Consider the following 91,215-nt stretch of genomic DNA (forward strand, 5'->3'; position numbering starts at 1 on the left):
CACACAGATAGCGGTTTTTAAGCATTCTTGACTTAAACTTATCCTGTTCGTACTCACCAAAATCTAGAGCGGATTTTTATGGCCATGTCAAAATCATATCCAATTTTTTTACTGCTTATTTTTTTAGGTCTTTTTGCTTGGGTGTATCAAAGTGAAAACAGTCAATTGCAAGTCCAACAGCAGCAAGAACTCGATAGTTTTAAATCCAGCTTAATCCGCTACCAAGAATGGCAAGGTAATGGCACTGAACTCTTCAAAAAACTATCTCAAGACTACCAATTTCAGTTCTTCCAATATATTGATGATACCGACGGGCAACTGAGCCATACCGAAGGCAGCTTAGACAGCCAACACTCCCATCCTTTAGCCAGTTTATTTTCCATCGACCTCAGCCACACACAAAAATTGGCCGCGGGTCGTTTACAAGTCAAACTCAGCGCCAATCAAGCCATTGATACGGCAATTAGCAACACTGAAAAACTTGGCCTCATGTTGCTAGTGGCTTATCTGACATTACTGTTAGTGTTTGTTCTATTAATGTCAAAACATAGGGCAGCAATACGTTATGCTGCTGATTATATTTCCAAAATACCTGAGTTAGGGTTTTCTGCAGTCGCATCATCAAAGCTGACTGGCGAGCTCAACCCTATTGGTATTTCCCTTGAAGAATGTCGCCTGCAACTTAAAACTCAAATCGATAAGCTCAATCAAGAAAACGAAAAGCTACATAAAGCCGCCTATCAAGACACAGTGACAGGTTTTAGCACTCGCCCAGGATTTACAAAAAAACTAGAAACCATTAGTAATCCAAATATTCCTCAATTGGGCTTGATGGCTATGGTTAAAGCGACCGAGTTGGCGCAAATAAACCAGAAACAAGGGCGAACAGCGGGAGATGATTATCTCGCAAGAGTCGCCAATTGCATCCGTAAAGCCTGTAGCAGCTATCCTGATGCCGAATATTTTCGAGTAGCGAGTGCTGATTTTGCAGTGTTTATTCCCGAAGTTATGCTCAAAGATGCACCGAAATTTTTAGACCAGCTAAAGATTTACCTCGATGAATATCAGCAGATGACAAAAGCGGAATCCGTTGCCCATATAGGCTTAGTACCCTACAACCAAGGAGTGGAAGCGGCTAATTTACTGACCATTGCCGATACTGCGGTCAGCATAGCGCAAACCCTTGGGCCCAATAGTTATCATATCCAAGAAAAACTCAATGGGGATGAACAATTTGGAGACGATCGCTGGAAGATGGCGATCAATGATTTAGTCACTCGCCAAGCATTAAAATTTTACCAGCAACCTATTCAGCCTTGTCGTACTGATGTCGAAGTTTACCGCGAGTTATTAGCCCGTTTTTATAATAGCGAAGGCAAGTTTTTACCCACCACCACAGTGATTGCCATGGCTGAACGTCACGGTATGAGTACTGAGTTAGATAAACTGGTGGTGATCAGTGCATTAAGAATACTTAAGGAAAACCCGACCATTACCGGTAACTTTGGTATCAATATCAGCGCATTTTCGGCCCATCAAGACATGTTTGTCGCTTGGTTGAAGGACATATTAGGTAAGCAAAAACACATCGCCTCGCGCTTAGTATTTGAGATCAACGAGTCCGGCATGCAGTCTAACTTAGGGGCGAGTTATAAGTTTGTCCGCGAAGTGCACAGTGTCGGTTCGCGGGTGTCGATTGAGCGTTTTGGTATGAGCTTTACCTCCTTCAAATTCTTCAGCGAAGTGCGGCCCGACTTCATCAAGCTCGATGGTAGTTACACTTCTAATATCGATGAAGACAGCAACAATAAGTTCTTCGTGCGTATGATGGTGGATGTCGCAAGGCGGATTGGCATCCGGGTCATCGCTACCAGCGTCGAACGCCAAGAAGAAAAATTAACCCTCGAAAAACTCCTCATCGATGGATTACAGGGCTATTACATCGCACAGCCACAAGCTATGGCCATTACAGATCAGATTTAATACTTTAACGGGTTAATTCGTCACCAAAATTTACAGTAAAGATGGTTAACCCTGCATTCTATATGTTGTTTATGCATACGGAAAAGTCGATAATACGGCCAAGATCCGTTTAGAAAAGTATTAGGATGACTGAATATCTCCTCCTGTTGATCAGTACAGTGCTGGTCAACAATTTCGTTTTAGTGAAATTCTTAGGCCTGTGCCCTTTTATGGGGGTCTCCAGCAAATTGGAGTCCGCTATTGGCATGTCTATGGCGACCACTTTTGTGCTGACGTTAGCCTCAATTCTCAGTTATCTCGTCAACCAGTATCTATTATTACCCTTTGATCTGAGTTACCTGCGAACCATGAGCTTTATTTTAGTGATTGCCGTTGTGGTGCAATTTACTGAAATGGTGGTGCAAAAAACCAGTGCCGCTCTGCACCGTGCCTTAGGGATTTACTTGCCGTTAATCACGACTAACTGCGCGGTATTGGGCGTTGCCTTATTAAACGTGAACGAGAAGCACGATTTTATTCAATCGGCTATCTATGGCTTTGGTGCTGCGTTAGGCTTCTCATTAGTGTTAATTCTCTTCTCGGCGATGCGCGAGCGTTTAGCGGCCGCCGATGTCCCCTTACCTTTCAAAGGCGGCGCGATTGCGATGATCACCGCAGGTCTTATGTCCCTCGCCTTTATGGGATTCACAGGATTGGTTAAGTAAGATGTCCGGAATTTTAATTGCAGTCATATTGTTGACCCTATTGGCATTAGTCTTTGGGGTGTTACTCGGTTTTGCCGCCCTTAAATTCAAGGTTGAAGGCAACCCGATTGTCGATGAGCTCGAAGCTATTCTGCCACAAACCCAATGCGGTCAATGTGGTTACCCAGGTTGTCGCCCTTATGCAGAAGCCATTGCCAATGGCGATAAAGTCAATAAATGCCCCCCTGGTGGCACAGCCACCATGGAAAAGCTGGCGACCCTAATGGGCGTTGAGCCAGAGCCGCTGAATGCCGAGGCACAATCTCAGGTCAAGAAAGTCGCCTATATTCGCGAAGATGAATGTATTGGCTGCACTAAATGTATTCAAGCCTGCCCTGTCGATGCGATTATCGGTGCAGGCAAGCTGATGCATACCGTGCTCACAACCGACTGCACGGGCTGCGATCTCTGCGTTGAGCCTTGTCCCGTCGATTGTATCGATATGATCCCTGTTACCCAGAATCTTAAAAATTGGAACTGGCGCTTAAATGCCATCCCAGTGACGCTCATCCAAGAGACTCTCAGCAAAGAGATTCAGAGCCAAGATCCACAGTTAGAAGAGGAAAAGCGGTGTTAACTTTATTAGATCAATTAGATAAAGGAACCCTTTGGCGCTCACCCGGTGGTATACATCCACCCGAAGTCAAATTCCTCTCGAACGCGACGCCGATTAGCCAACTGCCCTTAGCCGCTACGTATTTAGTGCCCATCCCTCAAGTCGGTGAAAACTGCACACTTGCGGTAAACATCGGCGATAGCGTATTAAAAGGCACACCGTTAACTCAAGGTACCTCCATTTGGCATTTACCTGTGCATGCGCCGACATCAGGCACTATCGTTGCCATTGAGCCAAGGGCCAGTAACCATGCTTCAGCATTGCCAGTTAATACCTGCGTTATCCAGGCCGATGGCAAAGACACTTGGTGTGAGCTGGTGCAAAATGATCTTGATGATTTAACCCATCAACAGATGATCGATAAGATCCGTGCTGCTGGCATTGCAGGCATGGGCGGCGCGGCGTTTCCAACTCATATTAAGCTTAATCCGGTCAGTGAAATTGATTTAGTCATCATCAACGGCGTCGAGTGCGAACCTTATATCAGCGCCGATGACAGATTAATGCGCGAATACAGCCAAGATATCCTCGCGGGTATTGGCATTATTCATCGGCTATTAACGCCAAAACGCATTGTTATCGCCATTGAAGATAATAAGCCAGAAGCGGCCAAAGCCATGCAAGCTGCAGTCGTCCAATGTGGGCTCCCAGCCGACAGCATTCGGGTAACCGTCATTCCGACAAAATATCCTTCTGGTGGTGAAAAGCAGTTAATTCAAATCATTACTGGCCGCGAAGTGCCCTCGGGCGCTATTCCCGCCAAACTCGGTATCGTCGTGCATAACGTCGGCACTGCCTTTGCGATTCATCAAGCGGTTACCCAAGGTAAACCGCTTATTGAGCGCGTTGTGACTGTGACAGGCAAAAATGTCGGTAAACCGGGGAACTACTGGTTACCGATAGGCACACCTGTTGAGCATGTGCTTGCTGCGACTGAGTTCACGCCAGAGCCTGAACAAAAGGTGATTATTGGCGGGCCTATGATGGGCCATGCATTGGCGAATATCCAAGTGCCTATTTTAAAAGGTACTAACTGTATTCTGGTGCCAAGCAGCCAAGAAATAGGAACTACGCCAGAAGAAAAAGCCTGTATCCGCTGCGGCGAATGCGCCAATGCCTGCCCTGCACTCTTATTGCCACAGCAACTCTTTTGGCACGCCAAGGCCGAAGAATATGACAAAGCTGCCAGCTACAATCTAAAGGATTGTATTGAATGCGGTTGCTGTAGTTACGTCTGCCCGAGTGATATTCCCTTAGTCGAGTATTACCGCATTGCCAAATCTGCACTTAAACAAGCCGCCGATGAAAAGCAGCAAGCGGAGCGCGCTAAACAGCGTTTCGATGCCCGTTTAGCGCGTCTTGAAGAAGAAAAGCTTGCCCGTGAAGTTAAGGCTAAAGAAGCCGCAGAGCGCCGACAAGCGACTATGACTGGCACGGATAAAAATGCCGTCGCCGAAGCCATGGCACGGATCGCCGCGAAAAAAGCCGCAGCGGCACAATCAGTCACTGGCGAATCAATTACCGAAGAGTCAAGCGCCACAACAACTGACACTACAGCAGCACCAAAGGGTAAGGCCGCCGTTGCCGCCGCCATCGCCCGTGCGAAGGCAAAAAAAGCCGCCCAAGCAAATACCGAGAGTACTAAATCACCTGGGGCGGAAACAGATAGCGCTCAAATAGACAGTTCGGCGAATGTTGATGCGACTGAATCAGCCACTGATGCGATAGCGCAGGAAGCGCCTTTATCCCAGAAAGACAAAGTCGCTGCGGCGATTGCGCGCGCCAAGGCCAAAAAAGCCACACAGCAAACCGATACCGCACCGCTTGAATCTACTGAAACCGCTGATAGCACATCAGCACTCAGCGCTGCCGATGATAAAAAGGCGAAAGTAGCAGCAGCCGTTGCTCGTGCCAAGGCCAAGAAAGCGGCGCAGCAAGTAGAAACCGCCGCTAGTGATATTGAAGTTAGCAATACTGAAGTTAGCAATACTGACGTTAGCGTTAACGACGCTGAAGCGATTAAAAAGGCCAAAGTGGCTGCCGCAGTTGCTCGTGCTAAAGCGAAGAAAATAGCTTCGGCATCTGCAGCAGAGTCTAAAACTGAGTCTGAAATAGAGTCTGTTGACGAGATTCGAGCTGAAGCTAACGTGGCATCGCCCTCGATAGCAGCAACGCTTGATACTGCAACAACTGAAGCTGATGCCGTTTTGCCATCGGTAGGATCCACTGCAGAGCCCATTGAAACGGCGCCGTTATCCAGTGATGAGCTGAAAAAAGCGCGGATTGCTGCGACCATCGCCAAGGCAAAAGCCAAAAAAGCGGCACTCGCCCAAGAAGCCAACGCTTCGAGCGACTCAAGTGTGACTAATGATTAAGAACAGAATGATTAAAAGGGAACACAATGGCGTTTAAAATAGCCTCATCACCCCATGTAACGCGAAACTTGCATACCTCAACGGTCATGCAAAGGGTGATTTTATGTTTACTGCCGGGCCTTGTCGTGCAATGTGCCTTTTTTGGCTGGGGCACACTTGTGCAAGTCCTGCTGGCGATCCTCGTCGCTTTAAGCTGCGAAGCCGCTGTGATGAAACTTCGCAATCGCAATATCAAAGCGAGCCTTAGCGATAACAGCGCCATGCTCACCGCCATCTTAATTGGTGTCGCCATTCCGCCCCTCGCTCCTTGGTGGATGATCGTCATGGGCACCGCCTTTGCGATCGTCATAGTTAAGCACCTCTACGGCGGCTTAGGCCATAACCTATTCAACCCAGCAATGGCGGCATATGTATTGCTGTTAGTCTCGTTCCCTGTGCAAATGACCACCTGGATAGCACCGAGCACCGTTGCACTGCATTCGCCCAGCCTTGTTGAAAGCTTGCAACTTATCTTTAATGTTGGCGCGCACGTGAATATGGAGCAGTTCCGCTTAGGCATTGATGGCATGACAATGGCAACGCCACTCGATACCCTCAAAACCGATTTATCCATGGGATTAACCACCACAGAAAGTCTCACCAAAGCCATTTTTGATGGCAGTACAGGCGTAGGTTGGTTCTGGGTGAACTTGGCCTATCTTGCTGGCGGGTTAGTGTTACTTAAACTAAAAGCCATTCGCTGGCACATCAGCACTGGCGTGTTATTAGGTCTCTTTGTGGCATCGAGTATCGGTTTCTTACTGTCACCCGATACCCAAGCCAGTCCACTGATGCATCTGTTTTCTGGCGCGACCATGTTAGCGGCGTTTTTTATCGCCACCGATCCCGTTACAGCCGCAACCAGTCCCCGTGGCCGTATTATCTTCGGCGCGTTAATTGGTGTGTTGGTGTATATCATCCGCACCAAAGGCGGTTACCCTGACGCCTTCGCCTTTGCCGTGTTACTGGCCAACCTCTGTGCGCCCTTTATTGACTATTACGTGCGTCCACGCACCTATGGCCATTCAACGAGCTAAGGTCATGCTCAGCGATAACATCATTCTGCGGGCAACGAGAGCTTAAGGAAAAAGAGTTGAAAAATCCGATGATTAAAAATGGTTTTTTATTGGCATTGTTTGCCTTGATTTGCACTGGGCTCGTCGCCGCTGTCAATCAACAAACTGTCGATAAAATTAAGCAGCAAGAACAGCAAGAATTAATGCGAGTGTTACATCAATTAATTCCTGATGAGATGCACGATAACGAGCTAACGGCTCAATGTACTTTGCTGCTGGATAAAGACGCATTAGGAACCGACAGCCCAATGCCCGCCTATATAGCCACCCGTGCAGGCAAACCTGTGGCCATCGCTATTGAAGCTATTGCGCCCGATGGCTATAACGGCAACATCAAATTGATTGTGGGTATTAGCACTAAAGGTGAAGTCCTAGGCGTTCGAACCTTAGCTCACCAAGAGACACCTGGGCTCGGTGATAAAATCGATCTACGTAAATCCAATTGGGTCTCTCAGTTTGTCGGTAAAGTGTTAGGCTCGGCAGATGACAAACAATGGTTGGTTAAAAAAGACGGTGGCGATTTTGATCAATTTACCGGCGCGACTATCACCCCGCGCGCTTATGTCAAAGCAGTCAAAAACGCAGTATGGTATTTCAACAATAACCAAGCGCAAATTTTCAGTCTGCCGCTAAATTGTGAGGCCAATCATGACTAATTATCGCGAAATTGCTTGGCAAGGTCTGTGGAAGAATAACCCTGGCCTAGTACAACTGTTAGGCTTGTGCCCCCTGCTTGCGGTCACAGCGACAATCACGAACGCCCTTGGCCTTGGTCTAGCGACGATGTTGGTGCTGATTGGCTCTAACATTTTGGTGTCGCTGGTGCGCGACTATGTGCCCAAAGAAATTCGTATTCCGGTATTTGTGATGATCATCGCCGCGCTGGTGACCACAGTGCAACTGCTTATCAATGCCTATGCCTACGGTCTGTATTTATCCCTTGGGATCTTCCTGCCGTTGATTGTGACCAACTGCATCATCATCGGTCGCGCCGAAGCCTTTGCCTCGCGCAATAACGCCTTTAGCGCTGCCTTCGATGGTTTGATGATGGGGCTCGGTTTTACCTTAGTGCTAACCGTATTAGGCGCAACGCGGGAAATTTTAGGTCAAGGCACACTGTTTGATGGCGCCGAACAACTGCTCGGCCCATGGGCAAAATCCTTAACCATCCACTTATGGCAAGTCGACACTCCTTTTCTACTCGCTATGCTGCCACCTGGCGCATTTATCGTGATGGGACTATTGATTGCATTGAAAAATGTGATTGATAAAAAAGTCAAAGAACGCCAGCCTCAAGTCGCCGCAGAACCCAGTGTTACCCGCGCGCGCATTACTAAGGTCGGTTAGGCTTTCAACCTAACACCTCCTATTCAAGCATCAAAAAGAGTATTATGTTCACCGCTTAATGTGCGCTCAGCGCACATTAAGCGACTGGAATTGAGCCATATAATTTCAAACATACGCACTCAACATAAGCACTCAAAGCATAGGAAATCAGCGGGTCTAGGTTTTAGCTCGTTCAATCATGATTAATGGCCAATTGACAATAAATGATTAACAGTTGAATCCAACAACCGCGCAGGAATCGTACATGAATCAAGAAAAACGCATCCAGATCCTCACCCGTCTTCGCGATAACAATCCGAAACCTGAAACCGAGCTCAATTTTTCCAGTCCCTTCGAACTTTTAGTCGCCGTGACCTTATCCGCCCAAGCGACGGATGTGAGTGTCAACAAGGCAACGGACAAACTCTTTCCTGTAGCCAATACCGCCCACAGCATTTATGCCTTAGGCGTGGATGGATTAAAGGAATATATCAAGACGATTGGCCTGTATAACAACAAAGCCATCAATGTGATCAAAGCCTGTGAGATCTTGATTGAGAAATACAATGGTGAAGTGCCTGAAAACCGCGAAGCACTTGAGTCCCTGCCCGGTGTAGGGCGCAAAACGGCTAACGTAGTGCTCAATACCGCCTTTGGCTGGCCAACCATCGCCGTCGACACCCATATTTTTCGCCTCGCCAATCGCACTAAATTTGCGCCCGGCAAGAACGTGGTTGAAGTGGAAGAAAAAATGCTAAAAGTGGTTCCCGCAGAATTTAAAGTCGATGTACATCACTGGTTTATCCTGCATGGCCGCTACACTTGCCTTGCGCGCAAACCCCGCTGTGGTAGCTGTATCATTGAAGACTTGTGCGAATTTAAAGAAAAAATTTATCCTGAAGAGTAAGCTTCGAATCAACTTAGTGGAGCAAATTGACGTTTCAGCATTGTTTTCACATTGATTAGACTAGATTTCAGACAAACAAAAAGCCGCAATAGCGGCTTTTTTGTTTAACTTGGAGCTGGGTTAACTCAAACTAATATTAGTCGTTAAAACATTGAAACAAAGAACGCGCTGAAAAATAAAGCAATTACAACTGTAGTGCCTAAGGCCATTTTAACTTCGGTGTTCATCATTCACTCTCCTAGTTGGTATGGCTGTATTATCGTCAACCTCGCGGTAAAATCCCATGTTTGTCTCTGTGTTTTGTGAGCAACAGCCAATTTATCGGCAATTTTCTTATCACAATCCGCAAATTAGCCCGTCGACAGCCAGCGTTTTCCTATCCTAACCAATCGAATTGATCAAGTGTGATAAAAACACCATGGATGAGATTTGTGGTCATGCGCAGAGACATTTTTGATATACTCCCCACCGGAATCTATTTAGAGAGAGGACCTATGTCGCAACTATTACACACTATGATCCGCGTCGGTAACTTAGAACGCAGTATTGCTTTTTATACTGAAGTGCTCGGCATGAAACTACTTCGCACCTCTGAAAATCCAGAATACAAATATTCTTTAGCTTTCGTAGGTTACGGTGAAGAGTCCACAGGCCAAGCCGTGGTTGAACTGACCTATAACTGGGGCACTGACAAATACGATTTAGGCACTGGCTTTGGCCACTTAGCGATTGGTGATGAAGATATCTACGCCCGTTGCGCTGCTATTGCCGCAGCCGGAGGCAAAGTAACACGTGCACCAGGTCCAGTCGCAGGTGGCACCACAGAGATTGCCTTTGTTGAAGATCCAGACGGTTATAAAATTGAGTTCATTCAAATGAAGTCAGCGACTCAAGGTTTAGGTTAAGTCTTGTCACCTGAGCAAGAAGATTAACTGAGCTAGATTAAGTGAGCAGAACTGTTCTGCTAAATGATAAATGCCGAATCTTAATTCGGCATTTTTGTTTTTATACTTTTATTTTGCGTTAAACATAAAACAAGCCAGCAATTCACCACTCGCGCCATGCGTTTAAGCTGATTTTATCGACTTATCGACGCTTTATCTTGTCCACTAGTCGTCTTTTTCACGGGTTTACTCATCCCTTTACGGCTGAGAATGCGCTTAAGCCAAGGCGTACGCCACAGCAGCAACACACTAAAACCAACGATATACAGACTTGGCTCGATGATTTCCGATTTTACCGACCAGTAAAAATGGATTGGCGCTAATATCGCGACTAAATACACCCCATTATGCAAGGTTTGCCAACGACGCCCCATCTTACGCATCAAGGCTTTAAACGAAGTTATCGCCAAAGCGGTGACGATAAGATAAGCCACTGCGCCGACTAAAATATACGGCCGTTTTACCACCTCGCTAAACAGTAATTCCCAAGCAAATAACAGATCTAAACTAAAAAACGCCAAGATATGCAAGGTGGCATAGGCAAACACATATAAGCCCACTAAACGACGAGTCTGCATCAACAGCCCTTGCTTAGTCAGCTTCGCAATGGGTGAAATCAGCAAGGTCGCCGCTAAAGCATTTAACGCACCTATGCCTGTGTAGTGAATAATATGCTGCACAGGATCGCCGCCCGCACGGCCTAACACGACAGTGAGCACTAGGTAGACGATTGGCACTAAACCCAGCAAATGAAATAACGCTTTTAGCCAAAACAAGTGCTTAGCGGTTAATCTCAACATAGGTCATCCCCGCTAAAGGGCATATTTTCAAACAAACCAAACATCAATAGTTTTTCCTAAGATCTATGCCGTCATACAGTGAAGCCACAAACTCGCCGTAACCGTTGAACGGCTGGGTATCGATGCGGGTTGCTGAGAATAATCCCCCTTCGCCGATACGACGTTCACTGGCCTGTGACCAGCGTGGATGATCCACCGCCGGATTCACGTTGGCATAGAATCCATATTCATGCGGAGCAAGTTGATTCCAACTTGTTGGCGGCTGTTTATCCATCACGCGAATTCGCACTATCGATTTAATGCTCTTAAAGCCGTATTTCCATGGCACCACTAAGCGAATGGGTGCGCCGTTCTGCGGCGGCAGGGTTTTGCCATACAAGCCAACCGACATTAAGGTTAAATCGTTCATGGCTTCGGCTATCGTCAAGCCTTCAACATAGGGATAATGAATACCACCGCCCATTAATCGGCTCTTCTGCCCTGGCATTTGCTCAGGATCAAAAGCGGTTTCGAAGGCGACATACTTGCCCTTGCTGGTCACACCGACTTTTTTCAATAATGCCGCCAACGGAAATCCCACCCAAGGGATCACCATGGACCAAGCTTCAACGCAGCGCAAACGATAATTACGCTCCTCAAGCGGGAACATTTTGGTGAGATCATTAAAATCTAAAGTCATGGGTCGTTCGACTTCACCTTCAATACGCAGTTGCCAAGGATCGACTTTAAAGCCTTGGGCATTATTGAAGGGATCTTGCTTATCCGTGCCAAACTCGTAAAAGTTATTGTGTTGCGTCACTTTATCAAGCGGGGTTAACACATCGGCATCACCGTATTGCTTATTGGTTTGAAACGTCAGTGGTGTCGTGATAAATGAAGACTTAGGCTGATCGCCAAATAGATCGAACAATCCGGCCTGCACGTAACCGGGCACACTGGCACCAATAGCACCAAGCCCCATGGCTTTCACAATCTGCCGGCGCGAGCGAAACACCGCTTCGGGTGTCACTTGGTTGTCTTGCATGTGCCACTGCGCTTTTTTAAGAATACCTGGGGTAAAACGGGAATGTTTAGCCAATTGACACCTCTACCATCCAATGATTAACGCCACCGAGTCGCGATAAAATCTTATCTGGCGCTCGTCTGTATCGCTCACTTCTATGCTCACCTTAATATAGACAGGTAAAAGCCAGAAAAACTTTCCACCCGCGAATAAATTCACCTTAAACGTATAAGACTTGCTCATTCAAGCATTAAGCGCAGATATAGTTGATTAAAGGGCTTGAAGCCTGTTAGGGGGCATGCGAACCTAAGCGCCAAAGCTAAAGGAGTGCTATTGATCATGCCATTTTCTCAATCTTTTTCCGTCGCCGAAATCATCGGCCTTCTCGCCATCGCCTTCTTAGGCCTGTTGATCGGTGCCCTGCTTAACCAAAGACTCACCCGCCAACGCTGGCAACAACATAAAGACCAACTTGAGCAAGAGATGCGTCAAGTGAATGAAGATGCTGAATTATCCTTAGCGCAGCAGCAAATTTTGGTCGATGACAAAGAAGCGCAACTACGTCAATACCAGCAGCGCCTTGAGCTCAAAATTGAACAATTAGGTAAAGCCGAGGCCCTAGCCGAACGCGTTCCCACCTTAGAGCAGCAATTAAATGACAGCCAGCGCCGCCAGTTAGAAATTCAATTGGCCCTGTCGAAATCCAATGCCATGCAACAAACCATTCAAGCCAAGGCCGATGCCCAGCAAGAATCACTGCAGGATAAAATTGCCAGCTTAGAATCGGCCGAAGTGCGATTAAAGACCCAATTTGAAAACCTCGCCAATCGCATTTTTGAAGAACGGAGCGAAAACTTTAAGCATCAAAATGCCAGTCAACTCGAAGGCGTACTTGGGCCATTGAAACAGCAGCTTGAAGGATTCAGACAGCAAATTCGTGAATCCTACACCCACGAACAGTCCGAGCGCAGCGCCCTTAAACATCAACTTGAGCACCTGCGAGATCTCAATCTGAAGATGAGCCAAGATGCAATCAACCTGACTAAAGCGCTTAAAGGTGATAACAAGCAGCAAGGTAACTGGGGTGAAGTGATCCTCGATCGCGTCCTGCAGGAAAGCGGCCTACGCGAAGGCCATGAGTACCATACCCAGCAAGATCTCAAAGACGACAATGGTAAGCGCTTTAAGCCGGATGTGATTGTGCATCTGCCAGAAAATAAAGACGTGGTCATCGACGCTAAAATGTCCTTGGTCAGTTATGAGCGCTACTTCAACAGTGAAGATCCCGCCCTGCGCCAACAGGCGATTAATGAGCATGTGATCTCGATTCGCAGTCACATTAAGGGCTTGAGTCAAAAGGATTATCAGCATCTGCATGGCCTTAAGAGTCTCGATTATGTGTTGATGTTTATTCCTATTGAACCAGCTTTTTTACTGGCGTTAGAGCATGATCCTAGCCTAGTGAATTTCGCTCTTGAGCAGAATATCATGTTGGTAAGCCCGACGAATTTACTGGTAGCCCTGCGCACCATTAACAATATTTGGCGCTACGAATATCAAAACCAACATGCGCAAACCATTGCTAAGCAAGCGGGTCGAATTTACGACAAGTTATGTGGTTATATTGAAGACATGGAAAAACTCGGCCGCGCCTTAGATAACGCCGAAAAAACCTATCACAGCGCCATGAACAAGCTCTCATCGGGCAAAGGCAATCTAGTGCGTCAAGCCCATTTAATGCAGCAACTCGGGGTCGATACCAGTAAACAGCTGGATAAAATGCTGTTAGAAAAAGCGCTTAATGAAGCCCAAGACGACAACGATACACAGGATGACGCGGAGCAGACGCTGCCGCCAACGCGCGATCCTAAGGACACAGAACTCGAACCCGCATAAATCCAGAATGAGATAGAGAGTTGAGAGACTGAGTTGATTACAAAGTTGAAAAACCTAATTGATTAATAGAGTTAAACACTCACCAATAACCTTGAATCGATACGGACATGTCGATTGATACCTTGATGCCCGGAGGCAAACGCTCCATGTGCAAAGCCGTGATGAATGTGGTTATATCCAGCGCAATATTGCTCGCAGGCGCCTTGAATGCCCCTTCTGCATTCGCGTTAACGCCAACGCAAAAAACCTTCCTTGAGGCCGAAAAAGCCTTAAAGAAACAAGACTATGAAGTCTATAAACCCCTACGGGCAAAATTAGGTAATTATCCGCTGGCGATTTATTTAGACCATGATATCGACATAGGCGATCTCAATGGTTTGCATGGCGCTGCGGCAAAAAATCTGATTGATAAGTATCAAACCACGCCTATGTACAACAGGTTAAGGTCTAAATACTTAAACAATGCAGGAACCCAAAAACGTTGGAATGATTATCTTGCGATAAGTCCCGATGCTCCTACCGACATCCGCCTGCAATGTTATTACTACGAGGCAAAACTCGCCAAGGGCGATGTAAAGACGGCTTACGCAGCGGCGCAATCACTGTGGGTCTTTGGTAGTTCGCGGCCAAAGGAATGTGATCCCCTGTTTAATGCTTGGACCAAAGCAGGTAAACGCACTCAAGATGTGATCTGGGCGCGGATGATGCTGAGTTTTGAAACTGGCGAAACCAGTCTGCTAAGCTTTTTATCCCAGAAAATCACCACCCATAACAACGAAGCGAAGCGTTTAGTCGCTGTCTATAAAGATCCAAACAGCCTACGCCATACCGAAAAGTTTAAGGATAAAAATCCGATTGTCGGCGACATAGTCGCGGCGGGATTAAAACGCCTTGCCCGCAAGGATCTCGACCAAGCGATTAATTTGTATGAACGGTATCAAAAGGCCAATCGTTTTACACCAGCACAAGCCCAACAGCTGGATAAATACTTGGTTCGCCGTATCTTAATCGAACAAGATGATAGCCATAAAAGCTATGTTGATAATGTGCTTGCCGAGCTAAAAAGTGACGACTTATTTGAACGCCGCTTAAGATGGGCCATTCGCGATCACGACATGCGCAGCATTGCCCGTTACTTGAACTTGCTGCAACCAGAAACCTTAGCTAAGGAACGCTGGCAATATTGGCTCTATCGCACCAATGCCAAAGATGCGCCTGAAAGTGCCACTAAGGCTCTTGCGACAATCAGCAATGAACGTAATTTTTACGGTTTTGCCGCCGCACAATTTTTAAATAAACCCGTCTCGCTGAATCAAAGCCCAGAGCCTATCGTCGACGCCAGCAGCCAAAAATTAACCGATGATCTGGGTTTTGTCCGGGTGCAAGAGCTGATGGCGCTGGACCGTTATTTCGATGCGCGCTATGAATGGATTTCGCTACTAAAACGCAGTGACAATACGATGCGAGCCCGTTACGGCCGTTATGCCCATGAGCAAGGCTGGTATGATTTCGGCGTCGAAGCCAGCATACAAGGTAAGTTGTGGGATGACATTCCCCTGCGCTTCCCGATGGCGCACCAAGAAGGTTTTGAGCATGCCAGTAAAAAGCACAAAGTCAACATAGATGAGATTCGCGCGATCAGCCGCCGCGAGAGCGCGTTTTATCTGTACGCGACCTCAGGCGTAGGTGCCCGCGGCTTAATGCAAATTATGCCTGCGACCGCTAAAGCAACCGCCAAAAAACATGGGGCCAGATATAGCGATCCTAAGGATCTTTATAGTGCCGAGCTTAACCTCAACCTTGGCAGTGCTTACTATGCTCAGTTGTTGAAGGAGTTTAACCAGAACCGTATCCTCGCGACTGCCGCCTACAATGCCGGCCCGTCACGGGTACGTCGCTGGTTAGCAAATTCAGATGGCAAACTCGATGCCATGGGCTTTATCGAAGCCATTCCCTTCACTGAGACCCGTGAATATGTGCAAGCCGTCCTCAGCTATCGATTGATTTATGAAGCGCAGGAGCAAAAAGCGCAGCCATTATTCAGCGAAGCTGAACTTAAGTTTGCTTACTAAGTCGCAACCTAAAATGGAACTCGATACTCAGCAGTATCGAGTTCCTACTTTTCAGCATACCCTAAGATAATGCTCATGCTTTAACCGCCTAAAATTCTTAATGATATTCTCTAAATTCAAATCATTAGCAAAGCGAATAATTATTCAGCAGTCACGCCGTTTTATCGTAAACTTGTTTGCACTGCGAGTGATTAAATGCGAATAATTAGTATTAATGCATTAAGACTCCCATTAGGCCCATGATTAACCTTAGCTCGTTAACACTCAGCTGCGAATACCAACCCTTTGTTGATCCCCATACGTTAGCCATCGACGGCTATGAAGCCTTAGCGCGTTTTTATCTACCTAATGGCGATGCGGTTGCACCCAATATCGTGTTCGAGCAATTGCATGAATCCACAGAGTTGCTCGCCGCCGTTGAATATCAAGCCAAGGCATTTCAACTCGCTCACGCGCCCAGCCAGCAGCGTATTTTTATCAATGTCGATCCCCACGCAGTCGATGGGCCACATACTGCCAAGCTTATAAAGCTGTTATCGCAATACCAGCAAATTACGGTCGAGATCATTGAAAACACTTGCATTAGCGATGCCCAACTGGCCAATCAGTTATTCGGCCAATTTAAACAAGCGAATATCCAAGTGGCGCTCGATGATATTGGCGCGCCCCACTCCATGCTTTGTGTTGATTTGATGATGAATGTGGATTATCTCAAGTTCGATCGCCATTGGTTAACGCACATCACGCATCCTGAAGGCGTCCAGTTACTCATAGCGCTGATTAACTTTGCCAAACAAACCAATAAACAGTGCATTCTAGAAGGCATAGAAACCGAAACCCAGCTAGCGTTTGCGCGAGATATAGGCGTCGACTTAGTCCAAGGATTTTTATTTAAATCTTGGTTTATTCGCCCCAGCCGCAGTCAAACGCTGTGTCTTGCCTAAATCCAAGCGCTAACCTTTGACTTGGTGCCACCAGCACACGCAAGCCTAAACGTCATTCAGTCGAGTAATTGATTTCGCACTAGAAATGCCACTGGATAAGCAGGCGATGATCCGCCATAGTGGTTAAGCTTATCTGCTTTCGCATGCACTTTCAGTTACGCTTTTAAATGTATTAGGAGTCGCCCGTGACACAATCTGGGATCAGCGAATTACTACAACAACTCGAACAAGTGTTACTGGGCAAACCTAGGCAAATTCGGCTTGCTTTGGCCTGCATTCTCGCCCGCGGCCACCTGTTGATTGAAGATTTACCCGGCATGGGTAAAACCAGTATTTCCCATGGCATAGCCCAAAGCCTGGGTTTGAGTTACCAAAGAATTCAATTTACCAGCGACATGCTGCCCGCTGATATTCTCGGTGTGTCGATTTTTGATAAACATCAGGCGCAATTTATCTTCCATCCAGGGCCGATTTTTAAGCAGATGATCTTGGCCGATGAAATTAACCGCGCCAGCCCTAAGACCCAAAGCGCCTTGCTTGAAGCGATGGCAGAACAACAAATCTCCGTCGATGGCATCACCCACAGATTGCCTAATCCTTTCTTTGTGATCGCAACTCAAAATCCCACCGATCAATCCGGCACATTTCCGCTACCAGAATCGCAGCTCGACCGGTTTATGATGCGTCTATCTATTGGTTATCCGAGCCACGACGCCGAACTTGCGATGCTGAAGAGCAATCATAACCACTTAACCTTAGATCAACTGCCCCAATGCCTGACGCCACTGGCCTTGATGCAACTGCAAGAACAATGCGACAAGGTCAGCGCTTCCGATGCTTTACTCAATTACATTCTGGCCTTAGTGAATTTTTCTCGCAGCCAAAGTGATGGCGTGGGTTTATCGCCCCGCGCTACCAAAGCCCTATTGCAAGCCGCAAAAGCATGGGCTTTTTTAGCAGGCCGACATTATTTAGTTCCCGAAGATGTGCAAGCGGTATTTTGCTGCGTGGCGGAGCATAGACTCAGAACCAGTAGCCAATTACAGGGCGAAGCCCTATCCGAGCGAATTCTGGCGAGCGTTAATCCCATCATGTAGCGAGCCGCTGTCATGAACAATATTGTGAATGCATTCATTAACTTAGCAATAAAATCGAGCTGTTAAAGCAAGCCATTCAATCAAGGAAGTGATGCAAAAGTGAAACGACTGATACGCCCAACTTTCGTGCCGACTTTAGAACCGATTTGGCAGCGTTGGTTAGCGAGGCGTTTGCCACCGAGTCCTGAAATCACCTTAAGCCATCGCAGTATTTTTATTCTGCCGAGTGGTTTCGGTTTAGTTTGGCTCGGGTTGGTTTTACTCTTATATCTATTTGGTACTAACTATCAAAATAACTTAGTCATTGGCCTTAGTATCTTACTCCTAAGCCTGTTTAATACCTGTATTCTCTACAGTTACAAAAATCTGGCGGGTCTACATTTACGCGCCATGACGCCGCCCGAAGTCTATGCCGGCGAAACCTTAACTTTTCCTGTCCTCATCAGCACTCACCACAGTGGTCATAATATTCAGCTAAACTATCCGCATAATCGCACTTATACGGTGCAGAACGTCAGTACAGATGAACAGCAAGCGCTCGTGCCCTTCGAATATCATCAGCGGGGCCAAGTGTCACCGGGGCGGCTCAAAATTGAATCCTTTTATCCCTTAGGGCTGTGCCGCGCGTGGTCCCATGTGGATTTGGGCATCAGCCACTTAGTCTTTGCCCAGCCAATTGAAGCGCCGCTGCAGCTTGAGGCTGATCATACTCAGTCTGAGCAAGATCCCCTGCTACTGGCGGGTAAACATGTGTCAGGCATCGATGAGTTTAAAGGACTTAAACCCCATGTGCTCGGCGAGTCCCTCAAGCAAGTGGCGTGGAAACAATGGGCGCAGGGTCGCGGTATGTTGAGTAAAGAATTCCAGCAGCCCCAAGGCGATCCCGTCTGGTTAAGACTCAGACCTGATGCTAAACGGCTCGAAACCCAGTTGAGTCAATTAAGCTGGCAAATCAATAAACTCACGCAACTCGAGCAATATTTTGGCCTACATCTGCAAACACCAATGGGCGAGGATATATTGATCGCGCCCTCTATCGGTCATAACCATAGAATCGCCTGCCATAAGGCCCTTGCCTTGTATCCACAGCTAGCGCCGTCAGCCGTTAATTCGTCATCAGCGGCAAAGCACTCAAATAAAACGGCTAAAACCACCAGCAAGCAGCGTCATGTCTCTGCCTCGAGGGAACAGGCATGACATTAACGGCCAGCAGCACGACACCGCAAATTGGCGATAACATCAGCCGTCAGACTTTATTTTGGTTATTGATCACCAATATCGCCGTACTGAGCCCGCTATTTGATAAAACCACGCCTTGGACCTTAGGCATTTGCGCAATTTGTTTGCTGTGGCGTGTGGGGATTTATGTTGGCAAAGTGGCAAAGCCGCCGCGTTTTCTGGTCACCAGTCTTGCGATCGGCGCCGCAACCACATTAGCACTCGTGTCCAAGGAAATTGGCTTACTCAACGCACTCGTGAATCTGCTGCTGTTAGGTTACGCCTTAAAATACATTGAAATGCGTAACCAAAGGGATGTGCGGGTTGTCGTCCTCGCGGGCTATTTTATTATCGCGCTGACCTTTATTGATCACCAATCCTTACTCAATACCGTGCACTTGCTTATGGTGACGTTGATCAACACCTGCGTGCTCGTGACCCTGTATCAAGATAAACACTCCCTAAAACACACGGCGTGGCTCGGTGGTAAATTTTTACTCCAGAGTGTGCCCCTCGCGCTGCTGTTGTTTTTGGTGTTACCGCGTTTTGCGCCGCTCTGGTTAGTGCCCAACATGAAAGAAGCCCAAACGGGCTTGTCCGATAGTCTGGCCATTGGTGATATCGGTAAGCTCACCCGTTCGACCGAGCTGGCCTTTAGGGCGAGTTTTACCAATGCGGCGCCCATTAATGCTGAGTTATATTGGCGCGCTCTGGTGATGGAAAACTATGACGGTATGACTTGGCGTCAGGAGGAAGGCATTAAAAAGCTGCAAAAAGATGCGCTGCTGTTTCCGCCCTCTCGGCCCAGCCCCGCTTTGATGCTTAATAGTCCAGCTTCAACAATCACCAGTCCTGACGCTGTGACCAATAACCCTGATTTAATGACCAATGATCCTGATTTAACAAAAAGCCCCGCTTCGATAAGTCGCGAAGGTCAAGATACTGCAAAACAAGGCAAGCAAAACAATAAGCTGAGTCTTCGTTACCAAGTGATTGCTGAGCCTAGCCACCAGCCGTGGTTATTTGGTCTTGATGTCGCCTACAGCCAAGATGATAGTGTGGTCAATATGCCCGACTATCGACTGTTAGCGCTGCGCAATGTCGATCAGCGAATGAGTTATCAAGTGGAGTCTTGGCCCAAAGCTAAGATGGATCTCAGGCTCTCGGCGCGGCAAAGACAGATTAACCTCGAACTGCCGAGTAACAGTAATCCACGAACTTGGGCGCTGGCCGAGCAATTTAAGACTCAATATCCCGAGCCTAAGCCACGACTCTGGGCCATGATGCGCCACTTTAATACCGAGCCTTTTTTCTACACACTCACGCCGCCTCCCCTTGGGCCGCAGCAAGTGGATGATTTTCTATTTGAAAACAAAGCCGGATTTTGTGTGCACTATGCCGCCGCCTTCATTATTATGGCGCGGGCCACAGGTTTACCCGCACGTATGGTTACAGGTTATCAGGGCGGCGAATTTAATCCGCAAGCGGGTTACTACAGCGTGTATCAATATATGGCCCACGCATGGGCAGAGGTTTGGCTCGAAGGTGAAGGTTGGGTGCGTTTCGACCCCACCGCTATGGTGGCGCCCAATCGTATCGAACAGGGATTCGACGCCCAGTTTGATCCCGCACTGAGTTACCTGCAGGAAAGCCCTTTTAGTAGCTTACGCTTTAAATCCATGCCTTGGCTCAATGAGTTAAGGCAACGTTTTGCCAGCATAGATTATTACTGGAGCGTGTGGGTATTGGGTTTCAATCAAGATAGGCAGAATCAAGTGCTCAGCGGCATCTTAGGTGATGTGACTAACACTAAAATCGCGGTATTTATGGGGCTGTGTATCAGCCTTATCGTGCTCTATATCGCCTACAGTGCGGGGCTGTTACATTTTAGCACTCAGGGCGATCCTATCAGCGCCCGCTATCAACAGATCTGCAATCGCCTCGCCCGCCATGATATTAAGCGTAATGACAGTGATGGGCCAAACCAATTTGCGCAGCAGATTATCGAGCAATACCAACACAATGCACCACAGCTTTGTGCGCTGATGCATACCTTGACCCAAAGTTATGTAGCGCTGAAGTATCAAGATTTACCGGCTGATGACTATCAAGCGCATTTAACAAAATTTAAAGCGGCGGCGAAGCAACTGAATTGGTTATTGCTCAGGGCTAAGGTGAAAAAGAAGTTCACGCTAGCCTAGGATTTGTAAACTGAGCATTAGCCGGCCAAGTTGCATCGGTTCAAGGCTCAGTAAACGCCTAAAGTTGCGGGTTAATCCCACAGAAGTAGCAATAGTGTTGAATCTTATAAATCAAACACATAGAATTGTTTTACTGTCACCATGCCGAGTCGCACATGCTAAAGTTAATCCAGTCCAATCAGATGGAAGTGCTCTGCGCCCATTTAGCCGCTTACCTGACCCAACCCCTTGCTTTTGCACGTCTACTGAGTAACGAGCATATTTTGGTGCAGAGCCCTGGCATGTCGACTTGGCTGCGCCTCGAAATCGCCAAACAAAATGGGATTGCCGCCGCATTGGAATTTCCGCTGCCATCGAGCTTTACTTGGCAGTTGTGCCATGACTTATTGCCCGATGTGCCCAAGGACAACGCCTTCACTAAGGCGGCGATGACGTGGAAGCTGATGCAACTCTTGCCGCGCATGTTACAAGATGACGCCTTTGGGCCATTGAGACACTATCTAGGTAATACCCTAGAAAATACGCCCACCATAAATAGCGCCGATACGAGTGAACATCTCAACACCAGTGATATGACGGCTGACGACATTAAGCTGTACCAACTCTGTGGCCGTATCGCCGATATCTTCGACCAATACTTAGTGTATCGCCCCGATTGGATTTTAGCGTGGGAGCAAAACGAGCATCCCGAATCACTCACCAAGCCGCTGAATGATGACCAACGCTGGCAACCTATTTTATGGCGCGCGCTCATTGCCTTTAACCGTGATGAGCTTAATCAAAGCCATTACCACAGGGCCAACCTGCATAGCGACTTAATTGCCGCGCTGAATAACCCCGACACGTCACTCGCCCAATTGCCACAACGCTTATTTGTGTTTGGCATTTCCTCAATGGCGCCGCAAACCCTTGAGGTGCTGTACCATCTGGCAGGCCGTATCGATGTGATCGTGCTGGGTTTAAGCCCATGTCAGCACTATTGGGGTGACATTGTTGATCCTCGTAATCGGGCCCGCATGGCGGTGCAATATGCGGGTAAACGCCAATTAGCCGAACTGTGGGAAGATAAACTCGAAGTAGGCAATCCGCTGCTTGCCAATAACGGCAAGATGGGCCGTGAATTACTCGATATGCTGCTTGAACTTCCCGCCGAACACTGCGACTTTGGCGACGATGTGTATTGTGAACCCTGTGACGATCCCAACTCGCCACACAGTCATGCCAGCATGCTCCACGGGGTGCAATACGATATTTTAGAGATGCAAACCTTAGACAGAGTGCTAGGGCCAGATGCCGAGCTGTATCAGAATGTTGAGAACAGACGCCTGCTTAAGCGCGACGATGAATCCATTCGAGTCAAGAGTTGTCACAGCCCGCTGCGGGAAGTCGAAACCCTGCACGATCACTTGCTTGAGTTACTCAGCAATGATGTCGATCTGACACCCAAAGACATAGTGGTGATGATGCCCGATGTCGCCGCCTACGCCCCCTATATCGATGCCGTCTTCTCGGCGAAGCAAGGCCTGCATTACATTCCCTACGCCATTGCCGACCGAGGCGCAGCGCAGGAATCACCGCTCATCAATAGCTTTTTGAATTTACTCGGGATTAATCAGAGCCGTTTTGGTCTGACCGACATTTTGAGCATACTCGAAGTGCCCGCCATTTTGCGCCGTTTCCAGCTCGATGACGATGAATTGCAACTCATCCGCCGCTGGTTAGATGAAGCGGGCGTGCGCTGGGGCCGCGATGAACAAAGCCGCCTTAAGCAAGGCGTACCTGCGTTTGAGCAAAACTCCTGGGCCTTTGGTATTAAAAGGCTGATTTTAGGTTACGCCTTGAGTGACGATGCGCCGCTGTACCAAGACCATTTGATCGTGACTGGTATCGAAGGCCAATCGGCGCAAGCGCTAGGTAAGCTACTCAATTTTATTGAAGTACTCGATGAAACGGCGCAAATACTCGCCTTGCCGCAAGTGGGCGCCCTGCGTTTAGCTGAATTAACTGAGCTGCTGGATGCCTTCTACGACACAGATGAAGACGAGCGCGAGCAGTTACAGGAAATCCGCGATGCTATTGCCGCCCTAGAGCAAGAGTTACTATCAGCGGGCAAGCCATTAGATACAAACTCGTTAGATACAAGTATGTTCGTGACACTAGCCCAACAGAGCATAAGCGGACTGAGCCTCAGTATTGAAGTGCTGCAGCAGTGGTTTAATCAACGCTTAACCGAATCTCGGGTCGGCCAGCGTTATCTTGCGGGAAGCGTGAACTTTTGTACCTTGATGCCGATGCGCTCGATCCCCTTTAAGGTCGTGTGTTTACTCGGCATGAACGATGGGGTTTATCCTAGGGTTCAGCATCCTGTCGGCTTTGATTTAATGGCACACTTTGGTGCCCGTAAAGGCGATCGCTCCCGCCGTCTCGATGACAGATATTTGTTTTTAGAAGCCTTATTGTCGGCGCGTGAGCAACTGTATATCAGCTATATCGGTCGCAGCGAACGGGATAACTCTGAGCGTATCGCCTCTATGCTCGTCTCTGAACTGATTGAATATTGTCAGCTGTGCTATCTGCCTGAAACGCTATTGGCTCAATCGCAAAACGCTTCAAGCCCCATAGACCCAGAGGATGCCGAAAAAGCCCTCTATAACGCAATTGTCAGCCACCAGCCGCTGCAACCCTTTGATCCCAAGTTGTATCAAGCCGCAGTAAAAAGTGATGACGAAAATAGCTCAAACATAGATGGCTCAAACATAAGCCAACATAACCCAGGCATAGGCCAAAGTTACAGCCAGCAATGGTGTCCGCCCAATGCGGACGCTGCGGGCACACATGCAGGCCGCTTTATCGGCGCGCAAACTCGCATCATGCTCGAAGCGGATGAGCAAGACTCAATGCCAGATACAGAGGCACAGCCCGCTTCTGTGCGCGAACAACAGCAAAGCAAGCAAGTGGATGTGTCTGCCCTGATCCGTTTCTTTCGAAATCCGGCGCAGTACTTCTTCAACCGAACGCTTAAAGTCGATCTTAGCCTTAATATTCAGGCCGATGATAATGACGAGCCCTTTAGCCTAAATGCCCTAGAGCGCTATATGTTACAGGCCCAGTTACTCGACGATGCCATAGGCCAAGGTCTGACTGAGCCCGATATCGAGCTGATTAAACGCCTCAAAGCCAGCGGCAGTTTGCCAATGCAGCCCTTCGATGATTTGCTGCTACGCCAATATCAGCACGATATTAAGCCTTTGATTGGCAGAACCTTGTTCCTCAAGGGAGAACAAGCCAGCAGTCATGCGGATATTAAACTCGTGTTTGACTTGCCCATCACGGCGGGCAAATCCCAGCAAGTGTTACTGCAAGGCCGTATTGATGACATCAGCCCTAAGGGATTAGTGAATTACCGTCCCGGTAGCGCCCACGGCCGCGATGTACTGAGGTTATACCTTCGCCACCTGTGTTTAATGGCAATGGGCCACACACATGCAAGTTATCTACTCGACATGGGGCATTTCCACGCCTTAGCGCCAATTACTGCTGAGCGCGCCCATGCGTTACTGGCCGATTTGCTGGTGCTGTTTTATCAAGGTCAGCAATATCCACTGTGTTTTATGCCGCGCACCTCACTGGCCTACGTCAGCTGCGAGGGTGAGCACGATGAGCGTTTGCAGCAAGCGTTACCTGAATGGCTGGATGAGCAGAGTCAATTAGGCGAAGGGAACGAACCCCATTACCAACGCTTATTCAGTTTTCCGCGGGATTTCTCTGAGGAAAGCTTTGGCGGATTAGCCGAGCGCATCTATCGCCCTATGGTGAGTTTATATCTCAAAGATACCTTGGCTCAGCTTGAAGAATTTGCGCTAAATGATGGCATGAGCCAAGGCCAGACTCCCAATGTACAAGCGACTGAAACACACGCTACTGAAACACATTTAAACCGCGATAGCGCACAGGGAGAGCAAGCATGAGTGAACAGATGCAGTTAAACGCAGCGGCGTTACATTCAGCACCACAGGCGCTTGATCCACTCACATTACCCTTTGGCGGTAGTCGTCTGATTGAAGCCAGCGCTGGCACAGGTAAAACCTACACCATTTCAGGTCTTTATTTACGCTTATTGCTTGGTGATGGCATTCCTGCGCCGCTGACCTGTGAGCAAATTCTCGTGGTAACCTTCACCAATGCGGCCACTGAAGAATTACGGGATCGTATTCGTCGGCGTATTCAAGTCGCCTTTAAGTGCTTCTTAGGGCTAACGATTGCCGATCCCTTTGTGCAGGCGTTGTATGACAACACCCCAGAGAGTGAACGCGCCATTGCACTTAGGCGATTCGATCTCGCCCTTAAATCCCTCGACGAAGCGGCAATTTTTACCATCCACGGTTTCTGTCAGCGAATTTTATCGGATCTCGCCTTTGAGTCCTCCCTGCTGTTCGAATCGGACTTTACCTTGGACGACAGCGAGTTTTTACACCATGCTGTGCGGGATTTTTGGCGTGAGGCCTGTTATCCGCAGCCCGATTACTTAGCACAAATCATTGCCAAGGAATTTGGCGAGCCCGATGGTTTAGTCAAGCAGTTGCGACCGCTCCTTGGCGCCAGTCAAGCAAAGCCTCTGAAACCCGCGCTTAAGTTTGATGTCTTGGCCCTGTCACTGCGCCAGAGTTTAGAGCGCTTTAAATTAGCTTGGCCGCGAGGACGCGATGGCTTATTGGCATTGCTACACAGTTTGCCACTCAACGGCACCCGCTTTGGCAAAGCAACGGATAAATACCCCAAGCTCGCCGCCATGTTCGATGCGCTGGATAACTGGCTCGCCTTCGGTCATGGGTTGCCGCCACTGAAAGAGTTAGAAGCCTTGTCCTTGTCTGAGTTAAAGCTCAACAAGGGCGGCGTGATCCCAAGTGTGAGCGAAGCACCGCTGATGGGTCATATGGAGCACCTTGCCACATTGATTGCCGCCATTAAACCGGCGTTTTTGTATAGTGCGAAACTTGGTATAAGCGAGCGATTTGCCCAGCAAAAGCAGCAAAAAAACGTGCTGACCCCAGATGATTTGCTCACGACATTAGCGAGCGCGCTACATGCCAATAATGAAACCTTGCCCAAAGCTGTAGCAACACGTTTCCCCGTCGCGCTTATTGATGAATTCCAAGATACCGATCCGCTGCAATTTGCAATCTTCTCTGGCATCTACCAAGGCCGCTACTCGTTTGAACAAGGCAAAAACGATACAGAAAATAAGCTCAGTCTGTTGATGATTGGCGATCCTAAACAAGCCATTTATGCCTTTCGCGGCGCCGATATCCATACCTATATTGAGGCCCGTCATCATACGCAGGCCCACTATCATCTGGATACCAACTACCGCTCAAGCGCAAACATGGTCGCTGGGGTTAACCATCTGTTTAGCCAGCATCACGATCCTTTTATCAGTCAATCGATCCCCTTTGATAGCGTGAAAACGCCCAGCAGTGCCAAGGGGAAAACCCTCACTGAAAAAACCGCCAATCCAGCAGCCTTAAGATTAAGACTCTTAAGCGAAAGCGCAGAAAACGGCCTCAACAAAACCACCGCCAGACACTTGCTCGCCGAAGATGCCGCGGCGGAAATCACCCGTTTACTGACAGATGCAGCCAATGGCGAATGCCACAGCCCGAAAGGGCCTTTAATCGCTAAAGACATCGCTATCTTAGTGCGGGATCGCAACGAGGCGGCAGTGATGAAAACCGCACTGAGTAAACGTCACATAGGCGCAGTGTTTTTAAGTCGCGACAGTGTGTTCGATACCCTTGAAGCGCGGGAAATGGCGTTAATTTTACGATCTCTGGCGAATCCTAAGGATGAACGGGCATTGCGCAGCGCCCTTGCCACGGCATTATTAGGCTATAGCGCCGAGCAAATTCATGCATTTAACCAAGATGAAGAGCACAGACAACTGTTATTAGAGCAGTTTTTTAACTTGCACCAAGTGTGGCAAAAACGCGGCATCATGCCCGCGCTACTCAGCCTTGCCAATAGCACTAAGCTGATTGACCGTTTACTGCACACCGCCAGTGCCCAAACCGATGCACAGGAGCAAGATGCCACGAATGGCGAGCGCCGTTTGACAGATTTTCGTCACCTTGCCGAGCTATTACAGCAAAAGGCCACCGAGCTTGATGGTATTAGCGCCCTGCTCAATTGGTATGAACAACAACTGATTGATAACACGGGAACCGATGAACAGCAGCTGCGCCTTGAAAGCGAGCAGAATCTGGTGCAGATCGTTACTATCCATAAGAGTAAGGGCCTTGAGTACCCCGTGTGTTTTGTGCCCTTTGTCAGCCTAGCCCGCGACAATCGCCGCCGCCCGACGCCTATGCTGTACCACAGAACCAACGACGCAGGTGAGCAAGAGCTAGTATGGGATATCGAAGGCACGGATGAGGGTTGGGAGCGCGCCAAACAAGAAACCTTGGCCGAAGACTTGCGCCTGTTATATGTGGCGCTCACTCGGCCTGTGTATTTGTGTTATTTGTATATCGCCAACCATAGTCGTCAGCTTAAAAATGGCCTTAAAAGTCAGCTGCATGAAACCGCCATCGGCTATCTGCTCGGCATAGGCGACTCAGAATGTGACTTTGCCCGTATCTGCAATGCAGCGCAGCAGCTCGCACAAGATGTGGAAGCCATAAGTATTGATAAGGTGCCCGATGACATAGACGAGCGGCCATTGCCCTCAAGCCAAGACATAGCACAAATACTGAGCGCGAAAACCTTAACCCGCCAATACAGCACGCCGTGGCGAGTCGGCAGTTATTCAGGCCTAGTTAAAAATACCAGCCATGGCAAAGCCGCTCCAGGCGCCGATGATGAAACATTAGGCACACTTGAATATACGGCTGCGCATACACTCTCTATTCCTGATGAGCCAAGTCATGAGCAGCAGGATGGCATGCTCAATCGATTTAACTTTGAGCGCGGCGCCAACGCAGGTAGTTTTATGCACTTAGTGCTAGAAGAGATTGATTTTACGCAGGCAGACAGAGACTTACCGCTGCAACTGCCTAAAGCTATGCTGAAATACGGTATCGCGCCCGAGTGGCAAACGGTATTGCACACTTGGTATCTGGATGTGCTACATGCGCCGCTTGGGCTCATGCCAACGACAATGCCTTCAACATCGGCCTTAGAGAATAATTCCAAAACGCCCAAACCTGAACATCCAGATCTGTGCTTAGCCAAGTTATCGCCGCAGGATACCTTAGTCGAAATGGAGTTTTATTTACCTTTAAGCGAGCTTAAGGATGCTGAGCTCAATGCGCTACTGCAGCAGTTTGGCTATGAGTCGACACTTAAGTTTGATGATCTCAAAGGCATGCTCAAAGGCTTTATCGATTTAACCTTTGAATACCAAGGAAAATATTACATCGCAGACTATAAGTCGAATCATTTAGGCGACAACATCAATGCCTATCATCAGAGCGCGCTGCAAAGTGCCATAACCGATCATAGGTACGATTTGCAGTACATCCTCTACTCATTGGCGCTGCACAGATATTTGAGTTTACGCCTGTCAAGTTATGACTACGACAGCCATATCGGCGGTTGTTATTACTTGTTCTTACGGGGAATGTCGGCTCAGTATCCCGGCTACGGTGTTTATTACGACAAGCCGCCGAAGGCACTTATTCTCGCGCTGGATTCTCTATTTAATGACAATTTATTTCACAGCAGATTAGCTGGTGCAATCGATACAGGAGTCACGGCATGATGCGCTCAACCCAAGGGCTAAAGGCACATTCACTCACAGCCGCGAAATGGATAGATCATGGCGCAATTCAGCTTAGCGCGCCGTTGCCAGAGCTGTTAAAACAGTGGGAGCAAGAACGACTGCTCACACCGCTCGATCGGCATTTCGCACTCGAGATGAGCCACTTGCATCCAAGTGACAGCCAACAGCCCTTGTTTATTTTGCTGTGTGCGCTATTAAGCCAGCAATTATCTTCACAGCACAGCTGCCTAGTACTCGCTCATATCGTGCCGCTTAATCCTATGGCCGAACAAAATAGCCATTGTAAAATCAGTTTAAGTCTCGAAGCGCTAACAGAGACCTTACAAACCTTTGATGCCGTCGGCCAAGCGGGCTGTAACAAACCGCTTATTTTTGATAATGGCAGACTCTATTTACAACGTTATCATCAATTTGAAACCTCAGTGGCCGCTTCGTTAATCCGCCTATCGGGAAGCGTATCTAAACACTCTGAAGAGGTAAGCCACCAAGAGCAAACTCAAACCGCTAAGTTGCGGTCACTGCTAGCTCAATTGTTCCCTGCCACTGTGAGCGCTCCCCATTCACTCACTCGCAATGTACTCACTACCAATGTACTCACTAACAGTGAAGACACAGCACCCATTGATTGGCAAAAGGTCGCCACGGCCACGGCACTGGGTAAAAAACTGTCGGTGATCACTGGCGGCCCAGGTACGGGCAAAACCACCACTGTGACTAAGCTTTTGTTATTGCTACAAATGGAATCACAGCAGGAAATTCGTTTAGTCGCGCCAACGGGAAAAGCGGCGGCTCGGTTAAGCGAATCGATCAAAGCCTCAAAAGCGCGTCTGGCGAAGGAACTCAGCGCCCATACTGATGTTGTTGATGAAGCTCGCAATAGAAATAATCAAGACTTTTTAACGGCACTAGGGCGCATTCCAGAAGAAGCATCAACCCTACACAGACTGCTTGGGGTGATCCCCAATTCGCCGCACTTTCGCCACAACCAAGGTAATCCGCTTAGGCTCGACTTATTAATCGTCGACGAAGCCTCTATGGTCGATTTGCCCATGATGTATAAGCTGCTGAGCGCACTGCCTGAGCACGCCAGTTTGATTTTACTCGGGGATCAGGATCAACTCGCATCGGTTGAAGCTGGCGCTGTGCTCGCCGATATTTGTGCGGGCCTGAAAATGCCAGTAGAACCCAATAACCTTGCGCAAAATAACACAGCATCTAACAACTCTGCTCTGTGGCAAATGCGCTATTCCAAGGAGCAAGCTGAGCGTCTGAGTGCGTTAACGGGTTTTGAGTTAACGCCCTTTATCAGCGACGCGCCTAAACTTGGCGATAGCTTGTGTATGCTGATGCACAGCCACAGATTTAAAGGCGATGCAGGAATTGGACAACTTGCGAGCGCCGTTAATCGCGCAGATCTTCAAGGCATTTTGCAGGTTTGGCAACAAGGCCCTGCTGAATTGAGCTGGTTAGAACACAACATGGCTGTAAGCCAAACCCAAGCCAAAGTGAGCGAGCCTGCTAATAATATGGGACTCAATTTACTGCTGGAGCAAGCCTGCCAGCAATATGGTATTTATCTCAGCGCCTTGAATAGCGATGAAAGTCAGAGTGATTTAAGTAAGCGTCCAAGCACAGCTGAGATCATAGAAAGCTTTAACCAGTACCGCATTTTATGCGCCATGCGCTCGGGCGATTATGGGGTCGAAGGTATCAATCAATTTGTGACTCAAGCACTGGCCAATGCCAAGCTGATTAAACCGCTGCAGGAGTTTTATCTGGGTCGGCCCATTATCATCCAAAGCAATGACTATAACTTAGGCCTGTTTAACGGTGATATCGGATTGATTTTGCAGGATGAAGATAAACCCGAACGTTTAATGGCACACTTCATCAAGGCCGATGGCAGCCTGTTAAAAGTCTTGCCAGCCCGTTTGCCCAGCCATGAAACCTGTTACGCCATGACAGTCCACAAAAGCCAAGGCAGCGAGTTTAGCCGTGTAGCCTTAGTGCTGCCACCTAACCCCAGCCTAGCGCAGTGGCAACTGCTGACCAAAGAGTTGATCTACACCGCCATCACCCGCGCTAAAGTCCACTTTACCTGCTTAGGCACCCAACACGTATTCGAGCGGGCCAGCAGCCAAGCGACTCAGCGTGCATCGGGTCTTGCAGACAGGCTTTGGGGTTAAGTTAGGTTAGGTTCGTTTAGCTCAAGACTAAGCTATAACGGAAGGAGGTTTTGGTAAACCCTATGCTTTCATAGTATTGCTGCGTGGCAATGCGCTGGGTCGATGTAGTGAGTTCGAGTAACTGACAGGCTTCTTGTCTTCCCCGCGCTTTAGCAAAATCAATCAGCTGAGTGCCGATGCCCTGACCTCGCATATCGGCATCCACTACTATTGCCGTAATGCGACAGATACGACTCAAAGCGGGGAAATAATCAAAGAACATCAAGGCCATCACAGCAACAACTTGCGGCTCACCCTGCGCATTGGGTTGCTCGTATACCAGTAACTCATCAGTGCGGGACTGGGGATTATCTTGGCACTCGGTTAACGTCTTGGCTAACGCGGCCACAGGTAAAACATAACCTAGCTGCTCAAGTAGCAATTGAATACTCTGTGCATCGTGTAACTGAGCTAACCGAATGTTTTTATTCATCATACAGATTTTACCCTCGTCATTTACCAAAACTCTTTACGATGACTTTCAACCAAGTATTCCCTACAACAATGCCATGTTGAAGCGCATCCCGAATGCTAATTTTTTTCGCGGCTATTCATCGCGGCTAGAAGTGATTCCACAGTTGCAAAACATTGGCAGTTAACCCCACAAAAATCAAAATAAACTCGCCAAATGCACAAGCCCTTATTTGCAATGCGATCAAATGCGTTAAAATTCACCACTTAATAGCCGCCAGTCAGCAAAACCTTGCACTCATAGGGACAAGAAAACTAAGATGACAGCGGTTGTACTATAGGATGATGTTCGTATTGCCACAGGCCGATATCATCCGATTTTGCTCACTTGAGGAATCACAATGTCTAAGATCAATCTGCTTTTGCTGTGCGGCGGCGGAAGTGCCGAACACGATATTTCATTAATGTCGGCCAACTATTTTGAAACCTCACTGGCAAAATCTGAGCAGTTTTCTGTGTTGCGCGTCGAGCTGGATAAATTCGGCCAGTACCGCACCGCCGCAGGTGACGACTGCGAACTGACCAATAGCCGCGAAATTCGCTTCCGTGATGAAAGCAAAACGCCATGGCCGGTCGATTATGTTATTCCTTGCATTCATGGCTATCCCGGTGAGACCGGCGACATTCAATCCTATTTTAATTTGATCCAACTGCCCTATTTTGGCTGTGAATCCGAAGCGAGCAGCAACTGCTTCAATAAGATCACCGCTAAAATGTGGTTCTCGGCCTTAGGTATTCCGAATACGCCGTATATTTTCCTGAATCAGTTCGATGATGCGGCGATTGAGCAAACCCAAGCGGCTTTAGCACAATGGGGATCGATCTTCGTCAAAGCAGCATCACAGGGTTCCTCTGTCGGTTGTTACAAAGTGGACGACAGCAATAAAGTTGCAGGCGTGCTCAAGGATGCGTTTGGCTATGCGCCCTATGTGATCGTTGAAAAAACCATAAAAGCCCGCGAGTTAGAAGTCGCAGTCTACGAGTACAATGGTGAAGTGGTGGCGACAGTGCCAGGTGAAATCATCTGTGATAGCAACACCTTTTACACCTTCGATGAGAAATACGCCAAAAACAGTAAAGCGCGCACCGATGTGGTCGCGCAGCATGTGTCAGCTGAGATCAGCGAACAGATCCGTGCCTATGCAATCAAGGCATTTAAAGGTATGAAATTGCGCCACCTGTCGCGCATCGACTTTTTCTTAACCGCGGACAATGAAATTCTATTGAATGAAATCAATACCTTCCCTGGTTCTACGCCGATTTCTATGTTCCCTAAAATGCTGCAAAATCACGGCCATGACTTTACTGAATACTTGAGCCTAGTGATTAACGGTCAGCTAACCGCTAAATCTTAACATTCATCAAGCTGACTCAGTACTGCATCCGTTTTCAATCATAAAAAGAGCGCCGAGGCGCTCTTTTTATTTGTTATCTTTCAATACTATATCCCTAAATATTGGATTATTAACTTACATCTAAACCCAATATATCAATCAGGCTGTCGCAGGTTAAGCCGCCCTCATATTTAGGTCAAACATTAAAGATCCAACACCAAGAACCTAATGCAGCTCAGCTTGCTTTGCCAACAGCGCAAAGAAAGCGGCTTTAGGCATAGGATTATAGAAAAGGTAACCTTGAATTTCTTGAATATGATTCGACATCACAAACTTAAGCTGTGACTCAGTTTCCACCCCTTCAGCCGTCACGGTTAAATCTAACGCATGGCTTAACCGCACTATGGCCTCCACCAACGCTTCGTGACGCTTGCCTTCGTCTAATCGGTCGATAAAGCTCTTGTCGATTTTAATTTGATCGATAGGGAAATTCGCCAAATAGGACAAGGACGAATAGCCAGTACCAAAGTCATCCAAGGAAATTTTAATCCCCATAATCCGTAAACCATTAAGCACATCAATTAGATGCGTATGTTGCTTCATCAGCAAAGACTCAGTGATCTCAAGGGTTAATCTATCATAGGGGAAATCTGTCACCTCAAGTTGCTCAGTAATCGCGGCAAAGGACTCCACAAAGGCATCTTGCAGTTCATGGGACCAAAACTCAAAGGTCGACACATTCACCGACAAGTTAATCGGCCAATTGTGAGCCTGCATTTCTAAGATAGTTTGCATAGCGCCAAGACGCACATCTCGACCAATATCAACAATTAAGCCGCTGTTCTCCGCGATGGGAATAAACTCATCGGGGGGAATGAATTGCCCTTCATGCTGCCAGCGCAGCAGCACTTCGGCGCGAACAATCAAACCTGTGGTCGCATTCACTATGGGCTGATAATAAAGCTCAAAAGTCTGTTGATCGAGTGCCTGCTTGAGTTGATTATGAAGGCTGGCAATGCGCTCGGCATTAAGCTGCATTTGCTCAGTAAAAAAATGATAACGATTACGACCGTTAGCCTTTGAAATATACATGGCCTGATCGGCGCAATTTAACAGCTGCTCGAGATCGAGGGCATCTTCAGGAAAACGCGCAATCCCTATACTGACCGAACTATAAACGCCTTTACCATCGGCAAGCACATAACGTTTAGCAACATGCTTATTAATTGTTTCAGCGAGTTGCGCCAACTCTTTCTGGTTGACTATCCCAGGTAACAGTAAGGCAAACTCATCACCGCCGAGGCGCGCAAACACCATAGTGTCATTGAGGCACTCGCAAATCTGCCGCACCACTTGCACTAATAACGCATCGCCTTTGTCGTGACCATGGGTGTCGTTAACTTGTTTAAAGTTGTCTAAATCCATCAGCATAAAACTAAATCCGGGCGTCAGACTGTCGGAGGTAATGAAGGATTGGATCTGTTTAAACAAGGCATTACGGTTAGCAAGCCCAGTCAGCGAGTCATTATTAGCCTGATACTTAATCAACTGCGCCGCTTTTTTACGTTCGCTAATATCTGAAAATAACCACGCAAAACACGGCTGTAATCCGTTAGGCTCTCGAAATGTGGTGACGATAAGATCTAGATAAAACTCCTCACCATTGCCCCTTAAGCCAACCAATTCCCCCTGCCACATTTTATCCTGCGCTAAATGCTCAAATAGGCCGACTAACTCATTGGGTTGAGACGCAGACAAAAACATCTTAGGATTAAAGTTTGCTATATCAATATCTTGCGGAAGAACGATATGTTTAAAAGCGGGGTTAGCATAGAGGACGGAATCATCAGAATTGGAGATAACCAACGCCAAAGGTAAGCGATCAAAAATTTTCACAGCTAAATACTGAAACTCCATTGCCCGACTGCGCTCAATGGCCAAACTGGCTAATCGCGCGGCCTCTGAAATCAGTTCTAAATCAAGTTCTGTTGGGGACTTTATCGTATCGTAGTACATGGCAAATGTACCGAGCACTTTGCCTTGATTATCTTTGATAGGTTCAGACCAACAAGATTTAAGACCGGCGCGTAATGGCAGTTCTTTATAATTTTCCCAATAAGGATGTGTAGCGATATCTTCAACGATAACCCGCTTTGCGAAATACGCCGCTGTTCCGCAGGAGCCAACATTGGGGCCAATCTCGACCCCATTAATCGCTTGGTTGTAACTGTCGGGTAAATGGGGCGCAGCGCCTAACAACAAACGTTTGCCGTCACCGCTGAGCAGTAATATAGATCCACGAGTGCCTATCTTTTGCGCTTCGATTTTTAGCACTAAGGCGTGCAAGATTTCATGTAGCGGTGCGCCATTAAGCAGCATAGAGAGAATACTGCTATAGCAAGCTATGCTGACATTGTGGGCGAGTTTAACGTCAGCATGGTCGAGCAGATCTGGAAGATTAACGCCGGACGCCATAATTCCCTTAGAAAAAAGTTGCAATATAAATACACATTCACAATGTTAAAATATTTATAACTTATAGGAAATTCTAGGCACTAATGTTAACTAAGTAAACCCTGTATCAATTCAATAAAGGGCTTACTTTAGTCTTAACTGCAAGGCTTTATTCTTGAATACGTACAAGTTTTGCAAGGTAAAAACCATCAAATCCGCTATCGGCTGGGCTGATACTTTCATCCTCAATCAGGCGGAAATTAGGATTCTCGGCTAAAAACGCATCGACTTGACCGCGGTTCTCGCAGGGGAAGATAGAACAGGTCGCATAAACCACTATGCCACCAACTTTCACCATGCGGCTGTAGCTGGTCAAAATATGCTTTTGCAGCTCCATTAACACAGGTAAACGCTCAACGGTATCGCGCCATTTTGCATCTGGATTACGCTTTAATACACCCAAACCTGAGCATGGCACATCGAGTAATACCCGATCGGCACTCAGTTTTAAGCGTTTAATGGTTTTACTGCTGGCGATAACGCGGGTTTCGACATTGTGCGCGCCATTGCGACGGGCACGCTCTTTGAGTTTGTCGAGTTTCCATTGCTCCACATCCATGGCCAACAAGCGCCCTTTACCCTGCATTTGCGCGGCTATGTGTAAAGTTTTGCCACCCGCGCCTGCGCAAGCATCAATAACTTTCATGCCTGGCTTGGCATCAAGCGCTGCCGCCACGCGCTGAGAGCCCGCATCTTGCTGCTCGAATAAGCCATCTTTAAAGCTTTGGGTACGGAACAAGGCAGAATCGGAGGTCACTTCAAGGGCAGAATCGACCCCATCAACGCTCAGCGTGCTCACAAACTCAGCGGCAAGCTTAGCGGCCAATTCATCACGCGTCACTTTAAGGCCATTTGCGCGTAAAAAACGCTTCGGCGCTGTGCTTAACGCGGCGCGCTCCTTTTCCCAAGACTCACCTAATTGCTCACGGCCCATCGCATCGAGCCACTCAGGGCAACCATCCCACAATACTGGCTTAGTTTTCGCCAGCTCGGTACGCTCAGCTAAACGCGCCTCATCGACTTGCAGCGAATATTGCATTTTAGGCAGTTCAAGCCCGTGGAATAAATGCCATGCATTAAGTAATTTAGAACCAAAACGCTCCATCTCATCTGGACTGATTTCAGCCAGATAACAATATAAATTTAAGCGACGTAGGATATCACCCGTCGTTAATGCGATACGCGCCTGTTCGGCGGGTACCAATTGCAACCCAGAAAAATGCTGAGAATAGGCCCGATCTAAGGGTTTCCCTTGGCTCAGCACCATAGTTAAGATACTGATCACTAATTCGTTCGAGCTGGCAGAAAGCGGAGAATTCAACATTTAAAAGGTCACCATGAATGATAAAACCGGAGGATCATAGGAGGTCAGGCCCTAATACGCAAGCACGCTGGCGCTGAGTTAAGGTTAAAGCCATAAAAAAAGCGATCCAAAGGGATCGCTTTTTAGTTTAAGCCAGTTAACCCGTTACATTTTTGAGCCTTTAGAGCCGTAGAACAGGATAAAGCCATAACAAATCACGGGCAGAATAAAGGCGAGTTGCACGCCGAGGTTATCCGCTAACATGCCTTGGAATAAAGGTAGAATCGCCCCCCCCACAATCGCCAGACACAGAATGCCACTGCCCTGTGAAGTGTGTGGACCTAAATCACGCAGCGCTAAGCTGAAGATCGTTGGGAACATAATCGAGTTAAATAACCCCACCCCAAGGATTGCCCACATAGCAATGCTGCCACTGGTTGTCATCGCCACAACCACAAGTAGCGCCGCCATAAAGGCATTAAACGCAAGCACTGAGCCAGCCGGCACTTTTTGCATTACCACAGAGCCAATAAAACGTCCCACCATAGCGCCGCCCCAGTAATAGGCGATGTAATGGGCGGCTTCGGCTTCTGGCATACCCGCTATATGGCTTTCACCTAAGAAGCTGACCAAGAAGCTACCGATAGACACTTCGGCACCGACATACACGAAAATACCCACAGCGCCGAGCACTAAGTGCTTGCTTTGTAAGGCACTGGTTTTACCTAGATGGGTTTGGACTTCACCTTGAACACTTTCATCATGCTCACGGATCACAGGTAAATCTAACTTCGCAAAAATCAGCGCTAAAATAGCCAAGGCACCAGAAAGCAACAGGTATGGCAGTTTTACCACTTCGGCTTCGGCGCTCGCGTGGGCTAAATCGCTTGATACAGAACTGGCGACAGAAAGAATTAACATGGCGCCAAAGAATGGTGCGACTGTTGTACCTAACGCATTGAAAGCTTGCGTTAAATTTAAACGGCTCGAGGCGGTTTCGCTACTGCCTAAGGCGTTAACATAGGGGTTAGCTGCCACCTGTAGGATAGTGATGCCCGATGCTAAAACGAATAACGCGCCAAGAAACAGATTATAGGTCGCTAGCGTGGCCGCAGGATAAAACAGCGCACAGCCAATACTCGCAATCACAAGACCAGTAACAATCCCCTTTTGATAACCCAGCTTTTTCACTAAGTTACCGGCAGGGATCGACACTAAGAAGTAAGCACCGAAGAAACAAAACTGGATCAACATGGCTTGAGTGTAATTCAGTGAAAACACCGCTTTAAGATGCGGGATCAGAATATCGTTCAAGCAAGTGATAAAACCCCACATAAAAAACAGTGAAGTCAATGAGATCAAGGCAAAACGATAACTGCCCGACCCATTTTCGCCAGTGCTGCTCGTGTAGCTACCGGTATTAATTGATGACGCCATAGTTATTCTCTCTGTATGTTTTTATTATCAGGAACTCAGTAAGGTTACATTCCCCAGTGTGCCCGTGGGCGGCTTTACGTCGAATAGTGGGCTTGGGTATATAACACCTCAGCCGAATAAAAATGAATCATTTTCAGTTTAAAACTGCATAAAAGCTGGCAAATGCCGAAAACTTCAGCTGATTGTTTTCTATTTGTGCGGTTTTCAGGCCGTGTCCCGTTAATATTTCACCCAATTCCAACTGTGATAAATCCAACTCAACATTGGTATCGCCTAAGTTGAATCCGACGAATATTTTGAGCTCTCCTAAGGTGCGGATAAAGGCCAAGATGGGCTCGTTGGTATCCACAAATTGGATATCGCCTTCAACCAGCACTGGGTGTAATTTACGCCAAGCAAGAAAACGTCGATAACCGTTAAGCATGGAATCTGCATCTGATTCTTGTACATCCACCGCTAACACTTGATGCGCAGGGGCGATCGGCAACCAGGGTGAAACCTCACTAAAACCGCTAAAATCGGCGCCTTGTTGCCATGGCATTGGCGTACGGCAACCATCACGGCCTTTAAACATAGGCCAGAAGGTTTTGCCAAAGGGATCTTGCAACTCATGGTATTCAATCGGCGCTTCGGTTAAACCGAGTTCTTCACCTTGATAACTACACACACTACCGCGCAGTGAACTTAGCATGGCATTGAGCATTTTGACCATGTCTGAATTCTGTTTGCCCTGCCCCCAACGGCTCGCCACGCGCTGCACATCATGATTACCGATAGCCCAACAAGGCCAGCCATCACCTATGCTCGCTTCTAATGCCTCTACGGTTTGACGAATATAAGCGGCGCTGTAATCGTCTGTCAGTAGCTCAAAACTGTAGGCCATGTGCAGGCGATCTTCACCCTTAGTGTAAGCCGCCATCACAGCTAAAGAGTCTTCGGCCGACACTTCACCTAAAGTCACCGCACCAGGATAACGATTGATAAGCTTTCGTAAATCTTCAATAAACGCGATAGTTTGCGGACGGTCATTATTGTAGTAATGATATTGATAGGCGTAAGGGTTATCTTCACTGAAACCTCGGCCCTGACGTTTATCCTTAGGTTTTGCCGGATTGTCCCTGAGCTGTTCATCGTGATAACAGAAGGTAATCGCATCTAAGCGGAATCCATCAACGCCCTTTTTAAGCCAGAACTCGACATTATCCAGCACAGCTTGACGCACGTCAGGATTATGGAAGTTGATATCGGGCTGGCTACGCAGGAAGTTATGTAAATAGTATTGTTGTCTACGCGGTTCCCATTCCCAAGCACAACCGCCAAAAATCGCGAGCCAGTTGTTAGGCGCTGTGCCGTCTTCCTTAGGATCGGCCCACACGTACCAATCCGCTTTGGGATTCGTACGGCTCTCGCGGCTTTCAACAAACCACGCATGCTGATCAGAGGTATGACTTAATACTTGATCGATAATGACCTTAATGCCTAAGCCGTGGGCTTTTTCAATCAATTCATCGAAATCATGCATAGTGCCAAAAAGAGGGTCAACTTCGCGGTAATCACTGATGTCGTAGCCAAAATCTGCCATAGGCGATTTAAAGAAAGGTGAAATCCAGATGGCATCGACATTGAGGCTCGCAATGTAGTTAAGCTTAGTGATAATGCCACGTAAATCACCAACGCCATCACCATTCGTATCTAAAAGGCTACGCGGATAAATTTGGTAAATCACCGCACCACGCCACCAAGTTAACTCACTCATTGTTGCCCCTTTATCGTTATTCTACAGCGATCATTCCCTAACACACTCACGCAAACAGTTATCGTTTTGTTACTGCAGAGTAAAGGTATCGCGGCTTATTTTGTGTCACCGAGCATACGTGAAGAGGGAAATAAGGTTCAATACACCTGCATACGTATGCAGAAGACCTCTCCATAAATCACATTGAGATGTAACTCACTTTACCATTTACTAACAAACACTTAATTGCAAAACAAAATCATTTTACTCCATGAGATTTCCCTTAGTTAACGGCTATTCTTAACTCAACGAGGCATTGAATACGTATGCACTCTGTTGTTCCGCCAAGAAGCTCGGGAGTAGTATCTTCACCGTTGCATAACAATTTGGTCATAAACGCAGCACTTATGCAGTCAATTAAGCGCCCAGATACCAAAAATAAGGCCGCAAACATAACGCGGTGATAACGATAAAACGCTCTACAAAGCGATAAAGCGACTCCAAGGGGAAGAGAGATATGATGCGATTTAAACCCAGTTTGCTAACCTTAGCGCTCATTGCCGCAGGTGCGAGTATGCACTCCTATGCGGCAGATGAAGCGGCGACAGATAAGACAGCTAAAGATGAAAATATTGAAGTGATTCAAGTCACTGGTATTCGTCGTAGCTTGCAAGAATCCCAATCACTTAAGATGTCATCTTCTTCTATCGTTGAAGCCATTTCAGCGGAAGACATAGGTAAATTACCTGATGTCAGTATTGCAGAATCTCTAGCACGATTACCTGGCGTATCGGCACAACGACTCGATGGTCGCGCCAACGTAATTTCTATCCGCGGTATGGGCCCTGACTTCACTACCGCCACATTAAATGGTCGCGAACAAGCCTCTGTAAACGATAACCGCAGTGTGGAATTCGACCAATATCCATCTGAGTTATTAAATCGCGTTGTGGTTTACAAGACACCCGATGCCTCTGTGATGGCGCAAGCCATCGGCGGTACGGTTGATATGCAAACAATCAGTCCTTTAGCCCACGGTGAACAAACGATTGCCGTTTCGCTACGCGGCGAAATGAACGATTTAGGTTCATTAAACAGCGGCTCAAGTGACACAGGCTACCGCGGCAGTATCTCTTATATTGACCAATTCGCCGATGACACTATTGGTGTCGCCATTGGTTATGCTCGCATGATGTCACCTAACCAAGAAGAACGTTGGCAAGCTTGGGGTTACCCAACCAATGACAATGGTGATAGCGTTTTAGGTGGTGCAAAACCTTTCGTTCGTTCAAGTGAATTAGAACGTGATGGCGTACTCGCCGTATTTGAATATGCGCCAAATACCACTTACCACTCGACCTTAGATATTTACTACTCAAAATTTACCGATGATCAACGCCTACGAGGCATTGAAATACCTGGTGCTTGGGGCACAAACGGTGGCGTAATTCCGACGACAACTGATAATGGTTTAGTCACAGAAGGTGTCATCAAAGGCGCTGAAGTCGTTATCCGTAACGACGTGAACAAACGTGATGCGGATTCTCTGTCTATTGGCTGGAATAACAAATTCAACATCAATGATAACTGGAATGTTGAAGCCGATATCTCCATGTCTAGAGCTAACCGTACTGACATAGGTATGGAAAGTTACTCAGGAACTGGCCGCGGTACAGGTGTGGGTGCGGTTGACGATTTAGGCTTTGCTTACAACGGTAAAGGCGGTTATGTATTTGACCATAACCTCGATTATTCTGATAAAAACCTGATCAAACTTGGCGATCCACTCGGTTGGGGTAGCCCGCTAGGCGCTAACACTCAAGACGGCTTTATCAACAAACCTGAAATTGAGGATGAGCTAAAATCCTTCCGTTTAAGCGCTGAATATGTGCTCGATGGCGGTGCCGTTCGTAGCGTTGAGTTTGGTGTGAATCGTACTAATCGCGATAAAACCAAATTAGATAAAGGTTATTACCTGACACTCAAAGGTTATGACGGTTCTGCCAATTACACTATGGCAGTACCAGATCAATACTTACTTGCACCAACGTCACTCGACTTCTTTGGCATGGGCAATGTATTAAGTTACGACTCGTTGGCTTTCTACAATGACGGTAACTATACAGAAACTGACGTCGCTGATGTGGATCTTTCTCGCGCCACTAACTCTTGGGCTGTACAGGAAAAAGTGACAACGGGCTATGTGATGGCCAACCTTGAATCCGAAGTATTTGGTATTCCTTTGACTGGTAACGCAGGCTTACAAGCGGTTCATACCGATCAGTCCTCTGACGGTACAGTGGCAACGGTTGAAAATGGCTTAGTGGTGTTAACACCGCGCACTGCGGGTGATTCCTATGTTGAATGGCTGCCAAGCGTTAACTTAAGTTTCGAAGTCGCCGATAGCCAAGTGGTTCGTTTAGCCGCAGCGCGCACGTTAACCCGTTCACGTATGGACAAAATGAATGCCAACCTAAACTACACTTATTCAGCTAACCCAAGCGGTGGCATGGTTAATTGGAGTGGTAACGCAGGTAATCCTGAGTTACGCCCATGGTTGGCCCGTCAATATGACTTAAGCTATGAAAACTATTTCAGCGACCAAGGTTATTTCTCGGTAGCGGTATTCTACAAAGATCTTGAAAACTTCGTTTACGATCAACATACAGACTTTGATTTCAGCACCCTATTCCCACAAGGGCCTACTGATAACCCGATTGGCGATGTCACCCAACCTCAAAACGGTGAAGGTGGTTATGTTCAAGGTGTTGAAGCCTCTGTATCTGTCGACTTTGGTATGTTTGCCGATGTGTTAAGTGGCTTTGGTACTGTTATTAGCGGCTCGTACAACGACAGTGAAGTGAAGGAAACCCCGACCAGCAATCCAACAACCTTGCCAGGTCTGTCAGAAAAAACCTTAAACGCGACGATCTACTATGAAAACTCAGGCTTTGAAGCACGCATTAGCTCACGCTACCGCAGCGACTTCCTAGGTGAAGTCACAAAGATCAGCCTGCAACGCGAAAACGTGAACATCAAAGCGGAAACTGTGGTTGATGCACAAATCGGTTATGACTTTAGCGAAAGCGGTATCGAGTCCCTGTATGGTTTATCAGTTCAGTTCCAAGTGAACAACTTAACCAACGAGCCTTTCACCTCTTACACTAGCGATGATCAACGTTTAGTCCGTGATTACCAAAACTATGGCCGTAACTTTATGTTAGGCGCGAACTATAAGTTCTAATCCTGCACGGCTTAAAGCCTCTGTAACCTGTTACAGAGGCTTTTTTACTTTATCATTTCAAGCCACTAGGCTAGTCATTCATCTGCGTTAATTGATCACCACTAATCATAAAATGAAAGGCTTATATCATGAATAAAATCAAAGATATCGTCATTGTCGGTGGCGGTTCTTCAGGTTGGATGACGGCGGCCATGTTGGCAAGATTGTTTAAATCAACACTGAATATCACCCTGATTGAATCTGAAGATATAGGCACAGTGGGCGTAGGTGAAGCCACCATTCCACCACTGCAAATATTTAATAACGTGCTAGGGATTTCCGAAGCCGATTTTATCAATGCCACCCAAGCAACGTTTAAATTGGGTATTCAATTCGAAAATTGGGGCAAACCGGATGAAGCCTATATGCATGCTTTTGGCAATACAGGTAAAGATATAGGTTTTACTCAATTTCATCATTACTGGCTCAGCACCTCCCCAAAAGAGGTCAATTCGTTTTGGGATTACTCGGTTAATTACCAAGCGGCAAAACACAATAAGTTTCAAGTACTCCAGCAGATCCCAAACTCTCCCCTTGCCGGCTTAACTCATGCTTATCATTTCGATGCAGCGCTTTATGCCCAATTTTTACGACGTTTCAGTGAGCAACTGGGAGTAAAGCGTATCGAAGGCCAGATTACGGCGGTTGAACTCACGCCAAACGGCGATATTGAAAGTGTAACCTTAGGATCAGGACAAACCGTAAAAGCTGATTTCTTTATCGATTGCTCGGGCTTTGCCGCGCTACTGATAGAAAAAGCGCTCAAGGTTGGCTTCGATAGCTACCAACATTGGCTACCCTGTGACAGCGCCTATGCCGTACCCTGCGAAAAAACGCCAGCAATAGTGCCTTATACACGTTCTATCGCCCATGATACTGGTTGGCAATGGCGGATCCCGCTGCAGCACCGCACAGGCAATGGGTTAGTCTATTGCAGTCGCTATATCAGTGATAACGCCGCCAAACAGCTTTTACTCAGTAATTTAGATGGTAAGCCGTTGGCTGAACCTAAGAAAATAAATTTTACGACCGGACGACGAATCAAACAGTGGCATAAAAACTGTGTTGCCATCGGCCTTTCGAGTGGGTTCTTAGAGCCTTTAGAATCCACCAGCTTGCATTTAGTCCAATCAGCGATTATTCGCTTAAGTAAACTCTTTCCACATCAAGGAATTGCACAAGCGAATGTCGATGAGTTTAATCGCCAGTCCCAACTTGAATTTGAACAAATCCGCGATTTTATTATCTTGCACTATCATTTAAACCAAAGGGAAGATGCTCAGGAAAATGGGTTTTGGCATCAATGCCGAACCATGGTTCTGCCAGAGAGTTTGCAGCAAAAAATCGCCCTATTTCGTGCCACAGGCACAGTGTTTAGACATCAAGATGAACTCTTTACCGAAGCCGCATGGATTCAAGTCATGTTGGGGCAAGGCATTAGGCCTCGGGATTTCAATCCATTAGCGGCAACCATTCAACCGCAAGCACTGAGTGAATTTCTGCTCAACATGCGCACCATTATTGATAATACCGTCACTAAGCTACCAACCCATGACCAGTATTTAGCGCACTTATCGACACATAAAGCATAAATGCGGCTTAAGAGTTACGACTGACGTTAAGAGTTTACTAACTCATCGATTTATAAATTGAATTTGCAGTTTAAATTTGAATCAACAAGGAAAGAATATGATATTAAACCTGCGGACTCTCACCACTTCCTTAGTGATTATGCTTAGCCTAGGCGCCTCTGCCAACACAGCGCAGGCAAGTTCAGGCAGTCTCTCTTTACCACTTCAAGGCACATCAAGCCAGCCTCAAGACCTGAAACTTGAACCCGCTTTTTGGTGGGCGGGGATGCAAAATCCTGAGTTACAGTTGATGCTGTATAGCCGCGATTTTCCTAGCTTACCGCAGCAGCTTAAGCTTGATATCCAAGGACAAGGCATCACGCTAAAAAGCCTTGAACACATTGATAACCCTCATTATCTGTTTATCAATTTAGATCTTAGCCAAGCTGCGCCGCAAACCTTTGAGCTGGTGATTTCCAGCACTGACTCGGCTTCAAAAACCAACACGCCTCTTTATCGCCTGCCCTATACGTTGCAAGCGCGTGCTGAGGGTAGTCGTGAGCGCCAAGGGTTTAGCAATAAGGATGTGATTTACCTTATCACCCCGGATAGATTCGCCAATGGCGACACCAGTAATGACAATCAGGCCGATATGCTAGAGCAAGTTGCGGCTAACTCTCCTAGCCATCCCAGCAACCCCTATTATCCCGATGCTCGCCATGGCGGTGATATCGCAGGGATCAGCCAGCACTTAGCGTATCTGGCAAAGCTCGGGGTGACTCAGTTATGGATCAATCCACTGCTTGAGAATAATCAAGCCCAATATTCATACCACGGTTACTCAATTACCAATTTATACCGCGTCGATCCCCGCTTTGGCAGCAATGAGGATTATAAAGCCTTAGTCGCTAAGGCAAACAAGCTTGGCCTTGGGGTGATTAAAGATGTTGTCGTGAATCATATCGGCTCTAATCATTGGTGGCTCAACGATTTACCTAGCCAAGACTGGCTCAATGACGCCACAAAAACGCCGCTAAAAAATCACAAATCCAAGCCTGACTTAACTCAGTCTGCCGATACCAAATCCAGCGTTACCAGCCCCCGTTTTACCAGTCATAGGCGCACTACAGTGCAAGATCCCTACGCGGCAGCGCAAGATCATATTGATTTTGTCGACGGCTGGTTTACCGACACTATGCCGGATCTGAATCAAAGCAATCCCAAACTGGCAACCTATCTTATCCAAAACAGTATTTGGTGGGTCGAGTACGCAGGACTTTCAGGGATCCGCGAAGACACTTATTCCTACGCCGACAAAGGGTTTCTCGCTAAATGGTCTAAGGCCGTAATGACTGAGTACCCGAATTTTAATATTGTGGGCGAAGAATGGACCGCAAACCCCATCACAGTTGCCTATTGGCAAAAGGGCAAAATCAATGCCGATGGCTATACCTCAGATCTACCCAGTTTGATGGACTTCCCGCTATATGAAAAATTAATTGCCAGCCTCAATGAGCCAGAAAGCTGGGACACAGGTTTTATCAAGCTTTACGAGATGTTAGCCAACGATGTTGTGTATGCCGATCCCAGTAAACTAGTGCTATTTGAAGGCAATCACGACACCAATCGTATCTTCAGTTTAGTGAAAGAAAATATAGACTTATATAAGATGGCACTCACCTATGTGCTGACCGCCAAACGCATTCCGCAGCTGTTTTACGGTACAGAAGTGTTAATGACCAGCCCGACCGAAGGCCGTCACGATGGTGTTGTGCGCAGTGATTTCCCCGGTGGGTTTGCCAACAGTGCCACTAACGCCTTTACCGGCCAAGGGCTGAGTGAACCCCAGCGACAAGCACAGCAATTTGTCAGAACCCTACTGAATTACCGTAAACAATCCCCTGCGCTACAATCGGGCGACTTACTGCACTTTGTGCCGCAGGATGGCATCTATGTGCAATTTCGCTGCGTATTAAATGCGCCATTATCAGCTGAACAAAAAGCCGAAGCGCTCAAGTCACTAATACAAAACAATTCTCTAACCCAACACAATGCCTGCACTCAGCCCTCGGCCGACAAAGTCATGGTGATTTACAATAAGAATGACAAGGCAGTCACGCTAGATATAAACCGCTTTGCCAGTGTACTTGGCGATAGCGGCGCCGCTACTGACATCATCAGTGGCAACACAGTTTCACTCAATCAAGCGATAACATTGCCCCATGCAGGTGTCACTATCCTTGAGCTTAAGCCTAATTCTAAGTCTAAGTCGCCGCTGAATGCTGGCTTGCCGAGCCGCCAAGATTCAATGCGATCAAGGAGCAAAGCTAACGCTTTAACGCGCGCTCATACTAACAACAGTGCTATCAACCTAGCCAAAAACTCAACTCAAAAAGGAACTCAGTCTTGAGCTTTTTATCACCTATCGATTCCAGAGTGACTCAGAGCCAACAAGCGGCTAAATTTCCCATAATGGCTTTACTGACCAAAGCGGCGAAAGCCCCGCAGCGCCGACAGTCGCGGCAATCATCACTCAGTTTATGTCTACAGTCTTTGTTTAATACCTCTTTATCTAGTGCAGCTTTATTAACAGCCTCGCTTTTTTGCTTATCGGCCAATGCAAATGCATCGGCGCAAACGCTTGATAATGAGTTACAGCCAAAGTCAGAGAGTGAGGTTATGACGCTAAAACCTGTGGTATATCAGATTTTTACTCGCCTCTATGGCAATAAAAACCCAACGAATAAACCTTGGGGCACAATTGCCGACAACGGTGTCGGCAAATTTAATGATATCGACGATGTCGCACTCAATAGCATCAAGGACCTAGGCGTCACCCATGTGTGGTACACGGGCGTTCCGCACCATGCCTTGATTGGTGATTACAGTGAGATTGGCGTAAGTACTGATGATCCCGATGTGGTCAAAGGCCGCGCAGGATCACCCTACGCAGTCAAAGATTACTACAACGTCAATCCCGATCTGGCGGTCAATCCTGCCAAGCGTTTAGCCGAGTTCGAGGCGCTCATTGCCCGTACCCATCAACACGGCTTAAAGGTGATTATCGATATAGTGCCAAACCATGTGGCGCGCCATTATCAATCCGTCAGTAAACCCCAAGGCGTGCGCGATTTTGGCGAAGATGATGATACCAGTCTAGAGTACGCCAAAAACAACAACTTCTATTACGTCGTTGATAACAGTGTGAAGGGAGCGAAAGGACAAGCCCATGCCTTTGAGGTGCCAAGCTTACCCGCAGGGATTAAACCGCTGGGTGGAGAAGCTCATCCCTTAAGTGACGGCAAATTCGATGAATTTCCCGCAAAGTGGACTGGCAACGGCTCACGCTTAGCCAAACCCGATGCCAATGATTGGTACGAGACAGTTAAAATCAATTACGGCGTACGCCCAGATGGCACCTATGACTTCCCTCGCCTGCCAGCCAAATTCGCCACTTTTACTGAAGCGCAGCATTACGCTTTCTGGCAACAACACTTAGCCGAAATCCCAAGCTCTTGGATTAAATTCAATCAGATTGCCCAATATTGGCTAGCGAAAGGTGTCGATGGGTTTCGATACGATATGGCCGAAATGGTGCCAGTGGAGTTTTGGAGTTACCTCAACAGCCAGATAAAACACACTAATCCCGATGCCTTTATCTTGGCCGAGGTCTATAACCCTAAGTTGTACCGAGATTATATCCAGCTTGGAAAAATGGATTATCTGTACGATAAGGTCGATCTTTACGACACCCTAAAAGCCGTGATGGCGGGTAAAACCAGCACAGCTAATATCGCGGCGGATCAGGAAAAAGTGCAGGATATTGAATCACACATGCTGCACTTTTTAGAGAACCACGACGAGCAACGTATTGGTAATGCTGAATTTTTAGCATCGCTACAAACAAATAGACCAACGAATAGCTCCCTAGAGACCCAAGCCGTAAATCCACACTACGTCCTACCCGCTATGGTGGTGTCGGCAACGATAAGTACTTCACCGACGTTAGTGTATTTTGGCCAAGAAGTGGGAGAAGCCGCCATCGATAATCCAGGCTTTGGTCATGCATCACGCACCAGTATTTTTGACTATGTTGGCGTCCCTGCCCATCAGCGCTGGATGAACAATGGCAAGTTTGATGGAGGACAATCAACGGCGCAGGAAACATCGCTGCGGGCTTACTATCAAAAGCTATTGAATTTAAGCACAGGCCAAACGGCGCCAGCGCTGTTAGGCCAATACTATTCACTCGATGCCGCGAATCGCAGCAAGAAGAATGCGACTCAAAGTCATATCACTGAAAGTAATAGCGCTCAAAATATGAGTAATCAAAATAGTTCTGCAAACGAAACAGGCTATGACGACAGCACCTTCGCCTTTGCCCGCTTCGAGACGATATCTGGGACCTCAAAGCAGACTCAAAAGCTGATTATTGTCAGTAACTTCAGTCAGACCGAATCAAAAGCCTTACAGCTCAAGCTCCCCAAAGAGCTTATCCGTCAGTTGCAATTAAAGGACGCTGTATATCCGCTTAAGGATTTACTCGAAGATCATCAAACAAGCCAGCTGCAGCTTGAACAAGGCGAAGGCAAGATAGCGCTCAGCCTAGCCCCGCTGTCGTCGGCTATTCTTTCGCTCGCCGTTGTAGCAGATGAGCCGAAAAGTGAGTCTGCAAATAAGTAGCTGAATGAGCAAGCGGCTGAATAAGCAGACTTATGAATAATAAAGGTCGAATGCGTTCGATAAATAATGTGGCCTGCTTCAGCGAGATAACACGTTGCCAAATAAGACCCGCCATCTTAGGATGATGGGTCTTAATCTAATAAGAACATATACCAATCGTATAAAATATCTGTTCATTCAGCGGGAGTTCAACGCGCTTTAGACAAGGCGAAGGCTTGAAGGCATAGTGGTGATCTGTCGAAAGCCTTAAACGCAGTATAAAGCGCGTTGCTACGCCGTTAACATCAGCCGCCCTTCGGGAGCCTCACAGGCATCCCACTCCCGTGTTGCATTGACTTAAAAGGGAATGACCATTTCTGCGTCAATGCGCCTTGGATTGAAATGCCTGTGAGGCTCTGAACTGATTAGATATTTAATGTGATTGGTATTAACTCTGCACAAAAAATAAATACTTAGATGCACTGCTAAGACAATATCTTAAACGCGATATTAGGAAACCTATGTTACTCGGCATACACCACGCGGCGATTATTTGCAGCGACTATGAAAAATCCAAACACTTCTACGTGACGATTTTAGGGCTCAAGCCGCTGGCGGAACATTATCGAGCGCAGCGCAGCTCCTTTAAACTCGATCTACAGCTGCCGGATTTAAGTCAAATCGAGCTGTTCTCTTTTACCAAGCCGCCACAAAGACCGAGCTATCCCGAAGCTTGCGGGCTTAGGCATTTAGCCTTTCGGGTACAATCCATTGATGCAACCGTTGCACACTTGCAGTCACATAATATTGAAGTCGAAGCCATTCGTATTGATGAGTACACAGGTAAACAATTCACCTTTTTCAGCGATCCTGACGGCTTACCCCTAGAGCTTTACCAAGTGTAAAATCCCAATTGGAACTCAAACGAGCTGCAAATATAAAAGCGTGTTTAACGCCGCTATGAGGTCAAAATCCAAAGTCACTGTATCAATTGTAAATCTCAATTTGCAGTTCAAATACCAATACAAGTAGCAGTACAAGTTACAGTGTGAAGTCGCAATATGAAGAAAGCTTAATCGCCGAAAGTCTGCTTTAAGATTACACTCACTGTGCTTAAGAACTCATTATGAGCAGTGACTAAGCGCTAATGCGATGGGCTAATGTGATGAGCTAATGTGATGAGCTATTACGACAAACTTAAGTAGATGCAGAAGATAAGAAGGAGCAAGGCGTGCTAGATAATCCCGCGGTACTGATTTGGAGCATGCTATTTGGTGTCTTCGGCATTGGTTTCTTCACCTATGGCAAACGCCAAGGTGCACCCATCCCCCTTGTCGTTGGGATAACCCTGATGATCTACCCTTATTTCGTCAGCAACCTAATCTTACTCGTCTGCATCGGCATCGCCCTCATCGCGCTACCGTATTTTGTGAAGTTGTAACCGTAAGAGTCAGTGCTAAAGTCATAAAATCCGCCGAGTTTTTCCAACTTCAGCATAGGAATGCCATTGCTTATCCACTTTCCTATAAATTAAATTTCGATTCATTTCATCAAGTGAATGGCAGCCCGAAGCGGCCAATAATGCCAAGAAATCGTCCAACATATGTTGGTGATAATTGCGGACTCTTTTCCATTTTTCTGCAACCACTAAGCCTCGCACTAATGTGGGATTATTTGTGGCGACGCCTGTCGGGCATTCATTGGTGTTGCATTTCAGGGACTGAACACAACCCAAAGCCAGCATCATACCCCGAGCGGAATTACACACATCAGCACCAATACAAAGGGCTTTAAACAGATCAAAAGCGGTAAATATCTTAGTCGCCGTAATCACTTTTATGTCTTTTTTAAGCTTGTAGGTATTGAGCGTATCCACGGCGAAAATCAGTGCATCTTCCCAAGGCATACCGACATAGTTTGAGAAATCGATGGGAGCAGCGCCCGTTCCCCCTTCCGCACCATCCACAGTGATGAAATCGGGTTTGATACCTGTTTCGAGCATTTTTTCACATATTTCAATAAACTCTTGCTTACTGCCTATGGCAAGTTTGAAGCCGACAGGTTTTCCGTTGGATAACACTCTCAATTGCTCAACAAACTGCAATAACCCTTCTGCATCGCTAAAAGCGGAATGGCCGGGAGGTGAAAGCACATCGGTATGGGGTTGAACACCTCTTATTTCAGCAATTTCCTGATTATTTTTGGCTGCGGGAAGTTTTTTACAAGCCACCCATGATATAAAAATAACCAAGAATATCGAAGCTACGTTTACCAAACGGTTTGTGGCTGAGATTGAAAAGTCAGGTTTTCGGGGATTATCCCTGGTTATTTGTTGATTTTCAGATCGTTAGCAGGAATTAGGTCGATTTGGTTCGAGTCAAACTCTCCACTGCTATGGATGAGTGAAGTTTGGCGCTGAACTATCTCTGAATGTGGACTATCTCTAAATAGCTCAGCTTGCCATTAAATTCAGACAGCAGTGGCGATAGTGCCTTCGTTGAGTGAGCTTAAGCCAATGCTCAGGCGGAATATTAAGGCGACTCAGTAAGCTAGCACTGCTCGAACTGATACTCCCGCGTTTATCATCGCGAATAACTCTGCCAGTATCATCGACCAGTTGCAGATAATCTTGTACATCAAAGGACAGCCCTTTAGGCATATTGTCTCGCTCATTACCGATAAAAGGCAGTAAGGTTTCGGGTTGTTTGCCTGCCAATACCGCGCGAATACGCCGTTGAATACTGGTGAAGTTCGAAGTTTCTGGTGATGTGGCTAGTTGAGTACGAATAGGGTTGAGGTCGACATAGGTCATACATGCAAGTACTGCCGCCTCATCGAGTAGGGCTTGGGATTTAAAACGCCCCTCCCAGAAGCGTCCAGTGCAGTTATCCTCTTGATTTGCTTTACGGGCGATAGGTTCATTTAAGGCGCGCATAAACCAAGAAATATCACTTAAGCGACTGCGGTATAGAGCGATATGGTGTTTAAGGTTAACCACGTCATGGGCTTCAACAACTTGCCCTTTGACAAATTGTTGTGTTAATTCAGTGCCTTTAAATACTTGATGCCAATGCTCAAGCACTTCCCTATCACTCCATTGATTAGCTTGGTAAATGTCCACGCAGAGTACCAAGTGCAGATGATTGCTCATCACCGCATAAGCAGCGACATCAATAGCAAAAACCTGAGCCAGCTTAAGCAGTTGTTGCTCTACCCACTCGCGTCTATGGTCGTAGTTTTTACCAGAGAAATGGTCTTCACCACACAAATAGGCACGCCTAACGACTCGACTACAACAGTGATAAAAAGGCGTATCTTCCAAACTGATTTGAGTTCTCCTTGGCTGTGGCATCATCACACTCCTTGTGCTGGATTAAAGATACTAAGCCTAGTTGAGAAAAGGGTGACTCACCAAGGAGTCATCACTAAATTACAATGGGTGGCTTATGAAAAACTCCTAAGCCTAGTTGCGAAATTGGTGACTCACAAAGGAGTCATCGCTAAATTACAATGGGTGGCTTATGAAAAAATGCTTAAGAAAAAACTATCTATCACTGGCCATGACTTTACTGGCCAAGCCAATAAGCAACACCCCTGATATTCCCTCTAAGGCTCTGGAATAACGCAGGGAATTGGGGCGACTAAATACCCAGCTTCCTGCCGACGCATAAAGGACGTTACACAGGGTCGCTAACAAACTGAAAATAAGACCAAGGGTTAACAGCTGAATTGACGTTGAACCTGCTAACGGGTCAATAAACTGCGGCAAAAAAGAGAGGAAAAATAAAGCGACTTTAGGATTAAGTACACTAACGACAATGCCTTGGAAAAATACGTTGCCGTTTGGTTTGCTAGTGTCATCAACCACAATTTTATTGTTGCCACGCCACATTGATATTAACGCTTGAATGCCTAAATACACTAGATACGCGGCGCCCAACCACTTCACAATACTAAAAGCCAACGCTGAGCTGAGAATGATGGCAGATAATCCCAAGCTAGCAGCAAGCGTGTGAACAAAATAACCCACACCTAAACCCATCGCAGCTTTAAGCCCACTGATCATTTTCCCTTTCATTGTGTTAGATACAATGTAGATAACATCGGGTCCAGGGATAAGATTGATAGCAAGGCAAGCAACTGCAAACAGTAATAGTGAATTTAAATCCATTTAATTTTTCTCCTTGTTAAACGCCTAATGTATCACGCCCGCGTAAGTGGTGTCCGACGCAATACCGCAGCCTTTGCAAACCACTTTAAAAATAAAATCAAAACGTTAACTACAAGTAAGTTGATAACCAGAGCCTGTGCTCAACTTTATATACTTTTTGCCCACGTCTTGATTCAAAGCAAACCTCAATTTGCTCATCCTTAACGATCTTAATTGGCGCTTAATTTTTTATTCACGGCAAATCGTTAAACGGCGCAGCGCAAATATTCCCAGTATAGAAAGGATTAATAGGGATAAACTGCCACCGCCGCTGTAACCTTGTTTATGTTCAATAGTGGCAACCTGCTCTTCTTTAACTCGAGTTTTAAAGCGGGCGAGCTCATCGTCTAAATTGACTATCATATCGTTCACCGCAAGATCAAAACCCTCATAGGATTTCTCCCTTAAAGTTGTTGTCACGCCAACAGCGGTTGAACTTTCAGTTAACTGATTTATGCCCGGCGCCCTAAATAACATCTTTTGGCTGCGCATATCGAACACTGCGGTATCGACAAAGGTTTGAATGGCATTCTCATTACCGGGGATTAAATACATGCCGACGATAGTCCAATAAAGGATGGCGGATTTGTTCTCGTGGCTTTGCATCAGTTGATCGTAAGATACCAGCGCCATCACATCGACGTCATGCAGGCGGGCAACTTGCTGCAAGGTATTAAAACCTTTACCATTTTTAAGATAGGTGCTCGGAATGATTTCAATACGATCGATATAATCGTATTTAATAAAGGATTGTTTCACCTTGTTGAGCAAAGCGACTTGGGCGCGACTGTCTATGGCATCAGCTTGCCAATGGGATGAAGGTAAAAAAGCAATGCCGACGGTAATTGGCAAACGCAGTACAGGTAAGGATGGCTGCTGGGCTTGGCGGCTCTTCTCATCTGGATATAAGTATTCGACTAAGCTACTCGATACCGCCTTTTTATCTGTGGTATTACCGTTAAAAAACGCGCTGCAGCCACTGAGTGAAAGCATTGCGAGTGAGATTATGCCGCTGGTTATGATCTTAAGTTTCATCTGTTTCCCTACCGTATCCATACACTGCCGCTAATGATGCTACTGAATTTATTGCTAGCGGATATTGCTGGCTACCTTATCCACTCATTACAGTTAAAACAAGTTGTTATGTTCACATATCAACTCAAAGATATTCAAACTCAGGTTTTACATACTAATTTTAGATACAAAAAAGCCGCATCGTAAAATGCGGCTAGTCAGGAGGTGCAACACGCAAATCAGCGCGCTCATACACTTTTTTGTGCACGCTTTTATGCAATAGGCTTAAGCGTATTTACGCACTTTTTTAAGCGCAATTTGTTGTTTTAACATGGATAAATGTTCGATAAACACTTTGCCATGTAAATGGTCGATTTCATGCTGTAATACTATGGCTAAAAACTCATCGGTTTCGATTTCGATAGCCTTGCCCGTTCTGTCTAAGGCGGTCACTTTGACCTTCTCAAAACGTGACACTTTAGCGCGATAACCGGGGATCGACAGACACCCTTCTTCACCCACAAACTCGCCAGACTTTTCGACGATTTCAGGATTGATCAGCACTTGAGGTTGGTCGCGACCGTCAGATAAATCGATCACGATAATCGCATCCGTACTGCCGACTTGCGTTGCCGCTAAACCGATACCATCATCCGTGTGATACATGGTTTCGATTAAATCATCGATAAATCCCTGAACAGCTTCAATATCTTTTACAGGTTGCGCTTTACGTTTAAGGCGCTCATCGGGAATTGTTAGAATATCGAGTACAGCCATGCCAGTTATCTTCTCTCATCGAGTCAAAAAAATTGGCGCTATTATGGACTATTTGACCATTTACACAATATTAAAGCTAAAAACAGTTTAAATATTTTGTTAGCAATCGAGATAGTCGATAAAAAATATCGAGTAATGCATAATCCATTGAGTGCTTAATGCCCTCACTTCTTCCGCTAAACCAGACTTTGCCGTTACACTAACCCAACCTCGTCGCGTAAGATTTTTACAGTGTACCTTTTAAGCGTGATTCTCTGAGCATAAACACACATTTAGCTGAGGGCCAACTATTCGATGGCATCGTTTCCAAAAGACAAATCGCCGCTGTATCGCTATCTTGAAAAAGATAAACAAGATGAACAGGATTTAGCGAGTCACCAGCCGCAAGCGGTGGACTTGTCTCCCATGGCAAAAATCTGGCATATCGTTGCGATGATCCCGCAGGGGAAAATCAGCAGTTATGGCAAAATTGCCGATTATGCGGGATTACCGGGGCGAGCACGTTATGTGTCCAAGGCACTCAAATCTGCGCCCGAGCATTTGTCTCTGCCTTGGCACAGAGTACTCAATAGTCAGGGTAAAATCTCCTTCGAGAAAAATTCAGTCTCCTTTCAGGAACAGATGGAATTATTAAGAATCGAAGGCATAACAGTGAACTGCGGCAAAGTTAGTTTGTCTGAGTACCAGTGGCGTCCCGATCTGGTCACTTTAGTCATGGCAATGCCATTTTAGTTTAATATACTGATCCATAAACTGTTTACATCGCTATTTACAGAAGTGTCGGCCTCGGCTATAACCTGCTAACCGTCGATTCCGATTTTTGATTTACGCTGAACTGATTTACCCTGAACTGTGTAAGTAAGCATGCTACTCGACACTTTTTTATCAACCACTACTGAGCGTTTTGTAGTGATACAAGGTGAAAACCTGCGACCCAAGGAGCATTCTTTGCGTACCATTCCGACATTTTTAGTGAGCTTAACTGCCCTCACCCAAAGTATGTTTGCCATAGCCGCGCCGACGCCGCTCACACCGCAGACGGCTGAATACCAAGTCAACTATGGGGATATCGAACTCGGTAAAGCCAAATACACGCTGCCCAATCCAGAAGATGGGGTTTATAAGTATCGTTTTGACAGCGACCTTAGCCTGTTATTGTTAACCGATGTGCGCCACATCTTGAGTGAATTTACTCAAGAAAATAGTCAACTCAGCCCTTTGCGTTACTTACAGCAGCGCCAAGGTGTCGGCCCGAATTACACAGAGCAAACCGCGTTCGCCAAAGCGCAGGGCTTTATTCATACCCGTTATAAAGACGAGAAAGGTAAATTCCCCTATGAAGGCGAGATTTTCGATCCATTAATGGTGCAATTGCAATTCAGGCTCGATATGGCCGCGGGCAAAGAAGCGCTTGACTACAAGATGGTCAAAGATAACGAACTGGATGAATACAAGTTCCATGTGATTGGCAGAGAACGGATGAACATCGACAGTGGCAGTTACGACACAGTCAAAATTGAAGTGGTGCGTGACAATAAAAAACGCCAAACCTTCTTCTGGATGGCGCCAGACTTAGCCTACCTGCCCGTGCGGTTAACACATTTTGAAAAAGGCAGTAAGCAGCTGGATATTAAGTTGCTAAAGTATCACTTCGATGAAGTTGTGAGCCAAGAAAGCAAGCCGGCAGATATTGCTGAGCAACCGCAAGTACCAAAACTGCTCGGTACGACGGAAGGTTAACTGGCAAAGCATTGAGTTAAGTTAAGGACATCAACTTAGCTCAATGATACAAAGCCTTAGCTGAACTCACACCGATAAAACCAAACCGAATGAATATCTAACCGAGCTAATATTTAACTGAACTAATATTTAACCGAACCTAGGGCTAGCCTCTAAGTTCGGTTAATGCTCATAGCTAATGGTTCATTGCCAAAGTTCAGATCCAATAGTCCAGAGCTACTGGTTCATGGCTACTAGTTCATAGCTGACAGTTCATTGCAACAAGTTCGTTGCTAATGGCCTATCACTAATCCTTGATTGCTAAAAGATGCGTTAGATACTGACTCAATCTTTTTAAAAAGTGACCTGAACAAAGCAAAATAAGCCGCAAATCTGCTCGCACCCATTTTTCGCGCAGATGCTGGTGTTAGCGCTGTTGGATAACATCAAAGATCGATTAACAGCTCGCCTAATCTAAACAACTTCCAGTTGCCGGGCTGCATGACATGCCACTGTTCGTTCTCAGTCAATGGACGAGTCGCAATCACAGTCACGACATCGTGGGCCGTGGTTTCCTTATCAAAATCAATCACCACATCGGTATCAATAAGTTTCGCTTTGCCAAACGGCGCGCGGCGAGTGATATAACATAAGTTGTTACTGCAATAGCTCATCAAATGCTCGCCATCGCTCAATATCATGTTGAACACACCTAAGGCACGGATTTGCTCGGCCAACGTCGCGACATAATGGAACACAGCCAACATATCTTCGGGTTTAGTGCCGCCAAACTTCTGGGCAACTTGTTCCAAAATCCAGCAGAAAGCGAGTTCGCTGTCAGTATCGCCAACGGGTTGATAGCGCGAAACGTTGAACTTGGGCAGATAGTCCGTCAATTGGCCATTGTGGGCATAGGTCCAATAACGTCCCCATAATTCGCGGGTAAAAGGATGGGTGTTCTCTAAAGATACGCAGCCGCGATTCGCTTGGCGAATATGGCTTATCACTACTTCACTTTTAATCGGGTAGGATTTGATCAATTTTGCAATATGCGATTCGCTACTCGGGCAAGCATCTTTAAAAGTACGACTGCCTTTGCCCTCGTAAAACGTAATACCCCAGCCGTCCACGTGGGGACCCGTTACGCCTCCACGTTGTGCTAATCCCGTAAAACTAAACACAATATCGGTTGGCACATTGGCGCTCATCGCCAGTAACTCGCACATATTTCTCGCCCATCATCAATCAAAAATCCACTTGTTAGCATTGTAACTAGTTGATGACATTTGTGGAATGACCAAAGCTGACAAATAATTTAAACAATTGTTTGAAAAAAACTTGTATTAAAATTGTCTTAGGTTTAACTTTTATGCGACACAGGTCTGACCACAAACTATAATTGTGATCGCAATCAACAAAACACTCTATGACCTGTGGTTGGCACTCGGTCATATTTAAGGAGAATTACAGTGACTACCCTACTTTGGATCATCGCTATGATCTTAGTGCTAGGAGCCCTAGCTTACCTTCGGGTATCTTTGCTCACTGCCACTATTGCAGCCGCTGTTGTGATGACAGCAGGATGGACACTCGATGTTGTCGGCCCTATCTCTTGGATCATTTTCCTTGTGGTAGCCTTGCCGTTAAATATCAGTGCATTTAGACAAAATGTGATCAGTCGTCCACTGATGAAGGTATATCGCGGCATCATGCCGGAAATGTCTTCAACAGAGAAAGAAGCGATTGAAGCAGGCACCACTTGGTGGGAAGCCGATCTGTTTGCGGGTAACCCTAACTGGAAAAAACTACATAACTACCCAGTTGCGCGTTTAAGTGCAGACGAACAGGCCTTCCTCGATGGCCCTGTTGAAGAAGTGTGCCGCATGGTGAATCAACACCAAGTGTCACATCAACTTGCCGATCTGCCTGCCGACGTATGGCAATATCTGAAAGATAATGGCTTCTTCGCCATGATCATTAAGAAAAAATACGGCGGTTTAGAGTATTCAGCTTATGCCCAATCGCGCGTGTTACAAAAACTCGCAGGTTTGAGCAGTGAGCTGGCATCAACTGTTGGTGTGCCTAACTCTTTAGGCCCTGGAGAGCTGCTGCAACATTACGGCACGCCAGAGCAACAAAACCATTATTTACCACGTTTAGCCAAAGGGTTAGAAGTACCTTGTTTCGCACTGACCAGCCCAGAAGCCGGTAGCGACGCTGGCTCTATTCCTGACTTTGGTATCGTGTGTAAAGGCCAATGGGAAGGTGAAGAAGTTCTGGGTATGAAACTGACCTGGAACAAGCGTTACATCACTTTAGCCCCTGTCGCGACAGTATTAGGCTTAGCCTTTAAACTGCGCGATCCAGAACATCTACTTGGCGATAAAGAAGAACTCGGCATTACTTGTGCTTTGATCCCTACCGATATGGAAGGGGTTGAAACCGGTCGTCGTCACTTCCCGCTCAACTGCATGTTCCAAAACGGTCCGACTCGCGGCAACGAAGTATTCGTGCCATTAAGCTTCATCATTGGCGGCCCGAAAATGGCAGGTCAAGGCTGGCGCATGCTGGTGGAATGTTTATCTGTGGGTCGTGGTATCACGCTGCCATCAAACTCAGCAGGTGGTGTAAAAACCGCAGCGCTGGCAACAGGGGCTTATGCTCGCATTCGTCGTCAGTTCAAATTGCCTATCGGTAAGCTTGAAGGTATCGAAGAGCCAATGGCACGCATCGGCGGTAACGCCTATCTGATGGATGCAGTGACAACTTTGACCACCACAGGTATCGACTTAGGTGAAAAACCATCGGTTATCTCTGCAATTGTGAAATATCACCTGACGGATCGTATGCAGAAATGCGTTATCGATGCCATGGATATTCACGGTGGTAAAGGCGTGTGTCTTGGCCCCAATAACTACTTAGGCCGTGGCTACCAAGCTGCGCCTATCGCGATTACCGTTGAAGGTGCAAACATCCTGACCCGTTCTATGATCATCTACGGCCAAGGCGCAATTCGTTGCCATCCTTACGTACTGGCAGAAATGGAGTCAGCATTTGATACCGAATCGGGTCAAGGTTTAGCTAACTTCGATGCAGCCATCTTTGGTCACATTGGTTTTGCGACCAGTAACTTCATCCGTAGCTTCTGGTTAGGTCTGACATCAAGCCGTTTCTCTAACGCGCCTTATTCAGATAAAACCAAACGTTATTATCAACAGATGAACCGTTTCAGTGCCAACCTTGCCTTGCTCTCTGACTTAGCCATGGCAACCTTGGGCGGCAACCTTAAACGTAAAGAGCGTATCTCTGCCCGTTTAGGTGACTTACTGAGCCAACTGTATCTGGCATCAGCCACGCTGAAACGCTATGAAGATGAAGGCCGCCAAACCGACGACTTACCATTAGTGCAATGGGCGGTTGAAGATGCGCTGTACAAGTTACAAGCCTCTCTTGACGATTTGCTGGATAACTTCCCTATGGGTCTTGGCGGCGCATTACGCGTGGTGATGCTCCCATTCGGTCGTCCACTGAAACGCCCAAGCGATGTGTTAGATCATAAAGTTGCTAAGATCATGCAAACACCGTGTGAAAGCCGTGACCGTCTAGGTAAAGGCCAGTTCTGGACCAACTCTGAGCACAATGCTGTGGGGATCCAAGAACAAACGCTACTGGACATCATCGCGTCTGAACCGCTACATGATAAAGTCTGTAAAGCGAGCGGTAAACGTCTACCCTTCATGTGGTTAGATAAAGTAGCCGCTGAAGGTAAAGCACTAGGCGTGCTGAGCGACGATGAAGTTAGCTTGCTAGAAAGAGCGGAAATCGGTCGTATGAAGTCAATTAACGTTGATGATTTTGACCCAGCTGAACTGCGTCCAGAAGTGGTTTCTACCACTTCACAGGAACGCGCAGCGTAATCCATTCAGTAAGATTTAAACCCACAAAAAAGGAGGCTAATCAGCCTCCTTTTTTAATGCCTTGACCCAATGACAATTCAAACTACTCCATCACTGAGTGGAGTCTAATACCAATCACAGCCTAGGTTAACTCTTCGCTAAAGTCTCATCTGCAGCTTGAAGTGGATCAGCGGTATTATCCTCAATAGCCACTTTAGCTTCAGCCTGTACAAGCCTTAATTGTTCAGCCTCTTCATCCGCTTTTATCTTCGCTAAAGCGGCTTCTGCTGCGGCTTTCTCTTGGGCTTCCTGTGCTTCTCGCTCTGCAATCGCTTGCTGTACTTTGGCTTCTTCTAAGGCTTCAATCGGTAGCAGGCTAATGAGCTCAATACCATTCGGGAACACAGTATCATTACCTGACACTACGACGACCTTACCTTCCTTGGTTAAATAAACCAGTGGCATAGCCGTTTCACCGTAACGCTTACGGAAATGCTCAAAGCTGAAGTTTTCAGTTAAATTGGTCACTTTAAGCTGAGCGCCTCTCGCCATTAGGCTTGCTATCTTGGCATAGGACACGGCATCACCAAACAAACATAAACGCTGCTTATAAGTTTCAGAGAGCTGGTGGCGCGCACTGCCGACCTCGGTATTATTTAAGCCAAAGACCTTCTTAGTGCCAAAAAAATCTTGAAAATGGAAACTCACTAAAGGGTTCAATTGTCGATAAGGGGAAATGATCAACACGCGGCCAATCCCAGTTAAATCCATATAGGTTTCAGCATGTTCCGATGCGGGATTGCCAAAATACACTGGGATATTATCCATACGTGCCAGGCGAATATTATCCCAGTTATTATCAGCCAATAGCACTTTGATATCCTTGGCTTTTAATATTTTAGCTAACTCACGGGAAAATTTAGAAGCACCGAAAATCAATAGACCTTGGGCAGAATCGGCTTTGACACCGAGGAATCGCGCCCAACGTCCCGCGGTTAAACTTTGGATAACAACCGTGCCGATAATAATTAAAAACACTAAGGGCACAATCGCATCAGCGCCCTGCACATTGTTGGCTTCTAACTTAATCGCAAACAATGACGATACCGCCGCAGCGACTATGCCTCGCGGTGCAATCCAACATAAAAACCACTTATCAGCCCTCGATAAAGAGGTGCCTATACCAGAAACCCAAATACTCAGTGGCCGCGCTAGCAACATAGTGACCGCTAAAATGCCCAGTCCACCCCAACCTAAGTCGAGCATGGCATTAGAATCTAATCGCGCCGCCAATAAAATAAACAGTGCCGAAATCAACAGTACGGTTAAGGTTTCTTTAAATTCGAGGATTTCAGCAATATCCACACCGCGCATATTGGCAAGCCAAATGCCCATAACGGTCACAGTCAGTAAACCCGACTCTTCCTGTAATAGGTTAGAGCCGACAAAGATACCCAGCATTAAGGTCAAGACTGCGGTATTGCGCAAATAATGTGGTAACAGGTTGCGTCTTAATATTTGCCCTGTGAGGTAACCTGCCGCAGCGCCGAGCCCTAATCCTAGCGAAAGCATAGAGCCTAATGCATAGAGCACATGTGTTGTGGGATCGCCTGAAACAGTAATGTATTCAAAAACTAATACCGCCAGCAATGCGCCTATGGGGTCGATAACTATGCCTTCCCAGCGCAAAATACTGGCAAGTTGGGATTTAGGGCGCACACTTCTAAGCATAGGCACGATAACCGTCGGTCCCGTCACCACCACTAATGCGCCAAAGAGGAGTGCAATTTCCCAACTAAAATCAAGTAAATAAAAGGTGGCCGTGCTAATACAAGCCCAAGTGATCACTGTCCCTATGGTCACAAGATGCGTCACCATACGACCATGATCTTTGATTTCTTTAAAGTTGAGAGTCAATGCGCCTTCAAACAAAATCACGGCAACCCCGAGAGAAATGATCGGAAAGAGTAAATTGCCAAAAATCTCATCGGGATTAAGGAAGCCAAGTCCGGGGCCGAGGGTGAGTCCACAGAGCAGTAAAGGCAAAATCGCCGGTAACCGCAGTTTCCAACCAAGCCATTGACAAAAAAGCGATAACACCCCAATCAGCGCTAACATACCTGTGATTTGTTCAACCATAAAAAATCCTTTAGGTGAGGAAAACAATGAGCTCACATTATCTTTAATGAAATAGATGACATGAGCATGATAATGGCTCGGGAATTATCTATTTCGCTTAACAATAGCAGCAAATGCATAAACGTTATAAAGTTTATCGAAGACTGCATGACCTAAGTGAAACCAAGGCGCAACAGCTATGGACTGCGAGCTGCAGCAGTTAACGCGCTGCAATTATTTGATGAAAAAGATAGAAATAAAAAGGCCTTACATTGCTGTAAGGCCTTTTTATTAATTTGGCGGAGCGGACGGGACTCGAACCCGCGACCCCCGGCGTGACAGGCCGGTATTCTAACCAACTGAACTACCGCTCCAAATTCTTCCATATCCAACATCTGACGATGTTTCAAAACCCGCTAACCCCAGCGTGATAGGCCGCTGATGTCAAAGCGATAGTCTAATAAAATTAAACCACGCTTCAGATTCTTTAAACAGAACGATAATTTAACTGACTTATCAAGGCTTCTGCTTAAGATGCGAAGAATAATACGGTTGAGCCCTGCGGGCGTCAACCGTTTTTTTACTTTGATTTATCATTTGATTAAAAAAAAACCAAATCAATTTCCGACCTTGATTTATGTGCCAAATATCGCTGCGACGCCCTTGTTCAAAGTCATAACTCAAACACATCAGCGATACTTGGCTAACGGTCTTTATCCGCCTCATCTGGCATAGTGAGATCGATTTCATCTAATGACGGCGCAGCAGCTGGGTTCGCCGATGCTTCCTCCAATAAACGTAACTCAGCGGCAGCTAAGGCCTGCGCTAAACTTTGGCGTTTACGCCACACAATTAATCCCACGACGCCCAAGACTAATAAGATAGCGTTGATCGTGATGATCCAGAACATGGCATCTTTCTTCGCAAGTTCTTCTTCCTCTGCGGCTTTTTGTGCAGCAACGGCGGCCAACTCTTCAGCGCTTGGTGGCGGCTCTGGCGGCTGAATTAAGTTGAAAAACAGTTCTGGCAAATCCAGTACGATTTCTCGACCCGTAATCGTCGTCGTCGCCACGAAACCTTTAATTCGATAACTACCAAACTCAGTCACAGTCGGTAAATCTAATTCAGAGTCCGGCTCTGTAAGACCATTAACAGTCAAAGGCAGTTGTAAGCCCGCAGGGCCCACTAGCTCAAAGGAAAAATGCGTTTCAGCCAGTTGCAGCACAGCACTATCGACGTGCAACATGATCTTCCATTGCCCTGTTAACGGATCGTCTGGGGTAATGACTTCTAAATTAATTGGCCGCGGTGATAATCTAAACGGAAATGAAATCTGCCGCTCAAACACGTTGTTGCGTGCCTGCACCACAAACTCATAGTCACCCCAAGGCTGCTTTACATTGATATTACTGGTAAATACGCCATCATCAGGTTTTTCATCATAATCTTCACCATTGTCTTTATAGGAGCCGACAATAATGTCACCCGCGGCAAAATTCTCATCGCCGGCCCTGTGCTTACTCACAAAATGAGCCGTCCACTCCACCAGAAAGTCGAGTCCCGGCATGCGCACACGCTGGGCATCCCCCATCAACTGGGCAACAATTTTAACTTGCTCACCTTGGAATATCGGCTGCGGCAAAGGCTGCACTTCGATTTCGAGTTTAGAGAGTTTTTTGAGGGTCGAACCTGGGACGACTTTACCCACCAACTGCCAAGGTCCAGGCATAGGCGACTCAATGTAAATAATATCGCCAGTAATACCATCGACCCATTTAACGGATTCGGGATGGCGATTGGCATACCATTTACTGCCATCGGGCAATACTATCACTACTGGCGCAGAGCCGTATTCACGCTCAACTAACAGCGTCATGTTATCGACCATATGGTCGATACGAAAACGGTTTTTAAGCTCTGAGGCCGTCTCCAATCCTACAATCGGGGCAGCCTTAGGCGACTTAACAACTTTTTGGGCAGGCTCTTGGTCGGCGGCCAATACAGACGTCACACTCACAAGCGGTGTAGTGACAGCAAGGCAAAGCGCTAAAATAAGTTTATGGCACGACATCGGCATAATGATTTTTCTATCCTCTCCAGAGGCATTTACCTGATTTTGCGACTAAATCAAGGCGTTGTTCATGCATAGTCAATTCATCGGCCGATGCGCCGATCACTTTAAGATTAAGTGATTGCGGATCAAAACGTTGGATCCCCCCCGCTTCCTGCCCCGCTTCTTCGTTAGACAAATTAAACTTTGTCTGGCCGCCTGTCATGATCAAATAAACATCGGCGAGGATCTCGGCGTCGAGTAAAGCGCCGTGGTACTCGCGGCGAGACGTATCCACACCGTAACGCTTACAGAGAGCGTCGAGATTGTTTTTCTGGCCGGGATGCAGGAACTTAGCAATTTCTAAGGTATCGAGGATCTGACAAATATCAGCGGTTTTCGGTCCACGCGGCTGCAACAGTGAAAACTCATGATCCATAAAGCTCACGTCGAAGTTCGCGTTATGGGCGACGATTTCTGCACCGTCGATAAAGTTAATAAATTCTTGGGCAACTTGATGAAAACGCGGCTCTTTAGAAACACGCTCATCAGTAATACCGTGAACGGCGATGGCTTCAGGATCGATTGCTTGCCCAGGATTGATATATTGGTGGTAATAACGTCCCGTCAAACGACGGTTCACCACTTCCACGCAACCTATCTCGATGATCCTATGGCCTAAATAAATGGCGCCGCTGCCCTGGTTCATACCTGTGGTTTCGGTATCCAAAATAACCTGACGGCTAGCATTAGAGATAATATTCATGTTTTTATGCGCTTCTTATGACAATTTTTGGTTATACTCGGCCGAAATTCCCGGCTATGGTAACAATTTGATGACTGAACTAAAACTGATCCACATCTTCACCGACGGTTCTTGCTTAGGCAATCCCGGTCCTGGCGGCTATGGCATTGTAATGAATTATAAAGGCCATACAAAGGAGATGTCCGACGGTTTTGCGCTCACGACCAATAATCGCATGGAGTTATTAGCTCCCATCATAGCGTTAGAAAGCTTGAAAGAGCCTTGCCAAGTCGTGCTCACCAGCGACAGTCAGTATATGCGCCAAGGCATAATGACGTGGATCCATGGCTGGAAGAAAAAAGGCTGGATGACATCAAACCGTACCCCAGTGAAAAACGTTGACCTGTGGAAACGTTTAGATAAAGCCTCACAGATGCACACCATCGACTGGCAATGGGTTAAAGGCCACGCAGGACACGCCGAAAACGAACGTTGCGACGTGTTAGCTCGCACTGCGGCGGAATCTAAACCAACCCAACCCGACTTAGGCTACCAGCCTTAACTCTGTGGCCCTTACTTAAACGAGCTAAATTTGAACAACCCCAGTTCATACGAGCTAAATTCGAAAGTAAGTTCTATGTCATCACGCCTAAGCTAAACACTTAGGCGTGATGATTTATTTCACTATTCATCTCACCGTAAACCCACAGTTCAAATTAACCACTTAAGCTCACTGCATATGGCCATTGCTATCAAACGGCTTATTTGGGTTCAACGCCTGCGATATTGAAAAAATTATCACAGAACTGCACAAAAGCTTGGCCAAGGGATGTCGCCTGACGGCTCTTATGGGTGATGCGATAAAACTGCCGCTCCAGCACTAATCCCTCAATCGTGACTAATGCCAACTCTTTGCGGCTGATTTCTTTCTCCAGCGCCAGCTCAGATAACACCCCAAGCCCAGCACCTTGTTTCACCGCCAGTTTAATCGCATCAGGCGTAGTAAAGCAGAACTTAGCTTCTGGCTGCATATCCAACTCATTGGCAGCATTGACAAAATACTCACGAGTGCCCGAGCCTTCTTCACGTAACACCCATGACTGGCCTCTCACTTGCGCCGGTTTAACCACTTTTCCCGCCAGAGGATGCGCCGGATGACAAAACACCAGCAGCCTATCCTTATGCCAAGCTTCAACACTCAAACGATTATCGGTGCAATGACCTTCGATAAAGCCCATTTCAGATCGGAACTGCGCAACCGCTTGGATCACATCTTGAGTATTTGTGATCGCCACATCCACATGGGTTTGAGTGTGCTGCTGACAAAATGCCACTGCGGCTTTCGCCATCAGATAGTTACCTATGGTCGAACTGGCACTAATACTTAACCGCCCAACCAAATCGCCACCATGGTAGGTAAATGCCTGCTCAATTTGCTCGACACGGTGCAATAAATCCGTCGCCAGTGGCAACAATAAATTACCCTGCGAGTTCAGCTGTAATCGATTACCAATGCGCTCGAATAAGCGGGCATTGAGCTGTTTTTCTAACTCTGCCAAGGCCATAGAAGTGGCAGGTGGTGATAAATTAACTTGCTCCGCCGCCTTTGCGACTTGGCCGCTACGCGCCACAGCCTCAAATACCGCCAATTGTCTTAGGGTGATCCGCATATAAAAACCTGTACTTAAAATGGAAAAGGCTTATCCGTTTTTCGAATGCTCTGATAAATGCCCTGAACGTCCCGCGGTCGGTGCCGTGGTCCAATTTGTCTGTCGCACCTTACGTTTATCGCGGATAGGCGTGAGTGGCGACTCAAGTTTGCGTGCCACAATCAAATACAAACTGCCCGCGCTAGGCAGCCATGACGCTAAACTCTGTTGAAAAAATTTGCCTTGGGTGAAATCGCCCATTAAAGGGTGATAGACCAAACGTTCATCGCCCACCACTTGATAACCCAATAAACCTAACCAATCTCGCACCCTTGATGGCATAAAGAAGCGGCCATTCCATGGGAGGCAATCCTGATATTTAGGCCACAACTTACCCAAAAATACCGGACTCAAGGGATTAAAACCGATGATAAAAAGATAACCTCCGGCGATGAGTACCCTGTCGGTTTCGCGAAGAATACGGTAAGGATCGGGTTCAAATTCGAGCAATAGACTCATCACCACCGCATCTATCGCCGCATTCTGCAAGGGTAAATGGCAAAAATCGCCTTCAATCGAGGCGCCTTTGGATGGCGAGAGTGAAAAATGATGGGCGACTGGCGATGCCATACTCGACAATTCGGCACTCAAAGGCCCTAACTTTAATAAATGATAACCAAAGACTCTTGGCCACCAATCTTCAAGTTGTTTAGCAACGGCTTGTTGCAACGCCTCACCATTGGGTAAGTCGCTCCATTGTTCGGGTTTGAGCTCAGTACTAAAATGCGACACAGAGTTCCTCCGTTAGCTTGGTAGACAAGTATCCAATTGGGTTAAAAATTGCTGCCATTTTGCCACAGGGCAAAAGCGGCAAAGGTCGCCAAGGGCCGTTCACTCATGGATAATACCTTTATCTTCGAATTGAAATACAGACATAGGCAGTTCTATGCTCACTATAACAGCGATTAAAGCCTTTAATGACAATTATATCTGGGTGTTACAACAACAGCCGCAAACACAGGTTTATGTTGTCGATCCCGGTGATGCGAATGTAGTTATTGACTATCTAGAGGCCAATCAACTCACGCTAGCGGGCATTTTACTGACCCACCACCACAATGACCATACGGGTGGCGTCGCTGAACTTCAAGCCTACAGTCAAGACAGGCTCACAGTCTTTGGCCCAGACAATGAGAAGATTAAAGGCATCACCCATCCACTGCACGCAGCAGCAGCGCAGCCCAGATTTACACTCGACTATATGAGTGGCGAGCTGCAAGTCTTGGATGTACCGGGGCACACAGCAGGACATATCGCCTATGTTATTGCAGATGCCTTATTCTGCGGTGACACCCTCTTTAGCGGTGGCTGCGGACGCTTATTTGAAGGTACGCCAGCGCAAATGCTCAACTCACTACAGCAACTTGCCCAGCTTCCCGCCGACACTCGGGTGTATTGCGCCCATGAGTACACACTTTCAAACCTCAAATTTGCCCTCGCGGTCAATCCCAACAATCGCGCGCTGCAAGACTATAACGAACGCGCCATAGCGTTGCGTCGCCAAGACAAAGCGACTATCCCCTCCACCATCGCTTTAGAGCGCGCCATCAATCCCTTTCTACGTGCCAGCGACACTGAGATTGTTGACAGCATAAAACAGCATTTTAGCGATCTAAATCATGCCAATTTAGACGAACTTGGCGGTTTTACCCTGCTCAGACAGTGGAAAGATAATTTTTGATCACAAAAGCAATATTATAGATTGAAATTTAAACAGTTTTTTCCATTTTTGATGATGTAAATCAAAAATGGCCTTACATTATGTACGATAATTAAGGGACAAGATCGAAAAGATCCCATAGAATGGCTCGTTTTGCGTGAAAACTTTGCGCGCTGCGTCGTCTTTATCTTCATATAAAACATACTGTTACTATAAAGAAAAGCTATGCACTAACAGAGGACTACCGTTTTCAATGAGAGTATCACTTTATGTTGTTGTAGGGGGATTTGCCCTACTCACGGGTTGTCAGACATTAGACAACCATGGCGTTAATCAGACAGAAGTTGAAGCCGTCACAACCGAAAATACAGTCCCAGAATATTACCTCGCAACTGAGGCTCCGTCGGCGCAAATTACCGATGTGTGGGAGCGAATACGTCAAGGTATGCAGTTACCGGTTCCGGATCAAAAATTGGTAAACCAATATCGCGATTGGTACATCAAAAATCCGCAGCATCTAGAGATCATCTCAGAGCGGGCTGCACCTTATATGTACCTGATCGTGGAAGAGCTTGAAAAGCGTCATCTTCCGATTGAGATCGCCCTATTACCTATTATAGAAAGCGCCTTTGATCCATCGGCGTCTTCAGCAAGTGCGGCATCGGGTTTGTGGCAATTCACCACGCCTATGGCCAGCCATTTCGGTTTAGAAATGAACTGGTGGTACGACGGTCGCCGTGATGTGCCCGCTTCAACGACTGCGGCGCTCGACATGTTGGAATATCTTTACGATAAAACCAATAACAATTGGCTTTATGCTATTGCGGCCTATAACTCGGGTGAATCTCGGGTGCTCAATGCGATTAAACGTAACGAGAAGAAAGGCTTAAAAACCGACTTTTGGTCATTGGATTTACCCAGTGAAACCGAACGCTACGTGCCGCAACTGCTTGCGCTGGCAGAAGTCATTAAACACGCCGATGAATATGGCATCACCTTAGCGCCAATCAGCAACAATCCTTCAATTGAAGTAGTTGATATTGATAGCCAAATTGATTTAGCCATGGCGGCAGGTTTAGCAAACATGACCACACTTGAGCTGCAAAAGCTCAATCCTGGTTACAACCGCTGGGCCACTTCGCCACTGGGGCCGCACACTTTAGTATTACCGATTGATAAATCGGAAGAATTTAAGAAAGCGCTCGCCGAAACAGAAACCGAAGATAGGATCAGTTGGCTACGCTACACGATCAAATCAGGTGACAGTATTGGCAAAATTGCGAAGCAGCACCACACGACGATTAATGCAATTCGCGCCGCCAACGGCATGAAAAACAATACCATAGTCGCGGGCAAGCATTTGATTATTCCTGTCGATGCGCAAGACAAACAGCTCTATGCCCTGTCGACTCAGCAACAATTGCCGAAGAAATCGCACGCTGCGACTGAATCGACAAAAATTGCCTATCTGGTTAAGTCTGGTGACACACTTTCTGAAATCGCCCAAGCCCATAAAGTGACAGTGAAACAACTTAGCGTTTGGAACAAATTAGGTAAGAGTGACAAGCTACAAAATGGTCAAAAACTGGTGATCTTAGCGCCGAAAAATCTTGAGCAAACTGCGCAAATTCGCACTGTGAGTTATAAGGTCAAATCCGGTGATTCACTTGCCCGTATCGCCAGCAAATTTAACGTGACTGTGGCAGAACTATTGGAGTGGAATAGCCTAGCGCAATCACAATATTTGCAACCAGGCCAAGTGATTAAATTAGTAGTCGATGAAAGTAAGTTAAATGCATAAGGCTAAACAGGTTCATAGTTCGAACTGATTGGTGCAATATAAACCCTTAGCAAGATTGATCCACAGATAACAAAAAGGCAGCAACCCTATCGGATTGCTGCCTTTTTCTATTATGAGCCTGCTCTATTATAAGATGCGGCGTTATTCCATCGTCAGTAATAAGACAACAGGCGCCATAACGACGGCATCAGACTCTAATGCTTTAGCAGCAAAATGCGCTTCTAAACGAGCGCCATCTGCGGGTATTCCAGCAAACGCTTTGGGCGGAATGCTAAAGGAAGTGCTGATCACTTTCCCCGCTGCCAATTGGCTATCGCGTAACGCTTGGGTAAACATCATATCATCGGACCATGCCCACAGACGTTTGCCCTCCTGCGTTACTAGCCACAAATCCGCCGTCATTCCTGAGTTGTAACGCAGGCCGACGGCATAGGTTTGTGGATTGGTCACAGTCAACGTTGCCTTAACTGGCTGCTTGAAATCCACAAATGGCTCTAAGGCTAACTCGCCGCGAAGCAGTCCTGGCTTAGCATCAGTCGTCATAGGTTCAACCTTTAATGTCGGTGTACTTTTAAGGCCTGAAACATCGAGCGCAAGATCGGCAGCGCGAACGATCTCAGGCTGAACCGCCGCGGCTGTTGTCGTCTCGCCCTTGGTAGACTGACCCGTGTCAGCGGCTTCAGGCGCCGAGCACCCAACAAGTTGCCCGCCGACAAAAGCACTCGCGCAAACAAGCAATCCGTAGCGCATTGGAGCAACCATTAGAAACCTCCTAGTTTTTTCAGTAAGGAGTCTTTTAATTTTTCCTTAGCTTTGTCGGTTTCTTCTTTTAACTGATTATTCAGTAACGCTTTAGTATCCAAGGCATATTCAGGTTTTTGGAAAGTCCCGGTAATAGCCAACGGAATGTCAATTCCAGCCAGCGCATCTTTGTCGCTACCGCCCTGACCTTTTAATGAACTCACTAGGCTAGTCGTCAATCGGTAGTCTAAGGCTTCAGTCAATAAATTCGCCGTACCTTTGCCCGCCAAACGCAATAAAGGTGAAGACATAGCAAGATCTGGGTTAGTAGCAACGCCATTATCCAGCGAGAAACTACCGGTCAGACTCGAGAAGTCGGTTTTGCGCTCTTCCTTGGTTTCTGGCGATAAGTCACCCTTTAACTTAGCTTGGGCGCTACGGATCATCTGCGGTATGTTAACCCCGTACAAAGCCCCGTCATTAATATCAAAATGGCCATTGGCTAATAGATTTTTCTTTAACTGCTCAGGGAGCAAACTCTTACCTTTACCCTTCACATCAAAGTTGGCTGTACCCGCCAGTAAATCCACATCCGCCGCATCTTTCAGCAAAGGACGAATTTGTACACCCGTCACTTTTTTATCGAATTGATAACTTGCCACCGCTTGACGTGCATCGACCTGAGCGCTCACCAGCAACTTACCTTGGTATAAATCCGCATTCAGTTTCGTTAGATCTAACACGCCATTTTTAATTCCCACATCCATCAACCAATTTTGAGTCGACAGATTAGCGACCTTAATAGACTTAACGGTCAACTTGAGTTTTACATCAAGCTGCTTAAGGGCAGAGAGATCAGGCTCAACTGCCGGAGTGCTGGCAGCGGGTGCTTGTTCTGTTGCGGCAGCGGTCTCCGTTTTAGGTAACAGCGTATCTAAATCGATATCGCCGACTTGAAAATCAGCATTGATTTGCGGAATTTTCGTGGCGTAATTCACGCCAACTTTACCCGCAGCGGTAATGCTCGCCGCGCTAAGCTGCGCAATATCGACGGACAATTGCTGTTTATCCAATGCGATTTGAGTCGCTAAGCTAATCGATGTTTCGAGTTTCTTATTGGGAATACTTTCACCTTCCACCACAGTGTCAATTTTGAGTCCATTGACGACGAGTTGCGTAAAGTCTCGGCTTAGTTTTAGCTCACCTTTGCCTTCGCTGCTTACCGTCATGTCCGGCATAGTTGCACTAAATTCAAAGGCGATGGGAGCAAATTGTTCTAAAGCGAACTCACCTAAGGTGAAGCTTTTTAAGGTAAAGACTTGAGTTTGCTTTTTCGCTTCGTCAATCATATTAATTTGGGTATTGGTGATTGAAATACCGCCAATATTAATATCGTTCAGTTTGGCATTTGAGGAAGTTTCGGCCGCTGGCGTTGCGGCTTTCTTACTATTATCACCACTTAATCCATCAAAACTGCTGGTGCCATTCTTGCGAGTCACTAAATTAATGGTTGCGCCATCGAGACTCAGCTCCGCAATTTCAATTTGCTGACTAAACAATGGCATCAACGCCACTTCGGCAACGGCTTTGTTGACTTCTAACATAGCCTTAGGGGTAAAGCCTTCAGGATTAGATAAAGACACGCCACCTAAATTAATGCCGATAACAGGGAAAAAGGTCCAGGATAAATCGTCAGTAATGACTAATTCACGACCCGTTTGTTTTTTTACGGCATCAACTATTTCAGGTTTAAAATCATTAGGGTCGAAAAATACGGTGAGATACACTGTGACTAAAAGAATGAGCGTCACCACTAAGGCCAGGAGCCACTTAATGAATTTCATATAAATATCCTTATCAAAAACAACTTGAATTTAAAGCAACTAATTCATTTAAAAATGTTAATTTAAAAATGCAAAGTTCAACATCTCATCACTTACTGCAATACCATTTTCATCGGCATAGAGCATCATACCGGGCGTAACCATCACGCCGCCCATATCTACAGCAACATTAATTTGGCCTTGACCTAACTTCTCGGTTTTTATGGGCATGGCCCCTAAGGCATAAACACCTAAATTAAAAGTATTTAATCGGGCTACATCACGAACACAACCATTGATCACTATCCCTTGCCAGCCATTATCTAGTGCGCTTTGCGCAATGAGATCGCCTAACAATGCGCGGCGCAGAGAACCGCCCCCATCGACAACCAAAACTTTTCCTTGCCCATCCTGTGCAAGTATTTCTTTTACCTTAGAATTATCTTCAAAACACTTGACTGTGACTATCTCGCCCCAAAAGAGCCGCTTACCGCCATAGGGTTTAAATTCGAGGGGAAGTAACTGTAATTTAGACGGATAGTGGTCAAATAAATCTGGTAGTAGATCAAGCATTTGAATCTCCATAATAGCCTATCACTTTAGACTACCCATAATTGTAGACCCCGACAAGGTCAAAGCAAAAATCAGCGAATTTTTTATTTAATTTTAACCAGCAAAGGCTTGGTGTATATTGGCATAGGCACTATAATCTGCGATAGTTAACGTCCTATGACACCCTTTAATGTTTCATAAGAAAGTTTCATCAATCTGTTCTCACACCTCTTTGTTATAAAGCGAAAACCAAATGACTACTGATCTTGATTTACAGAGCGCAATCGCGGCTCTAGATGAATATGGATATGATAAAAAAGTCTCAACGGATCTTGAGCAAGCACGTAACAAGCAACAAATGGGTAAATATATTAAATCCCTCGACTATAGTTTACGTCGATTATTGATATTACAAGAAACAGTTAACGAGTTAGTTGAAGAAAAGAAACATCAATTAGCCCAGCAAGAAAACATTCAAACCTACAAAACAAAAATCATTAACTTGTCGAGAGAATTTAACATTTCTTACGATGAAGTCTTAGCGCTGATGACATCATCTAAATCTAAGAATTAAACATAACGCTATTCTGCTCTATCATTAAGCCGTCAAATTATTCGGCTAACACCTGCATATGCCATATAACGAAATATATAATTTTTCAGTTATATGGCAATAGGTTCTGCTTGCCATTATTTGCTGAGTGCTAAAGATTTCATTTCATCAGTAACTGTGTTGACTTCACTTCCTCACTGTAATGTGTGCAACGATTCGGCATAAAAAAAGCAGAGCCTGAGCTCTGCTAATTTATATCAACATGCAAACTTATTTGTTTTGCATTAATTGACGAATATATTTCACTGGCGCGCTGCCGTAACTCAAGAATTGTTCGTGGAAGGTTTTAAGATCAAAATCTTTGCCTTGCGCTTTCTTGTATTCGTCACGGAAATCATAGATTTCACGATAACCAGAATAGTAGCTCGTCAGCTGAACTTGGCTAAGCGTAGCGCGGCGCCACTTGCCTTCGGCTTCTGCCTGCTGTTGGAAGGCTTCGTTCATCATCAGGGCGATGGCTTGCTCTTCGGTCATGCCTTTCACATGAATGCTGTAATCCAAAATAGTGTTACAGATAACACGCAAATTCCACTTGTAGTACATCAACCACATTTCAGGCTCAAAGTTGCCATAGCCTTCTTCTAGCATCATGCGCTCGGTATATACCGCCCAGCCTTCGACCATAGCGCCATTACCAAATAAACTTTTCACTAAACTCGGTGATTGGTTCGAGTAAACTAATTGAGTGTAGTGCCCAGGAATTGCTTCATGAATATTGAGGATTTGCAGGATCCAGTGATTATATTCACGTAAATAACTCTCGGCAGACGCATCACTCATGCCATCGAGCGGCGTCACGTTGTAATAAGTATTACCAGATATATCGTAAGGTCCTGGTGCACTAATAGAAGCGCCAGCATAACCACGCATATATTCGGGTGTTTCACGGACGACAAGTGGCTTTTTAGGATCTAATGTGACTAGGTTTTTCTTATTTACAAATTCAATTAACTCGGGAATCTGCTTACGTACTTCATTCACGAATTCATCGCGCTGAACATGCTGAGTCGATAATTTATCGATTAACTGGCGAATGGCGAGCTTACTGTCAGCAGGTTTTGCCGTAGTAAAATATTTAGGCCATAACTTATCGGTAATTTTTGCCATTTCCCCTTGAACACGGTCTTTATCGGCCACGGCTTTTTGATACAGCTGTTTTGCTGTCATTCCCGCTTGGATATCAAAGGCAAATTTTTGCTCATATAGCTCCTCGCCAATTCTAAAACTACGGGCACCGTCTTTTTTAAGTTGAACCACTAATTTGTCTAACCAAGCGATATGGCCATTAATTGCGGCAGTGGCAGCATCAAACCGTGTGTTAAATAACGCTTTTTCCGTAGCCGTCAGACCAGAATCGGCGACCTGTTTTAATAAGTCATCTGAAAACACCGAAAATGCACCTTGGTTTTGCATCACAGCTAATTCGGTATGTTCCAATGTCGGCTTGCTAATGTTTGCCTGCGCGGCAGCATAATAAGCCGGTACATTTTCTAAACGCGCTAATACCGAACGTAATCTGTCATCTAATGGGGCAAAGTTTTCATTGATGATTTGGGCAAAACCGCCCGATACGTTGTAGCTTGAAGGATCCCACTGCCAAGATTTAAAACTGTCAATTTCCCATGCCATGCTGCCGAGTAAATTGTCGATCAGATGATAATCAATCAGTTCATTTGGCGTCAGCGACTTTTGCTCGAACTGAGTCAATTTGGCTTGTTGTGCTTTCACAAACGCTAGTGTTTTCGCACGACCTGCCGCATCGGGGATTTCAAGGTAGCCATCATTAACATGCTTGCCACTGTATAAGGCCCACGTCGGTGATAACTCCCACAGTGAATCAATAAAGGAGGCTGAAAATTGCTCAAATGACTGGGCTTTAACTTCAGCTGCAACCACAGGCTTGGTTTGACTCGTATGGGATTGACAACCAGCAAGGCCGGCCAGCGATAACACTATCGCAAGGGAAATAGCGGATTTTTTCATTATTATGGGTCCTTTGTTGATATTTAACAGGCATGCAAAAATTACCTAAGTTAATCATATTGTCCCAATAATTGCAGCAGTGTTAGCCGTGAATACATCTACGGTTACAAAATTGTGAGTTATCGATATTTATGCCGCTTATCATTCACAGATTCAAGGTAAAATTCCCACTTTGCCAAACGAACTCAGATAACGATAATCGCCAATTCTGTTTCACCTCCTGATATACCCAAGCTACCTGAATATACGAGTTTCAGAGCGCCTAGGGGGCTCCAATTCAAGGCACATCAATGACAGAATGTCGGCTACCTTTTGAATTGATGCAACATAGAAGTGGAGTGCCCTAGGCGCTCCGTTCCGGCGGCTGATGTTAACCACGGGGTAACGCACTTTATGCCGTGTTGGTTATTTTTAACTTAGCCCACTAGGTCTGCAAATAACCGCAATCGCCATGGACGGCGTGAATGCAATTTATGCAGGAGCAATAAATGGCCTTGCCCAAAGTGCGTTAAATTACCGCTGAATCCTGCATCTTCAGGTTGTTTGGGTATATAATATCGCCCTGCTCCGCTGTTAACGCGTTGGCGTAACAGTTTGCTTATACATTATTGACCTGACCCTTTACCTGAGACATTCAATGCCATTTTCCAAACTTGGATTAAGCGATCCGATTTTAAGAGCCATCACTGAGCTCGGCTATTCACAACCTACTCCAATCCAAGAAAAAGCCATTCCGGTGATCTTGAAAGGTAAAAACCTGCTGGCTGGCGCGCAAACGGGTACAGGTAAAACCGCCAGTTTTGTGTTGCCAATACTGCAAATGTTTGCCGATATGCCGAAAATTCGGGCTAAACGCGTTCGCGCCTTGATCTTAACGCCAACCCGCGAATTGGCCGTTCAGGTAGAAGACAATATTGCCAAATACGCAAAATACCTGCCGCTGACATCTATGGCCATGTATGGTGGCGTCGATGCCGCACCACAGAAACAACGCCTTATCGAAGGCGTCGATATTCTGGTAGCGACCCCCGGTAGATTGCTCGATATGTACACCCAAAGAGCGATTCATTTCGATGAAATCTCGGTATTAGTCCTAGACGAAGCCGATAGAATGCTCGATATGGGATTTATCGAAGACATCAATAAAATCATCGAACGTCTGCCAACAGAACGCCAAAATCTGTTGTTTTCGGCAACCTTATCTAAGCAAGTGCGCTTTTTAGCGAAAACAGCGGTTGAAAACCCTGTTGAGATTGAAATTGCCCGCGACAGTGCGAACGCACCGCAAATCGACCAATGGTTGATCACTGTCGATAAAGATAAAAAGTCTGCCCTGTTAAGCAAACTCATCACTGAGCAAGCTTGGGAACAGGCACTGATCTTTATCCAGACTAAACAAGGTGCCGCCAAACTGGTCAGCCAACTCGAAAAACGCGGTATTGCCGCCGAAGCCATTCACAGTGGTCGCAGCCAAGCGGTACGCGAGCAATTATTAGTCGATTTCAAGTCCGGAAGACTGCGCTTTTTAGTTGCGACCGGCGTGGCTTCTCGCGGTATCGATATCGACGCCCTTACCCGCGTGGTCAACTATGATCTGCCCGATGAAGCCGATGATTATATTCACCGTATTGGCCGAACCGGCCGTGCTGGCGCCTGCGGCGAAGCCATCTCCTTTGTTTCCAAAGATGATTTTAGAAACCTATGTGCTATCGAGCGCCGTTTAGGCCACATCATAGTGCGTAAAGAAATTGAAGGCTTTGTGCCGAACAAAGAAGTGCCAGTTTCTATCCTCGACTTTGTGCCGAAAAATACCACGCCAAAAACCTTTAAAGCCCGCGCACCTGAGGCCAGAACCTCACGCCCCGCGAAAGAAGGCTCCTTTGAAACCGCCCATGCGAAAAAGCATCGCAGTGCTAAATCTAAGCCGGAGGCAAAAGCCACTGTAGCGCGGCCACAATCCGCGCAGACTGATAACAGTAGCGAGACTACGGGTCGCAGTGCGCCCTTTAATCCGTGGAACAGCGGTTCTAAAACGAACTGATGGCCTAATACAAAATCATGATCCCGTACAAAGTCGCGATCCCGTATAAAGTTATGATCTAGTACCAGTCGTGACTTATTAGAAGTAGAAACTCATTAAGATAGAAGATATTAGCATGATTACATTCAGCACCAATTTAGGCGACATCACCATAGCACTCGACTTTGAACATGCGCCTGTCAGTTCAAAAAACTTTGTCCGCTATTGTGAAGAAGGCTTCTTTGAACATACGATTTTTCACCGTGTTATCAAAGGTTTTATGATTCAGGGCGGCGGATTTACCGCAAAAATGAAAGAAAAGCCGACCCACGAGCCTATCGTGAACGAAGCCAACAAAGGCCTAAGTAACACCATAGGCACTATCGCTATGGCTCGCACCGATGCGCCTCATTCGGCCACGGCGCAGTTCTTCATTAACACCGCCAATAATGACTTTTTAGACCACACTGCCACCACTAATAACGGTTGGGGTTACGCGGTATTTGGTAAGGTCACAGCAGGAATGGACATTATCCAACAGATTGAGAAAGTCAAAACCACCACAGTTGCCGGCCACGAAGACGTGCCCCGAGAACCCATAGTTATCGAGAAAGTGACGATTAATATCCAAAGCTGATCGTTAAAACGATAAAAATTTCTTTTGATATAATGTATCGCTCAGTTTTGCTGAGCGATTCATTATTTTTCGTAGCGGTTTTTAAATTAATTAGTTCGCAAAAAAATCATACTTAATAAACACTGCTTAATATAAATTTACTTTACCTAATTTAACCTCAATCGCTTGACTTAAAACTTACTTAAAGTAAAAAATCTTAAATTATAGCTTCTTAACTTAAAATCAGTAGATTAATTATCCTCTCACGTTTTAAAATCTACCTAATATACACTCAACCTTAATCAATTTAGCCTATCCTATTGATCTCATAGCCATACCACTAAAATTAATTCAACTCACTGTCATTGTTCTAGCGGTTTAGTGTTAAACCCATCAACTGATATCCGCGTTCTTGATTTAAAATGCCTTGGCAACTTAATGCCGCCATTGGAGTAATGGTTAATTCGTACTTATCACTCAATGATGTTGAATATATACCTTGCCGACACGCATTGCTGACCCAAGTAAAAAAGTCACTCTGCTTACTCATTATTGGCGTTAATTTGGCAGTCTGAGCTAGGCGGATATGAGTCAAATGCTCACCAGTGGTTTCAATTTCAGCATAGGAACCCGGAGTGAGATAGTGCGAAACCGCATTTATTTCAGAGTTAGCTTGGCTTTGTTTCAATCGCCCAACTTGCGCTAATGCCCATACTCCATGCTCACCGACCACTGAGAGCGAACGATGTGATAAATCGACCAATAATGCTGTATTTTCATCGACGCCAAATGCCATTTTGCTATCGGCATTGGCGCTAAGGAGCAAGAGTCTTAAATAACGGTCTCGTTGTGAAAAGTGTGTGTCGGGTATACCAAAGGGGAAAAATCCAAGCCCACCTTGCTCGCGATAAGTGACCGCCGTTGCAGGAACTGAGGTATCACAATTAGCGACTTCACAACGCTCACTTGGCGCTTCGGTCGCGAAAACGCCAAAACTCAGGGCACCCTCACTCGTGTACTGGTCAACCCAAACTGGACACTTTTACTTGAGAATTTTCAAACTCTACAGGTGACAGATCGTCATTAGCAGAATGCAGCCGCTCCAAGTTGTATTATTTCATGTAAGCACTCACATCTTGCTTCATAAACTCCATTGTTGGTTGATTAACTTTAAAAATCCAATCGTGATTCAAGCTGCCAAAGAATCGCTCAACAACGGCATTATCCCAACACGCCCCCACATCACCCATGCTGGCTCGGATACCATAGCTCGATAGCAGCCTACCGAATTGCTTACTGGTATATTGCGAGCCTCGGTCACTGTGGAATACCAGCCCTCGCGCTGGTTGTCGCAGGTTGTAGGCTTTTATTAATGCCTTAGATATCAAATCTGTGGTCATGCGTTTATCTATGTGCCATCCCACAATCCGGCGTGAATATAAATCCATCACCACTGCCAAATACATCCAGCCTTCACCCGTCTTTAAATAGGTCACGTCACTCGCCCAGACCTGATTAGCCGATACTGGATTAAAGTTCATGTTTAACAGGTTATCTGCCACTGCATCTGAATGTTTCCGCTGCGTAGTCACCTTGTAAGCACGTCGCTGGGTTGCTTTGAGTCGAAGGCGGTGCATAATTTTACGAACGAGATAGCGACCAACCTGGTAGCCTTCCTTGCGCAATAAGATGTTCCGACAGCTTAGTTTCCCGTATTGGGATGCTGTGTCGCTTAGGCGTAGCAATAGTGGTTACATTGTTTTTATCAAACTGAACACGAAGGCTGTTAATCACTTCATCAACATAGTGAATAAAATCATTAATACGGGTTTGGTGGTCAATGGAATGGATGATTTGTTTCAGCGTGCCTGCAACCTCGATATTGCGAATAATCGCTTCGGCCCTGTCACGGGTTAGCAAAGACACTTTTATGTCAAATGGAAAGCCTTTATCGCGTAACGATTTGGCCAAACAGATACGTGTGAAATACACGTGATTGGGAGCTCTATAAAGGTACATTGTCTGAGTCAATCCTCTTTAAAGGCAGCTCAAACGCCAGAAATAGAAAAAGCCGTTGATTATCAACGGCTTCCTCTATATTTTATTTGGCGGTGAGAGAGGGAGTCGAACCCTCTAAAGTACCGTATTAGCGCCATTTATGTGGCTTTCGGAGGGTCTGTGAGGGTCTATAAGAACCTGTTTGGATCCCAAAAAGTTCCCAAAGAGATCCCACTCGGGATCTTCTTAACACTCAGAAAAAAATTTTAAATTCACACAGATGTTTTGCACAAAACTGAACCATTGAATCCCCAAATACGACAATTTATCACACCATGTTTCTAGTTATTCAGGACATACTTTCCTGCAAAGCGAGAAACCACGATGATGCAATCGACTGCGTTTGAACAACAAGCCCACAATCTGCTGATGGTCTTCGAATTGATGACCTATGTAATTAAAAAAGAGATGCCTGATATCAACACCTTTTCTTACGAGGACAACGTTGAGCAAGAAATACTCCTGCACATGCTTAAACAACGCTTAGTGCGTGAAAAAATGTCCGTCGTTCAGATTGAACTCGCAATTTCATTTGCTGAGCAATTTATGCAAACAGGGCTAATTTCCATGGCACAGACCTAAGTAAAAGTTGAAAGGCCAAACCAATAGGAGTAACAAATGGAACACTCAACTTTTATTCATGTAAATCAGCTTAAAACATTGAGTCCTTGGAATGAACACTGCAAAGTCGTGTTACTTGCAGATATTAAACTGAACGACCAAACCTCAATAGAGCTGCAGTTTACACGCTACATTTATCTTCACTTAAATATAGATGGTTATGTTCTAGGTGTGAGTATTAGCCAATCTATTTTTGAGGAGCATCCTGAGTTTAGCTCTCAGTTTTTAAACAACTTAGAAATGATGCAGCTATTACTCATGTATGTTGATGATATAACAAATTTTTGCCAATTATTTGCCGCAGAGTTTGAGTATGTCTTAGGGTATCACCCGACAGTCTACTTTGAAGCCGCGGAACAATATTGGGAAAAGCAGATTATTGAAGCACAATCTAACGCGCCTCAATAATCACCTACTAGCGAACCTCACGGTTCGCTTTTTTTGCTTAAAGCCTTAGCTCACATCTAAGCAGCCAACGCCCACAAACAGCGAACTATCAGATAAAATCAGCAATACACTGTACATTACAGTATCCGACCTGCAACCCACGTTTCCAATACATCAGCCAGTTTAATGAGTTGTTCTTGATGCTTGGATTTGTTTTTCGCTAGGTTTTGGATATTCAATAGCTTCCATCTCACCGCAGGTAGTGCCGCAACGCTCGGTTCATCAAACAATGACCAATCAGGCTGACCCTGTTTAAAGGATAATAAAAAGTCTCTGTCTCTTACAGTAAAGTGATGCTGCAACGCTGTTAGCATTTCTGAGCGAGTTAAAACCAGCTCATCGAGTTTAATCGGCTTTGTCGTCATTCCATTGAATTCAGTTTGAAAGCTTTCATCAAGCGGTTTCCAGCGTGGAGACATCACTTCATTAATGGGCCTTGGATGGCTAAGTGTATAAGTGAGAAAGCCGACTAAAATCTCTCGAGTGATCCCCTCTTCCGCCAGCAGCATTTTCACATCGAAAAGATCCCTTGGGTGCTGCCTATCCATCGCTGCACATAACTTACCACCGTATAGATCAGGCAGGCTTACGACGGGGATCTCTGCATACCCAAATTCTTCTTCAACTAACTCAACGACTGGCATTAATACCGCTTTGTGTAGCGTACCTCTAGCAACAGGAGAGACTTCAATTTTTATTGTGACTCTATCACTTGTCACGACAACCCTGAGCTCATCATATTTATTGTCTTGAAATACTGCACTAAGGTTCGGTTGTAGATTGATCTGCGCAGTCAAACGACCAAGCGCTTCCTTCACACTTTGTAGCGCTTGTTCCCTTGGCTCCAAAGGAAGATAAGCCAAATCGATATCGACCGATAAGCGTGGGAAGTTGCGCACAAATAGGTTGATAGCCGTACCGCCCTTTAGGGCAAATACCTTCTCTTGGGCGACGAGCGGCAGCATCCGAATAAGCAAGGTCACTTGCTGGTAGTATATCGATGACTTATTCATATCGATTTTCTTCTGTCTTAATAAACGATGCTGGCACTGTTATTTGATAGCGTCCATCGTAACGGCCATGAGCCACCACCTGACGCTTTCCCGCGCCTAGCGTGATTTGCTGCTCATCTAGCCTTTTGCTCCACTGGTGTTGATAGTAGTGGCCTAAAAAGAGAAATACGCGATTAGCTTGTACGGCTTCACTTCGATTCAGTATTGACTGTATTTTACGTGGGCTGAGATTCACTAACCCTTGAAACAGCTCCGCGGCATGCTCAAAACTGATATGTTTGCCAATGGCATTGACGACCTCATAGGCTGCAAGCTCCGCACAACTTGCCTTAACTTCCCTATTGTTCACCCCTATAGTTATAAAGTCTTTTTCCAACGTTTGGCTCAGCTTGCTACTGGTATAGAAAAGCCAGTTTTGCTCCTCCAATTCGCGGAACCACTTTGGCAACGCCTGCTTACTTTGACAGCCAACCCAAACTTGCTCGCTGCTTAGTTGAAGATAATGACTAAGCCCTTGATGCGTTAGGCTACTGACTCCCGCAAGGTGAACAGGAAGCTTTAGCTGCTCATTCACAGCCTTGAGCGCTTCAACCCAATGAGGCTGTAACTTGCCTGTTGACTCAGGACGAACGTAAACCCCCGCACTTATCTTGTACAACCAACCACTCTGCACATATTTTCTCACCAAAGATGAGCTGATCTCATTTTGTGTCAACCACGACTGAAGCACTACCGCACCAGGACTCGTATGATTAATAAGCCAGTTTATTTTTGATGACATAGTTGCACCATAAGTACCAAAATATAGAGTAAATTAAACCAACTATAGAAGTAGAGTTTATAAATTGCAATTACTTAGTACCCTAGGTACATGTTTGTTGAAAAATGCAAACTAGCAGATTGAGGGGAAGATTAGTTACCAGCAAAAGGCTAAGAAGGGATTCTTACTTAAAACGTTAAACTTAACCCCTGAACCGACAGAATTTCCGGTGCCCAATTCTAGTTATTGATAAGGACAATAACGAGGAGTTAATAATGAGTCAGTCACCGTTTATTCGCGTATATCAACGAAAATCAAAAAGCCCTTGGGATGATCATAGTACCGTCTTGTTACTCGCTGACATTGACGAAAATGATAATAATCCTAGAGCCTTACAATTCACTCGATATATCTATCTTCATCGCGACATCAAAGGACAACACTTAGGCATTAGCATCAGTAAATCGCTTCTTGAGGAACATGCTGAGTTTGATACTCAGTATTTAATGGGCTTGGAAATGATGATGCTATTGTTGATGTATAAAGATGATATTTCTGCCTTTTGCGAGTTGTTTACCGCGGAGTTTCAACAGATATTCGGGTTACCACCGAGCCTCTATTTTGACGCTGCCGAACAATTCTGGGCTGAGCAGATTATTGAAGCCGAAGCTTAAGCTAACATTCAGCCGTAATGTTAAGCGTTAGCCACTTACTCGCGAACCCGAAAGGGTTCGCTTTTCATACCGAATCAAACTTGTGCACAAATTAAGTCCATAGATCATATTTGATGATGCTCTAGCAACATGTTACAACACAAACGCTTTGGGACAAAAACGAGCTAGATTACTAACTCTAATTTATGAGTTTGGGATTAAAATTTGTATGGGGTAACGCCGCAAAAAGCCAGTCAGACTAGTTTGATTGTTATACTTTTAGTAAAATCCATACCGAGACTCCATATAGCTCATTAACTCTCTCAACGAGGATTCTATAGTATGCATAGAACTTTCTAGGTACTGATAAGATATATCAATAACATCCGACTCTATGGAGAGTCCAACTACTTTGCCTGAAATACTTTTTAGTTTTTCGATTTTGTCCTCACTAAGAGATCCTATATTTCCATTGCAGTGGGCTATATAATTCCTTACTGTATTGATTTCTCCTATATCTTGCATTATTTTTTTGGAAAACTGATATTCATAACCCAAAACGTGCTTCATATACTTATTTTGAGTTGATATTGGAGATTTTCCATTAATATCTTTCAGGGATAACTCTTTTTCTTCTTTCATCTTCGCATAATCAAGAAGCCGTGCAACTGAATTTTCGAATATCGCGTAGATGGTAACAATAAATGGAATCCTAATAATTCTTGGCATTTCGTCTTCGGCAATTTGATATACATGCTGATACTCGTGGCAATCCGAATCTGAATATTTTTTCATTTCCGCTGAGATATAGCTTTCACACACAGATTTTACGCCATTTTCTATCTGCGAAAGATAAGCTTGTAGTACGATCAATTCGACCTTGATCTCAATGCCTGGATACCGAAAATCCATATTCAATATACCCATACCATCTTACCTCCGAAGCATAACATTTTATTAGTACGCATGCGCGTTGTTCAAACCTACCTCCCAACCGTCACTACCATTAACAATCTTATTTTAAATGGCTTAAATCAATGCGTCTGAGGTGTGACGCACGAATGTGTAACCAAACGGCCTCAAAAACCAACGTTCTCAAATACAACTATATGCCTATCCAGTTACGAACACTATATGACGAAGAATTAAAAACAGTGGATACTAAAAATTTGTAGAGTAAATAGTGCATAAGTTTTCGATTCGCCAAACGCTTGCTAACACGCTTTGGGGCAAGAATAAGTTAATCACTTTCACTACCACCCAGATATTAACTTCAGGAGAGACAGTAACTTTTTATGTACTTTGTTTGATATTCAAGCTCAGGAAATAATGTAGCTTCGTATACTCCACACAACCTAAGTTCTCGAAGTATATCGATTTTGCACTCTTTAGGGACTATGAATGATTTTGAATACCCATCAAAACTATCGTTAACCTTTACGTATTGCGTGCCATGAAAAATCTTTCCAGTGTGGCATGTAAAGCATCCTTGTTGTGTTATTAGCCGTTTATTGATGCGTTTGGGAATATACATAAACCCAGCATGTTTTATGAAATCATTATTACTAAAACCCTTGGAATCAAATCGTAAATCCAGTCCTATTGGAAATTTATCTTTAGGGGATGATGATTTTTTATCGACATATTCCCCTAATTTATAACCATCGATGTATAACTGCTCTAATATAAAACTGGTACCCCTTTCATTTATTTTATGTATGGATGAAAACATAAAATAATCAAAATCATCAGGGTCGCTGTAAATAATTAATTCTTCTGTAAATTTAGTTCCAAAATTAGAATTGTAATAGTCAAAAAAGTCTAATTCTTCAATGTAATTGGGAAGAAAGAACAACTTACCATCATTGTTATTGTCATTACTGCAAGCAAAATAGAGTGCAACTAAAACGTTTTCAGTCCAGTCAAGAAGTCTTGTCGGCAAACCATAATGCTGTGCGTAGGTGAGCAGTTCAAGTGTATCAACATGCTTCTCTCTCGCTTCAGGATGCATTCGTAAGAATTCGTCAATGAGCTTATTCTCGTCATAAAACTTACCATCTACGGGGCGAAATAAACTTGGAGTCAATTTATGACAAGAATTAGACTGACCACGGAACCACCAATGATCAAGATTGTGTGATGTTTCTGTTTTGGCCAGGTTGATAGCATCAGCAACACAGGTGATTTTTAGCTTAATAACAGTATTGCTTTCTGACATCGTTGTTCGCTCTAATCTATGAATAATCAATATTGATTCAATAATCACTTTGTATCATTAGAAAAGTTTGGTCAACAAACCTTTGCTACAATTTTAAATTTACTCGCTACAAACATACTTTGGGGCAAAAGTGAGTTAGGTTCCTAACTCTAATTCGTGAGTTTCGGATTAAAATCTCTATGGATTAACGCCAAGCTAACCGGCGACGTGCTGGCGCAATTTTTGCGTCTCTTTGCGAAAAAATGTGACAGTTTTGGCCGTCTGCTTTAGGTTTTTGCTAGCGAATCCCCAGATAAATTCGATGGGATTCAAATAAGTAGACACGCATGATGCTGTTTGATCTAATCAATTTCGCCAAAAACCTACTAGATCCAACATCATGCGTGATATCGACATATTACACGATTTACTCAAAAAACAATGCCCTCAAATACACCAAAAACGCCTTAATTCTCTGATGGTTGCTACTGAGTCTTTACTCGATGGCAATCAACTCTCGTTAACCCAGTTAGGACGGAACATAACGGGTAACGTTGCACCAAAACACAATATCAAGCGTATTGACCGACTGCTCGGAAATCTACATGTTGTCAAAGATAAGTTCGCTATTTATCAATGGCATGCACAGTATCTCTGCGGCTCAAATCCGATGCCAATTATTCTTGTGGATTGGTCTGATGTGCGCGAACAACTGCGAATGATGACCTTACGCGCATCAATCAGTGTTAAAGGTCGCTCCATTACTTTGTACGAACGCACTTTTCTGTTTGAAGATTACAATGCCCCACGCAGTCATAACGCTTACTTAGCTGAGCTTGCTAACGTATTGCCGCCAGGATGCTGCCCGCTCATCGTCACCGATGCAGGTTATCGCAATACTTGGTTTAGGGAAGTCGAGCGCCATGGCTGGTTTTGGCTAGGTAGAGTTCGCGGTGATGTCAGTTTTATGCTCAACGGCCAAACATCATGGCAGTCAAATAAATCCCTCTATCCTAAAGCGAATTCAACCGCGAAATACATGGGTAGCGTCAAGTTAGCGCGCAAGTCTCCGCTACAATGTTACCTGCACTTGTTTAAAGCTAAACCTAAGCTGCGTAAGGATAAACATTCTTCTAAAGCTGGGCGAAATCACACCGCACAAAAGAGTTACAGCTTAGGGAGTAAAGAGCCTTGGCTACTCGCAACAAATCTACCGCCGGACTACTTTGGCCCTTCAAAGGTCGTCGATTTATATGCTAAGCGAATGCAAATTGAAGAAACCTTCCGCGATTTAAAAAGTCCGCAATATGGCATGGGCCTTAGACAAAGCCGCAGCCGTTGTCCAAAGCGATATGATGTATTGCTGCTCATCTCTATGCTGGCTGAAATCGTGTTGTGGTGTATTGGGTTAGCGGCACAACACCTTGGATGGCAAAGATATTTTCAAGCCAATACAGTGAGAAAGCAGGCTGTGCTATCAATTGTTAGACTTGGAAAGGAAGTACGCAAAAGAGACAAATATCCGGTTAAGGAGACAATTTTTCGCTGGGCATTAATCGAATATATAAACTTAGTTCATGACGCTGGAAGACCTCAATTATGAGGGGATCCCCCAGAGGTTTTTGTTATGTGCGACTTCATTAAGCTACAGTTTATTTTCGATATATAAATCTAAAGCGACCACCGCCTTGTAGTGATCGAAAAATGAACTTTCAGTATAACAATAATCATTAAAATGCTCGTATTGTTGAGTTGAAATTTTTATGAAGTCTGAGTATTCAATTTTATTGATTAACTCAAGTGCTGTTTCATCTAGCAACACATTAAACTTGTCTAACATTTAAAATGTTTAGCTTTATCGTTTAAACAAAGGCACACAAGCTGTTCTTTATAAGTATGAGGCTGCATCTTCATACCTAGAATGTTCATTCTTACAGAACTACGTTCGACATCAATATATTTATTTAATGCGTTGAAACCGTCTTTAATCAATAGTTAATGGCTTATTATGATATTTATCATACAACAACTTATTATCAACTTGATTTGGAATAAGTAATGAGTTGCTGATATTAAATTTAAAATCATAGACTATTTATTTTAGTAATGGCCTTAGCGTTTCTCTTCTCTTTTTACGCGTATTTATCTTGGGAATAAAAGTAGAAACCATATAAACAATCCAACCCGCCAAGTAGGATAAAGAAAAGTTTACTATAATGTCAGAAATTTCTTGCCCCTGAGTGACAATTTCCCGCCAGTCAGATGCAAAAAATTGAAACCAAATAATTATTGCTATACAAAAAACCACACCATAAAAAAGGTAAAAATATTCCTTATCAATGTATCGTCTAATTCCATTCACTTCAAAAACCTTATTAATTGACAATCAAACTAGGCAACAATGGCACATAACGCCAAAATAACGGGCTTAAAATGGTTTGTTAAAATGCTTGAGGAACGAAAAACAACAAACTTTTTTAAGTCCTGTTGATTTTCTTGTTAGCCATCATTTTCACCAAGCCATTTTTCAAATGTTTCTTTAGAAGCATTGGTGAGAACTGAACTGAATACATCTTTATTACCATAGTACAAGCAGTGTCTTATCATGGTATATGGATTTAAAGTATCTTTTGAGTTTCCATTGGCTTCAAAGTCAGCTTTATAGCGTTTTACTTTTGCAATACCTTCCTTCATGTAGGTATTCAACTTAGTTCTTGTTATATCAGGTTCCAAAGAAACAATTTCATCTGTAAACCCATCAACTTTATGTGCTTCAGCATCAAAACCAGAGAAGAAGTGATTAGCTATTTTTAGAAGTCCGAATGCAGTTAATAATCCATTCCCATTAGATGATATTAAATTTTTTGGGCCTGCAACGTTAGAGTCTAATGCTTCATCTGTATCATCATCTTCGGCTTTTTGTATTTCAAGTTCAGTCTCATTTCTTATTGCAAGGAATTCCCTATCAGCCAATTCAAATAATGCAGCCAATGTATTTATTCTTCTTTTTAATTTATTTGGGATTTTTTTCTTGTATTTGATTTTATGATCCAAAACGCTCCATGAATCTTGAACGATAGTTCGTATTTGAATTTCAAAGTTAAAACCCACAAATGCTTTATATTCAGGCATCTCACTGCGATCGTCTCCTAGTTTTAAGTCTAAGTGCAACCCCTTATAACCGAATGAATCTTCAGTTTTCTCCATTAGAGAAATTTTATCTGTCACGTCAATGACTGAAAAATGCCGATCTAATACCGCCTTAATTTTTTCGATGTCATCCTCATATAAGCAAACGACTCTGAGGCCAATTAAATCTGAAATATGGTCTTTAATTTCATATTCAGTTTCATTCGCTTCAAGCTCTTTACGATACTTTAGATTAAACTTTCCAAGGCATTCTTCTTTATCTTTGACTCTGCCTTCTATTTTGGAAATTGCGATATCCCCAGAATGTGAAACCAAAGCATTTATCAATGCACAGAACGAAGTCTTTGCATCATCAAGAGTTTTCAAGTTATCACTATAAAACTCTCTAAAATAGTTTTTTTCGAAATCGTAATCTAAAGATGCCACTGGAACTCCTTTTGATGGCTAACGTCTTAGTATTTATGCGCTGCGCTGTTTGTAGGGCATAAATCGCTTAAACATTTTATTAGCGCGCATGCGCGTTTACCTCGTTGTACCAGTGAAAATGCGCACACTTAACTATCTGTATGCAAACAACTTATCAGCTTTCTCGGTGTTTTTCAAGATAGTTGTCACTCTTTGTTTAAATATTAAGCTGCATTTATTACGCCTTCTTCTGGTGCCTTATCTGGGTTGAGTGTTACAGCGCCAACCGCTTCACAATTTCTGATCTCTGTA

General features: G+C 45.7%; 66 protein-coding genes, 1 tRNA gene and 2 pseudogenes. 38 read left to right on the top strand and 31 right to left on the bottom strand.

Annotated elements, in window-relative coordinates; translation table 11 throughout:
- The first annotated feature begins 78 nt into the window (after positions 1-78).
- The 9 genes from MO387_RS06295 (at position 79) to gloA (ending at position 9,970) form a co-directional block, all read left to right on the top strand.
- Positions 79-1,983, top strand: a complete 1,905-nt coding sequence (locus tag MO387_RS06295; protein WP_107947450.1) for a GGDEF domain-containing protein — start codon at positions 79-81, stop codon at positions 1,981-1,983.
- A 125-nt stretch (positions 1,984-2,108) separates the two neighbouring features.
- Entirely contained in the window at positions 2,109-2,687 is a 579-nt protein-coding gene (gene rsxA, locus MO387_RS06300) for an electron transport complex subunit RsxA (RefSeq protein ID WP_006081543.1), read from the top strand.
- 1 nt (position 2,688) lies between these two features.
- Entirely contained in the window at positions 2,689-3,303 is a 615-nt protein-coding gene (gene rsxB / locus MO387_RS06305) for an electron transport complex subunit RsxB (protein WP_107947447.1), read from the top strand.
- Positions 3,297-5,717: an electron transport complex subunit RsxC gene (gene rsxC, locus MO387_RS06310; protein ID WP_107947445.1), complete on the top strand. Its 2,421-nt coding sequence runs from the start codon at positions 3,297-3,299 to the stop codon at positions 5,715-5,717. The genes rsxB and rsxC overlap by 7 nt, the downstream gene beginning before the upstream one ends.
- A 26-nt stretch (positions 5,718-5,743) precedes the next feature.
- Positions 5,744-6,793 (top strand): electron transport complex subunit RsxD, encoded by a 1,050-nt coding sequence (gene rsxD / locus MO387_RS06315; RefSeq protein WP_006081540.1) that lies wholly within the window; start codon positions 5,744-5,746, stop codon positions 6,791-6,793.
- Between the two features lie 56 nt (positions 6,794-6,849).
- A complete protein-coding gene (gene rsxG / locus MO387_RS06320; RefSeq protein ID WP_107947443.1) occupies positions 6,850-7,488 on the top strand; it encodes an electron transport complex subunit RsxG in 639 nt (212 codons plus the stop codon).
- Positions 7,481-8,179: an electron transport complex subunit E gene (locus MO387_RS06325; protein WP_107947441.1), complete on the top strand. Its 699-nt coding sequence runs from the start codon at positions 7,481-7,483 to the stop codon at positions 8,177-8,179. The genes rsxG and MO387_RS06325 overlap by 8 nt, the downstream gene beginning before the upstream one ends.
- Positions 8,180-8,423: 244 nt before the next feature.
- Complete coding sequence (gene nth / locus MO387_RS06330) at positions 8,424-9,065, top strand: endonuclease III (protein WP_106650414.1); 642 nt, start codon at positions 8,424-8,426, stop codon at positions 9,063-9,065.
- Positions 9,066-9,559: 494 nt separating this feature from the next.
- Positions 9,560-9,970, top strand: coding sequence for a lactoylglutathione lyase (gene gloA / locus MO387_RS06335; RefSeq protein WP_006087315.1), 411 nt, complete (start codon positions 9,560-9,562; stop codon positions 9,968-9,970).
- A gap of 173 nt (positions 9,971-10,143) precedes the next feature.
- On the opposite strand, the gene msrQ is transcribed toward gloA, so the two are convergent.
- Both msrQ and msrP read right to left on the bottom strand, forming a co-directional pair.
- Complete coding sequence (gene msrQ, locus MO387_RS06340; protein ID WP_107947439.1) at positions 10,144-10,809, bottom strand: protein-methionine-sulfoxide reductase heme-binding subunit MsrQ; 666 nt, start codon at positions 10,807-10,809, stop codon at positions 10,144-10,146.
- Between the two features lie 43 nt (positions 10,810-10,852).
- Entirely contained in the window at positions 10,853-11,887 is a 1,035-nt protein-coding gene (gene msrP / locus MO387_RS06345) for a protein-methionine-sulfoxide reductase catalytic subunit MsrP (RefSeq protein ID WP_107947437.1), read from the bottom strand.
- Positions 11,888-12,151: 264 nt separating this feature from the next.
- Here msrP and rmuC point away from each other — a divergent pair, with 264 nt between their 5' ends.
- From rmuC to recD, 9 genes are all read left to right on the top strand, one after another.
- Positions 12,152-13,708: a DNA recombination protein RmuC gene (gene rmuC, locus MO387_RS06350; RefSeq protein ID WP_107947434.1), complete on the top strand. Its 1,557-nt coding sequence runs from the start codon at positions 12,152-12,154 to the stop codon at positions 13,706-13,708.
- 146 nt (positions 13,709-13,854) lie between these two features.
- Positions 13,855-15,780: a transglycosylase SLT domain-containing protein gene (locus tag MO387_RS06355; protein ID WP_107947432.1), complete on the top strand. Its 1,926-nt coding sequence runs from the start codon at positions 13,855-13,857 to the stop codon at positions 15,778-15,780.
- A 239-nt stretch (positions 15,781-16,019) separates the two neighbouring features.
- Complete coding sequence (locus tag MO387_RS06360) at positions 16,020-16,724, top strand: EAL domain-containing protein (protein WP_107947430.1); 705 nt, start codon at positions 16,020-16,022, stop codon at positions 16,722-16,724.
- Positions 16,725-16,909: 185 nt separating this feature from the next.
- Complete coding sequence (locus tag MO387_RS06365) at positions 16,910-17,821, top strand: MoxR family ATPase (RefSeq protein ID WP_107947428.1); 912 nt, start codon at positions 16,910-16,912, stop codon at positions 17,819-17,821.
- Positions 17,822-17,920: 99 nt separating this feature from the next.
- Positions 17,921-19,018, top strand: coding sequence for a DUF58 domain-containing protein (locus MO387_RS06370; RefSeq protein WP_107947425.1), 1,098 nt, complete (start codon positions 17,921-17,923; stop codon positions 19,016-19,018).
- Entirely contained in the window at positions 19,015-21,240 is a 2,226-nt protein-coding gene (locus MO387_RS06375; protein WP_107947423.1) for a DUF3488 and transglutaminase-like domain-containing protein, read from the top strand. The genes MO387_RS06370 and MO387_RS06375 overlap by 4 nt, the downstream gene beginning before the upstream one ends.
- A gap of 155 nt (positions 21,241-21,395) precedes the next feature.
- Entirely contained in the window at positions 21,396-25,208 is a 3,813-nt protein-coding gene (recC, locus tag MO387_RS06380; protein WP_107947421.1) for an exodeoxyribonuclease V subunit gamma, read from the top strand.
- Positions 25,205-28,996 carry an exodeoxyribonuclease V subunit beta gene (gene recB, locus MO387_RS06385; RefSeq protein ID WP_107947419.1) on the top strand — a complete coding sequence of 1,264 codons (3,792 nt, stop codon included), beginning with the start codon at positions 25,205-25,207 and terminating at the stop codon, positions 28,994-28,996. Before recC ends, recB begins: the two co-directional genes overlap by 4 nt.
- Positions 28,993-31,203 carry an exodeoxyribonuclease V subunit alpha gene (recD, locus tag MO387_RS06390; protein ID WP_107947417.1) on the top strand — a complete coding sequence of 737 codons (2,211 nt, stop codon included), beginning with the start codon at positions 28,993-28,995 and terminating at the stop codon, positions 31,201-31,203. Before recB ends, recD begins: the two co-directional genes overlap by 4 nt.
- Positions 31,204-31,219: 16 nt before the next feature.
- On the opposite strand, the gene MO387_RS06395 is transcribed toward recD, so the two are convergent.
- Complete coding sequence (locus tag MO387_RS06395; protein WP_107947415.1) at positions 31,220-31,678, bottom strand: GNAT family N-acetyltransferase; 459 nt, start codon at positions 31,676-31,678, stop codon at positions 31,220-31,222.
- A 376-nt stretch (positions 31,679-32,054) separates the two neighbouring features.
- Between MO387_RS06395 and MO387_RS06400 the strand changes: the two genes are divergently transcribed.
- Positions 32,055-33,068: a D-alanine--D-alanine ligase gene (locus tag MO387_RS06400; protein ID WP_107947413.1), complete on the top strand. Its 1,014-nt coding sequence runs from the start codon at positions 32,055-32,057 to the stop codon at positions 33,066-33,068.
- A 204-nt stretch (positions 33,069-33,272) separates the two neighbouring features.
- On the opposite strand, the gene MO387_RS06405 is transcribed toward MO387_RS06400, so the two are convergent.
- The 4 genes from MO387_RS06405 to MO387_RS06420 form a co-directional block, all read right to left on the bottom strand.
- Entirely contained in the window at positions 33,273-35,522 is a 2,250-nt protein-coding gene (locus MO387_RS06405; protein ID WP_107947411.1) for an EAL domain-containing protein, read from the bottom strand.
- 148 nt (positions 35,523-35,670) lie between these two features.
- Positions 35,671-36,885 (bottom strand): RsmB/NOP family class I SAM-dependent RNA methyltransferase, encoded by a 1,215-nt coding sequence (locus tag MO387_RS06410; protein ID WP_107947409.1) that lies wholly within the window; start codon positions 36,883-36,885, stop codon positions 35,671-35,673.
- A 144-nt stretch (positions 36,886-37,029) separates the two neighbouring features.
- The gene (locus MO387_RS06415; protein WP_006087299.1) at positions 37,030-38,301 is read right to left on the bottom strand and encodes a sugar MFS transporter; all 1,272 of its coding nucleotides are present in this window, start codon (positions 38,299-38,301) and stop codon (positions 37,030-37,032) included.
- 133 nt (positions 38,302-38,434) lie between these two features.
- A complete protein-coding gene (locus MO387_RS06420; protein ID WP_107947407.1) occupies positions 38,435-40,057 on the bottom strand; it encodes an alpha-glucosidase in 1,623 nt (540 codons plus the stop codon).
- Between the two features lie 496 nt (positions 40,058-40,553).
- On the opposite strand from MO387_RS06420, the gene MO387_RS06425 reads away from it, so the two are divergent.
- The 6 genes from MO387_RS06425 (at position 40,554) to MO387_RS06450 (ending at position 50,993) form a co-directional block, all read left to right on the top strand.
- Positions 40,554-43,280 carry a TonB-dependent receptor gene (locus MO387_RS06425; protein WP_107947405.1) on the top strand — a complete coding sequence of 909 codons (2,727 nt, stop codon included), beginning with the start codon at positions 40,554-40,556 and terminating at the stop codon, positions 43,278-43,280.
- A 128-nt stretch (positions 43,281-43,408) separates the two neighbouring features.
- A complete protein-coding gene (locus MO387_RS06430) occupies positions 43,409-44,911 on the top strand; it encodes a tryptophan halogenase family protein (RefSeq protein ID WP_107947403.1) in 1,503 nt (500 codons plus the stop codon).
- 97 nt (positions 44,912-45,008) lie between these two features.
- Positions 45,009-47,300 (top strand): glycoside hydrolase family 13 protein, encoded by a 2,292-nt coding sequence (locus MO387_RS06435; RefSeq protein WP_107947401.1) that lies wholly within the window; start codon positions 45,009-45,011, stop codon positions 47,298-47,300.
- Positions 47,297-49,573, top strand: a complete 2,277-nt coding sequence (locus tag MO387_RS06440) for an alpha-amylase family protein (protein WP_107947399.1) — start codon at positions 47,297-47,299, stop codon at positions 49,571-49,573. The genes MO387_RS06435 and MO387_RS06440 overlap by 4 nt, the downstream gene beginning before the upstream one ends.
- A gap of 500 nt (positions 49,574-50,073) precedes the next feature.
- Positions 50,074-50,457, top strand: coding sequence for a VOC family protein (locus MO387_RS06445; protein WP_006081510.1), 384 nt, complete (start codon positions 50,074-50,076; stop codon positions 50,455-50,457).
- A 326-nt stretch (positions 50,458-50,783) separates the two neighbouring features.
- Positions 50,784-50,993 carry a hypothetical protein gene (locus MO387_RS06450; protein WP_006081509.1) on the top strand — a complete coding sequence of 70 codons (210 nt, stop codon included), beginning with the start codon at positions 50,784-50,786 and terminating at the stop codon, positions 50,991-50,993.
- Positions 50,994-51,014: 21 nt separating this feature from the next.
- On the opposite strand, the gene MO387_RS06455 is transcribed toward MO387_RS06450, so the two are convergent.
- The 5 genes from MO387_RS06455 to def form a co-directional block, all read right to left on the bottom strand.
- A complete protein-coding gene (locus MO387_RS06455) occupies positions 51,015-51,803 on the bottom strand; it encodes an FMN-binding glutamate synthase family protein (protein WP_234421012.1) in 789 nt (262 codons plus the stop codon).
- Between the two features lie 201 nt (positions 51,804-52,004).
- Positions 52,005-52,904, bottom strand: a complete 900-nt coding sequence (locus MO387_RS06460) for a transposase (RefSeq protein ID WP_107947397.1) — start codon at positions 52,902-52,904, stop codon at positions 52,005-52,007.
- A gap of 192 nt (positions 52,905-53,096) precedes the next feature.
- Complete coding sequence (locus MO387_RS06465) at positions 53,097-53,723, bottom strand: LysE family translocator (RefSeq protein ID WP_107947394.1); 627 nt, start codon at positions 53,721-53,723, stop codon at positions 53,097-53,099.
- A gap of 228 nt (positions 53,724-53,951) precedes the next feature.
- On the bottom strand, positions 53,952-54,797 hold the full coding sequence (rhlP, locus tag MO387_RS06470) for a rhombotarget lipoprotein (RefSeq protein ID WP_012197039.1): 846 nt from the start codon (positions 54,795-54,797) through the stop codon (positions 53,952-53,954).
- 264 nt (positions 54,798-55,061) lie between these two features.
- Positions 55,062-55,553: a peptide deformylase gene (gene def, locus MO387_RS06475; RefSeq protein ID WP_006081499.1), complete on the bottom strand. Its 492-nt coding sequence runs from the start codon at positions 55,551-55,553 to the stop codon at positions 55,062-55,064.
- Positions 55,554-55,847: 294 nt separating this feature from the next.
- Here def and MO387_RS06480 point away from each other — a divergent pair, with 294 nt between their 5' ends.
- Complete coding sequence (locus tag MO387_RS06480) at positions 55,848-56,285, top strand: MGMT family protein (protein ID WP_006087286.1); 438 nt, start codon at positions 55,848-55,850, stop codon at positions 56,283-56,285.
- Positions 56,286-56,501: 216 nt separating this feature from the next.
- Positions 56,502-57,293: a DUF3108 domain-containing protein gene (locus MO387_RS06485; RefSeq protein ID WP_086012652.1), complete on the top strand. Its 792-nt coding sequence runs from the start codon at positions 56,502-56,504 to the stop codon at positions 57,291-57,293.
- A 425-nt stretch (positions 57,294-57,718) separates the two neighbouring features.
- On the opposite strand, the gene MO387_RS06490 is transcribed toward MO387_RS06485, so the two are convergent.
- On the bottom strand, positions 57,719-58,498 hold the full coding sequence (locus MO387_RS06490; RefSeq protein WP_006081496.1) for a class II glutamine amidotransferase: 780 nt from the start codon (positions 58,496-58,498) through the stop codon (positions 57,719-57,721).
- Between the two features lie 243 nt (positions 58,499-58,741).
- Between MO387_RS06490 and fadE the strand changes: the two genes are divergently transcribed.
- On the top strand, positions 58,742-61,189 hold the full coding sequence (fadE, locus tag MO387_RS06495) for an acyl-CoA dehydrogenase FadE (protein WP_107947392.1): 2,448 nt from the start codon (positions 58,742-58,744) through the stop codon (positions 61,187-61,189).
- A gap of 126 nt (positions 61,190-61,315) precedes the next feature.
- Here the strand turns inward: fadE and MO387_RS06500 are convergent, their stop codons facing one another.
- The 4 genes from MO387_RS06500 to dnaQ all read right to left on the bottom strand — a co-directional run bounded on the left by MO387_RS06500 (position 61,316) and on the right by dnaQ (position 66,102).
- On the bottom strand, positions 61,316-63,307 hold the full coding sequence (locus MO387_RS06500) for a sodium:proton antiporter (RefSeq protein ID WP_199908803.1): 1,992 nt from the start codon (positions 63,305-63,307) through the stop codon (positions 61,316-61,318).
- A gap of 276 nt (positions 63,308-63,583) precedes the next feature.
- Positions 63,584-63,660: transfer RNA gene (locus tag MO387_RS06505), tRNA-Asp, on the bottom strand.
- Between the two features lie 329 nt (positions 63,661-63,989).
- On the bottom strand, positions 63,990-65,363 hold the full coding sequence (locus MO387_RS06510) for a TIGR03503 family protein (protein ID WP_107947391.1): 1,374 nt from the start codon (positions 65,361-65,363) through the stop codon (positions 63,990-63,992).
- A gap of 10 nt (positions 65,364-65,373) precedes the next feature.
- Positions 65,374-66,102, bottom strand: a complete 729-nt coding sequence (gene dnaQ / locus MO387_RS06515) for a DNA polymerase III subunit epsilon (RefSeq protein ID WP_106650381.1) — start codon at positions 66,100-66,102, stop codon at positions 65,374-65,376.
- 70 nt (positions 66,103-66,172) lie between these two features.
- Between dnaQ and rnhA the strand changes: the two genes are divergently transcribed.
- Positions 66,173-66,643, top strand: a complete 471-nt coding sequence (gene rnhA / locus MO387_RS06520) for a ribonuclease HI (RefSeq protein ID WP_006081489.1) — start codon at positions 66,173-66,175, stop codon at positions 66,641-66,643.
- 199 nt (positions 66,644-66,842) lie between these two features.
- Here rnhA and MO387_RS06525 read toward each other — a convergent pair whose 3' ends face one another.
- Positions 66,843-67,751, bottom strand: coding sequence for a LysR substrate-binding domain-containing protein (locus MO387_RS06525; RefSeq protein ID WP_107947389.1), 909 nt, complete (start codon positions 67,749-67,751; stop codon positions 66,843-66,845).
- 30 nt (positions 67,752-67,781) lie between these two features.
- The gene (locus tag MO387_RS06530) at positions 67,782-68,522 is read right to left on the bottom strand and encodes a class I SAM-dependent methyltransferase (RefSeq protein ID WP_107947387.1); all 741 of its coding nucleotides are present in this window, start codon (positions 68,520-68,522) and stop codon (positions 67,782-67,784) included.
- Between the two features lie 154 nt (positions 68,523-68,676).
- On the opposite strand from MO387_RS06530, the gene gloB reads away from it, so the two are divergent.
- Both gloB and MO387_RS06540 read left to right on the top strand, forming a co-directional pair.
- The gene (gloB, locus tag MO387_RS06535) at positions 68,677-69,471 is read left to right on the top strand and encodes a hydroxyacylglutathione hydrolase (RefSeq protein WP_107947385.1); all 795 of its coding nucleotides are present in this window, start codon (positions 68,677-68,679) and stop codon (positions 69,469-69,471) included.
- A gap of 232 nt (positions 69,472-69,703) precedes the next feature.
- A complete protein-coding gene (locus MO387_RS06540) occupies positions 69,704-71,251 on the top strand; it encodes a LysM peptidoglycan-binding domain-containing protein (RefSeq protein ID WP_107947383.1) in 1,548 nt (515 codons plus the stop codon).
- A gap of 141 nt (positions 71,252-71,392) precedes the next feature.
- Here MO387_RS06540 and MO387_RS06545 read toward each other — a convergent pair whose 3' ends face one another.
- From MO387_RS06545 to MO387_RS06555, 3 genes are read right to left on the bottom strand one after another with little or no spacing between them, the layout of a single operon-like run.
- Positions 71,393-72,013, bottom strand: coding sequence for a BsuPI-related putative proteinase inhibitor (locus tag MO387_RS06545; protein ID WP_107947381.1), 621 nt, complete (start codon positions 72,011-72,013; stop codon positions 71,393-71,395).
- Positions 72,013-73,836 carry an AsmA family protein gene (locus tag MO387_RS06550; protein WP_107947379.1) on the bottom strand — a complete coding sequence of 608 codons (1,824 nt, stop codon included), beginning with the start codon at positions 73,834-73,836 and terminating at the stop codon, positions 72,013-72,015. The genes MO387_RS06545 and MO387_RS06550 overlap by 1 nt, the downstream gene beginning before the upstream one ends.
- A gap of 57 nt (positions 73,837-73,893) precedes the next feature.
- The gene (locus MO387_RS06555) at positions 73,894-74,388 is read right to left on the bottom strand and encodes a putative 4-hydroxy-4-methyl-2-oxoglutarate aldolase (RefSeq protein WP_107947376.1); all 495 of its coding nucleotides are present in this window, start codon (positions 74,386-74,388) and stop codon (positions 73,894-73,896) included.
- A gap of 232 nt (positions 74,389-74,620) precedes the next feature.
- On the opposite strand from MO387_RS06555, the gene MO387_RS06560 reads away from it, so the two are divergent.
- Complete coding sequence (locus MO387_RS06560) at positions 74,621-74,941, top strand: hypothetical protein (RefSeq protein WP_006081481.1); 321 nt, start codon at positions 74,621-74,623, stop codon at positions 74,939-74,941.
- A 249-nt stretch (positions 74,942-75,190) separates the two neighbouring features.
- Here the strand turns inward: MO387_RS06560 and MO387_RS06565 are convergent, their stop codons facing one another.
- Positions 75,191-76,963: a DUF885 domain-containing protein gene (locus MO387_RS06565; RefSeq protein ID WP_107947374.1), complete on the bottom strand. Its 1,773-nt coding sequence runs from the start codon at positions 76,961-76,963 to the stop codon at positions 75,191-75,193.
- A gap of 637 nt (positions 76,964-77,600) precedes the next feature.
- Between MO387_RS06565 and MO387_RS06570 the strand changes: the two genes are divergently transcribed.
- Positions 77,601-79,004: a DEAD/DEAH box helicase gene (locus MO387_RS06570; RefSeq protein WP_107404653.1), complete on the top strand. Its 1,404-nt coding sequence runs from the start codon at positions 77,601-77,603 to the stop codon at positions 79,002-79,004.
- Positions 79,005-79,119: 115 nt separating this feature from the next.
- The gene (locus MO387_RS06575; RefSeq protein ID WP_006081478.1) at positions 79,120-79,620 is read left to right on the top strand and encodes a peptidylprolyl isomerase; all 501 of its coding nucleotides are present in this window, start codon (positions 79,120-79,122) and stop codon (positions 79,618-79,620) included.
- Positions 79,621-79,969: 349 nt separating this feature from the next.
- Here MO387_RS06575 and MO387_RS06580 read toward each other — a convergent pair.
- The 3 genes and pseudogenes from MO387_RS06580 to MO387_RS06590 form a co-directional block, all read right to left on the bottom strand.
- Positions 79,970-80,614 (bottom strand): annotated as a pseudogene (locus MO387_RS06580) (peptidase S51); the annotation flags it as partial.
- A 7-nt stretch (positions 80,615-80,621) separates the two neighbouring features.
- A pseudogene (locus tag MO387_RS06585) lies at positions 80,622-81,290 on the bottom strand (IS3 family transposase); the annotation flags it as partial.
- On the bottom strand, positions 81,241-81,618 hold the full coding sequence (locus MO387_RS06590) for a hypothetical protein (protein WP_199908829.1): 378 nt from the start codon (positions 81,616-81,618) through the stop codon (positions 81,241-81,243). The pseudogene MO387_RS06585 and the gene MO387_RS06590, both read right to left, overlap by 50 nt.
- A gap of 363 nt (positions 81,619-81,981) precedes the next feature.
- Between MO387_RS06590 and MO387_RS06595 the strand changes: the two genes are divergently transcribed.
- Positions 81,982-82,239, top strand: coding sequence for a hypothetical protein (locus tag MO387_RS06595; protein ID WP_226059037.1), 258 nt, complete (start codon positions 81,982-81,984; stop codon positions 82,237-82,239).
- Positions 82,240-82,275: 36 nt separating this feature from the next.
- Positions 82,276-82,686, top strand: a complete 411-nt coding sequence (locus tag MO387_RS06600) for a hypothetical protein (RefSeq protein WP_220778116.1) — start codon at positions 82,276-82,278, stop codon at positions 82,684-82,686.
- 116 nt (positions 82,687-82,802) lie between these two features.
- Here the strand turns inward: MO387_RS06600 and MO387_RS06605 are convergent, their stop codons facing one another.
- Together MO387_RS06605 and MO387_RS06610 are read right to left on the bottom strand one after the other, a co-directional pair.
- Positions 82,803-83,738: a nucleotidyl transferase AbiEii/AbiGii toxin family protein gene (locus MO387_RS06605; protein WP_226059038.1), complete on the bottom strand. Its 936-nt coding sequence runs from the start codon at positions 83,736-83,738 to the stop codon at positions 82,803-82,805.
- Positions 83,731-84,519 carry a type IV toxin-antitoxin system AbiEi family antitoxin gene (locus tag MO387_RS06610; protein WP_226059039.1) on the bottom strand — a complete coding sequence of 263 codons (789 nt, stop codon included), beginning with the start codon at positions 84,517-84,519 and terminating at the stop codon, positions 83,731-83,733. The genes MO387_RS06605 and MO387_RS06610 overlap by 8 nt, the downstream gene beginning before the upstream one ends.
- A 254-nt stretch (positions 84,520-84,773) precedes the next feature.
- Here MO387_RS06610 and MO387_RS06615 point away from each other — a divergent pair, with 254 nt between their 5' ends.
- Positions 84,774-85,172, top strand: coding sequence for a hypothetical protein (locus MO387_RS06615; RefSeq protein ID WP_220778071.1), 399 nt, complete (start codon positions 84,774-84,776; stop codon positions 85,170-85,172).
- 258 nt (positions 85,173-85,430) lie between these two features.
- Here MO387_RS06615 and MO387_RS06620 read toward each other — a convergent pair whose 3' ends face one another.
- Both MO387_RS06620 and MO387_RS06625 read right to left on the bottom strand, forming a co-directional pair.
- Positions 85,431-86,078, bottom strand: coding sequence for a hypothetical protein (locus tag MO387_RS06620; RefSeq protein ID WP_242326146.1), 648 nt, complete (start codon positions 86,076-86,078; stop codon positions 85,431-85,433).
- A 346-nt stretch (positions 86,079-86,424) separates the two neighbouring features.
- Positions 86,425-87,417: an FRG domain-containing protein gene (locus tag MO387_RS06625; RefSeq protein ID WP_226059041.1), complete on the bottom strand. Its 993-nt coding sequence runs from the start codon at positions 87,415-87,417 to the stop codon at positions 86,425-86,427.
- Between the two features lie 331 nt (positions 87,418-87,748).
- Here MO387_RS06625 and MO387_RS06630 point away from each other — a divergent pair, with 331 nt between their 5' ends.
- Positions 87,749-88,951 carry an IS4 family transposase gene (locus MO387_RS06630; RefSeq protein WP_226059042.1) on the top strand — a complete coding sequence of 401 codons (1,203 nt, stop codon included), beginning with the start codon at positions 87,749-87,751 and terminating at the stop codon, positions 88,949-88,951.
- 896 nt (positions 88,952-89,847) lie between these two features.
- Here MO387_RS06630 and MO387_RS06635 read toward each other — a convergent pair.
- The gene (locus tag MO387_RS06635) at positions 89,848-90,924 is read right to left on the bottom strand and encodes a (p)ppGpp synthetase (protein WP_226059043.1); all 1,077 of its coding nucleotides are present in this window, start codon (positions 90,922-90,924) and stop codon (positions 89,848-89,850) included.
- Between the last annotated feature and the right edge of the window lie 291 nt (positions 90,925-91,215).

This window comes from Shewanella sp. N2AIL (assembly GCF_022690845.1).
GTDB classification, from domain to species: Bacteria; Pseudomonadota; Gammaproteobacteria; order Enterobacterales; family Shewanellaceae; genus Shewanella; species Shewanella baltica.

What these genes read in the sequence shown, in the direction of transcription:
- MO387_RS06295 (WP_107947450.1), top strand. Translation starts at nt 79, where the DNA reads ATGGCCATGTCAAAATCATATCCAATTTTTTTACTGCTTATTTTTTTA.
- rsxA (WP_006081543.1), top strand. Translation starts at nt 2,109, where the DNA reads ATGACTGAATATCTCCTCCTGTTGATCAGTACAGTGCTGGTCAACAAT.
- rsxB (WP_107947447.1), top strand. Translation starts at nt 2,689, where the DNA reads ATGTCCGGAATTTTAATTGCAGTCATATTGTTGACCCTATTGGCATTA.
- rsxD (WP_006081540.1), top strand. Translation starts at nt 5,744, where the DNA reads ATGGCGTTTAAAATAGCCTCATCACCCCATGTAACGCGAAACTTGCAT.
- MO387_RS06325 (WP_107947441.1), top strand. Translation starts at nt 7,481, where the DNA reads ATGACTAATTATCGCGAAATTGCTTGGCAAGGTCTGTGGAAGAATAAC.
- nth (WP_106650414.1), top strand. Translation starts at nt 8,424, where the DNA reads ATGAATCAAGAAAAACGCATCCAGATCCTCACCCGTCTTCGCGATAAC.
- gloA (WP_006087315.1), top strand. Translation starts at nt 9,560, where the DNA reads ATGTCGCAACTATTACACACTATGATCCGCGTCGGTAACTTAGAACGC.
- msrQ (WP_107947439.1), bottom strand. Translation starts at nt 10,809, where the DNA reads ATGTTGAGATTAACCGCTAAGCACTTGTTTTGGCTAAAAGCGTTATTT.
- rmuC (WP_107947434.1), top strand. Translation starts at nt 12,152, where the DNA reads ATGCCATTTTCTCAATCTTTTTCCGTCGCCGAAATCATCGGCCTTCTC.
- MO387_RS06355 (WP_107947432.1), top strand. Translation starts at nt 13,855, where the DNA reads ATGTGCAAAGCCGTGATGAATGTGGTTATATCCAGCGCAATATTGCTC.
- MO387_RS06360 (WP_107947430.1), top strand. Translation starts at nt 16,020, where the DNA reads ATGATTAACCTTAGCTCGTTAACACTCAGCTGCGAATACCAACCCTTT.
- MO387_RS06375 (WP_107947423.1), top strand. Translation starts at nt 19,015, where the DNA reads ATGACATTAACGGCCAGCAGCACGACACCGCAAATTGGCGATAACATC.
- recC (WP_107947421.1), top strand. Translation starts at nt 21,396, where the DNA reads ATGCTAAAGTTAATCCAGTCCAATCAGATGGAAGTGCTCTGCGCCCAT.
- recB (WP_107947419.1), top strand. Translation starts at nt 25,205, where the DNA reads ATGAGTGAACAGATGCAGTTAAACGCAGCGGCGTTACATTCAGCACCA.
- recD (WP_107947417.1), top strand. Translation starts at nt 28,993, where the DNA reads ATGATGCGCTCAACCCAAGGGCTAAAGGCACATTCACTCACAGCCGCG.
- MO387_RS06395 (WP_107947415.1), bottom strand. Translation starts at nt 31,678, where the DNA reads ATGATGAATAAAAACATTCGGTTAGCTCAGTTACACGATGCACAGAGT.
- MO387_RS06400 (WP_107947413.1), top strand. Translation starts at nt 32,055, where the DNA reads ATGTCTAAGATCAATCTGCTTTTGCTGTGCGGCGGCGGAAGTGCCGAA.
- MO387_RS06405 (WP_107947411.1), bottom strand. Translation starts at nt 35,522, where the DNA reads ATGGCGTCCGGCGTTAATCTTCCAGATCTGCTCGACCATGCTGACGTT.
- MO387_RS06410 (WP_107947409.1), bottom strand. Translation starts at nt 36,885, where the DNA reads ATGTTGAATTCTCCGCTTTCTGCCAGCTCGAACGAATTAGTGATCAGT.
- MO387_RS06415 (WP_006087299.1), bottom strand. Translation starts at nt 38,301, where the DNA reads ATGGCGTCATCAATTAATACCGGTAGCTACACGAGCAGCACTGGCGAA.
- MO387_RS06420 (WP_107947407.1), bottom strand. Translation starts at nt 40,057, where the DNA reads ATGAGTGAGTTAACTTGGTGGCGTGGTGCGGTGATTTACCAAATTTAT.
- MO387_RS06425 (WP_107947405.1), top strand. Translation starts at nt 40,554, where the DNA reads ATGATGCGATTTAAACCCAGTTTGCTAACCTTAGCGCTCATTGCCGCA.
- MO387_RS06430 (WP_107947403.1), top strand. Translation starts at nt 43,409, where the DNA reads ATGAATAAAATCAAAGATATCGTCATTGTCGGTGGCGGTTCTTCAGGT.
- MO387_RS06435 (WP_107947401.1), top strand. Translation starts at nt 45,009, where the DNA reads ATGATATTAAACCTGCGGACTCTCACCACTTCCTTAGTGATTATGCTT.
- MO387_RS06445 (WP_006081510.1), top strand. Translation starts at nt 50,074, where the DNA reads ATGTTACTCGGCATACACCACGCGGCGATTATTTGCAGCGACTATGAA.
- MO387_RS06460 (WP_107947397.1), bottom strand. Translation starts at nt 52,904, where the DNA reads ATGCCACAGCCAAGGAGAACTCAAATCAGTTTGGAAGATACGCCTTTT.
- MO387_RS06465 (WP_107947394.1), bottom strand. Translation starts at nt 53,723, where the DNA reads ATGGATTTAAATTCACTATTACTGTTTGCAGTTGCTTGCCTTGCTATC.
- rhlP (WP_012197039.1), bottom strand. Translation starts at nt 54,797, where the DNA reads ATGAAACTTAAGATCATAACCAGCGGCATAATCTCACTCGCAATGCTT.
- def (WP_006081499.1), bottom strand. Translation starts at nt 55,553, where the DNA reads ATGGCTGTACTCGATATTCTAACAATTCCCGATGAGCGCCTTAAACGT.
- MO387_RS06480 (WP_006087286.1), top strand. Translation starts at nt 55,848, where the DNA reads ATGGCATCGTTTCCAAAAGACAAATCGCCGCTGTATCGCTATCTTGAA.
- MO387_RS06490 (WP_006081496.1), bottom strand. Translation starts at nt 58,498, where the DNA reads ATGTGCGAGTTACTGGCGATGAGCGCCAATGTGCCAACCGATATTGTG.
- MO387_RS06500 (WP_199908803.1), bottom strand. Translation starts at nt 63,307, where the DNA reads ATGGTTGAACAAATCACAGGTATGTTAGCGCTGATTGGGGTGTTATCG.
- MO387_RS06510 (WP_107947391.1), bottom strand. Translation starts at nt 65,363, where the DNA reads ATGCCGATGTCGTGCCATAAACTTATTTTAGCGCTTTGCCTTGCTGTC.
- dnaQ (WP_106650381.1), bottom strand. Translation starts at nt 66,102, where the DNA reads ATGAATATTATCTCTAATGCTAGCCGTCAGGTTATTTTGGATACCGAA.
- rnhA (WP_006081489.1), top strand. Translation starts at nt 66,173, where the DNA reads ATGACTGAACTAAAACTGATCCACATCTTCACCGACGGTTCTTGCTTA.
- MO387_RS06525 (WP_107947389.1), bottom strand. Translation starts at nt 67,751, where the DNA reads ATGCGGATCACCCTAAGACAATTGGCGGTATTTGAGGCTGTGGCGCGT.
- gloB (WP_107947385.1), top strand. Translation starts at nt 68,677, where the DNA reads ATGCTCACTATAACAGCGATTAAAGCCTTTAATGACAATTATATCTGG.
- MO387_RS06540 (WP_107947383.1), top strand. Translation starts at nt 69,704, where the DNA reads ATGAGAGTATCACTTTATGTTGTTGTAGGGGGATTTGCCCTACTCACG.
- MO387_RS06545 (WP_107947381.1), bottom strand. Translation starts at nt 72,013, where the DNA reads ATGGTTGCTCCAATGCGCTACGGATTGCTTGTTTGCGCGAGTGCTTTT.
- MO387_RS06550 (WP_107947379.1), bottom strand. Translation starts at nt 73,836, where the DNA reads ATGAAATTCATTAAGTGGCTCCTGGCCTTAGTGGTGACGCTCATTCTT.
- MO387_RS06555 (WP_107947376.1), bottom strand. Translation starts at nt 74,388, where the DNA reads ATGCTTGATCTACTACCAGATTTATTTGACCACTATCCGTCTAAATTA.
- MO387_RS06560 (WP_006081481.1), top strand. Translation starts at nt 74,621, where the DNA reads ATGACTACTGATCTTGATTTACAGAGCGCAATCGCGGCTCTAGATGAA.
- MO387_RS06565 (WP_107947374.1), bottom strand. Translation starts at nt 76,963, where the DNA reads ATGAAAAAATCCGCTATTTCCCTTGCGATAGTGTTATCGCTGGCCGGC.
- MO387_RS06570 (WP_107404653.1), top strand. Translation starts at nt 77,601, where the DNA reads ATGCCATTTTCCAAACTTGGATTAAGCGATCCGATTTTAAGAGCCATC.
- MO387_RS06575 (WP_006081478.1), top strand. Translation starts at nt 79,120, where the DNA reads ATGATTACATTCAGCACCAATTTAGGCGACATCACCATAGCACTCGAC.
- MO387_RS06590 (WP_199908829.1), bottom strand. Translation starts at nt 81,618, where the DNA reads ATGTACCTTTATAGAGCTCCCAATCACGTGTATTTCACACGTATCTGT.
- MO387_RS06595 (WP_226059037.1), top strand. Translation starts at nt 81,982, where the DNA reads ATGATGCAATCGACTGCGTTTGAACAACAAGCCCACAATCTGCTGATG.
- MO387_RS06600 (WP_220778116.1), top strand. Translation starts at nt 82,276, where the DNA reads ATGGAACACTCAACTTTTATTCATGTAAATCAGCTTAAAACATTGAGT.
- MO387_RS06605 (WP_226059038.1), bottom strand. Translation starts at nt 83,738, where the DNA reads ATGAATAAGTCATCGATATACTACCAGCAAGTGACCTTGCTTATTCGG.
- MO387_RS06610 (WP_226059039.1), bottom strand. Translation starts at nt 84,519, where the DNA reads ATGTCATCAAAAATAAACTGGCTTATTAATCATACGAGTCCTGGTGCG.
- MO387_RS06615 (WP_220778071.1), top strand. Translation starts at nt 84,774, where the DNA reads ATGAGTCAGTCACCGTTTATTCGCGTATATCAACGAAAATCAAAAAGC.
- MO387_RS06620 (WP_242326146.1), bottom strand. Translation starts at nt 86,078, where the DNA reads ATGGGTATATTGAATATGGATTTTCGGTATCCAGGCATTGAGATCAAG.
- MO387_RS06630 (WP_226059042.1), top strand. Translation starts at nt 87,749, where the DNA reads ATGCGTGATATCGACATATTACACGATTTACTCAAAAAACAATGCCCT.